Here is a 115,343-nt window from a genome sequence, read left to right on the forward strand (position 1 = left end):
AAAAATCAACTTCGTCGGCTCCGTGTCCGTGACGAGCGCAGGGACGACGTCCACTTCGGCTTCCTCGTCCTCGGCTGCTGCGTCATGCTCTTCCGAAGCCTCTATCCTCACATTTGATAGAGGCTCTTATCCCTCTGGAGGAGCAATGCGTTCGTTCTTGATTCTGGGTCTTGTCGTCCTCGGATTTCAGTTCGGCTGCGGAGCAGGCGAAGCCGACCCAGGGATGCAGTCTGATCTGACATCACGTGAAGACGCACTGCTTCGCTGCACGGCCAATTTCCATATCACCTATTACAGTGACGCCACCCACGCCACGGAGGTCGGCACCGAACTGTGCATTTGCGGCAACGCACCCATACGCGTTGGCATTCGCTCTGCCCACGCGGTCCAAGATTATTATGAAGAGTGCTCCTAGCGCTCGGTCACATCCCCTTCGATGACGCCCTTCAGGCCGCGCGGCTCGCTGCGGCCGAAGGTCAATGACAGCCGGGCGCCTCCGGCGCGGCCCCGTCGCTCGCCGAGCCCCCAGAAGGCGCCCAGCCCGACTGCTCGTTCCATCGCCTCCGGTCCGGGGTGACCCATGCCACCTCCACTTCGGGCCCTCCTGAGTCGCCCTGGCATCACTGGGCCGGGTTTTCGAGCGCGGATAGGCTTGCCCATCACCCGCGAACCAAGCCCAGGAGAGAGCCATGTCGAAGTCATGGAACGTCGTCATGTGGAGTCTGGCCGCGTTGTGGATGGCCTGTTCAGGCGGCCTCGAAGACCCGACCCAGTCGGGAGGCTCCGGTGAGATGCGATTGTCGGTCGGCGGCCTGGCAGCGCAGCAACTCGACAGTCTGGTCATCACGGTGCATCCGGCCAATGTCTCTCGAGTCCTGTCGTACTCGACGACGACGGACACCTTCGTCGGCACGCTCGTGTTGCCCATCGGAACGCAGACCCTGACAGCGCAAGGCTTTGTCGACGATGGTGCTGGCAACCCCGTGCTCGTCGCGAGTGGCACCGCCTCCGTGGACGTCGTCGGAGGCGCCACGGTGACTGTCCTCCTGCGCGTCCAGGACCTCACGCCCCCCGTGCCACAGCCGGACATCGCGCCCTTCATCCGCTCAGCGAGCATCACCGGAACGCCCCGCGTCAATGAGCTTATCGGCTTGAGCGTGTCGGCCCTCGACCTCGACGGAGACGCCCTCACCTACCAGTGGACGAGCAACTGCCCGACGAGCGTCTTCACCCACCCCACTTCCTTCTACACCCAGTGGGGGACCCGTGATGCGGGCCCCTGCCGCCTCCAGGTGGCCGTCACGGCGCGCGGCGTGACGGTGACCCAGAGCATCAACCTCAACGTCGAGGGACTGACGACGCCGCAGACCGGAGAGGTCGACCTCGAGGCGGAGTACATCGCCCGCCCCCTCGTCACCGCCATCCACATCCAGGGGACGGGCCTGAGCGCCCGCCAGTTCCTGCGTCAGGACGCGGTGACGAGGCTCCCCTTCGTGGGTCCGAACCGGACCCTCCAGGTGGAGTTCTTCGTGGACTATGGCAACCGCCACGGCACGCGCACCGCGACGCTCGACTCGACGTGCGGCACCGTGGTGCGCGGCGTCGACACGTGTGCCACCAGCCCCGCGCCCACGACGTGCTCCGTGAAATACGCCTGGACCACTCCCGCCCTGCCCAGCCCCACCTGTCTGGTGACGGCCCGGGCGACGAATGGGAGCCTGACGGACTCCTTCGCCATTGGAACCATGGTGGACTGGGTCCCCTGAGCACCCTCCGGACGCGAAGACCCTACATCATGGCGCGGCTTCTCCGGTCTCTCACCAGCCCATCGCTCACGGTGACGGAGGGTCGCCTTCCGCGCGCAGTTGCGAAAGGACCCGCTCGAGGACCTGTCGCTGCAGGTGGTTCTTGGGAACGGACGCTTGTTCCAGCTCGTTCAACGCCTGCGTCAGCAGCGCTTCCGCCTGGGCACGGTTGCCGCTCGCGCTGAGGATTCGCGCCTGTCCCGCGAGGACCGTGCCCCGCGAGGCGCCCTTGGCGAGTGACAACGCGCGCTCACTGGCGGCGAGGGCCCGCTCGTGCTGTCCCGCCATCAGATGCAGCGTGGCGAGCCGCGCGGGCGGGTTGTAGTCCTCCGGCAGCTCCCGCTCACTGCGCTCCAATCGCGAGAGGGCTGCCTCCGGGCGAGCCAGCAGCGCGACCGCCATCACCCGATGTGAGTCGAGCGCGGCCCGCTCCTCCGCGCTGCGCGCGCGTGTGGCCTGCTCCTCCAGGAAACGCCACCACGTCTCCGCCAGCTCGCGCATGCTCGCCTCGTCTCCCGACGCCTCGTGGACCTCGCAGCCCACCTCGTAGAGCGAGGAGCGCAGCGCTGGCGTCAGCGTGCCTTCGGGCGCCTCACGGGCCCGAGCCGCCTCCTGGGCGAGTTGTTCGCGCAGCGCCCGAGCCTCGTCCGTCTTCGCATCCAGCGCGCAGCCCATGCCGACGTACAGCACCCGGGTGCGGTCATCCACGCGAGGCAGGCGCCCGAGCTCCTGGGCCGCCACGCGCATGCAGGAGACCGTGTCGCCCATGGCGAGGAGCGACTTGAGCCACGAAACCACGGCGCTGGCCCGGCGCGAGTCCTCGGGCGTCCAGTGCACCACGGCCTGCTGGTAGGCCGCCGCTGCCTCCGCGTGGTGGCCGGTGAGCGCGAGCCCGTCCGCTCTGGCCAGCTCCTCTCCACCCGCGCGCCCCCGCTGGAAGGCCTGCTCTCCCTGCGCGAGCAGCCCGAGCAACTGGGGCACGGACACTCCGCCCAGCGAGCGCACGAGGACCGCGCCCTGTTCCGGCTCCAGGATGAGCACGGTGGGCCACGTATCCACCGGATAGCGCTGGAGGAAGGCCTCGTTGGCCGGGGCATCCGTGTCGATGGCGAGCCAGACGAAGCGGCCCTCCAGTTCCTCCAGGGCGGGTGAGGTCAGCACCGTCGAGCGCATCGAACGACACGACTGGCACCAGGGCGCCCAGGTCTCCACGAACAGGGGCCGCTGCTTCTCCCGCGCCTCCCGAAGCGCCCTTTCCCAATCATTCTCGATGAATGCGGGCCCTGCTTTGGGATTGGCGCGCTGCGTCGAAGGACTGCTGGAGGCGCAGCCCCAGAGCAGGAGCAGGACACCGAGGACAGGTCTCATCGTCATGGTTTCTCCAGGGATGTCGCCAGGATGGCGCCCCAGACATTCCCGAAACCGGCCAGGTTCCCTTCCGCGACGCAACTTCGTGCGGGCTCTGTGAGAAAATGATGGAAACGCCCAGCACCCCCATGGGCGGGAGCCCTTCATGAGCCCCATCGACCGCAACCGTCCCGCTGCCACGCCCGTCGCCTCGACGCAGACCTCGCGCGCGTCCCTGAAGAACCCGCTGGGCGGACTGGTGGAGGCCGCGAAGAACGGGCTGAAGGAAGTCCCGCGCTTCCTGGAGCAGGGCAAGGATGTCTTCGAGGCCACGCACCTGAGCGAGGTCAAGAAGCTGTTTGGCGGGGACTCGAAGCCGGACCGGACGCAGGACGGCAAGCTCATGGGCGCCAAGGGGCAGACCTTCGCGCCGGGCACGCCGCTCAAGGACATCCCCGGCGTCACGCCGCGGGACAACCCGAACCCTTCGAAGACCATCCTCTACGTCAACGGCATCATGACGCCGGCGGCCAACCAGCTCGGCGAGATGAAGGCCATCGCGGAGAAGGCGGATGCGCGCGTCATCGGCATCCACAACGCGACGCAGGGAATCGTCGCGGACCTGGCCCAGTGCGTGGGTGACAAGCTGGACAAGGGCAAGAACCCCGCCGTGGACACGCTGGCGGACACCCTCTACGGCGAGCTGAAGGCGGGCCGCGACGTCCACCTGATGGGCTACAGCCAGGGCGGCCTCATCACCGCGCGCGCGCTGTTCGACGTCGAGCGCCGGCTGCGCATCGAGGACGGCATGTCCCCCGCGCAGGTCGAGAAGGCGATGGGCAAGCTGAGCGTGGAGACCTTCGGCGCCGCGTCCACCAAGTACCCGGACGGGCCGAAGTACGTGCACTACGTCAACAACGCGGACGCGGTGCCCACACTCACCGGCCTGGGCGGCAGCTTCGACCCCGTCGCGTTCGCGAAGGACGCCGGCAAGGGCGCCGTGGTGCACCGCTTCACCGATGGCAACCTCAACCTCATCGGCAACCACATGCTGGACACGATGTACATGAAGCACCGCGTGCCCTTCGAAGAGGCCCGCGCCGGCAACTTCTAGTGTCCTGACGGCAGGAAGAGGGTCAGCGCCACGCCGGGCACGGCCCTGCTCCGGTGGAGTCCCGGTCGGGACCCGGCGCTAACCCTCTGTTTCAAGGTTTTGAACGACGCGCTGCAGGAGCTCACGCAGGAGTGCCTTCTCCTTCTGCGTGAAGCCCGCGGTCGCCTCGTCCTCTCCGAGCATCAGCGCCGCTTTCGCTTCGGGAAGCCGGGCGCGGGCCTGGGGAGTCAGCGAGGTGAGGCTTGCTCGCTTGTCCTCCGGATTGGGCTCGCGCAGGACCACGCCGTCGCGCTCCATGCGCGCGAGCATCTCCGCCATCGTCGGCTGCTCGACGCGCGCCCGCTCCGCGAGCGTCTTCTGCGACAGCGTCCCCCCATCCTCGAGCGCCGTCAGGACGGGGAGCTGGCTCATGCCGAGGCCCAGCGGACGCAAGCGTGACTCATGCAGCCGCATGAGCAGCCGTGATGCGCGGTTGATCCAATACGCCGACGTGGATTCCGGGTTCCAGGCGCGAGCCTTGCGTTCGTGTTGCATAGGGCCCTTTGTAATATTAGTTAGGGGCCTATGCAAACTGGAAAGCGCATTGGAATCGTAGGGGGTGGACCGGGTGGGCTGACGCTCGCGCGGATTCTGGCGACTCGGGGCATCGGCTCCACGGTGTTCGAGTTGGACGAGCACCGGCTGTCACGTCCTCAGGGTGGCTCGCTGGACTTGCACGAGGACTCGGCCCTGGTCGCTCTGCGCCACGCCGGGCTCGAGGAGGGGTTCAAGGCGCTCGCGCGCTATGACGACCAGGGCGACGCGCTCTATGACCATCTGGGGACGCTGCGCTTCCAGTTGGGGGGAGACCCAAGTGGTGGCCGGCCCGAGATTGACCGCGAGCAACTGCGCACGCTCCTGCTCGACAGCCTTCCTCCCGAGACGATTCGGTGGGGAAGCAAGGTGCGCGCGGTGGAACCCCTGTCGGATGGGCGCTATCGCGTCGCGGGTGAGCACGGCTCGCTCGGGGAGTTCGACCTCGTGGTGGGCGCGGATGGGGCGTGGTCCAAGGTGCGCCCGCTCGTGTCGAGCGAGGAGCCCCGCTACACCGGGGTGATGTTCGTCGAGCTGAGTATCGACGACGTGGACGCGCGGCATCCGGATGTCGCAGCGCTCATTCCTCGCGGCAAGGTCTCCGTGGTCGGCGACTGCCTGGGTCTCATCGCGCAGCGCAGCAGCAACGCGCAGGTCCGCGTCTACTTGATGTTCCGCGTGGCCGAGGACTGGCTCCGACACGGCGAGGTGGACCTGTCCTCTCCCGAGCATGCCCGCGCGGCGCTCAAGGCGCGGTTCACCGGATGGGCGCCTTCACTGCTCCGGTTCATCGATGTGAGCAATGACACCATCGTCCCGCGTCCCATCATCGCGCTCCCGGTGGGGCATCGGTGGACGCACCGGCCGGGCGTGACGCTGCTGGGAGACGCGGCGCATGTCATGCCGCCGTTCTCCGGGGAGGGCGTGAACATGGCCATGCTGGATGCGGCGGAGCTGGCGCTGGGGCTTTCCGAGGACTCCGATTGGAGTCGCACGGTGGCGGCGTATGAGGCGCGCATGTTCACGCGGGCCGCGGAGGCGGCGGCGGGCGCGATGGAAGGACTCGACTTCGTGTCGGAGCACGCGCTGGCGCACACGCTCGAACACTTCGAGGCGATTCAGCGGATGGCGGGTGCGCCGCATCCCTGAGCGAGAACACAACAGGGCCGTGAGCTTCAGCGTGCGAGCTGGAGGCGGACCACTGCCTTGTCCTCGACGGAGCCCGACAGGGTGAGCCGCAGCTCCCAGGCGCCCGGCATGAAGAGGTCCAACTCCGATATCTCGAAGTCGCTCGTGCCCTGAAGCGTGATTCGCGCGGGGCTGTCGAGCCCGTGCCCCATGGTGGGCATCCACGGTTGGAGGGCCAGCACCATGCTTGGGATGGGTTTGCCCGTGGCGACTTCGGTGACTCGGATGCGCAGGCGTTGAGGGCCTCGGCGCAGGGGGACTGCGTCGGCGAGTACTTCGATTCGCAGGCGCCCCGAGGTGCTCGTCACGGACGTCACGGGTGTCGCCAGGACGACGGGCTTCTCCGTGGCTGGGGACATCGACGTCGGGGTCGGTGTGGCGCTCAACAGCAGGCACAGCAACATCGCGCTCTTCATTCATCCTCCAGGGCGGGACCTGATGCGCGGGAGCTTGTAGCGACGTGTGCTTCGCCATGGCGCGCGGCAAGTTGCCACAGCGTGTTCGCGGTCCGTTTGCGCGAGGGTGTGGACATGAGTCCTTCCTCTTCGCGTCCGTCGCGAGGTGCCACCCGGCTGCGTTCGTGGGCCTGGTGGTGCCTGGGCGTCTCGAGTCTCGCCGTGTTGCTCTCGCTCTGTGTCGCCATGCTGTCGGTGGCGAGGCTGGTGCTGTCGGAGGAGTCCTGGCTCCCCGCCGACACAGAGTGGGTTCCCAACCCCGTGCCCCTCCATGGACAGCTTCCCCGGTTCGAGCTTCGGGACATGGACGGAGCGCTGTTTGGAACACGCCAGCTTCGGGGACGGGCGTATGTCCTCCAATTCCTCCCAGAGGAGAGCGCGTCCAGCCACCAGCACCTCGTGACGCGGCTGTCCCGGGTGGAGCGCGGACTGGAGGCCGAGCGCATTCCCTTCCGGTTCGTCGTGGTGGCACGCCCTTCTTTCGCTCGGGTCGAAGGACTGGCGCGCGTCGAAGGCGAAGCGAGCGGGAGCGACCGGATGTCCTGGCACGTGCTGGCGGTGGACACTTCGTGGGAGGCGGAGGTGCTGGCGATGCTGAGCGCGGGCGCGCTCGTGAAGGGTGATTCGTCGCAGAGGCGGTCCACGTTGCTGGTGGACCAGGCAGGTGGGCTTCGGGGCGTCTACGACCTGACCGAATCCCCGCGTGCCGTGGAGGCGCTGGTGGCGGACGCGCGACAGGTCTCCGAGAGCGGCCCGGTGCCGGCCCTGGCGGGGCTGCCCATGGACCATCCTCATGTGCTTGGCGTGGGCTGCGTGGGCGAGCGGGGGAGGTACTGACATGGCCGCGCCTGTCTTGGAACACCGCCGTCGTCGCTGGGTGGGGTTGCTCGTCGTGGGAGTGCTGGCGCTCGTCGCGGCGCTCGCGCTCCCGTTGCTGCGCGAGTCACGCGCTCGACTGCGGGCGCGGGGGCTGCCCGGGTTCGGGGCCCTGCCGACCTTTCGCCTGACGGACCAGACGGGACGCCCGTTCTCCGACGCGGACCTGCGCGGTGCGGTCGTCGTCGCGGACTTCATCTTCACGCGCTGCCCCACGGTGTGTCCGCTGCTCACGGCGAAGATGGCCCGCCTCCAGCGTCAGGCGCGCGAGGCGGGGCTGTCGTCGGTGCGCTTCGTCTCGTTCAGCGTGGACCCGCGCTACGACACACCGGAGCGGCTCGCCGCGTACGCGAACACACGTCATCTGGACACGAGCAACTGGTCCCTGCTGACGGGGCCCTTGGAGGACGTGGAGGCCACGGTGCTGGAGGGCTTCCGCGTGATGATGGGGCGGGACGCGGACGCGGGTGACGACGACTTCCTCAGCATCTTCCACGGCGAGCACTTCGTCCTCGTGGACGCGGACGGGCGCATTCGTGGGTACTACCGCGTGGTGGATGACTCCGACGGGCTGGAGTCGCTTCAGCGCGACCTGGAGGCGCTGGTGCACGCGGCGGATTGATGAAGACCCGCCGCGGGGAGATGGGTCACCTGTCCGGGCTCGGCCCCGCACCACGAGCCCGGAGAAGGATGTCGGGTGCTCAGCGGCCCGGGGGCTTGAGGTCCGCGGGCAGTCCCGGGCCCGTGGGAGGCCGCTCCAGGCCCGTGGGCTGCGTCAGGCCTTGCGTGGGCAGCACTCCTGAATCCGGCGTGATGGCCGAGGGCGTCTTCGAGCCGCTGTCCGAGCACGCGCAGAGCGCGCACGCGGCAGCCAATGCAAGCAGATGGCGAGTCATGGTGTGTCCTCCCGCCTCAGTACTTGACCCAGATTTCCGTGCCCGGATGAATCTCCGTCAGTTCGTCCGTGTCCGTGTCGGACTCGATGAGGCCCTTCGTCACGGGGTTGGGGCTGAACGCGCGATTGCCTGCCCAGACAATCTGCGCATCGCTGAACACCGTGAAGTCGTGCACGTGCTCCTCCACGGTGTACTTGTTCCAGCCCGGCGTGCGCTTGGGGTAGACGAAGAGCGAGGGCGCGGGCTCCGCCTGCGGCGTGGTGCCGGCGTCACCCCCGTGGTCATGCCCCCCCGACGTGCCCACCCACTCCACAATCGTCTCGGCGCCCTGGGCATCCCGGCACGTCTGCGTGGTGGGGAAGTACACGGTGGTGAAGGGCGCATCCGGCATGCGGGCACGCAGTACCAGCCGGTGCGCATGCGTGTCGGCGGGCAGCACCTCGGTCGTGGAGCCCCGCGTCCACGTGACGGACGTCACGTTGTTGTTCGCGTCCTTCTCCACCACGGCCTTGCCGAAGGTGGAGTCCAGGGGCCGCACGGAGGTGACGCCCGCGGGGATGGCGACCTTGATGCGGTAGGTGTCCGCGCCGCTGCACCCGTGCCCCACGGTGAACTGCGCCTCGTAGGACGTGCCAGCGATTGCGGGACCGGTGCCGGAGACGGCGATGTGGGCGTGGGCGGCGGTGCCGACCAGCAGGCTCGAGAATGCGAGCAACGTCTTGAGAGAGGGCTTCAAGCGGGGCCTCCAGGAGGGAATGACTGCGCCAGCACCTCGGCGTAGCAGACCGCTTCGAGCGCACCGATGCGGCCATTTGCCGCAGCACGACAGGGCAGGCCCATCACTTGCGCCAGACAATCATCCGGAAGCCGGAGGGTGGGCCGCGACAATTCGCCGCACCCCATCGTTCACCACACGGCGTGTTCCCTCAGCAAGGCCCCCAGGGGCCGCGCGCCGCTGCGGTGGGCGTCGAAGAGCTTCGCGGCGAGCTGTCGCGTCGGGTGTGCCCAGCCCATGTGCTCGCGGCCCTCGTGCAGCACCGGTGCGCAGTGGATGAGCGCCGCGCGCAGCTCCTCCTCGGAGGCGAACACCGGATGCTCCAGCGGCAGGGGGCTCTGCGTGGCGAGGAACACCTGCCGTCCTCCCAGCTCGCGCAGGCCCGCCTCCACCCAGCGCGGGTGCAAGCCATTGGCGGGCTCGTCCAGGATGGCGAAGTCCTCGTTGACGTCCAGGTAGTACAAGAGCGACAGCAGCCGCTTCTGGCCGAAGCCCAGCTCCGCCTGCGGCAGCTCGCGCCCGTCGCGTCGGACGAAGTGGAACGCGAAGCCGCCGAACCCCACACGCCCTCCGTTGTCGAAGGAGCGCTTCTCCAACACCTCCACGCGCAGCCGTCCGGACTCCAGGCCCGCCAGGCTCACGAAGCGCGAGAGGAAGGAGCGCTCCAGCGCGTCGTGGCGCAGCTCCAGGGCATCGAGGAGAGGCTCCTGCTCCACGCGCTCCTTCAACCACCCGGGCATCCAGCCGGGCAGGGCCATCAAGCCCAGCGGAAACACCTCTCCGTCGCGCGCCTCCATGGCGTAGCGGATGGTGCCCAGGCGCTCGAACATCCCGAGCGCTTCATCGAAGCGCTGCGGCGCCAGCAGGAACGTCCGCCTCAACAGCTCCTTGAGACGCTCCTTCATGCCCGCGTCGATGTACTGCGCCGTCATGAACAGCAGCGTCCACACCGAGCGGTCCAGGAGCGACCAGTGCATGGTGCGCGTCCACGCGGGCGCGCCGTCCACCTTGCAGTCGATGCCCTCCGCGTCCGCGCGCATCACCAGCCGCGCCGAGGGCGAGGACAAGTGCAGCTCCACCTCGATGAGTGGCTGGAGCCCGGAGTCGGTCGTGGGCGTGCGCAGGGGCAACAGTCCCGCGCCCTGCCTCGCGCCAGGCTCCGTGCGCTCGGGCACGCGCGTGTCGTTGCGCGCGTAGACGTGCAGCTTCATGCCGGGGAAGGCGAGCTCGTACTCCAGCGCGAAGCGCTCATGGATGAGGCTGGCGAAGTCGGAGGCGAGGACGATGGAGATCAGCTCCAGCAGCGTCGTCCGCCCGGTCCCATTCTCGCCGAGCACCAGGTTGAGTGCCGGGCCGGGCGTCAGCTCGGTGCCGGGAGCCACGCTCCGGAAGTGGTGGACGGTGAGCCGGGTCAGCTTCATGCGGAGTCCTCGCCCGGCAGCTTCGTCTTCCCGGGGTACGACGGGAATACCTCGGTCACTGGAGTGTCTGGTGGCTCGCCCGAATCGTTTGGTGAGCGGGGGGCTCGTCTATACACTCCGCCCGCCTTCGCACCCCTCAGGTTCTGTTCAGAAAGGATGATGTGAGGACGATGAAGAACGTTGCCCTCGGATGTCTGCTCTCCGCGCTCGTGGTGTTGGTCGCCGCGCCCGCCTCCGCCCAACTCGAGCTGCCCGCTCCCAGCCCCTCCGCCAAGGTGGCGCAGGACGTGGGTGTCACCTCGGTTTCCATCGACTATTCCAGCCCGGGTGTGAAGGGCCGGAAGGTCTGGGGTGACCTCGTTCCCTGGGACAAGCCCTGGCGCTCGGGTGCCAACTCGGCCACGAAAATCACCTTCAGCCACGACGTGACGTTCGGCGGCAAGGCCGTCCCCGCCGGCACCTACTCCATCGTCACCCTGCCCTCGCAGAAGGGCTGGAAGGTGATGCTGAACAAGGAGCTGGGGCTGTTCTCCTCGGCGGCGCAGTACTCGCCCGCCAACGACGTGGCCACCGTCGCCGCGACGACGGCGGCCATTCCCAGCCGTGAGCGGCTGACGTACGTCTTCAGCAACACCACCGAGGACAGCACCTCGCTGGACCTCGAGTGGGAGAAGCTGCGCGTCTCCGTCCCCATCAAGGTGGACACGGCCACGCTGGCCAAGGCCAACATCGAGAAGGCGGGGCAGACGAGCGCGAGCGAGCAGGCCCAGGCGGCGCGCTACGTGGCGGACTCCACCAAGGACTACGTCGCGGCGCTGAAGCTCGCGGACGCGTCCGTGGCCCTCGACTCCAACTGGTACAACCAGTGGATTCGCGCGGACATCCTCGCGCGCAGCGGCAAGTTCGCGGAGGCCCGCAAGGCCGCCCAGATTTCGTGGGACCTGGGCGAGAAGGACCCGAACTTCTTCTACAAGAACCAGGTCTCCAAGGCCCTGGCGGACTGGAAGAACAAGTAGTCGACCCGGCGCGAGTGGGGCCCCTTCAGCGTCGGGGGGCCCCGCTCACGAGCCGGCGGTAGAGCGCCTCATACCGGTCGATGGCCGGCTTCATCCTGAAGCGCTCGACGACGTCGGCACGCGCTCGGACGGAGAACTCCTTCCAGTGCGCCGCGTCACGCAGCAGGCCGAGCACGTGGCCCGCCATGGCGCGCACATCGCCTAGCGGAGCCAGGAGCCCCGTGTCGCCATGGCGCACGACTTCTGGAATTCCTCCAACGTCGCTCGCCACCACGGGGACGCCGCAGCTGAGCGCCTCCAGCGCGGCGAGGCCGAAGCTCTCCTGTTCGCTGGGGAGCAGGAAGACGTCCGACGCTGCGAGCACTTCCATGAAGCGGTCCTGCTTGCCCGGGAAGGCCACGCGATGGGCGAGGCCCAACTCGCGCAGCATCCGCTCCGCCGGGGCGCGCTCCGGTCCGTCACCCACCATCACCAACCGACAAGGCAACTGACGGTGGACCTCCGCGAAGACGGCCACCACGTCGGTGATGCGCTTGACGGGACGGAAGTTGGAGACGTGGATGAGGACGGGCTCATGCTCGCCCAGGTCCGGGAAGAGGGCTCGCAGGTGCGCGCGCTCCCGCGCGGGGGCATAGCGCTCCGTGTCCACGAAGTTGGCGATGACCTCGATGGGGAAGCTCTCCGGCAGCCCGAAGCCGCTCCACGTCGCGTCGCGGAGGAAGGCCGACGGCGTCGTCACCGCGTCGCTGCGCAGGATGGAGAAGCGCGTCATCGGCAGGTAGCTGGGATGCACGCCCACCAGCGTGGTGTCCGTCCCGTGCAGGGTGGTGACGATGCGCGGCGCCCGCTCTCCCAGCACCTCGCGCGCCATCCACGCCGCCGTGGCGTGCGGCACCGCGTAGTGGACGTGCAGCACGTCCAGCCGCTCCGTGTTGGCCACCTCAATCATCTTGGAGGCCAGCGCGATGGGGTACGTGCCGGAGCGCTGGAGCGCGGGGTAGTCGCTCTCCGTCACCTCGTGGAACGTCACGCCCCGGGGCAGGCTGTCCAGCCGCGCGGGCGGCTCCCGGGCGATGAAGTGGACGCGGTGACCTCGCTCGGCCATGCCCAGGCCGATGCCGGTGGCGACCATGCCGCTGCCCCCGAAGGTCGAAAAGCAGGTGATGGCGATGGAGAGGGGAGGACTCATCGGCGGTGAGGGAAGAACAGGGGCTTCTCGAAGCTATTCCGGCGGAAGTGTTCCACCGGGTCGATGAGCCCCAACGTCTCCCGGACGACATACGGCTCGCCGTGGGCGACACCCACCTGGGCGCCATAGAACCTGTCCCGCGCCTCCAGCGAGGAGAGCGACAGCGGCGAGCCCACCAGCGTGGCGGGCGCGTCAGGGCGGGGTTCCACCTGACTCGCGTAGCAGCGCACGGCCGCTGTCTTGCTCTCATAGACGGCGGACACGTCCACGACGAAGCTCGGCTCCGCCAGGTGGCGCAGGGGGTAGTAGAGCACCTGCCGAGGGGTGAACGGGGCGCCGGGCGGCTCGGTCTCGAACTTGCGCACGCCGGCGAAGAACAGCGCGCGAGTCACCAGCGCGCTGGCGGCCTCGTGGTCCGGGTGGCGCTCCTCCTCCCAGGGGACGATGACCAGCTCCGGCCGCAGGCGCCGCAGCGCTTCCACCACGCGGGCCACGGCGGACTCGCGGATGCGCTCGGACTCAGGGGCCTCGAAGCCAGCCCACGGGCTGAGCCAGCCATCGGGGAGGCCCAGGTTCTCCCGCACGGACAGGCCCAGCACGCGCGAGGCGGCCTCTGTCTCCGCGGCCCGGCTCTCCAGCGTCCCGCGAGAGCTCTTCTCGCCGCGAGACAAATCGATGATGCCGGTGCGGTGGCCCAGGCTCGAAAGCTTCGCCATCAGCCCGCCGCAGAACAGCTCCACGTCATCGGGATGTGGACCGAAGGCGAGGGCCTCCAGCCCATACGTCGCGCCGCTCGTGCTCATGGCGTCAGGTCCCGCAGGTCACCGGAGAAGGGGACACACGCGTCGAGCACCTGGCGGGTGAAGGCCCGAGAGCCGAAGCGACAGGCGTAGTAGGCCATGCCGTGGATGCGCTCCTGCGGAGCCCCGTCCGGGACGAGCATGGCGCGCAGCCGGTCCACGCGCTCGGTGGTGACCTCGTCGCGCAGCGCGAGCGCCCGACCATAGCGGGCCGCGAGGCGGGACACGGCGGCGCGCACGGTGCCCCGCGTGCGCTTGAGTGCGTCGAGCAGCTGAGGGTCCAGCTTGAGCATCGACTCGCCCAGTCGGTCCAGCTCCGAGGCGAAGGCACCGAAGAGCCGCGCCTCCAGCGTGCCCGCGGGCTCGTAGGGCTCCGCCGCGTCGCGTGTGGCGAGCCTCGTCAGCAGCGCGTCGCGGGGCTCGCCCACCTCGTCCGGCGTGAGGCCCAACTTGTGGAGAAGTCTGCGGGCGCGGTCGTCCAGCACTCGGAAGCGGGCGCGCGGCACCACGAGCGGCATGGGCAGTCCCGCGTGCTCGTAGAGCGGTGAGAGCTGCGCGAAGTAGGAGACCTCACCGGGGCCACCGACATAGGCCGCCGTGGGCAGCCACGTGTCCTGGAGGAGCGGACGTAAGAGCGCGGAGGTGGTGAAGCGCAGCGGCTCGCGCTCCAGCCAGTCCAGCAACTCCCCCGTCGTCACGGTGGCGCCACGCGGATGGCCCACCAGGCTCCAGGTGTCAGCGCCCGCGGGGTCCAGCCGGTAGCGCGCGCCCTCGATGCCGTCAGGTGAATAGAAGCCGAGCGGCGAGCCGGGCCGGATGTGGACCTGCTCGGAGAAGCCCGCCTGCGTCAGCGCCTCCATGCGACGCGAGAGCGCGGTGGAGATGGCGGCGGCGTCCTGAATCGCGAGCCGGTGGATGGGCGCGGCGAAGGGCGCGAGGCGCGCGTCCCTCGGGTCGATGAAGACCAGGCCCTCGTCCGCGAAGAGGACGGCGAGCACCTGGGTGAACGCCTCCGCGAGCGTCGCGTCGGGCTGGTAGGCGCGCGCGAGCAACTCCAGGTGCTCGGAGGCCTGGGGCTCTCCACCCAGCTCTCCGCGCAGCGCATCGAGGGCCTGGGTGACACCCGCGCCCAACTTGCGGTGGGCGACGGGCGCACGCGAGGCGGCGGCCTCGGGCACGTCCAACGCCACGCGCTTCGCGGAGCCCCGGGGGCTCGCGACGAAGCAGTGGTCCACTTCCGGCAGGTCGTGGTCCTCGGTTTGAAGCCAGAAGACGGGAACACAGGGCCGCCCGGTTTCTTCCCGAAGCGCGCGCGCGGCCGTGATTGCGGCGGCGGCCTTGTAGAGCGTGAAGAGCGGGCCGAGGAACAACCCCATCTGCTGGCCCGTCACCACGGCGATGGTGCCAGGGCGGGCAAGCTCCTCCAGATGACGCTCTCGCGCGGGGCTCGGCGCGAGGCGTGCGTTCTGGGCGACCACGACGTCGAGCAGGGCCGACGACATGGGGCGCAAGGCGGATGCGGCCGCGGCCTCCGCGCGCGCGGCGCGGTGGCGGAAGCGGTCGGGCAGGAAGGCGAGCGCGCGTGGGTCTCCCTTGAGCCACGCGGTGGGAAAGGAAGGCGTCACGGTGCGCGGTGATAACAGGTCATTCCCTTGCCGGCACGGAGAAGGACCGTGACGCGCACGCGATGTGAGGCCGTGGCTGGACGCGTCATGGTGATGAAGGTCAGGCGCGCGTGGGTGGAGACCTTGTTGTAGGGTCCGCCGCGGATGCGAACCCTGCTCTTCTTTGGCATGACGCTGGCCATGAGTCTTGGAATTGGGACTTCGGCCTTCGCCCAGGCACCTCGGCAACCCCACGCGGGGGAAATCGCCGCGGGACTCCGACGGCTCGGTGTGACGGGCAGCGTGCTCTACGTCGCGGCCCACCCGGACGACGAGAACACGCGCTTTCTCGCCTGGCTGGTCGGTGAACGCGGACTGCGCGCGGGCTACCTGTCGCTCACGCGTGGCGACGGCGGACAGAACCTCATCGGCACCGAGCAGGACGAACTGCTTGGGCTCATCCGCACGTACGAGCTGCTGGCCGCGCGCGGCGTGGACGGCGCCGAGCAGTACTTCACCCGCGCGAGGGACTTCGGCTACACGAAGTCCGCCGACGAGGCGCTGCGCATCTGGGGACACGACGCGGTGCTGGCCGACGTGGTGCTCGCCATCCGTCGCTTCCAGCCGGACCTCATCGTCACGCGCTTCAACACGAAGCCGCCCAACCACGGACACCACACCGCGTCCGCGCTGCTCGCCGCCGAGGCCTTCACCGCCGCCGCCGACCCCAAGCGCTTCCCCGAGCAGTTGGACCTGGTGAAGCCGTGGAAGGCGGACCGGCTGCTGAACAACGTCTCGACGTGGAGCCTCAAGCCCGACGCGGACATGTCCGGCTATCTCAAGGTGGACGTGGGCGGGTACGACGCGCTGCTCGGTCGCTCCTGGGGAGAAATCTCCGCGGAGAGCCGTAGCCAGCACAAGAGCCAGGGCTTCGGTGTACCGGCCGAGCGCGGTCCGCTGCTGGAGTACTTCACGCCGCTCGATGGCACGCGTCCGAAGGCGGACGTGTTCGAGGGCCTGGACCTGTCCTGGCGCCGATGGAAGGGCACGGAGGCGGTGGCCCGCGCGGTGGATGACGCGGTGAAGGGCTTCGATGCGCGTGCTCCTTCCCGCACCGTGCCCGCGCTCTTGCGCGTGCATGAGGCATTGTCCGCGCTGCCTGATGACCATCCGTGGAAGGCGCTCAAGCTGCGCGAGACGGAAGCGCTCATCGCCGCGTGCGCGGGGTTGTTCCTGGAGGCACGCGCTCCGGAGGCCGCCGGTGTGCCGGGCGCTCCGGTGACGCTGAACCTGTTCGCGCTGAACCGCTCGCCCGCCGCGCTTCGACTGGTGAGCGTGACGCTGCCGGGCGGAGAGAACGTGCCCGTGAATGCGGCGCTCGCGGAGCACACGCCCTTCAAGCTGGAGAAGAAGGTGACGCTGCCGGAGGACGCGGCCATCACCACGCCGTACTGGCTGCGCAAGCCCATCTCTGGAGGACTCTTCACGCTCGAGGACTCGGACCGCGCGCTGACGGGGTTGCCCGAGGGCGGCCCCGCGTTGGCGGCGACCTTCGTTTACGAGGTCGGCGGCAGACGCATCACCGTGACGCGGCCGGTGGTGCACGTGTGGACGGACCCGGTGCGCGGCGAGCTGTACCGCGCGTTCGAGGTGGTGCCCGCCGTCACCGCGACGCTGGAGCGCGACCGGGTGATGTTCCCCAACGGGGCGACGCAGGCTGTCTCCGTGGTGCTGGGCGCGGGGCGCGCGGAGGCCTCGGGCAAGGTGCGCCTGGAGCTGCCGCAGGGCTGGCGTTCGGAGCCGGTGGAGCACGCGTTCCAGCTCGCCGCGCGCGGTGACGAGCGCACGGTCCAGTTCCGGGTGACGCCGCCCAAGGGCGCCACCGAGAAGGCGCGCCTGCGCGTCGTCGTGGACAGCGGAGGCCGCGCGGAGTCATGGCGCGTGCGCAACGTCGCCCACGAGCACCTGCCGCCCCTGGCGGTCCGCCAGCCCTCCGAGGCGACGCTGATTCCCTTCGCGCTCGCGACGAAGGTGAAGCGCCTGGGCTACATCCCCGGGCCGGGAGACCGCGTGGCGGAGAGCCTGGCGGCGGTGGGGTACGAGGTGACGGTGCTCCCCGAGGAGCGGCTGGCTTCCGAGAAGCTGGAGCGCTTCGACGCCATCCTCGTCGGTGTGCGCGCGTTCAACGCGAACCCCCGCCTCGCCGTGCACCGTGAGCGGCTGCTCGACTACGTGAAGCAGGGCGGGCGACTGGTGGTGCAGTACAACACCAACAGTCGCGTGGGCCCGCTGGCCGCCTTCGTCGGGCCGTACCCGCTGGAGCTTGGCCGCGAGCGCGTGACGGACGAGACGGCGGTGATGACTCCCGTGTCCAAGGACGAGCCGCTGTTGCGCGCACCCAACCGGCTCACGGCCGCGGACTTTGACGGCTGGGTGCAGGAGCGCGGCCTCTACTTCGCGTCGAAGTGGGATGACCACTACCGCCCGGTGTTCGAGCTGAACGACGCGGGCGAAGCGCCCCTGCGCGGCTCGCTGCTCGTCACCCGTCATGGCAAGGGGGTGTTCGTCTACACGGGCCTGGCCTTCTTCCGTCAGCTCCCCGCCGGAGTCCCCGGCGCCTACCGCCTCCTGGCGAACGTCCTCGCGCAATGAGCACTCCCGTGAATCCGTCTCCCTCCCAGACACCGCCCGAAAAGAGGCCGGAGCTGGATGACGCGCCGCCGCTCCTGGGCTCGTGGCGCAACGTCTATCTGCTGGTGTTCGGCGCCTTCGTCCTGTTCCTCGCGCTGTCGTCGCTGCTCACCTGGGTGTACTCGTGACCTTGCTTGATTGGGTGGTGCTTGGCGGAACGATTGCGTTCATCGTCATCTGGGGGATGTGGAAGTCCCGGGGCGCGAAGAACACCGAGGACTACCTGCGCGGTGCGCGCGAGCTGAAGTGGCCCACGATTGGCCTCGCGGTGATGGCCACGCAGGCCAGCGCCATCACCTTCCTCTCCGTTCCGGGCCAAGCGTACGAAGACGGCATGCGCTTCGTGCAGTTCTACTTCGGACTGCCGTTCGCGATGATTCTCATCAGCGCGGTCTTCGTTCCCATCTACTACCGGCTGAACGTCATCACCGCGTACCAGTACCTGGAGTCCCGCTTCGACTTGAAGACGCGCCTGTTGGGTGCCTTCCTGTTCCTGGTGCAGCGGGGCCTCGCAGCGGGCATCACCATCTATGCCCCGGCCATCATCCTCTCCACCATCCTCGGCTGGCCGCTGGAGCCCACCGTCGTCGCGATGGGCGCGCTGGTCATCCTCTACACGGTGACGGGCGGCTCCAGCGCCGTCAGCCAGACGCAGAAGCAGCAGATGGTGGTGATGATGGGCGGCATGGTGGTGGCCGCCCTGGTCATCCTCTGGCGGCTGCCCAAGCACGTGTCGTTCGGCGACGCCGTGGACGTCGCGGGCGCGTTTGGTCGGATGAACGTGGTGAGCTTCGACTTCAACGTGCAGGACCGCTACAACTTCTGGTCCGGCATCACCGGTGGCTTCTTCCTGGCGCTGTCGTACTTCGGTACGGACCAGTCGCAGGTGGGCCGCTACCTGACGGGGCGCTCCATCTCCGAGAGCCGGCTGGGACTGCTGTTCAACGGCGTCCTCAAGCTGCCGATGCAGTTCCTCATCCTCTTCGTCGGCATCCTCGTCTTCGTCTTCTACCAGTTCAGCACGCCGCCCCTGCTCTTCAACGACACGCTGGGCGAGCGCATGCGCGCGACGACGCAGGCAGGGGAGTACGCGGCGCTGGAGGCGAAGTGGGAGCAGGTACAGTCCAGCAAGCGCGCGGAGGTGGAGCGCTACCTCGCGGCGGGTGACGCGGGTGATGCCGCCACACAGGCGGGGGTCCGGGAGGCCCTGCGCGCCTCCTCGGGCGAGGCCAGCGCGGTTCGCAAGGAGGCCAAGGCCCTGGTGTCGCGCGCGCTGCCCGGTGCGGAGACCAAGGACTCCGACTACATCTTCATCAGCTTCGTGAAGCGCTGGCTGCCCAGCGGGCTGTTCGGGCTGCTCATCGCCGTCATCCTGTCAGCGGCCATGAGCTCCATCGCCAGTGAGCTGAACGCGCTGGGGGCCACCACGACGGTGGACTTCTACCGGCGCGTGTTCCGCCCGGAGGCGTCGGACCGGCACGTCCTCATCGCCTCCAAGCTGTTCACCGTGTTCTGGGGACTGGTGGCCGTGGGCTTCGCGAGCTTCGCGTCGCTGCTCGACAACCTCATCCAGGCGGTGAACATCCTCGGCTCCATCTTCTACGGCACGGTGCTGGGCATCTTCCTGGTCGCCTTCTTCCTCAAGCACGTGCGGGGGCACGCGGTCTTCACCGCGGCCGTCATCTCCCAGGCCACGGTGATTGGCCTCTTCATGCTCAGCGACATCGGCTACCTCTGGTTCAATGTCATCGGCTGTGTGCTCGTCGTCGCGTTGAGCCTGGCGCTCCAGGTCGTCATGCCTCGCGAGCCGCAGGTCGCGCCGGCCGCCGAGGTGTAGGTCGCGGGCTTGGGCCCCATGAGGGGCCCGCCCTGGAGCGATGACCTCTCCGGCGTCGTCGACGAGGCCCGGAGTGGGGCCCAACGGGTGGAGGCGCCTCGCGCGGGACGTCCGAGCGAGGCCCCTGCGCGCCGACGCCCGGGCTAGCGAGGACCCACGAGGTACATGCAGGTTCCGGACGAGGGGGGCGGGGTGACCTGTGAGAACCACGGTGGGCAGCCCGAGCCCATGCTGCCCACGGTCATGGACGTGCCCAGGCTCATCCCCGCCATCCGCCAGATGACGACCTGCCCCGAGCTCGGGTTGTGCCAGGCGATGTCTGGGATTCCATCGCGCGTGTAGTCCGCGGTGGCGCCGACATAGAAGGCCAGGGACATGACGGGCAGGGGAAAGGAGCCGATGATGGCGGTATTGTTCATTCGCCAGATGTCATTCTGGCCCGAGGTGCGGTGGCGCCAGAGCAGGTCCGTCCTCCCATCTCCGTCGAAGTCCGCCGCGCCCACGATGTACCAGGGGAGCGCGCGAGGAAGCGGCGTGGAGATGCCGATGGGCGTGGGCCCGGACATGTACTGGTAGAAGAACTGCCCCGTGGAGCGGTTGTGCAGCACCAGGTCCGTCTGCCCGTCCATGTTGAAGTCTCCGGACGCGGCGACGTACCAGCTCGACGACGGGAGGACGCCCGAGATGGGCGCCATGCCGAGCACACTGAAGGAGCTGTTGAGGAAACGGATGGCCGTGCCGGCCGACGCGGGCGTGTGGAAGACGAGGTCCGGGTCCGACGTCGGTCCGCCGAAATCGGAGGCGGCCTGAACCACGAGCGACGGCGACACGGCGGGCATCACCGCCGTGGCGGCCAGGGAGGGGCCGGCCATGATCCAGGTGAGCATGTTGCCCGTGGACTGGTTCCTCCACAGCAGGTCGGAGTTCGGGTCGCCATTGAAGCTCACGACATCGCCGAGGATGGCCTGGGACTGGGTGCCCTCCGGCGCGACGCCTTCGTCGAGCGTTCCCTCCGGCGCGCCACAGCCCAGGACACCTCCAGCAAGACACAACGTCAGCACGGTCTTCTTCATGTTCAGCTCCCCCACGGGTGACTGCTCTTCGGAAACGGCGTGACTACACGGCCACGGCCTCGGTGATGCTGAGCGCCGCCGGCGTGGTCGGCGATGCGCTGCGCGGGATGCACGCTGGGTGAAGTCATGGCGCGCATCTTGTCCCATGCCCCCGACGCGAAGCCAATACATGCACATACCCGCCGTTGTGGTTTGGAGTGTCTCAATGCGTCAGTCGCCATCGCCGGGAGAACTCCTCGCGGTTGCGCTACCGCCGTGAAATGTGTCGGCACTGCGTACTCCCTTGCACACCTTGCATGGCGCCGACGTCACAGCTGGATGTCGCCGCGACGATTCCGGCCGCGAACAGGGTCAGCCTGTTGATGGGGCTGGGTGATGGCTCGCTCGCGGAGAGGCAAGACGTCGTCCTGGAGGCGATGCCCAGGGGGCTCGTCGCGGGGAAATTCAACGCCGATGACAGACTCGAGCTGATGGTGAGCCAGGACGGAAGTGCTCCCCTCAAGCTCCTGGCGACGACCTGTCTTCCCTGACGCAGGGGCCGTCCACGACTCTTGAACGCCGCCCGCGAGTGGCCCCGCTTGGGGGAACGAACGACGCGTAACGTCTTCGTTTCGAATCTGCTTGCCGCGATTTCGCGTGCGCTGATATGTAACGAGTCGTTGACATATGAGTCCTCGCTCCGCCCACGCCCACCTGCCCACGTCTTCGGGGCCGTCCTCGACGCTCGACGCGGTGTTCTTCGCGCTCGCCGACAGCACCCGGCGGGCGCTGCTGGCCCGGCTCCGAGGCTCCGAAGCGACCGCGGGGAGCCTCGCCACGGGCTTCGCGATGACCCGGCCCGCGGTGTCGCGCCACCTGCGCGTGCTGCGCCAGGCGGAGATGGTCCGCGAGGAGCGCCGGGGACGCGAGCGCGTCTACACGCTGGAGCCGCTGCGCCTGCGGCTCATCAGCGATTGGCTCGATGACTACCGCGTGTTCTGGCCCGCGCGGCTCCATGACCTGAAGCAATTCATCGAGTCGATGCCCGACGACGACGCTCCAGGCCCACCCCAGGTCCCGGTGCGTCGCGCCCCACGTTCCCCGAAGAGGAGACCCCGATGAGCCCGTCGTTCGAGCACGAGTTCACCTTCAAGCTGCCGGCTCCACCCGAGCGGGTCTACCGCGCACTGACCGACCCGGCCGAGCTGCGTCACTGGTTCGCCGAGCACGCCGAGGTCGAGCCGCGCGTCTTTGGGGCCTACCGCTTCTGGGGCAAGGCCACCCTCGGCGCGCCCCGCGAGCCTGGCCGCGACCAGGTCCTGACGGCGCTCGAGCCCGGCCGCGAACTCAGGTTCAGCTGGACGATTCAAGGCGTCCCGACCGAGGTGAACTACACGCTCCAGTCAGGAGAGGGCCCGGACGCGTGTTCACTGGTGATTCGCCACGCCGTGCGAGGGCAGCTGCCGTTTCGCCAGCCGCGTCACGTGATTGACGACCTGTGGCGCATCCACACCGGGAACCTCAAGGACCACCTTCGCGAGGGCATCCAGCTCACGCTGCCCGACTTCAGCGGCAATGCCCCCGAGGTGCGCGCATCGATTGAAATCGCCGCGCCGCCCGCGAAGGTGTACCGCGCCCTGCTCGTCCCCGAGCTGATGAACCGCTGGCTCTTTGGCGCCGCCCGCGTCGACGCGGAGCGCGGTGAGATTTCCTACGGATGGAACTACACCTGCGAGGGCAGGTCCGTGGCGGGCGGCCCCACCCGCATCCTCGAGAAGGTCGAGAACGAGCGCCTGGTCACCGATTGGACCGACTGGCGGGGTGAGCCGGACAAGCCGATGACGCGCGTGACGTGGCTGCTGGAGCCCCTCGCGGAAGGGCGCCACACGCGCGTCACCGTCATCCACGACCGCTTCGAGCTGCCGGTCGACCGCAGCGACTACCAGCAGGGCTGGGCCGGGTTCCTGCGCCACCTCGGCAAGGTGGCCACCGACGCGAGCTGAGTCCGTCGGCGAACCTCGAACGCCGCCCGCGCGCGGGTACCTCCCACGGGCGGGCGGCGGATGGATGTACGACGGCGAGCCTCAGAGCTCCGTGCAGTTGAGCGCTATCTTCCGATGCTCCAGCGCCTGTCGGATGCCGCTGTAGACCACTCCGTTCGACGCGAGTCCGACGTGCTCGACGAGGTTGTCCTTGCAGAAGTCCTGCACCGTCACGTTGCACTGCAGCGCCTCGCCCGACGGGCTCGTCCGGTCACAGTTGTCCATCTTCCCGTTCGAGTTCGCCTTGGTGAACACGTCATGCAGGGTGTTGATGTTGGTGTAGTAGACGGGGTCGTTCGGCGGGCGCGTGTTGATCTCCGCGATGAACGCCGAGCCCGCCTTCATCTGCTTGCAGGGCAGCGGGTCCGCCGCGGTGCCGGTGCAGTTGAACAACAGGCGCGCCACCAGGGCGAGCAGCGGGTCGTCGTCGGTGCCCTTGTGGGGCGTGCCCAGGCTGATGATGCTCTCCACCGACGCATTGCCGAAGTCACGCACGTACGCGCGGGCCACCGCGCCACCCTGGCTGTGGCCAATCAAATGGACCTTGCTCGCGCCCGTCTGGAGCAGCACGTCCGCCACCTTGAACTTGAGCTGTCGCGCGCTCTCATGCAGGTCAATCAAGCCGCCGCTGGGCAGCTCGAAGAAGAAGCGCTGGTAGCCATCCCTGTCCAACCGGCTCTCCAGCGTCCAGTACAGGATTTCGCTCGCCAGGGTGCCGCCGACGATGACGACCGGATTCTTGCGCGCCGTCGGAGTGGGCGAGGGAGTCGGCGTTGGCGCGGGAAGCGGTGTGGTGGCGGGGACGGTGGTGATGCCGCAGCTCAGCACGCTGGCCTGTGCGCTGCCCGGGTTGCTGATGAGCGGCGGGTCCGCGCCCCAGCAGGACCAGGCGCCGTCCGCCTGGGGACCGTGCTGCACCATGAACTGTGCATGCACGGAGCCATTGCCGGCATAGGAGAGGTCGCAGCCACCACTGATGACCTTGCCCGTGGCGGCGGCGAGGGCTCGGGGATAGGCCATGCCCGTGGTCTTCACGCCCTGGCTCACCGCGCAGCGCAGCGCGGGCTTCGGGATGAGGAGGGCCGCCTGCGCGGGGTCCACCGCGAGCTGACACGCGACGAGTGACGCGGTGACGGTGGCGTCCTGTGGATGGTTCGGCGGGTCCGCGGCCTGACAGCGCCAGCCCTTGCCATTCGCCGTGGGCTTGGAGACGACGACGTTCTCCGCGTGGATGGAGCCGTTCAGCGCGTGGGAGGAGTCACAGCCGCCGGAGACGACGACATAACCCTCGGTGGCGAGCTGCGGGGTGAGGGACACCTCCGCGAGCGGGTTGCGCGAGGGGCCCGTCTTCGAGCTGAGCGTCTTGCACTGCAAGCGCAGGCTGCTGACGTTGGGCGCGCTGGCCTTGCAGAAGGTGACGGAGGCCTTGGCCCACGCGGGGTTGATGACGAGCGCGGGGTCGGCGCCCTTGCACCGCCAGCCGAAGTCCCCGTCGGGAGCGTTCTGCACCATGACCTCGGCGTGCGCGGAGTCGTAGCCGAAGCGCGACACCTCGCACCCTCCGCCCACGCGGACGTAGCCCTGTTGCTGTCTGGCGAGCGGCACGGAGGCCACGGCCTTCGGATTGGCGCCGAGGCCGGTGGCGGGAGCGCGCTCTTGAATCGTCTGACAGTCGAAGGTCACCTGCGCCGAGGCCGTCGTGCCCACGAGCAGGAGCGCGGCGAGGAGGACTCCACGTGGGCCATGTGCGGGGCTCATCGCGTCGCCTCCGGGGTGGGAGCGCGAAGGTCCTCGGGATGATGGCGACGGCAAAGCCGCCTCACAGAGCGCGCCAGCGCGTGCGTGGCGGTGTGAAGCGGAATGAAGTGGGGCTGCGTCATGGAGTCACTCTCCCTGCGGCGGCGAGCCAGGGCCACGCCGCACGCGGGGCGGTGATCTGCAAGCGCTGGACCCGTGACAGGGATGGACTTGTCCAAGAGCAGGGCGGAGCGATGTTCCTCACGCCAACAATCGAAGACAGTCAAAACGGACGCGTCACGGACACGTCAGCGAAGCCGCGTGACACGTCAGCCCGGAATGGACAGCCATGACTCGGGACAGGCCGGCTCCTGGTCTGCCTGGACCCATCCCGGGACACTCCGGACACGCCCCGTGTTGCCGAGAGCGGGCTCCACCTGCGAGCCCGCTCCCGTGGCGAAACCTCAGCCGCCCAGCTCGACGTTCTCGAGCACTCCGAGCGCATCCGGAATCAGGAGCGCCGCGGAGAAGTACGTGCTGACGAGATAGGACGAGATGGCCTTCTCGCTGATGTCCATGCGGCGCACGGACAGGCCCGGCTCGACTTCGTCCTGGAGCCCCGTGCGGTGCAGGCCGATGACGCCCTGGTCCGACTCACCGGTGCGCATCACGATGATGGAGCTGGTGCGCTGCTCGGTGATGGGAATCTTGTCGCACGGCAGGATGGGAACGCCGCGCCACGCCATCGCCTTGGTGCCCTGCACGTCCACCACCGTCGGGTACAGCCCGCGACGGGTGCACTCCCGGCCAAACGCGGCGATGGTGCGCGGGTGCGCCAGGAAGAAACGTGACTTGCGGCGCCGGCTGAGCAGCTCGTCCATGTCGTCCGGCGTCGGAGGGCCGGAGCGCGTGTGGATGCGCTGCTTCAGGTCCGCGTTGTGGAGCAGACCGAAGTCACGGTTGTTGATGAGCTCGTGCTCCTGCCGCTCCTTCAGCGCCTCAATCGTCAGCCGGAGCTGCTGCTCCGTCTGGTTCATCGGCCCGTTGAACAGGTCCGCGACACGGGTGTGCACGCGGAGCACCGTCTGCGCCACGCTCAGCTCGTACTCGCGCGGAGCCAGCTCGTAGTCCACGTAGCCGCCGTGCAGTGACGGCTCACCGGAGTGACCCGCGGCCATCGGAATCGCCGCCTGCCCCATCTTGTCCTGGGGCTTCTTCAGGCGCTCCTTGTACCGCGCGACGTGTGCCTGCAGGGCAGGGGACTGCTTGATGAGGTCCTCGAACACCTGCTGCGGCAGCGCCAGCACCGTGCAGGCCGTGGTCGCCTTGACGCTGAAGCTCCACTGGTCGTTCGACTCCACCACCGCCTGGTCACCGAAGTGGTCGCCGTCCGCGAGCACGTCCAGCACCAGCTCGTCCCCGTACTTGCCCTTGCCCAGCTTCTTCGCCTTGCCGTGGGCCAACAGGAACACGTGCTCGGCGGGAGTCCCCGCCTCGACGATGGACTCGCCGGCCTTGTACTCCTTCTGGACGAAGCGGCTCGCCAGGGCCTGGAACACCGCGCTGTCACCCTCGAAGCCGCGCAGCAGCGGCAGCTTGTGCAGCTCCTGGGCGGGCACTTCCACCCGGGCGCCCACGTTGCCGAAGTTGAGCCGGTCGTCTCCCACCGAGTAGCTCAGACGACGGTTGACGCGGTACGTGCCGCCCGTCACCTCCACCCACGGCAGCATGCGCAACAGCCACCGGGGGGTGATGCCCTGCATCTGCGGTACGGTCTTGGTCGTCGTCGCGAGCTGCCGAGCACCCGCCGTGCTCAAGCTCGTCAACTGCGAGTCCATTCCGCCGCCTGGATTGTTTGGGTTCGTCATGGCGTCGGGCTTTCGTTACTCCGAGCGGCCAATCTCGACGCTCTCCAGGATGCCCAGCGCGTCCGGGATGAGGACGGCGGCGGAGAAGTACGCGCTGACCAGGTAGTTGATGATGGCCTTCTCGTTGATGCCCATGAAGCGGACAGAGAGGCTGGGCTCGATTTCGTCCGGGATGCCGGCCTGGTGCAGACCGACGACGCCCTGGTTCTTCTCACCCGCGCGCATCAGCAGGATGGAGCTGGTGCGGGAGTCGGAGACGGGAATCTTGTTGCACGGGAAGATGGGGATGCCGCGCCAGGCGGGCACCATGTTGCCGTTGAGCTCCACGCTCGTGGGGTAGATGCCCCGGCGGTTGCACTCCTGGCCGAAGGCGGCGATGGCGCGCGGGTGCGCCAGGAAGAAGGACGGGTCCTTCCACACGGTGGAGAGCAGCTCGTCCATGTCGTCCGGCGTCGGAGGGCCGGAGCGGGTGTGGATGCGCTGCTTCAGGTCGGCGTTGTGCAGCAGGCCGAAGTCGCGGTTGTTGATGAGCTCGTGCTCCTTGCGCTCCTTCAGGGCCTCCACCGTCAGACGCAGCTGCTGCTCCGTCTGGTTCATCGGCTCGTTGAAGAGGTCCGCGACGCGGCTGTGAATCTGGAGCACCGTCTGCGCGACGCTCAGCTCGTACTCGCGCGGCGACGTCTCGTAGTCCACGTACGTGCCCGGCAGCACCGGCTCGCCCGTGTGGCCCGCGGCCAGCTCGATGGCGGCCTGGCCCGACGTGTCCTGCTTCTTCTTCGAGCGCGCCTTGAACTGCTCGATGTGCTTCTGGAGCGAGGGCGCCTGGGCGACCACCGCCTCGAACGCGGACTGCTGGAGCATCAGCACGGTGCACGCCGTGACGGCCTTCGCCGTGAAGGTCCAGAAGTCCTGCGACTCCAGCAGCGCCTGGAAGCTGTAGTGGTCGCCGTCGGCGAGCACGCCAATCACCGTCTCGTCGCCGTACTTGCCGGCGCCAATCTGGTTCACCTTGCCGTGGGCGATGAGGCAGATGGAGTCCGCCTCCTGGCCCTTGGCGGTGATGACCTCGCCCGCCTTGAACTCCTTCTGCTCGAAGCGGTTGGCCAGGGCCTGCAGCACTTCCACGTCGTCGAACCCGCGCAGCAGGGGCAGCTCACACAGCTCCTGGGGGATGACCTGGACCTTGGCGCCGGCCGTGGTGAACGTCACGCGGCCGTCGCCCACCGCGTACGTCATGCGGCGGTTGACGCGGTACACGCCACCGGACACCTGCACCCACGGCAGCAGCTTGAGCAGCCACCGGGAGGAGATGCCCTGCATCTGCGGAACGGACTTGGTCGTCGTCGCGAGCTGCCGCGCCGCCGCCGTCCCGAGGCTCAACAGCTGGTTCTCTGCTTCGTTGCCGGGCTTCATCGAGTTCGCCATGAGGGCACCTTGTCTTTCAGAGGTGGGGAGACTGGGAAAAGGTTGGGATTACGAATGAGTCAGGACTGGCGGAGGGCGCTGAACATCGAGGCGATTCGGGCCGCGGAGGTGCCCAGCCCCGTGGGGCCGTGCACGTGAGGCATGGGCTTGCGGCTGCCATTCAGCTCGAACTCCTTGTACCGGTCCACCGTCTGGTGCCAGATGAGCACGCCGGCCATCCAGTTCTGGAGCTTCACGACGTACAGGTTGAGCTTCTCCTGCGCCCGCGCGTCCAGCTTGAAGTTGAGGATGAGCGAAGGCAGCTCGGTGGCGACGGTGTGCTGGAACTGCTCCATCCGGGCGGTCATCAAGTCATTGACGACCTCCACTGCCTGGGTGGGCGCCAGGTCCAGGAAGCGCTGGACGACGAGGACGCCGTTGTTCAGCTCGCCCTCGTACTCAATCTCCTTCTGATAGGAGAAGACGTCGTTGGTGAGGCAGGCGTAGTCGGCCGCCGAGTTCTCCAGCGAGCGGATGGGTCGGGTGTGGAAGATTTCCGCCGGAATCGCGTCGCCGTGGGCCAGCCGCGACAGGCTCATGGTCAGGTCCGAGCCGAACGTCTTGCGGCGCATCTCCACATAGTCGACCGGGTCCGGGACGCGGTTCTGTATCTGATTGGCCAGCTCCCACAGCCAGCTCTCCGTCATGTCCTGGATGGCCTTGCGGAACAGGTTGCGCGCGTTCGGCGTCAGGTTGGCCGCGGTGCGCGCCCACAGGTCGGCGAGGCCCCGCTCCACCGGGTTCGTCGCGACCGCCGTGCTGGTGGCCGGGTCGTCCGGCATGAACGCCGTCAGCCGGGCGTTGAAGAGCTTCGCCCCGGCCATGTCCTTGGTGTAGCCGTAGAAGGCCGGGAAGTAGTCGTCCGCGTAGGTGCCCCAGACGAGCCACCCCGCGGTCAGATTCAGCTCGGCGACGGAGGCGTCCGGATGGATGAGCGCGCCACACAGCGCCACGTCCGCGACGTCGAACTTGTGGTCATCCCAGATGTACACGCCGGGCAGACCGGGCAGCGCGTCCAGCATGCCCATGCGCCGCGCCCACGCCTTGGAGTCCTTGCGCGAGCCGTCGAGGTGGGGGCTGAGCCCCGTGGTGTACGGCATGTAGAACTTCGGAGGCACCAGGTGGCCCACCGGCTGATAGGGCACGTGGGCAAAGCTCTTGAAGCGCTTGAGGCCCAGCGCGCCGGGCGACAGGGGGATGCGCAGCGCGGACGTGCCCAGGCCCGGGAAGGGGAGGTTCAGCTCGGCGCCGGGGCCCGAGACGGGCTTCATGTAGCGGCTGGAGCGCAGGTGCCACTCATGGCCACCGGACTGCCAGTCCTGGAGCCCTCGGATGTAGACGAGGACGTTGGCCTGCTCCACCGGGTTGAGGCCGTGCTCCGCGAAGAGCGAGGGCAGCTCCGTCACCGCCGTGTTCTCGAACTGCTGGAGCCGCGACGTGAGCACGTCGTTGACCAGGTTGGCCGCCGCCTGCGGGTCGATGTCCAGGAAGCGCTCCATGACGAGCACGCCGTTGGACAGCTCGCCTTCCTCCAGAATCTCCCGCTCGTAGGAGAACAAGTCGTTGCGCAGGTGGACCGCGTCCGCGAACGAGTGCTTCAGCACGAGCATCGCCCGGCTGGCGGCGATGCGGTCCGGGACTTCAGCGAACACGGCGTGCTCCACCAGGTCCGCGGACCAGGGCGCCCCGCCCACCTTGCGGCGCATCTCGATGTACTCAATCGGGTTGGAGACCCGGTGCTCACTGATGTTGTCCAGCTCCCACGTGGACTCGTCCAGGAGGGCCTTGGTGCTCTCGAAGAAGCGCTTGCGCCACTCCACCGACTTGGAGGGCACCGTGCGCATCCACAGGTCCGCCAGGCCCGCTTCCACCGGGTTGGTGGGCTTGGGCATGGGCGTGGACAGGTCCACCGGCATGAACTGGGGCAGCCGGTCCAGGTACGCCTTGGAGCCCTCGCGGTCCTGCGGACGCTTGTAGATTTCGAGGAAGTGGTCGTCGAAGTAGAAGACCCAGACGTACCAGTCCGTGATGAGGTCCAGCTCCGGGCTCGGCGCCTCCGGATGGGTGTAGGCGCACAAGAGCGCGTAGTCCATCGCGTCGAACTTCTTCTCGCTCCAGATTTCCGGAGCGCTGCCGTCCTTGGGCGCGCCGATGATTCCCAATTCGCGCGCCCACGCCTTGGAGTGCACCCGGGCTGCTTCGAGGTTTGGATTCAGGCGCGCGGGCCAGGGGACATAGAACTCTGGCAATACAAAAGGATGTTTGTCTCGCGCCTTGGCCATGGGTGCCCCTCGTTGTGACGGGCGCCTTGTAGAGTGTTCAAAAAGATGAATCCACGGATTACTCAACCAAAAGATAAAATCGATGGAACACTGTTAATTCTGAGTCTCCAGGCAGGGTGGGTCCGCACCCGGTGGGGTGATAATGATTGGCTCGTTTTCTCAAGGAGGGAGAGAAATTGGACGACAGTCGTTGACAGGGGAATGAAGTGTTCGTGGAATTGTTGCTTGTTATTGCGCTCGCGTCGGCTTGGCTCGGGCGAAGAGGCCGGGCTAGCGTCACGGCCATGCTCCTCGTCACGCAGGGCCGTGAGCCGCGCAGGCAGTTGCTTCTCAAGCCCGCACCCGGGTCGAAGCAGGTCGTCTCCGCCATCCACGCCTCGTCCGTCACGGTGGAGACGGGCGGCACGACGCGGCGCGCGCCGCCAGCGCCCTCCACGCGGATGACCTTCATCATCCACGTCCAGTCGGTCTCCCCGGAGGGGGACACGCGCTATGACTTCACGCTCGACGCGGTGGACCTGCTCGTCCACCCCGGCACGTCCGAGCAGCACGTGGATGAAGTCCGCAAGAGCCTGGCGTTCCTCCCGGGCCTCACCGGTGCGGGCCTGTCCGGACGGCGGGGCAACACCCTGGACCTGAAGCTGCCCGCCCACCTGGAGCCCGAGCGCCGCAGGGAGCTACAGGACCTGGCCAAGGCGCTCCAGTTCGTGGGCAACCCCTTTCCCCAGGAAGCCATTGGCCTGGGCGCGCGGTGGGATCAGCCGCTGTATGGCAGCGGCCCCGTGGGGACGCAGGGCACCGGCAGCTTCGAACTCTTTTCATTGGAGGGAAGCCGGGCGGGGACGCGCTTCCTCATCCAGCAGACGTCGAAGAACCAGCCCGTGCCGGCCGAATACCAGACGCGCTCGGACAGCTCCGAGCGGATGATGATCCGCTCACAGACCAAGGGGGAGACCGTCTTCCGCTTGGACAGACTCTGGCCCGCGAGCAGTGAGATGGAAATGCGCGTCCAGGCAGACCTGTCCTCGGAGAAGGAAGACCCGCCCCGTCGACTCAAGGTCATCACCGACGTGAAGGTGCGCCTGGAGGAGAAGGACCGCTGAAGGGAACGTGGGACGTCTTGCTTTGGCGACCCGCCTTCCTGCCTCACACAACTCCTCGCATCGAATCTCGGATAATCTCTTTCGAGTGACGAGTGGACCCGCATTGCGGGCTGGACTCGTGTAGGTCCATGTCCGCCGTGGCGGACTTTCGCGGAGTCGGGGGCATGCGAGTCAACGAGGGCGGTTCCACTCGAGCCACGGGTACAGGGGATTCAGGCGCTTCGAGCGCGGCGGCGGAAGCCGAGCGGGCCGCTCGAGCGGCGCAGCTCGCGGCGGAAGCAGCGGCCCGTGCGGCGGCGGAAGCGGCCCGGGCCCAAGCCGCGCAGGCGGCCCAGGCGCAGGCCCGCGCGGAAGCCGCGGCCAAACAGGCGCAGGAAGCGCTGAAGCAGGCGCAGGCGGCGCTCGCGGAAGCGAAGAAGAACGCGCCCAAGGCCGAGCTGACCCGCGCGGAGCAGGCCGTGAAGCAGGCCACCACGTTCGCCCAGCAGGCCGCGACGTCGGCCCGCAATGCGGGCAACCGGGCCACCAACGCCAGCTCCTTCGTTCCGGCCAATACCACCCAGGTTCCGGCGCAACGGCAGACGCCCGCGGGCCCTCCGGGCGTCACGCCGGGCTACACCCGCGAGCAGGCGGCCAAGGACGCCACGGAGCTGTACCGCGCGACGAAGGGCGGCCTCACCGGCTGGGGCACGGACGAGGCCGCCATCTTCAAGACGTTGGACAAGCGCACGCCGGGCGACATCGCGCTCATCCGCCAGTCCTTCCGGGAGCACTACAAGGAGCACCTGGACCTGGTCCTGCGCGATGAGCTGAGCGGTGACGAGCTCACCCGCGTCAACAACATCCTGTCCGGCAACAAGGGCAACGCGGGCGCGGCGGCCATCCAGGAGCAGACGGGCTTCTTCGGGGACAAGGACGCCATCGTCAACACGCTGCGCGACGCCAGCCCCGCGGAGCGCCAGTCCATCGCCCGCTCCTTCCAGCAGATGTACGGCAAGGACCATCCGAACATCCGGGCCTCCACGCCCGAGGAGTTCATGAAGCAGGCGCTGGGGCCGCGCCTGGATGACGCCCAGCGCACGCAGCTCAACAGCCTGCTGGACACCACCCGCGCCACCACGCCGGAGCAGGTGACGCAACTGGAGGCGGGCGCGGCGCGCTCCAAGGTGCATGACGCGCTCCAGGGCTTCTTCGGCGCGGACAGCGACAAGGTCTTCGACACGCTGAAGAACCTGCCCCCGGAGCAGAAGAAGGTCCTGCTCGCGGACGCGGCGCTCCAGGCGGAGCTTCAGAAGAAGCTGTCGAAGGAGGACTACACCCGCGCCCGAGGGCTGATGGAGGACAACCCGGCCGCCGCCAGCGCCGCGCAAATCAACAGCGCGACGCAGGGCTGGTTCGGCGCGGACGAGAGCGCCATCCTCGACGTGCTGAAGAACACGAAGCCGGAGGACATGTCCGCCCTCAAGGCGGAGTTCCAGAAGCAGACGGGCCGCTCGCTGGAGTCCGAGGTCCGGGGCTGGGGCGGCGCGGACACGCAGGTGGGCCTGCGCTACCTCAACCCTCCCGCGGCCGATGACAAGCTCGGCCAGGCGCAGGCGGCGGCCGAGCAGCTCCACCGGGCCATGGACGGCGTGGGCACGGACGAGGCGGCGCTGCGCGAGGTGCTGGGCAACAAGTCCAAGGCGCAAATCAATGACATCACCGCCGCGTACCGCGACCTCTACAAGCGGGACTTGCGCTCGGACCTGACGTCGGAGCTGGGCGGGCGCGACAAGTTCGAGATTGTCGACCAGATGTATGACCTGGGGGCCATCGACCCCAAGGCGCCGGATGCGGCGAAGCAGCAAGTGGACCGCCTGCGGGCTCAGCAGCAGTTCGAGCAGAGCGGCGGCCTGGGCATCATCGACACCATCCAGAACGTCACCAAGGGCGAGTCGGACTCGGAGCGCCTGGAGCGCAACCTGACGGCGGCGGAGACGGCCATCGCCACGGGCGACACGTCCGCGGCGCAGCGGCGCACCACGTACGCCACGGACGACGTGAAGGACCTGCAGGAGACGAAGGACAGCACCGCGGACATGGCGGCCACGGCGGCCGTCGCGGTGGTGACGACGGCGGCGGTGGTGGCCACCGGTGGCGCGGCGACGCCGCTGGCCATCGCGGGCTACGCGGCGCTGGGCGCCACGACGCGCGTGGCGACGCAGGCGTACTTCAAGGGCGACTCGCTGGGCATGGACGGGGTCGCCCAGCAGGCGGTGGTGGGCGCCGTGGAGGGCGGCACCGCCGTCATCCCCCTGCCCAAGGGCCTGGGCGGCGCGGGCGCCACGGCGGCCACGGAGACCGTCGAACAGGTCGCCAAGCAGACGGTGGGACAGCGGCTGCGCAGCACGGCCATCCAGGGCGCCTGGGAGGGCGGCGTCGGCGGTGCGCTGGGCGGAGCGACGGACCAGTCCCTCCAGAGCGAGACGTGGAAGAACGGCCTGCTGCCGGGCCTCCAGCAGGTGGGCCAGCGCGCGGTGGTGGACGGCACGGTGGGCACCGTGTTCGGCGCCGGCGGTGGCGTGGCCATGGACGGCGTGATGCAGGGCGCCGCCCGCCTGACGGCTCCGCGCGAGGTGCCGGTGCTGACGAACCCGGCGCTGGACGGCGGCACCGTGCACGTGCGCTACGGCGACGGGCGGGTGCGAATCGAGGCGGGGCCGGACGCCACGCCCGCGCAAATCCAGGCGCACATGGAGACGGCCCGCACGCTCCAGAAATACGAGGGGCCGCTGGGTCAGGTCCGTCAGCTCAAGGACCGGGTGAATCAGGCGCTCACGGGGCAGCCGGGCTACGGCACCCAGGGCTTCGAGTCCCAGCTCGAGGTGAAGAAGCTCAACGCCATCATCAAGGACCTGGAGGGAGTGCAGCAGCGCATCGACACGCGGCTGCAGAAGCTCAACGGCAGCGGCGAGGTGCCCACGGCGGCGCAGCGCGAGGTGATGGAGCGCGAAATCGCGGACCTGCGCGCGCAGCTCGACACCCACGCCGCGCAGGTGGGCTCACTGGCCCCGGCGCGCGGCTATGTCGCGGCGGAGCAGCTCAGCAAGGGGAAGACGGAGGCGCTCAATCGCGGCTATCCCACGACGGAGGCCGAGGGGCTGCCGAAGGACCACTTCTGGGTGGAGAACGAGAACGGCCAGCTCTACCTGCAGCGCAACTCGGTGGAGAGCGGGCCCCGGAAGCTGTACGAGCCGTCCGGCAAGGAGGCCGAGGGCATCTTCGGGGAGTTCACCGACGCGCCCACCGGCTACATCGAGCCCAAGTTCCCCGCCAACGTCACGCGCCAGGAGGCGTTCGACGCCCTGGGCGGCAACAACCCGAAGTCGCCGTTCGGCGCCTGGGTGAAGTCGCTGGAGGCCGAGGGGCTCATCAAGGACAAGCAGGAGCTGGTCAATCTGCTGCGCGAGTCGCCCGGGGGCCTGTCGTTCGGCACCGTGCGCCACGAGCTGAAGGACAAGTACACCGACCAGCTCCTCACGCGGATGACGGACCCGGCCCGGCTGCGCGCCACGCCCGCCTACGCGGAGGCGCTCAAGGTCACCAAGAGTCCCGAGCAGGCGCTGGTGGCCGCAAGCCACACGGAGATGCTGCGCATCACCCGGGAGCTGGGGCCCGCGGACAAGGGCGCGCTCGCCCAGCGCTGGTACCAGTCCACCTTCGAGAGCACGCGCCACGGCGCCACGGAGGTCACCGTCAGCAAGCAGGCCGCGGCCGACCTCGGCGTCAGCTTCACGGCCAACCGCCGCATCGACGTGCTGGAGCCGGGCACGGTGCGCGAGCTGAAGAACGTCTCCACGAAGTTCGGTGAGCGCGAGCAGGAGCAGTTGATGGACCTGGTCAAGCTCTACGGCAAGACGCTCGACGGGACGGATACGCCCATCGAGCAGGTGGTGGAGACCTTCGTGGACCCCCGGGGCGTGGTGGCCAACTCCAAGTTCCTGCACGACATGTTCGACGGCTCCGGCGGCCAGTACCTCAAGGTGGAGGTCTTCAAGGCCGACGGGACGTCGCTGATGATTGATGCCAACAACCGGGGTATCCTCAACCAGAGTCAGGCGGAGCTCGAGAAGACCCTCGGCATCACGAGGTAGCGGGGGCCAGGAGGTCGCGGGGTGACGGAGACGGAGATGAAGCTGGGGCTGTCGGGTCCTGACCTGCCAGTCCTGGTGCGGGCCATGGTCAGCCGACTCCTTCCGAAGACGTCCCCGAGCGCGCTCTCGGTGGACTTCACGGACCAGTCACCCGGCGCGGACTGGCTGGAGACGCGCATGCTGAAGGCCCGGCGGCGCGCGAAGGCCGTCTGGGCGGGCGACTCCTGGAACTTCCTCCTCGTCGAGTCCCCCGTGGCCCTCGTCGCGGGGTCGCATGAGAGGGACGCGCGGCAGGTGCTCGCGGAGCTGGCGCCGCTGCCCTTCTTCCTGGCGTCGTTCGCCAGTCTGTTTTCGGACTGGAAGGTCGACGGCAAGGCGTACGCCGCGCCCATCCTGGATGACCTGCACTACCCGCACGGCTGGGGCTGTGCGTTCCGCGGCCAGGGCCACGCGCGGCTGGTGTCTCGCCGCTGGCTGGAGTTCGGACCGTGGCGCTTGTTGAAGGGGCCGGACGACGTCTCCCTGGTCCAGTTCCATGACCTGGAGGCGGACTCCGCCACGGCGCTCGCGGAGGCGAAGCCGGGCCATGCGCGCATGGGAGCCAACGCGGAGGGCGGCATCATCCGGTCCGGGTACAAGCGCAAGCACACGTTCGACGGCTTTTATGAGCCGAAGGACAAGCTGCTGCGCATGGTCATCCACGGCCGCGACGTGTCCGCCAGCGAGATGCTGGACGCGTGCTCGCTGCGTCTGGATGGCGCGGTGGGGCCCGGGCAGCCGCTGACACGCGTGGCGTATGTCTTCATGGAGCCGGAGCGGGCGCGCGCGCACCTGCACGAGCTGTGGCTGCGCGAGTTGGAGTGCTGGACGATTGAAATGGGCAAGGAGGTCCGGCTGGACAAGGACTACCGCCCGACACCAGTGAAGCCCGACTGGGTGAAGGTCGTGGAGGCCCGGGACGCGGGCGCGACGAAGCGCTGAGCCCGGCGTTCCGCATTCCGGGCTTGCGTGGCGGCTTCGGGCTGGGAAACATGTTTCGCATGACCCAGCAAGCGGTGTCTCCCGCCGTGTCCGGTGTGTATGTGGTTCATCGCCAGGACGGTTTCGTCATCTCCGACGACTCCGCCCGCCTCGACGTGGACGTGGTGCATGGCTACCTGACGCGCTCGTACTGGAGCCCGGGTATTTCTCGTGCGCTGGTGGAGAAGGGGATTCGTCACTCGATGGTCTTCGGCCTGTATGGCGCGGACGGCGCGCAGGTGGGTTACGCGCGCGTCGTCACGGACCGGATGTCGTTCGCCTATCTCTGTGACGTGTTCATTCTGGAGACGCAGCAGGGCAAGGGCCTGGGCAAGTGGCTGATGGAGGTCGTCTTCGCCCATCCGGACCTCCAGGGGCTGCGGCGCTTCCTGCTGGCCACGCGAGATGCCCACGGACTGTATGCCCAGTATGGCTTCACGCCCCTGAAGAGCCCGGACCGGTTCATGGAGCGCCATGACCCGGACGTGTACAGCCGGACGTAGCGGGATTCGGTTGGCCCATGGTTCGCATTCGCCCCGGAGGGCTCCGTAGACTGGAGCCCTCGCGGGAGGTGCGGCGTGGAGCGTGTCCGGTCTCAGTCAGGGCTTCGTGAAGAGGACGCGGGCGCGGCGTGTGTGGTGTGTGACGCCATGCTGGAAGGTGCTCGTTGCGCCCATTGCGGCGCGGCCGTGGCGCCGGGCGGATATCGCGTCCTGCGGCTCATCTCGCAGTCTCCGCATGGTCGCGTGTACCTGGCGGTGGATGGGCAGGGGGCGCGTGTCGCGCTCAAGGAGCTGCTGTTCGCGCTGGTGCCCGGGGTGGAGCAACTCGACGCCTTCGAGCGGGAGGCCACGGTGCTGCGCTCGCTGGAGCACCCGGACATTCCGCGCTTCGTCGCGAGCTTCAAGGAAGGCAGTGGGGTGGGGACGCGCCTCTATCTCGCGCAGGAGCTGCTCGAAGGGGAGACGCTGCTCCAGCGCCTCACGCGCCGCCGGCTGGACGAGGCGGAGGCGTGGACGCTGGCGGAGCAGGTGCTTCAGACGCTCTCGGCGCTGCATCGGCGCACGCCCGCGCTGGTGCATCGCGACGTGAAGCCGGCGAATCTCATCCTCCGGCCGGATGGACGCGTGGCGCTGGTGGACTTCGGCGCGGCCCGTCACCTGTCGCGCGATGTGACACATGGGTCCACGCTGGTGGGGACGTTCGGGTACATGCCGCCCGAGCAGCTCGGTGGCACGGTGGAGCCCTCCAGTGACCTCTACGCGCTGGGGGCGACGCTGGTCCATGCCCTCAGTGGACGCGAGCCCGCGGACCTCGTCGACGAGGGACTGGTGTTGTCGTTCGAGCAGCACCTCCAGGTCTCCGAGCCGCTCCGTGTCTTCTTGAGCAGGCTGCTCGCGCCGAAGCGCTCGGCGCGGTTCTCCTCGGCGGTGGAGGCGCTCTCCGCGCTGCGGGCGTCGGTCGAGGCACTGACGGTCGAGCCCTCCACGCCAGTCGTTTCGGCCTCCTCGGACGAGGGAGCGAAGGCGTCAGGTGAAGGGCGGGAGCGGAGCGGTGCGCATCCGCCCGTGGAGTCCACCGTCGAAGCCTCGGCGGCCGTACCCGTCACTGTCGAGAAGGCCGAGGAGCGTGCTCAGCCCCCACTCGAGGTGGTCACCGCTCATGAGGAGACAGAGGTCACTCGCGGGTCCTCGCAATGGAGCAACCCGCGTTGGGTCTTCGCCATACTGGCCTTGACGGCCTTGCTGGTGGGCCTGATTCGGCTCATGCCGCACCGAGGAGGCAGTGAGGTGATGGTCGTCGACTTTCCGGACTGGGGCAGCCCGTCCTACAGCCCACCGCAATCCCAGCCGGCAAGCCCCGCAGGCCATGAGAAGCGCCGCTGGTTCGAGCTGCCCTGGTCAAGTGGCTCGCCGTCAAGTGGCTCGCCTTCGTACTGACGCCGCGGGCCCGGCGCACCTCACCCCGACGCCCTCCCTCCTGAGTCATTTTCGTCTCGGGTGAGCGGTCAGCCAGCCGCGCGTGGGTGGTGACTCGCGGCTCCTCGCGCACGGGACGCGCGGTCCTCGGTACACAGCCCCCCTGTTTCAGTTTCACCCGGCCGCCGTGCTTACATCGCGCCGCGCTGGCCCCGTGCTTGCTCTCTCGCTGAGCTGGCTCCCGCCGCCGCACGACACCCCATGTCCTCAAACGAATCCGAACCCACCCCGCCGAGACCTCGGCTCGCTCGCCGCATCTTCGGTGAGCTTCGCTGGACGCCTCCCACCTGGGCCGCCGTGCTGGGCCACGCCCTCGCCCGCTTCGCGCGCGCCGTGTTCGGCTGGGTCCGCCGCAATCCCAAGCGCATCGCGCTGTCGGTCGTCGCCCTGGGGCTGCTCGTCGTCGCGGCGGATGCCGGCTATCGCTGGTATCAGAGCCGGCCTCAGCCGGTGCGCTACTCGCTCAGCGCCACGTCTCCCTCGTTGACGCCGCTCGACGACGGCACGCCTCGGTGGGACTCGGTGCACGTGCGGTTCACCGGCTCGGTGGCCCCGCTGGAAGCCATCGGCAAGCCGGTGACGGCGGGCATCACCCTCAAGCCCGAGCATCCTGGAACGTGGCGCTGGTCGAATGACCGGACGCTCTCCTTCGTTCCGGGTGCCGACTGGGGCGTGGGGCAGGAGTATCGCGTCACGCTGGACCGCTCGCTCTTCCCCGAGCACATCCTGCTCGAGTCCTACGAGACGCTGTTCCGCTCGGAGCCCTTCACCGCGTCCATCAACAGCATGGAGTTCTACGAGGACCCGCGCAATCCGAAGGAGAAGCGCGTGGTGGCCACGGTGGGCTTCTCGCACCCGGTGGACCCGGCCTCGCTCGTGCGCAACCTCTCGCTGCGTTTCGACGTGCCCAAGGAAGGGCTGCTGGGCTCCCGTCCCCAAGAGCACAAGTTCAACGTCACCTACGACAAACTGAAGGGACAGGCCTACCTCCAGTCGGACCTCATCCCCATCCCCGACAAGGAGGCCACCATGGTGTTGCGGATGGCGTCCGGCGTCCAGGCCGCGCGGGGAGGCAAGGGGACCGAAGGGATACAGGAACGGCAGGTCACCATCCCCGGCATGTTCAGCTACTTCCGCGTGTCGGGCACCCACGTGTCGCTCGTGCGCAATGACCGCTACGAGCCCGAGCAGGTGCTCATCGTCAATCTGACGACGGGCGTCACCGAGGAGGAGCTGCGAAAGAACCTCCAGGTCTGGGTGCTGCCCAAGGACAAGCCGGCCACCGCGGACGAGGCCGCGCGCACCAACCATTCCTGGAGCGATGCGCGGCTCATCGGCGACGAACTGCTCGCGAAGGCGGAGAAGCTGGCGCTGGACCCGGTGCCCGCGGACAAGGAGCACGCCACGCTGCACAGCTTCCGCATCCGCGCGGACGTGGGCCGTTATCTCTACATCCGACTCAAGAAGGGCACTCGCTCCGCCGGCGGCTACGTGCTGGCCGAGGAGTTCAACAGCACCGAGTCCGTGCCTCGCTTCCCCGAGGAGGTGAGCATCCTCCACGAGGGCGCGCTGCTCAGCCTCGCGGGTGAGAAGAAGGTCACCGTCCTCTCACGCGACGTCCAGGCGCTGCGCTTCCAGTTGGGCCGCGTGCTGCCGGACCAGCTCAACCACCTGGTGAGTCAGACAGAGGGCCGCTTCGCGCACCCCAGCTTCAGCAACTACCGCTTCGACGAGCAGAACATCACCGAGAGCTTCTCCGTGGTGCGCCCGCTGGAAGGCGTGGGCCGGGGCAAGGCGCAGTACGCCGCGTTCGATTTGACGGAGTACCTCACCCCCGCGAACAACCCTTCGGCCCGGCGGGGCCTGTTCTTCTTCAAGGTGCAGAGCTGGGACGCCGCGCACAATCGGACGACGGGCAAGGAGGACTCACGGCTCCTGCTGGTGACGGACCTGGGTCTGGTGGTGAAGGACAGCGCGGATGGCTCGCATGACCTCTTCGTGCAGTCGCTCGGCGCGGGGCTCCCCGCCGAAGGCGTCACGGTGAGCGTGCTGGGCAAGAACGGCCTGCCGGTGCTCAGCGCGACCACCGATGCGGACGGCCACGTGGCCTTCCCCAAGCTGACCGACTTCACGCGCGAGCAGACGCCCATCGCCTATCTGGCGCGCAAGGGTGAGGACTTCGCCTTCCTTCCCTTCAATCGCTCGGACCGGCAGCTCAACTTCAGCCGCTTCGACGTGGGCGGCATGACGAGCGGCACCACGCCGGAGCGCCTGACGGCCTTCCTCTTCTCGGACCGGGGCCTGTACCGACCCGGCGACACCTTCCACGTCGCCATGGTGGTGAAGCCCTCCGACTGGAGCCAGCCGCCCACGGGCGTGCCGCTGGAGGCCTCCGTCACGGACCCTCGCGGCCTGGAGGTGCACAAGCAGAAGCTCTCCCTCTCCGCCACCGGACTGGAGTCGCTCCAGTACACGACGGAGGAGACGTCTCCCACGGGCCACTACGCGGTGAACCTGTACGTGGTGAAGGATGGACTGCGAGGCAGCCTGCTCGGCTCGACGCAGGTGCGCGTGGAGGAGTTCCTCCCGGACCGGATGCGCATCACCACGCGCTTCGAAACCGACCGGCTCGAAGGCTGGGTGCCGCCCCAGGGGCTCAAGGGCCGGGTGACACTGAAGAACCTCTTCGGCATCGCCGCAGCGGACCGGCGAGTGTCCGCGGAGCTGTCCTTCAGCCCTGCGTATCCCGGCTTCCGTCAGTACCCGGGCTACACCTTCCATGACCCGATGATGGCGACGCGCAGCTTCAGCGAGCGCCTGGAGGACTCCACCACCAACGACGAGGGCGAGGTGGAGCTGGAGCTGGGCCTGGAGAAGTTCGAGAAGGCGACGTGGCGCGTGTCGCTGCTCGCGGAGGGCTACGAGGCCGAGGGCGGGCGAGGCGTGTCCTCCGAGGCCTCCGTGCTGGTGTCTCCCCTGCCGTACCTTGTCGGCTTCAAGCCGGATGGTGGGCTGACGTACCTGAGCCAGGGCTCGGCGCGCTCGGTGGACTTCATCGCGGTGGACCCGACGCTGAAGAAGAAGGCCGTGCAGGGGCTCAAGGCGGAGCTCGTCGAGCGGCGCTGGGTGTCCGTCCTCACGCAGCAGCCCAATGGCACGTACGCCTACCAGTCCGCGCGCCGCGACACCGTGCTGCGCACGCGGGAGCTGACCATCAGTGAGGCTGGCTTCAAGTACGCGCTGTCCACGGAGCAGCCGGGCGACTTCGTGGTGGTGGTGAAGGACGGGGAGGGCACGGAGCTCAGCCGCGTGGACTATACGGTGGCGGGCCACGCCAACCTCACGCGCACGCTGGAGAAGAACGCGGAGCTGGAGGTGAAGCTCTCCCGTCAGGACTACGCGCCGGGGGATGAAATCGAGCTGAACATCAAGGCGCCGTACACCGGCGCGGGCCTCATCACCCTGGAGCGCGAGCGCGTCCACGCATGGGTCTGGTTCAAGGCGGACGCCACCAGCACCGTGCAGAAGATTCGCCTCCCGCCGGGCCTGGAGGGCAACGGGTACGTCAACGTCACCTTCGTGCGCGCCATGGACTCGCAGGAAATCTTCATGAGTCCGCTGAGCTACGGCGTGGTGCCGTTCTCCGTGAGCAAGGACAGCCGCGTCCTGCAGGTGACGCTGACCAGCGCGGAGAAGGGGCGTCCGGGAGAGCCGTACCGCATCCGCTACAAGGGCAACCGGCCGGGCCGCGCCGTCGTGTACGCGGTGGACGAGGGCATCCTCCAGGTGGCGAGCTACTCGACGCCGGACCCGCTGGCGCACTTCTTCAAGAAGCGCGCGCTGGAGGTGCGCACGGGGCAGATTCTGGACCTGCTCCTGCCGGAGTTCTCCGTCTCCAAGGCCGTGTCCTCCATGGGTGGCGACGACGAGGGCATGGCGGCCATCGGCAAGAACCTCAACCCCTTCAAGCGCAAGAGGGACAAGCCGGTGGCGTACTGGTCCGGCGTCGTCGATATCGACGAGACGGAGCGCGAGCTCGTCTACCCCGTGCCGGACAGCTTCAACGGGGAGCTGCGGGTGATGGCGGTCGCCGTGGGACAGGAGTCCGTGGGCGCTTCCACGCGCCGCGCCGTCATCCGGGGCCCCTTCGTCATCACCCCCAGCGTGCCCACCTTCGTCGCCCCCGGGGACGAGTTCAACGTGGGCGTGGCGGTGGCCAACAGCGTGGAGGGCGCGGGCAAGGGGAGCGAGGTGACGCTGGAGCTGAAGACCTCCGAGCACCTGGAGGTCCTGGACGAGGCCCGGCGCACGCTGAAAATCGATGAGGGCCGCGAAGGGAGCACCACGTTCCGGGTGCGCGCGAAGTCCGTCCTCGGCTCGGGGACGCTGACCTTCACCTCGTCGCTGGGCAAGGAGAAGGGTCGGCAGTCCGTGGACCTGAGCGTCCGTCCGGCCGTGCCCTACCTGACGTCCGTGAAGGGCGGCTACGTGAAGGACGGCGAGGCGGACCTCGCGGTGCCCCGGAAGATGCACGGCGCCTTCCGCACGCTGGAGGTGAGCGCGTCCCCCATGCCGCTGGGCCTGGCGCGCGGCCTGTCCGCGTACCTGGAGAAGTACCCCTACGGTTGCACCGAGCAGCTCGTCAGCCGCGCCTTCCCGGCGGTGACGTTGAAGGGACGCCGCGAGCTTTTGGGCCAGGGGCCGCAGGTGGCCGATGCCAGCTTCGCCGCCGCGCTCCACACGCTGCGCACCCGGCAGAACGACGAGGGCGCCTTCGGCTTGTGGGCCGCCAACTCGTACGCGCCCGTGCTGCCGAGCATCTACGCGCTGCACTTCCTCACCGAGGCGAAGGAGCGCGGCTTCGCGGTACCCGCCGACATGATGAACCGGGGCCTCACGTGGCTGGGCACGCTGGCGGAGCGCGAGCCGCAGGACCTCACCCAGGCGCGCAACGTGGCCTATGCGCAGTACGTGCTCACCCGCAACGGCAAGGTGCAGGGCTCGGCGGTGAATGTCCTGCGCGAGTGGCTGGATGCGAACGCCGCGGAGACGTGGCCGGTGGACCTGACGGCGGCGTACGTCGGCGCCACGTACAAGCTGCTCAAGCAGGAGAAGGAAGCCACGCGCGCGATGAAGAAGGTGCTCATCGGCGCGCCCCAGGAGAACGACTACGCGGCGCTCTACGACGGGCTCGTCTACGACGCGCAGGTGCTCTACCTGATATCGCGCCACTTCCCGGAGCGGCTCCCCAGCATCACCGGGGCGATGCTGGTGTCGCTGGCGAAGCCGCTCGGAGAGGAGCGCTTCAACACGCTGTCCTCCGCGTACGCCATCCTCGGCCTGGAGGCCTACGCGAAGGCGCTGGGTGAGCAGGGCACGCCGTCGCGCGCGGGCGTGGCCCTGCTGGAGAAGGTGGCGGACACCTTGCGTCCGCTGACGGTGCCAGAGGGACTCTTCCCCAAGGTCGCCTTCTCCGAGCAGGCCACCTCCGTCCGGGTGAAGAGCGGGGCGAGCGCGCCGCTGTTCTTCCAGGTGACGCAGGCGGGCTACGACGCGCAGGTTCCCACGGCGCCCATCATCGAGAAGCTGGAGGTGCAGCGCGAGCTGAGGAGCCTGGACGGCAAGGTGGTGACGGACGTCCCGCTGGGCGGCGAGGTGGAGGTGCACCTCAAGCTTCGCGGGCTGCAGGGCAACACGTCCCACATCGCCATCACCGACCTGCTGCCAGGAGGCTTCGAGGTGGTGCTGGAGCGGCCCGCGCCTCCCGAGCCCGAACCCGAGGCCGAGCCCGAGTCGGAGGGCGACTCGGAATATGGCGAGGGTGACAGCTCCTCCGAAGGGGACGAGTCCTACGAGGGCGGCGGGTCCGAGGACGAGTCGCAGGACAACTCCTACCGGGAGCCGGAGCCCGCACCCGTGGCCGGTGGGTGGCTGCCGCCGGTGGGCAGCGACCGCTCCAGCTTCAGCCCCGAGTACGTCGACGTGCGCGAGGACCGAGTGGTGCTCTATGGCACGGCGGGTACCACCGTCACGGAATTCATCTACCGCATCAAGGCGACCAACGCGGGCCGCTTCGTGATGCCTCCGGCCTTCGCCGAGGGCATGTATGACCGGAGTGTCAAGGCTCGCTCGGTGGCGTCGCAGGTGACGGTGACGGCGCCGTGATTCGACGGGGGTGGCGCAAGCTGCTGGGGGTGGTGCTGGGGCTCGCGGCGCTGTACGTCGCGGTGCCCCGGCCGCCGCTGCGCGAGGGGCTGGGCTTCTCGCAGGCGGTGTTCGACCACGAAGGCCGGCTCTTGCGCCTCACCCTGTCGCCCGACGAGAAGTACCGGCTGTGGGTGCCGCTGGAGCGCATCCCCGCGACGCTCGTGGAGGCCACGCTGCTCCACGAGGACCAGCACTTCCGCTCGCACCCGGGCATCAACCCCGTGGCCCTGGGGCGCGCGGTGTGGAGCACGTACCTGACGGGCGGGCGGCGCATGGGCGGCTCCACGCTCACCATGCAGCTGGCGCGCATCCGCTATGGCATCGAGTCGCGCACGCCCGGCGGCAAGGTCCTGCAGATGCTGCGGGCGCTGCAGTTGGAATGCACCTGGTCCAAGGATGAACTGCTGGAGGCGTACCTCAACCTGGCGCCCTACGGCCGCAACGTGGAGGGCGTGGGCGCGGCCAGCCTCGTGTACTTCGGCCGGGACGTGGCCCGGCTGACGCTGGGCGAGTCGCTCACCCTGGCTGTCATTCCGCAGAGCCCCGCGCGCAGGGACCCGGGTCGGGACTCGGGAGCGCTGACGGCCGCGCGGCTGCGCCTCTTCGAGCGCTGGCGGGTGGAGCACCCCGAGGACACGGAGCGCCGGCCGCTGCTGGCCCAGCCGCTCCCGGTGCACCAGCCGGAGGACCTGCCCTTCCTCGCGCCGCACTTCGTGGGCAGCGTGCTGCGGCGGGCCCCTGTGGGCGCGAGCCTGACGAGCACGTTGGATTTGCCCCTGCAACGACTGCTGGAGCGCCACGTCCGGCAGTACGTGGAGCGCCGGCGCGACATGGGCATCCGCAACGCGGTGGCGATGCTGGTGGACTGGCGGTCGATGGAGGTGCGCGCGGCGGTGGGCTCGGTGGACTTCTTCGACGCGCGCATCGAGGGCCAGGTGGATGGCACGCACGCGAAGCGCTCGCCGGGCTCCGCGCTCAAGCCGTTCATCTACGGGCTGGCCTTTGACGAGGGACTGCTGCACCCGCGCACCATGTTGAAGGACTCGCCGCTGGGCTTCCGGGGGTATGACCCGGAGAACTTCGATGGGGAGTTCGCGGGACCGCTCCCGGCGGTGGAGGCGCTGGTGCGCAGCCGCAACGTTCCGGCGGTGGCGCTGACGAAGCAGCTGCGCGCCCCGGGCCTGCATGGCTTCTTGCGCAAGGCGGGCGTGACGGGCCTGCGCGACGAGCAGCACTACGGCCTCTCCCTGGCGCTGGGCTCCGCCGAAGTCACCATGGCGGAGCTGGTGGAGCTGTACGCGATGCTGGGCCACGGCGGCCACCTGCGCCCGCTGCGCTGGACGGTGGACGCTCCCGTGGAAGAGGGCGTGAAGCTGCTGAGCCCGGAGGCCAGCTTCCTGGTGCTGGAGTCCCTGGCCACGGCGAATCGGCCCTCACAGTCCTTTCGCTCGGAGTGGACGCGCGACACGGTGCCCGTGGCGTGGAAGACGGGGACGTCCACCGGGTTCCGGGACGCGTGGAGCGTGGGCGTGGTGGGGCCCTACGTCGTGGCGGTGTGGGTGGGGAACTTCGACGGGCAGCCCAACCCGGCCTTCGTGGGACAGACGGCCGCCGCGCCGCTGATGTTCGAGCTGGTGGACTCGGTGCGCTCGCGCGACGCGGAGGTGCGCCGCGTGCTCCAGACGCCTCCGGAGGGCGTGAGTCGCGTGCGCGTGTGCGCGCTGTCCGGGGGGCTGCCGGGGCCGCACTGCTCGCGCAAGGTGGACACGTGGTTCATCCCGGGCACCTCGCCCATCCACACCTGTGACGTACACCGCGAGGTGTGGGTGGACACTCGCTCGGGGCTGAGGGCGTGTGGACCGGGGCCCTCCACCCGCGCGGAGGTGTTCGAGTTCTGGCCGTCGGACCTGCTGCGGCTGTTCCAGAAGGCGGGCCTTCCCCGGCGCGTGCCGCCTCCGGAGGGCGAGGACTGTGGCCTGGAGCGCAGCGCCAGCACGGGCACCGCGCCGCGCATCACCACGCCCGAGGAAGGCGTGGACTACAACCTGCGGGCGTCGTCGGAGTCCTCGCGCGCGGTGCCGCTGTCGGCCGTGACGGACGCGGACGTGCGGCGGGTGTTCTGGTTCGTGGACGAGCAGCTGGTGGGCACGGCCTCGCGGGGTGAGCCACTTCAGTGGGACGCGAAACCAGGGACGTACGTGGTACGGGCGGTGGATGACCGGGGCCGCTCGGACGCGAGGACGTTGCGGGTTCGCGTCGTGCGCTGACCCAACGGGCGCGGGCCGGGCTATCCTCGGCGGGACGAGGAGTGGCCATGGCGAACGGACAGAGGCGGGGCGGTGGGCCCGGCCGGAGCGAGGAGACGCGCATCGCGCCCGAGGAGGATGAGGACGCGACGCGGGACATCCCGTCGTCCTACCGCCCGGAGGAGACGCGTCTGGCGCCCCCGGAGCCGCCCCATCCCGAGACGCGCATCGGCCCCCTCGACGCGCAGGAGGAAATCATCACCGACGTGCGCAAGGGCCAGGCCGCGGAGGCTCGCGGTGGCCGTGCCACGGGAGCGCGCCCCCCCGAGCCGCGCGCGGGTGGTCGAGGCCAGGAAGTCATCCAGACGGAAGCGCGAGGGGCGGGCCGAGGCCAGGAAGCCATCCTCACGGAGGCACGTGGGGCGGGGCGGGGCCAGGAAGTCATTCAGACGGAAGCGCGAGGAGCAGGCCGGGGCCAGGAAGCCGAGGCGCGAGGGGCGGGGCGGGGCCAGGAGGTCATTCAGACGGAAGCGCGCGGGGCGGGCCGGGGCCAGGAAGCCATCCTCACGGAGGCACGCGCGGGAAGTCGGGCGCAGGCGGGCGGTGCGTCGGAGTCGCGGGGTGGCCGAGGCCAGGAGGCCATCCTCACCGAAGCGCGAGGAACCGGCAGGGGCGCGGCAAGTGGAGCGTCGGACGCACGGGGCGGTGGCCGAGGCCAGGAGGCCATCCTCACCGAAGCGCGAGGCGCCGGGCGGAGCGCCACGGGCGCGCGCGGACGGGGACCCGAGGTCTCCGCTGCGGACGAAGACGAGGACACCTCTGCCACGGGCGTGCACGGTGGCAACGACGAGGAATACCAGCTCTTCACCACGGGCGAGGGCCGGGGCGACGATGCGCTGCCGCCCTTCGCCACCGAGATTCGAGGCAGTGGAGCCCCGGCGGCTCCCGCCACGGAGCTGCGCCCACCCGCGCCTCCGATGCTCAGGGCCTCGCCGTCAAAGCCACCCCCGGCCGCGAAGGCAACGGGCTGGCTGTCGAAGGGGGGAGAAAAGCCGCCCTCACAGGGCCTCACGGCGGGCGTGGTGCGCCTCAGTCCGCTGGAGCCGGCCGCTGGCAAGGTGGTCGCCGCCGCGGAGGAGGGCCCCGCGCTGCGGACGATGTTCGCCAACCACTCCGCCCTGCTCGCGGAGCAGCTGCGCGACGCCCTGGCGAAGAAGATGTATGGGCGCGGGCCGCACCGCGTGCTGCGCATCGACGACCCCGAGGGCCCGAGCACCGCGGGCGGCAAGCTGGCCCGCCAGTCCATCTCCCTGGTTCCACGCAAGGGCTCCGGCCCGTCCGTCGTGTGCGGCTGGGTGGACGTGTCGAAGCGCGAGGCCCAGCTGCGCAGCTTCGAGGGCGTGGCGAAGCGCTACGAGTCCCACCACGGCGAGCCCCTGGAGCTTGCGCCCGAGGAGTACGAGCGCTTCCTCCATGACGTGGAGGACGTGCTCGTCAAGGCGGTCATGAAGGTCCGCCTCATCGTCCCCGAGGAGCAGGTCGGCGCGGGACAGGCGGCGATGGCCGTGAAGGCCCAGTCGCGAGGCGGCGTCCCCATGATTCTGGTGCTGCTCCTCATGGGGGCGGCCTTCGCGCTGGGCCTCTTCGTGGGACGCACGCCCGGCTGACGCTACGCCGGGGGCGGCGCCTCGCGCACCCAGTGCCGGTGCGCGGCGATGGCCTTGGCGAACATCTGCCCGAAGCCTCGCGTCTCGTTCCTGGCGCTGCGCACGACGCCCATCGAGTCATCCAGCCCCTTGGCCATGGGCTGCGACAAACCCGCCGCGTCCAGCAGCGTGGTGGCCGCGCCGGACAGCGCCAGCGCCTTGCAGTGGACGTAGGCCTCGCGCACGAAGTCCACCGCGAGCGGCAGCTTCTTCAGCGCCGTCACGCTCTTGTCTCCGCCGGGGACATAGACGGCGTCGAAGAGCACGGACGACGTGTTCTGGAACGTCTTCACCGGCGTCTCCTTGCTCCCGTCCGCGCTGGAGACCGGGGCGAGCGTGGGGCCCACGATTTCGACCAGGGCGCCCAGCCCCTCCAGCGTCTTGCGCACCTGGGACAGCTCCTTGCCCGCGAAGCCATCCGCGACGAGCACCGCCACCTTGCGCGTCTTGATGGAGTCGTGCGGCGTGTTCTCCATGCTGAGCGCCGGGGACGCCTTCAGCCTGGGCGCGGGCTTGCCCGCCGACGCGTCCGAGGCCTTGGGTGGCTTCGGTGGGGCGACACCCACCGCGCGAGCCACCCGCTCGGCCATCTGCCGGTCGATGTTCACCAGAATCTGGTTCACCACGCGCTCGCGAACCTCCGCGCGCTCCACCTTGCTCACCTCGAACTCGAGCGCGGAGACAAGGTGCTCGCGCTCCGGCTTCGACAGGCTGTTGAAGAAGAGCGTGGCCTGGCTGAAGTGGTCCCCGAAGCTGCCGCTGCGCGCGCGAATCTTGTGCCCCTCCACGCGCTCCTGCCGGTGGACGAACGCCGACTTGGGGTCGGCCAGCATCGGGCAGCCGCCGCCCAGGGAGTTGGGGTGGTAGTTGGCCCGGCTGGTGTTGATGGTCTGCCGGCCGAAGCCATCCTGCTGGTGGTTGTTCACCGGGCAGACGGGCTTGTTGATGGGCAGCTCCGCGAAGTTGGGACCGCCCAGGCGCGTCAACTGCGTGTCCAGGTAGGAGAAGATTCGCGCCTGGAGCAGCGGGTCATTGGTGAAGTCGATGCCCGGGACGATGTTGGCCACGCAGAAGGCCACCTGCTCCGTCTCCGCGAAGAAGTTGTCCGGGTTTCGGTCCAGCACCAGCTTGCCGACCTTCTGCACGGGCACCAGCTCCTCGGGCAGGAGCTTCGTCGCGTCCAGCAGGTCAAAGCCATACTTCAGCTCGTCGCCTTCCGGAACCAGCTGGATGCCCAGCTCGTACTCGGGGAAGTTCCCCTGCTCAATCGCATCCCACAAGTCTCGGCGGTGGAAATCCGGGTCCTTGCCGGACACCTTCTGCGCCTCGTCCCAGACGAGCGAGTGCGTGCCCAGCACGGGCTTCCAATGGAACTTCACCAGCGTGGCCTTGCCCTTGGCGTTGACCAGCCGGTAGGTGTGGACGCCAAAGCCTTCCATGTGCCGGAAGCTGCGCGGAATGGCCCGGTCCGACATGAGCCACATCACCATGTGCGCCGTCTCCGGCACCAACGAGACGAAGTCCCACAGCGAGTCGTGCGCCGAGGACGCCTGCGGAATCTCGTTGTGCGGCTCCGGCTTTACCGAATGGACGAAGTCGGGGAACTTGATGCCGTCCTGGATGAAGAAGACGGGCATGTTGTTGCCCACCAGGTCGTAGTTGCCCTCGGGCGTGTAGAACTTGGTGGCGAAGCCGCGCACGTCGCGCACGGTGTCCGCCGAGCCGCGTGAGCCTCCCACGGTGGAGAAGCGCACGAAGACGGGCGTGCGCAGGCTGGGGTCGGTGAGGAAGCGCGCCTGGGTATAGCGCTCCAGGGACTCGTAGACCTGGAAGTATCCATGGGCGCCCGCGCCGCGCGCGTGGACGGCGCGCTCGGGGATTCGCTCGTGGTCGAAGCGGGTCATCTTCTCGCGGAAGTGGAAGTCCTCCAGGAGCGTGGGGCCGCGCAGGCCCGCCTTCAGCGAGTTGTCCGTGTCCGAGATGCGGATGCCCTGGTCCGTCGTCAGCACCGTGTCTTCCTGGCGTGCGCGGTATGCCTCCAGTTGCTCGTTCTTGCTGGGGGGCGGAGGGTTCGGCTTCGACGGAGTCTTGCGCGGCGGCATGAGGGCTCCCAGGGGAAGGAAACGCGCCGGGAACTGGCGCGCTCGCGGTCTACGCCCGCCGTCGTGTGCCAGGGAAAGAGAGGCTCCATCGAAGGGAGCGAGCGTTCACCACCCGCCAGGTCGGGTCCTCGGAGGTGTCAGCGGTCGACACTGCATGCGGCCCACGCGAGGACGCCCCCGCGCGTGGACCCGGGGGGACCACGACACAGGGGCGTCGGGAAGACGGCCGTCGTGCTGGGAGGCGACTACGGCGTGGGCTGCGCGACGACGGGCTGCGTGCCCGCGGCGGCGGCGGCCTCGGCGGCGGCGGCGAGCTCGGCGGCGGCCTTCTCCGCCTCCGCCTTCGCGGCGGCCACGCGCGCGGCCTCGGCCTCGGCGCGCTTCTTCGTCTCCGCCTCCACCACCGTCTTGAGATTCGCGAAGCCCGACTCGAAGTCCTTGCCCACCATCGCGTCCATGTCCATGACCATGCACATCGCCTTGGCGATGAAGCCGTTGGTGCCCGTCATGCTCCAGACGACCTCGGTGCCGCCCTCCACGGGCTTGAAGGCGAAGGTGGTGATGCTGGTGGCGGCGAAGGGCTTGATGAACTCCAGCTTGATGCGGGCCAGTTCGTTGGGCTTGCTCTCCTCGATGGTCATCCGACCCTCGCCCACGTCGTCATTGCCCGTCCACCCATAGATGGCGCCAACGCCCGACGCCGCGCCGGAGTGCGTCCGCGTCATGTTCGGGTCCAACCGCTCCCACGGAGACCACGCGGCCCACAGGTGGAAGTCATTCACCTGCGCGAAGACGATGTCCGGGCTCGCCGGCAGCGTCGCCGTGCGCTGCACGGTGAACTCCGAGGGGCGCGTGGCGATGATGCCCGCCAGGATGAGCAGCAGGGCGGCGAGGCCAATGAGAATCTTCTTGAGCATGGGGTGTGGAGTCCTTGTTCGGGGGCGGCCAGCAGGGCGCCTGACCGGTGGCGCGTCATAGAGGCTGCGGGCCATCCGACACAAGGCACCCCATGTCAAAGGCAGGACCTCCCAGGTTTCATCGGAGGTGAAATGAAACGGGGCCCGACGCGCATGCACTGCGTCGGGCCCCGCACGATGACGCGCCTGGTGGGGGCGCGAGTGACTCAGTTGTAGGTGGCGGTGTAGGTGCCGGCCAGGGCGCCGTCGACGAAGGCGAAGTCCACGCCCTTGATGGTGCGCGTCACCGTCGTCACGGCGGAGCCCGCGCGGGTGACGGACAGCAGCGTGCGGCCCGTCGTGGTGCGGGTGGGGACCATGAGGGACAGGTTGCGCGCGGGGCTCGTCACGTTGAAGGTGAGCACCGTGCCGGTGAAGGCCAGGGAGGACACCTGGGTGGCCTCGCGTGCATCGAGCCACTCCAGCAGTTGCTTCGCGGTGATGACCGGAACGCCGTCACGCTTCGCGGACGCGATGATGGCGGCCGAGCCGGAGGAGCCGGCCGACGGCTGCGAGTCGACGTGCATGTTGGCGTTGAAGGCGCCGTAGTAGCCCTTGGTGCCCAGCGCGTTGGCCAGCAGCGTGTCGATGTGCAGCGGATAGGACTGACCGGACTCGTCAGTCATCTGCGTGGCGAGCTGGTAGACGTCCAGCGGGGTGCCGTCCAGGTCCGCGAAGCGCATGGCCAGGCCGGAGCCGGTGAACATGCCCGGGCGGTCCTGCACCCAGTATTCCGGCCAGTAGTAGTAGTTGGTGTCCATGCGGATGCCGTGCAGGCGCGACACCTTGGGCTGGGTGGACCAGTCGCTGAACGCGATGCAGTGCGTGCGATTGGTGACGGGCGCGGGGACGGCGGGGAAGGCGGACGCGAAGCTCGCCAGCTGCGGGGTGAAGAAGTTCGGGTTCAGGGTGTTGGCCGTGTAGTCCGCGCAGCCGGTGTTGATGTGCAGCGCGTACTCGAAGCCCTGCGCCACGTAGCCGTTGGCCTGGGTGGTGCTCAGTCCGCCCACGTAGTCGTAGATGGTGCCGCGGATGCACTCCCAGTCGTCCACGCTGCACCCGGACGTGCTGTCGGCGAGGTACTGGTTCCAGCGCTGGGTGGAGGCGCCGCCCGGGTGTCCGTCGCCCGTCATCACCACGACGGCCTTCTTGGAGCGGGGGAAGTACCAGAGGCGCGGCAGCGGCGTGGTGCTCGTCTGGTGCAGCACGTTGGCGAGCAGGCGCTGCTGCTCGTCCGCCTGGGGAATCTGGACCTTGCCCAGGTTCACCCAGTCCAACTGCGGGTCGAAGGACGCGTTGCCGTAGAACATGTCGCTGGCGCGCGCGCCCGGACCAATGGAGGAGCCGTCCCGGTTCTGTCCCTGCCAGGCGGGGTTGCCCTGGCGGGTGTAGATGACGGACTTCGCCAGGTCATACATGAAGGCGGTGGCGGTGCCGGTGCCCACGGTGCGCTGGCTGACGGCGGTGTACGCCGTCGCGTTGGTGGCATCCGCGTACAGCGTGGCGACGGTGCGCGTGCCAGCCACCACGGTCCGCAGGTCGGCGAGGCCGTGGTACTGCATCGTCTCCGCGGTGATGCCCGTGCCCGGCGCCTGGGTGGCGTTGACCAGGATGTAGCCATTGGCCTGCGTGCCTTGAGAGGCATTGAGGCCGAGCAGGGACTGGAGGTTCGCCGCGGGCCGCAGGGCGACGAGGCTGCCACCGGCGGTGACCCAGTTGGTGACGAGCGTCACCTGGGCCGCGCTCAGCGTCTGCTCTCCGAGCACCAGCACCTTGTAGTCATTGAGGGAGACGGAGACGCCGATGTTGCCGGCGTCGGTGGTGGCGAAGGCGGCGATGCCCTCGGCCTCCAGGATTTCGCGCAGGTAGTCGGTGAAGGGGTTGCCGGGGGAGGTGGCCACGAGCACCGGGCCCGCGCCGTGGACGCCCGGACGGGGCGGCGGCCCGTTGGACTCGAAGACGACGTCCACCCAGTAGTTGGAGTTCTGGTAGCTGCCGTTGGGGAACGTGGACGTGGAGCCATAAACGAAGACGCCGTTGCCGCCGGCCGTCGTGGCGCCGGGCAGGGCGTGCAGCGGAGGGGCGTCCACGCCGGCGGTGAGGCCGTTGTTGTCGAACGAGTAGCCACCGAGCGGCGCGAAGTACGACGCCACGTAGGTGGTGCCGGCGGTGATGGCGACGGGGGTGGAGAACGTCACCTCCTGCCAGCCCGCGGCCGTCTCGTTGGTGAAGGTGGCGGAGGCCAGGGGCGCGCCGGCGGCGCTCCACAGGTTGCCCACGTGGGTGCCGTTGTTGCCGCTGCCCTTGTAGAAGCGCACGCCCTTCACCTGTCCGTCCACGTCCGCGCGGAACTTCACGCCCACTTCGATGGCGGCGGTGTCATTGGCGGTGGCGGTGCCGGGGGTGGCCGTGGCGGCGAAGAGGCGGAAGGTGTTGCCCGGGGGCTGCGTCGGGGGCTGCGCGCCGGTGGCCTGGAAGACGACGTCCACCCAGTAGTTGGAGTTGCCGAAGCTGTTGACGGGGAAGGAGCCCGCGGCGCCGTAGGTGTAGACGCCGTTGCCGCCGCTGGTGCTGCCGGGCAGCGCGAAGAGGGGCGGGGTGTCCTGGCCGCTGGCGAGGCCGCCGTTGTCGAACGCGTACGAGCCGACAGGGGCGTGGTACGAGGCGATGTAGGTGGTGTTGGCGGCGATGGCGACGGGGGTGGAGAACGTCACCTGCTGCCAGCCGGTGGCCGTCTCGGCGGTGAAGGTGGCGAAGGCCAGGCGCTGCCCGTTGGCGCTCCAGAGGCTGCCCACGTGGGTGCCGGTGTTGGCGGCGCCCTTGTAGAAGCGCACGCCCAGCACGTTGCCGCTCACGTTCGTCTTGAACTTCATGCCCAGCTCCACCGGGAGGGCGTCATTGGTGACGGAGGCGACGGCGGGCGTGGCGGTGGAGGGCCACAGGGTGACGGGGGCGGCGGGGCGGAAGACGACGTCCACCCAGTAGTTGGAGCTGCCGAAGCTGCTCGTCGGGAAGGAGCCCGCGGCGCCGTAGGTGAAGACGCCGTTGCCGCCGCTGGTGCCGCTCGCGAGCGCGTGCAGGGGAGGGGAGTCCACGGCCGACGCCAGGCCTCCGCTGGTGAAGCCGTAGGCTCCGCCGGGCGCGTGGTACGAGGCGATGTAGGTGGTGCCGGCGCTGATGCGCACGGGCGTGGAGAACGTCACCTGCTGCCAGCCGGAGGCCGTCTCACCGGTGAAGGTGGCGAAGGCGAGGCGCACGCCGGCGGCGCTCCAGAGACTTCCCACGTGGGTGCCGGTGTTGGCGGTGCCCTTGTAGAAGCGGATGCCGAGGATGTCTCCCTCGATGTCTGACTGGAACTTCACGCCGAGCTCCACGGCGGCGAAGTCATTGGTGACGGAGGGGACGGCGGGCGCGGAGGCGGGGGCGAACAGGGTGTACGTCGTCTGGGCGCGCGCGGCGGTGGGGAGTACGAGCAGGACGGTCGCGAGCAGCGCCAGCGCGTGGATGCGTGACGTGCTCGTGACCTGGTGGGGTCGCGACTTCGACGGTGTCATTCGGACTTCTCCTTGGGGGGCACGACGAGACAGAGGGGGGCGGAAAACCGCGGCATCTTGCTGTCTGTCTCTGACACCGACAATGCCGTGAGTGGAGGTCTCACTCGCTGTTGCCGTCTTACTCGATTTTTCTTCGTGCACCACGCGCGGAGGTCTCTCCCCGGGGATTTCTCCGCGCTGTCTTCAGCTGTCCATCGTCTCCAGCGCGTGAATCAGGACCCGCGACTCGCGCCGCACACGCCTCGTTGCCAGGAACCAGCGCAGGCTCACGCCGGCACCCAGCAGGGCCATGAGTCCCCAGAAATGGGGTGCCCCGGACGTGAATCGATGGACCGCGAGCGTCGCCCCCGCCAGCCCCAGGAGGGTGACGATGATTCGGGGGTGCCACGCCAGTCGGGTCATCACCTGGATGTCACGCTCGGACACGCGCTCCAGCTCGGACTCGACGTGGTACACCGGGCGCCACACCGCGGCCGAGGGCTCCCACACCGGGATTTGTCTCTGAATCAAGAGGCGAGGACCGTGCCACTGGCCCGAATACCACTGAGGGCCCCTGTGCCCGCCTGGAGACGGTGGCAGCCTGAAGGAGCCAACCCAGGCGGTCAGGCGCTCGTCGATTTTCTCGGGGCTGGCCTTGAGCTGGACTGACTGCGCGACGCGCATGGAGAGCGGTCCTTTCATTCGCCCGAGAGTCTACAGCGTCTCCCCTGGGGCCGCCCTCTGGAGGGTGCGTTCCCACGAGACGCTGCTTCGTTCCGCGAGGACGCGGGTTCGCGCGAGCCTCATGCGCTGTCGCCCCGGAGGCTCGACTTCCCTCTTATTCAGTGTCCTGGCGTCCGACTTGCAGTCGTCTGACACATGAGTGGCTACCATTGTCGCAACTGTGGTCGGAACACCAGCAGGCACAATCCCGTCCTCCAGTGTTCCGGGTGCAAGGAGGCGATGTCGGCGTACTGCGCGAACTGTGAGAGCAGTTATACGTCGAGCAATATCGGCACGAAGTGCGGGTGCGGAGAGCCGCTCGTCGAGGATCCTGATTACAGGACGCGCATCGAGCGCGAGGCGAAACGGATAGATGCGGAGGACGATGGGGGGCCACCACCGCCCCCCGTCGGGCCCAGGCGTGCCGGTCCGCCTCCCCTCGTGCTGCCCATTCCCTTCGCCTCGCCGAAACCTCCGGGGCCTTCAGGTCCTTCGGGTCCTCCACCCTCCGCGCTGGCGAGGCCCGGGCTCAGCCTCATTCCCAATATCATCCACGGGACCTGGGCCGGCGGAGGCTCTATCGCGGCGACGAAGACCCTCAAGGGAATCACGAGCTGGCTGGAGAAGACCCAGGCCACGCCAGACCATCAGGTGTGGATCTGGTGGGACGACGCGCACGTCTTCAACATGCACGTGCGCAAGATTCTCAAGAAATACCCCAAGGCGCGCGCGCAATACGATCTCAGTGCCGCGCACGACCCCCTGCACGTGCGTGGGACGGTCCGCCCTGGGCGTGACCTGCACAACCTGCGAGTCCTCTCGAAAGGGATGGCTCCGGACGAGAAGCTCGCCCTGGCCAGGGACCTCATCGACGAAGCGGCCGATGACCTGGAGCCCCTGCGTGCGCTGGAGCGCGCGCACCCCGGGCGATTCAGACTCTGCAACCTCCGCTCACACGAGTTCCTGACGGGCATGCACTTCCTCAACATGGATGCCTATGACCAGGAGCTGACCCTGCGCGGAATGTTCGCGGCCGCGGCGTCCGACATCCTCCGCTACGAGGTGCTCTACAACTACGGCGGGGTCTACATGGATGTCGACATCGACCTGCTCTCCGCGTTCGGAAGACTCGAGGTCGATCCCGCGTGCGCCCTGGTGGGAATCACCCCGGACCGCGAGGGCGCGGCGTCCGCCGCCAGGTGGCCCGGCCGCGAGCGGATCGCCACGACCCCGGCCTACGCCGGCAAGAGCCTCTATCTCAGCAACTGCATCGTGGCGGCGGCTCCCCGCAGTCTGCTCATCGATGCCATGCGACAGACCATTCGTCTGGCCTATCGAATCATTGGGGGGAGGGCCCCACGGGAGGCGTTCGCGCTCGATCCCGACCATCGGCTCGCGGGCTATTGGATGGACCACACCACGGGCTCCACGCTCGACCTGACCGGGCCCAACATGGTGCGAGACCTCCTCTGGCTGTGTGCCAATCACACTCCCTGGGAGCAGTTGCCGGACGAGTGCATCACCCGTCTCTGCGCCTCCCTGGAGCCATCCAAGGCACCGGGACCGAAAGCGTCGGCTTCGTCGTCGGGCGCTTCCGCCAGCGCATCCTCCCCTTTTGATCGTGTGGCCGAGGTCTGGCGGGACGACGTGCGCGAACACGTCCCGTTCTGGCAATGGGTCGCGGCGAATGCGACCTTCCCCATGGCCCATGTCGAATGCGTGACGGCCGCCGCGCGCGTGAGTGATTGCGATGTGGCGAATCTCCAGGTGGTGTCCGCGAGGGTACTCAAGGCCCCGGAGCGTGAGCCCTTCCACTTCCTGCACTTCCCGGGCATCCCCAGGGGGGGCGCGCTCAGGGGCATGCTGAATGACCTTCATACGAATCACAAGATAGACACCCCGTTGCCCTTGACCCTCAAGGTAGACGAAGAGATCGTCTGGGGCTCTGTCCGCTGGAGGGTCGCCGAGGTGGGCAAGCAGAAGGGCTTTGTCGAGGGCAGGAAGCCCGTCGTTTTGATACGCCTCTGACCCTTCGGGCAGCTCCAAGGGACCCATGTGGCTCGTCATGGGTCCCGGCCTCCTCAATCCCCCGCGGCTAGTGGCCGGACTGCGCGCCGACGGTGCGGCCATTCAGCGGCTGCACGGGGCGGTTGTTCGGGTTGATGTGCGGCAGGCGCTCGAACGCGCCAATCTGCGCGTCGGACATCTGGATGGGGTGCTTCATCACGAACCACTGGAGTCCCTCGCTGCAGGGGGGCGTGGTGAGCGAACCCGCGTACTGGAAGAACGCCCGGTTGGAGGGCAGGAGCGCGGTGGCGTTGACGAGCGCACCGGCCGGCGCGCTCTCCTCCCCCCTCGTGTCGGGGCAGGTGTCGGAAGGCGGTGAACAGGGCCGCGTTCACGAAGCCCTCCTCGATGAGCACGCCCACGACCACCTTCGGAGTTCCCTGGGCGTCGGTGTGCACCAGGTGGACTTCCAGCGGGTAGCTCACGCCATCCTTGGTGTGCTCGCTGGGGGTGTTCATGACGTGAGGCTCACAGGGCGTCGTGCCGTGATTGGCCCCTTTGGGAAATGTCTCGCATTTCTCAGGGGTCGCAATGAAACGAAAAAGGGTCGCGGACACACAGGGGTGTGTCCGCGACCCAGGCACTTTCAGTTACGGTGGTGTGTGTGTGATTAGTGCTGGAAGAACGCCGGGGCGAACGCGTCGGTGGGCGCGTTGTCCACGAAGTTCTTGTCGTCGAGCTTCACGGGCGTCGTGGTGTCCGAGGTCTCGTTGAGGACCAGGTCCCTCACGAAGGCGGTGAACTCCACGCCCGCGTCCGTCCCCGCATCCGTGCCCGCGTCAGTCCCCGCATCCGCGCCTGCGTCGGGGTGAGGCGGAAACGGGGAGCGGTCATCGTCGTCGTCGCTGCATCCCGTGTAGGCCAGCGCGGCCCCCAGGAGCAGCACACAGCTCATTGCTCGGAGCGTGCTCATGGGCTCACGTCCCGTCGCCGTTGGCACCCGCCTGCGGCGTGGTGAGATAGGGGAAGACGGCGTCGAACTGCGAGGCATCCTGGAGCACGGCGTCATGGAACGGGACGTTGCGCGCGGGGGCCTGGGTGTCGTTCGCGAGCAGGTAGCCCATGGACACGCGCAGCGCCACGTCCACCACGTCATCGCCGGGCCGGCGGCCGTTGGGGAAGCCCGCCGGGTCACACCCTGGATTGGCCAGGGTGAGCTGGCCATTGACGAAGCAGGCGGCGGCGCCCAGGTTGTTCTGGTTCGCCTTCACCGTGGCGGGCAGCGCGGTGTTGAGTCGCTGCATCTCCGCGGTGGAGCCGTTCGCGTTGACGCTGGTCACACCCGTGAGGAAGGCGGCCACCAGGTCCGCGCGAGGGAAGACGGTGGGAGCCCTCACGCCCGCGCCGCCGAAGAGCAGCTCCAGGATGGCGGGCAGGGTGGGGTGGGTGACGTAGTCGGCGAACTGGGCGTCGTCCTTCGGCTCGCTGGCGTTGAAGCGGTCCTTGTCCTTGATGCCGATGACCACCTCGTTGACCAGCGGCATGCCCAGGCGGCTCACCTGCGTCCACGCGCCACCCTCACGGGAGGGCACGGTGTACGACGCGGTGGGGTTGATGGCGCGGGCCTGACGGACGCTGGCCGCCGTCCATCCGCCGATGACGTCCTGGGTGCCCGCCTTGAGGCAGGAGATGGGGACCTCGAGCGCCAGCGTGGTGATGTTCTTCTTCGCCAGCGGGTTTGGGACGGCGTTGCGGGCGTTCGGGTCGGTGATGACCGCGGGAGGCGCGTTCACCAGGTCGAACACGGGGCCCAGGTTCACGGCGAAGGGCTCGCGACGCTGGCCGACGAACAGCTTCGCGGTGCCCGTGCAACCCGGGATGTTGACGTTGTGGATGTGCTGGCGGGCGTAGGTCTCGTACGTGGCGGCGTTGCCCAGCGACTTGGTGCCCACGTAGTCCGCCGGCTTCGGGAAGAGGGCGGTGTGGCCGGCGGTGTTCGTCACGTCCTGTCCGGCCGCCGCGCGGCGAGGGCCTCGGACGACCTTGACGGTGTAGTTCTCCTGGACGTTCTGCGCGCTCCGGTCCGCGCTGGTGATGGCGCCCACGTTGGTGAAGGGCACGGACACGCTCTTCGTGCTGCCGTTGTTGCCCACGTTCAGCGTGATGCCATTGGGGCCGTTCAGGTTGTTGGTGAACCGGAACTGGAAGGTGATGTCCTCGATGGCGTCCCCGGTGTTGTCGACGAGGATTTCGTAGAGGGCATCGGGGTCCAACGAGAAGTAGTTGGGGCCGCCGTACGCGTCCTGGAGGGGCAGGTAGTTGGCGATGAGCGTGACGTAGTCCCCACGGCCCGGCTCATAGCTGCGGAACATGTAGAAATCGGTGGCGTCGACCTTGGGCATCCGGGTGATGAAGGGGGCTTCACGATGACTGGAGGCGTGGGCGGTCGGTACGAGCAGCGCCGCCGCGAGCGCCAGTGCGCTCGCGAGTTGTCGTCTTTGCATGCGTGTCTCCACAACGTTGGGGGCAAATCCCACCGACGGGCCAGGGGCTGCGCCGGACATCCGGTGGTGAATGCAATACGGGGATGCGACGTGATTGGATGGGTCAGAGCGGAAGGACGCTCAGGTCCAGCGCTCGCTCCGCGAGCCACACGCAGGCGATGAGGCCGATGGCCGCCGAGCCCCCGACGAGTATCGCGCGGCGATACATGGACGCGCCGCGCAGCAGGAAGGCGACGGGGAGGAAGACGGCGACGCAGGCGAGCTGCCCCAGCTCCACGCCCACGTTGAAGCCCAGGAGCGTCGTGGCGAGTCCCCCGGCGGGCAGGCCCAGGTCGGCGAGCACCGACGCGAAGCCAAAGCCATGCAGCAGGCCCAGCGCGAAGGCCACGGCCCAGCGGGTGCCTCGAACCCGAGGAAAGACATTGTTGGCCGCCGCGAGGATGACGCTCACCGCGATGGCGGACTCGACGAGTCGGGAGGGCAGGGACACGAGCCCGAGCGCGGCGACGCTCAACGTGAGTGAGTGGGCCACGGTGAACGCCGACACCACCTTCACGACGTCGCGCAGCGCGGGGCCGAACCTGTCCACGGGCTCCCATCCGCCCGTCGGTGAGCGCCTCAGGACGGAGGGCAGCAGCAGCGCCAGCAGGAACAGCAGGTGGTCCAGGCCCGCCCAGATGTGCTCGACACCGGAGTGGACCATGCCGCCGAAGTGGCTCCAGGCGGACAGCCTCGCGAGGGGAATCTCCACCGCGTGGCGTGACGCGGACAGGATGAGCGTGCCCTGTCCCTGCTCACCTGTGACCTGGACGACGCCTCGGTGCTGCGGGTCGCGGTCGAACAGGAGGGTGTAGTCGAGCGCCAGCATCGAGGGTTCGACGGGGCAGGCCGCGCGGAAGTCGAGCACCGCGTAGGCCCCGTCGGAGTGACGCGCGACACGAAGGTCGCCCTCGGCGGTGGTGGGGCAGGGCGTGCCTGCCGTGCCCAGCGACAGCCGTGACAGGACATGACGGACGATGTCCTCCTGGCGGGTGCGCACCTCGCCCCAGGCGAGCGCGCCGTCTCCGTTGGAGTCGAGGCCCAGCACCGTGTCCAGGTCCCTGAGCGCCACGTCCCACCGGCCGTTGAAGCCGTGCGCGGCGCGTTCGAGGTGCAGGTAGCTGTCGCTGGGCTTGTGAGCCAGGGCGATGGCGGGCAGCAGGACGAGCAGGGCGAGGATGCGGTTCATGGCGCGGTCTTCTTGGGCCGTGCGGCCAGGGCGAGGAGGCTCGGCGCTTCGCGGGAGGTGTTCATGGCGCGGCTTTCTTCAGCCGCTCGGCCAGCGCGAGCAGTCCCGGGTCCTCGCAGGAGGAGGCCTCGAGGAAGGTGAGGGCGGGGCGCGCCGCCTCGGGTGCTCCGGCGGCCAGCGCGGACTCGAGGAGGACGCGCACGTCCCAAGGCTCTCGCTGCGCCTCCCAGTTGGCCTGGGCGAGCGACAGCGCCTTGCGCGCGTCCTTCTCCACGTGCAGCGCGAAGCGGGCTTCCTCGCGTGCGTGCAGCGTGTCACCGCGCAGCCGGCTGGCCGCGTACCGCTCAGCCAGTTCCTGGGCGAGCGCGGGAGCTTCCGCGGAACCCAGGGCCGTCTCCGCCAGCACGCGGCGCAGGAGGTGGCCGTCGTCCGTCGCGTGGTCCTTCATCAGCCGCGACGCATCACCCGGCCGGTTCAGGTCCAGCAGCAGGTCCGCGAGCGCCGCGCGGGTGTAGGCGTCATCCGGGTCGGCCGCGAGCGCCTGTGTGTAGAGAAGCTCCGCCCGTGCCGAATCCCCCGCGCGGGCAGCGGCTTCGCCCAGGGTGGACAGCGCCCAGGCCTGCTCCTCGGGACTGCCCATCCCCCCGCGCCGAGACATCGCCTCCGAGAGCCGCGCATAGGCTCGCCGCGAATGTCCGGCGACGCTGTCCACCTGCGCGCGACACACGGCGGCGGTGAGTGCACCCGCGAGCGTGTCCAGCGGCGCGCAGCTCTTCTCCGCCTCCGCATGGTGACCCCGGACACCCAGCACCACGGCGCGCGTCAGCCACGCCTGGGCGTCCCGAGGGTCCTCCCGGACGGCGGCTTCCAAATCTCGCAGGGCCGCGTCGAACTCGTGGCGGCTCTGTCGCAGGGTGGCGCGCAGCAGGCGGACCTCATGGGGAGGCTCGGCCTCGTCCCACCAGGGCGCGAGCGCGGCCTGGGCCCACCCAAGGTGTCGTGGGTCGCCCCGGGCTCGCCCCTCCTTCAACTCCAACCGGGCCAGGCGGACGGCGAGCTCCAACTGTCGGGGTTGGCGGTCCAGCTCCTGTCGCAACGCGGCACGCTCGCGGGCGCGGGCGTCGGTCGCTCGGGCGGGAACCTGCTCCAGGACCTCCGTGTCGTTGTCGGGCGTGAAGGGCGCGGACGCAGCGCCCGTGCCACGACTGCAACCACAGGCCAGTGCGAGCACGACGCCGAAGACGCCGCGAAGGGAGCGTGTGACGGGAGGCATTGCCCATCCGTACGGCCCCGTGAGGCGCGTGGATTTCGCGTCGAATATCGGGGCGGTGTCGGGGCGGCCCGGAGGATGAGGGGTGAGCCCCCCATCGCCATGACAGGGGCCCGCGCCTCCGCTCGCGGAGTGATGACCCGACCCCTCGCTCCTGTGTCATAAGGGCGGGGTCTTCTGCCTGCCGGAGTCGTGTCCTTGAAACTCTCATCCCTCCTCGCGAAAGACGGCCTCCAGCGACTGCCCGCCCGGGTGCGGCGGCGGCTGGCGTTGGAGGCGCGGCGACTTGTGTCGGTGGGCGTCGCGCACGTGCCGCCGCTGCGCAGTGGACTGGAGCTGCTGAGCTTCGAGCTGTCGCTGCTCCTGGCGCAGGGGAGCAAGGACATGTACGGGGCCAGCTATTACGGCGCCGGACGCAACCCCTTGGACCGCGAGGGCAACAGCGGCTACGAGCACTACCGCCGCGACTCCAGCCACGCCAACAAGGCGGCCTATCTTTTGTGGAATCACTTCGACGTGCGCACCTCGCTGGACGTGGGCTGCGCGCTGGGTTTCACGGTGCAGGCGCTGCGCGAGCTGGGGTGGGACACCCAGGGCAGTGACTTCAGCGACTTCGCCATCCACCACGCTCCGTGGGACGTGAAGCCGCACCTGTCACTCGGAGACCTGTCCCAGCGCCTGCCTTTCGACGACGGACAGTTCGAGCTCGTGTCCGCCTTCGAGACGCTGGAGCACCTGCCTCCCTCCATGGTGCCGCACGCGATTTCGGAGCTGCACCGCGTGACGCGGGGCTTCCTGGTGGTGACGGCGCCGTCCTTCGGCCCCTGTGGCACGGGACCGGATGGCTGGTTCGACGGGAAGGTGCGGCCGGAGCGGCTGGAGCACTACCGGTCGCTGGGGCCCGACTACCTGGGCCCGGTGCCGGAAGAGGACCTGGCGCGCGACGAGTGGGGCCGACCGCTGGAAGGGCACGTCACGATTGCGTCGTTCGCATGGTGGCGTCGCCAGTTCGAGTCCGCGGGCTTCGTGCTCGCCCCGGCGCTGGAGCAGCGGATGTACGCGGACATCCAGGCCTTGGGCCTCCAGGGCCTCTGGAACCTGTATGTCCTGCACCGGCCCGGAGTGGCGTTGCCCGCAACGGACCTGCGCACACCGGAGGAGCAGGCGCGGCTCGCCCGGCGGTGGGACGTGCCGCTGGGCGCAGGCTGAGGGCCCGCGCTGCTCGAACAGGGACAGCTCGGCGAGGGTGGCCCTCGTCGAAGGGGCTGTCCCACTGAGTCATCGCCTCGAAGCCCCTCCACGGGGGACCGAGGCGCCGTCCGGTTGTATTCGTAGGCGAATACCTCCCCTGCTCGAGGGAGAGGGTGGAGCTGGAAGGCAGACGTCTCAGGGCAGGGACAGGCCCAGGTCATCGAAACTGCCGACCCATGGGGACGCATGGATGGGGCGGGTGAGAGACTGACGGAAGTCGATACCGAGGAGCCCTTCGTGCTGCAACGCCCCGCCCATGTCCCGGCTTCAATCGCCGCGGCGCCGCTCGCCTTCCCGTGGGACAACGCGCTGTCGCTCGCGCTCGACAACCCGGACAACATCCCCGACCCATGGGCCCATGCGGTGTCCCTGGTGAACTACAAGGGCAAGGCCGCTCTGGGGCTGGCCTGCATCGAATGGGTGGCGTGGCGGCTCTCGGGCCTGACCGACGTCAACGACCTGCTGTCCAGGCTGGAGGCGGCCTGGGCCTCGACGGCCGCCGTACCGTACTCGCGCGGCCTCGACTACGACGGCGTGACGAGCGCGGCCAACACCCCAGGCAATCCAGAGGGCCCGCGCCAACTGGCCCTGATTCGCATCCAGGACCTGCACTTCGCGTTCAAGAAGGGGCGCCAGCAGATGGTGAACGAGGCCGGCAAGTGCGCGCTCCTGGCGAGCCACGTCTTGCCGCCCGACTGTGGGTTCGAGCCCTGGCTGCGGCGGGCGCTGGCCGCCCTGGCCGCCAATGCCCCGGTCGGCGCGCGCCCCGACCGCAAGGTCAAGGTGTTCGACCACGGCGCCGAGCGTCCCGTGCCGCGCGCCTGGTTCGAGTCCCTCGCGGTCCCGGCCGATGCCGATGTGGACCGTGCGGCGTGGGACGACTTCCTGCGCGCGCTGGAACCGGCCGCCAATCCCTACCTCGTGCCCGCCGACACGCTGCGCGCCGAGGGGGTTGTGGGCAACCCCTATCGCATGGACTGAATCAGTCCCTGGGCCGCCGCGCCTGGCTCAGCACTCCGGCAGGCCGACGCTGAGGTTCGCGACCTCGAGCACGTTGACGGCGAGCCCGCCGCGCGCGGTCTCCTTGTACTTGTCCTTCATGTCGCGGCCGGTGTCGCGCATCGTCCGAATGACCTTGTCCAGGCTGACGAAGTGGCGTCCGTCGCCGGAGAGCGCCATGCGCGAGGCGTTGATGGCCTTCACGGACGCCATGGCGTTGCGCTCGATGCAGGGCACCTGCACCAGGCCACCAATGGGGTCGCAGGTGAGGCCCAGGTTGTGCTCCATCGCGATTTCGGCGGCGTTCTCCACCTGGAGCGGCGTGCCTCCGAGCACCTCGGTGAGCGCGCCGGCGGCCATGGAGCACGCGCTGCCCACCTCGCCCTGGCAGCCGACCTCGGCGCCGCTGATGGAGGCGTTCTCCTTGTAGAGCACTCCGATGGCGCCGGCCGTGAGGAGGAAGCGCACCACGCCGTCCTCGTTCGCGCCGGGCCAGAAGCGCCAGTAGTAGTGCAGCACGGCGGGGATGATGCCGGCCGCGCCGTTGGTGGGCGCGGTGACGACGCGGCCTCCGGCGGCGTTCTCCTCGTTGACGGCGAGCGCGTAGAGGTTCACCCAGTCGAGCACGGTGAGCGGGTTGGTGAGGCCGGCCTCGGGGCGACTGAGCAGGCGCTGGTACATGGCCGCCGCGCGGCGCTCCACCTTGAGGCCGCCCGGGAGGATGCCGCTGGACGCGCAGCCCCGGCGCACGCACGCCTGCATGACGTCCCAGATGCGCAAGAGCCCGCTGCGGATGTCCTGCTCGGAGCGCAGCGTCTTCTCGTTCGCCATCATCAGGGCGCTGATGGGCATGCGCTCCCGCTCGCACAACTCCAGCAGCGTCGCCGCGGACTGGAAGGGGAAGGGTAGGGGCGTGGTGTCCTTGCGCAGTGGGTCCTGGCCGGTGGCCGCGGACTCATCGACGACGAAGCCGCCGCCCACGGAGTAGTAGACGCACGCGTCCAGCTCCACGCCGTCCGCGCCGGATGCGGAGAAGCGCATCCCGTTGGGGTGGAAGGGGAGGCTGCGGCGGCGGTGCATCACCAGGTGCTCGCCGTCCTTGAAGACGATGTCCCGCTGGCCGAGCACGCTGATGCGGCCCTCGGTGCGCCAGCGCGTGACGATGGCGGGAATGGCCTCCACGTCCACGGCCTCCGGCGTGTCCCCGCGCAGGCCGAGCACCACCGCCTTGTCGCTGCCGTGGCCCTTGCCCGTGGCGCCGAGCGAGCCGAACAGCTCCACCTTCAGGCGCGTGAGCTTCTCCAGGTGGCCATGCTCCGCCAGTCGCAGCACGAACGTGCGCGCGGCTCGCATGGGCCCCACCGTGTGGGAGCTCGAGGGACCGATACCAATCTTGAAGAGGTCGAAAACGCTGACGGCCATCGCGGGCGCAACATGCCACGTTTCCATTTTTGTCCCAGCGCCTCGGGGCGTGACGTTCCTGCTCCATGTGAAGGGCAGGACTTCTTTGCGTGCCAAGGAGCTGAAGCTCGGTGAGGTGCCAAGCGAGCACGTCGGGTGGAATGCGCGAGCCGTGCCGCGGGACGCCAACGAGAACGCACTGCGTCGTGAGTGCCAGGGTGTTCTTCTCTTCGGAGACTGGAATGCGTGGGGCGAAGGCGCGCGAGTCGGGTTGAAGGTGGGAGCGCCTGGTGCGGGGTGAAGAGGTGGCGGCTCAGGCGACGGCGCGCTCGGGGCGGAGCGAGGTGGGGCTGTCGTGGCGCTCCCCTTCGGCGAGGGCGAGCGACTTGCGGTACTCGGCGGCCTCGGCGATGCGGGTCAGCTCGAACTCGCCGTGGTGTTCGCGCACGGCCTTGGCCACCTCGTCGAGCGTGACGCGGAAGAACTCCTTGCGCTCGTTGATGCGGTTGACGCGGCGGTGGGAGAAGGTGCGGTGCAGCGCGGCTTCGAGCGACGGTGCGTCGGGTGTGCGGATGATGGCGTGGACGTCGAACTCGAAGGGGACGGAGGCATCGCCCAGCTCGTCGATGCGGTCCTGGGGCACGAGTCGTCTCGTCATGCCGACCTTGTAGATGTCCTCTCCGAAGGAGCCGATGTTGGAGATGACGTAGACGTGGCCGGTGCGAGTGAGCTGGGCCTGGGAGATGGCGCGCTGGCGCTCCTGGTCCTCGGCGACGCGGCGCTCCAGTTCGGCGATGCGTTCGAGGAGCTTGGATTGTTCGGCGCCCTTGCTGCGTTCCAGCTCCCCGCGGGCCTTGCGCAGGGCTTCTTCGTCACGCTGGGCCTCGCGCTCGGCCTCCAGCTTGGCGCGTTCGAGTTCTCGCTGCGCGGTCTCTTCTTCGCGCATCTGCTCGCGGATGCGGCGTTGTTCTTCCTTCTCCTCCTGGCGCTTCTCTTCGTATTCGTGGGCGAGGCGCAGCTCCTCCAGCTTCAGCTCGACGTAGTCGGTGGAGATGAAGCACTGCTGAATCTCGGTGAGGCCGCTGATGGCCTCGGCGGACTTCTGGATGCGGGCCTCCATGGCCTTGATGTTCTTGTAGGTGACTTTGGCCACGCAGGCGTCAGCCTCGCCGTTGAAGGCGCGGAGCATCAGCTTGAGGGTGCGCTCCGTTTGCTTCTTGCCCTCGGCCTTGCTGCCGTTGACCGTCCATTCAATCTTGCAGGAGGCGGCTTGCTTGTTCTTGAGCATGGCCTTCTGGCGTTCGCGGAGGGTGTCGAGGCGGTGTTCGTACTTCTCCGAGGAGGAGAGGTTGTAGATGGGTTTGTAGAACCCGTAGGAGCGGAGAACGGTCTCTTCTTCGAGGGGGCGGAGTTCGGCGCGCAGCTTGATGATGAGGGGCTCGAGGCGGGCCTGTTCCTCGCGGGATTGATTGCGTCGGGCCTCGACTTCCCGGACGGCCGCGTCGGCCTGTTCCCTGGCGCGAGCGAGTTCCGTGCGGCCTTGTTCGCGAGCACGGGTGAGTTCGGTCTGGGCTTGTTCGCGGGCCTGGGTGAGTTCCGAGGCGACGCGGGTTCGTTCGAGGCGGATGGCATGGTCCGTCGACGCCCTGACCTGCTCCAGGTCTGCCTTCGCGCCCCGGATGGCGGCGTCCGCGAGGTCGCGTTCCCGGGCCAGCTCGGAGGCGACGCGGTTGCGCTCGGTGGCGAGCATGTGTTCGGACTCGGCCTTGGTGCGTTCCAGGGAGGAGAGGACGCGCTGTCGCTCGGCCTCCACGTCGAGCACGGGCTTGAAGCGGGCCCGGACGGCTCGGAGCTGGAGGGCGGTGCGGACCAGGAGTCCCGTCAACAGCAGGCTCGAAATCGCCAGGGCCAGGACGGCAGGCTGCATGGAAGTCTCCCCCGTGAAGTGTCCCCGCCGTCGGACGGCGGCGCGGAGGAGGACCACTGTGCGCCTGGGGAGGTTTACCGGGGTATCACCCCCAGGGGGTATTGTACCGTCCCCGTGTCACCTGTTGCTCAGACGTGCTTCCGTGGGGGCTGGGTGCCAAGGGGAGGGGAGATGCCGGTGATGGATGGTCGGTTGAGGCCAGCGACCTGGGATGAACTTGAAGATATGATCGAGACGCTGCCCCGACAGACACGACCACCTGTTTGCCCCCTCTGTGGGCGGGATGTCTTCTTGGACTACAGTCGAACGTCTGGGCGAGGTGCCATCAGGATTCGTTGCACCCCCTGTGGCAAGGAGACGATTATTGACGGGGTCATGATTCACTGAGGCGGCTGGAAGGTGCCTTTCGTTTGCCCTGGACTCCGCGGGCGGGGATAGGGATGGGTACGGTAGAGGCTGTTCGTGTGCTGCTGGAAAGTCGGCTGATGCGAGCGCGCGAAGACGTCGTGCGTTTCGAAGGGGCGTTGGAGTGTTTGGCGTCCGCAGCCGATGCTGAAGTTCATCTGGTTGAGATGCATCTGGCCTTCGATGATGCCGCGAGACATCCGGAGGTCATGTATGGGCTCGTCCATCTTCTGGAGTCATTCGATGTGACCGTGCAGGTGCGCGCATTTGTGGAGGCGCTGGAGAGACTGTACGTGCAAGCCCCTGAGTGGATGGAAACGCTGCTGCTCCGCCTGATTGGCGATGAAGTGGCGAGCGCCGAGTTGTGCAGAGTCCTTCGCGCCGGCAGTTCGAGTTCTCTTGCTGCCGCAAAGGGGGTGCTTGCTCGCGTGATAGCGGCCAATGATGCCGCTGTCGCTGCGGATGCACAGCAGGTTCTCGATGCCTTGGAGTGAACTGCGTATGCCGACTCTGGAGGGCATGGAACCTTTGGGGCCGGTGTGCGAGGTATTGCGCAAGGCGTTTCCGGAAGGGGTGCCTGATTCTTTCTATCTCCCGCTGCTCAAGGTCCTCGCCGAGGAGATGTCCTTCATGTCGGTCGCTCGAGCGTTGGAGATGGCATGGGGGTACGACTACGTGCGCGTCCTCCACGACGCATATGGCGCGGAGTTGCAGGTCGAGACGCGGGTTGAAGAGGTGGCTGCGGTTCGGCGCCTGCTAGGGTTGGCAGGTTACGACGAGCAATGAGGGACGACCTCAGTCAGACAGTTGCGGAGGTCACGACATGAATGACGAGGTGGTTTTGGCGGCACTTCGAACCGAGGGAGAGGGGCTCTCGGCGGTGGAGTTGGCTGCCTTGTTGGAACGACTCACGGGAAGTCTCTCGCAGACAGTAATTGTCTTCTATCTCAAGAGAGCATTTCCCCACATCCCCCTGCGTATCCTGATTGAGTCGGGTGCCTGGTCGCGTGTGGGCACCGGGAAGCTCTCCGATGATCAGTTCAACGAGTTGCTGCGCCCTTGGCTGGGGCAGTGAGCTCTCCACATGTCGCTGGGTCGAGTATGAAGACCATCATTCAGCCAGAAGATTGGGAGACGGCTCTCAGCCAATGGCGAGGCGGGGAGGTCGTGGTCTGGATGTACCACGCCGGCCATCGGCTAATGGCGATCCGATTATCGCATTCCGAGATGTCGGAAGATCTCTACGTCGTTGGTGTCGGATGCCAGCAGATTCAGGGGCCATTTGCCTGGGGGCCATCCGCCCTGATGGTTTTGGCTGGGGACTCGGCACGCGAAGCGGGGAGCAGCGAAGATGGCTTGATACTTGATGCGGCGGCTGGTTTCCGCTTGTGTTGTAGAGATGTGGTGCTCGTGCGTGGACCAAGGGGAGGCTACGACGTGAGCTTCGAGGGCTTTCTTGGCGAGCAAGAGGATGCATGAAGGCCAGCGCGCAAAGAGCCGCTCGCTTTTGGAAGGAACTCCTCGAAGAGGTGGTCCGTCCTTCCGTAATCGTGGGTTTCGAAGACTACTATCGGCGCCTGTCCTCATGGGTCATCGGACATACCCAGGACTTCGGGGCCGAGTTGCTGGAGGAGAGCGGGCTTGCGGTGTTGGCTCGTCTGGACCCGAGTCGGTACCTGTCAAAGAGTCCAGAGATACGCTTGGACTTGGAACTGGCTCGGCTGTCTTCGGTCGCGCCGAAGTCCATGGAGTCCGTTGCGATGGCTCTCAGCGAGACGCTGCTGGACATGGTGACGGTGTGGTCTGCCAGGGACTGTCCAAACTGCGGAGGGCCGATGCGTATCATGGTTGCTTTATCGGATGATGCGCGCCGCCTCTTCCTGCGTTGTCGTGACTGTTCCCATGAGGAATGGGAGGATTTCAGCCGAGTGGAGACTCGGGTGAGGCGCGTCCTTCCCGCGACGAGGGGCGATGTTACTGGACTGCATCGAGCGCATGCGGCCTCGGAGGATAGGATGGCGATGGAAGCGCGGGTGCGTGGCGAAGCGATTTCAGATTCATTCTGGGACATCATCCGTCGTGCGGAGATGAGGTCCGACAGGCTGAAGCGGATTCTGTGGGAGATGCCAGAAGACGAAGTCGCCCGTTTTCATGAGGAGTTTGTTCGCGCCAGCTCCGTGCTCAGAGGCTCGCCGTTCGACGCAATTCTCGATGAGGCTGTCTCCGAGGATACGCTGATGGACATCGCATACTGGGTGGTCGCTCAGGGACGGGAGTTCTATGAAGGAGTTCTGGAACATCCAAACAGGATTCCCCGGCATGTGAAGGGAGGGGACCCAGCAGTCATGCACCATGTGGCCGTAGAAGTCTTTGATGAGAGATTCGGAAAGGAACTCGACTTCTTCTGACGGCAGTTCGGCCTGGGCGTGCACGCTCGGATTGGCGGGGTGTCCCGAATGCCAGGGGCGTACTGAAGGGCGACAGGAACTGCTGGTGGAGAGCTGGTGGGTGACACAAAGCGATGAGCAATGAACTGAGTGAGCAGGACCGGCTGATATGGGCGCAGCTCGTGGACGCACACCGTCGCTTTGGTGACGCGAGCCGAGTCTTCTTGGCAAAGGGCGTCGACAGGGTTGGATTGATTCGCCTTGCACTGAGCAGACGCGTTGATAACACCGCCGTCCACATGTTGGAGTCGCTCTCCCTGACTGAGCTCCAAGAGTTGTTTCCAGCCCTCCTGCACTTTGCGAGTTTCGGCCACGGAGCGGTGGGCTGGTTCAGAAAGGCGATTCTTTCGCTACCAAGAGCGTGGGTGATTGAGCGCCTGAAGCAGGATGTCCCATCCCTCCTCAAGGCTGGTGACTATGGTGAGTGGCGGCGCATCCTGGAGTTGTATGAAGGACTTGATCGTGCCCTGACGCTGCAGGTTGCGAAAGAGGCAGCCGCCCATGATGACCCTGACATTCGAGAGGCGGGTGAAGACTTCCTTCAGCGGCTGGGTGGGAGCCGAGAATCTTGAGACCCGGCTTCGTTCGTCGCGGACAGGGCTGCTGCCGTCAGCAGGCAAGCTCTCCGATTTCGGCAAGGCAATGGTGAACGAAACCAATATGGCAGACGTTGAAATGCGGAAAGAGGAAGGTGCTCAGCCGGGCGCGGGGATGGTGTTGCCGTGCATGCTCTGTGGTCACTAACGTCAGGGGCTGTGGCTCCATCAAGAAGTTTCCTTTGGTTGGAAATCCGGAGTGAGTCATGCCGATGGTCGACTGCGAGTCTCACGGGTTGGTGGAGGCTGCGTTCTATTGTGCTCATATTGAAAGCTGCCTGAGGAGTGGTGTTGCGTGCGAAGTGGATATGGATCTTGTTTTCGATGACTTTGGGGATGCCTGCCTGTTGTGTGTGACGTGTTTGGCGGTGGCGCGAGAGTACGTCAGGGCGCATCAAACCGAATTCATCGATGCTTATCCAATAGAACTCGAAGGCGGGTGCATTGACCATCTTAAGGAATGGAGCGAGAAGGTGAACAATGTGGACTTGGATGCCCTTCTCAAGGCTGCGGTGAAGAGAACGAGAAGGCGACCGGAGCGCTGACGTTCTCTGCCCTCCTCCGTTTTCTGCTTCGGTTCCTGCTTGTTCGTCACATCCGGGGCTTCTTACGGTGGTTGAGTGAGACTGCTGCGTTTCAGACCGCTGAGTGGTCGGGCGTGGTCGCGGTAGGCCTGCTTCTCATTGTTCGGTTGGGTGTAATGGCAGATTGAGTAGATGTTCGACGTGGCAGTCGAAATCCTGAGTCTTGTCGTACGGGCCATGTGGTGGAGATGTGTCTGTGGATTGGTTGTTCTTGGGGCGCCGTGGACGAAGGTGAAGGGCAGTAAACGATGGGTGACGAAATGACTGAACGTGACATGCAGATCTGGGAGAGGCTTGTTGCTGCCCATCTGAGTCTGAGTGCGGCAAGTCGAGAATTCATGGTGCCGGGAGTTGATAGGGTGGGACTGATTCGCCTCGCCCTGCGTAGTGGATTCGATCAGTCTGCTGGTTGGATGATTGAATCTCTTCCTAAGACGGAGCTCAGGGAGTTGTTCCCTGTGCTGTTGAGGCTCGCGAGCGACGGCCACGGCGCTGTGTATCTATTCAGGGACGCGATACGCTCGCTTCCGAGGGATTGGGTCCTCCCCCGATTACGTGAAGACTTGCCTGCGATTCTCGATGCTGGCGACTACGACGTGTGGCGGTGTGTTTTGGAGCTGTGCTCGCAACTCGACCGAGACATGACGTCGGACCTGGCAACAAAAGCGGCTGCGCACAACGATCCGGATATCCGAGAGGCTGGCGACGAGTACCTTGAGTACCTGAGGAACAAGAAGCCGTGCAGTTGCTCTCTGTAGTGGATGTGCGCCTGTTACTCCGTATCGCCGGAGTCCTGCGGGTCGCTTTCAGTCACTGCCATCGTGAACGGAGGAGGCTGGATAGGGTCCAGCCTCCTTTGGCTCACTGGGGCGCGGACTGAATACCCATCGAAGGCAAGGGCGTTGAGCCCATCACCTTGGGCCTGACAGCGAGCAACCGCAGGCCGTTGGCGACGACGAGCAGCGTGCTTCCCTCGTGCAACACCACCGCGTGGCTGATCTGCGTCAGTCCAAAGAGAGTCGCGATGATGAGCACCGCGCTGATTCCCAACGCGATGACCAGGTTCTGCTTCATCACTGCCGTGGCTTGACGCGCCAGTCCCAATGCGAAGGGCAGACGGGACAGGTCGTCGCTCATCAGCACCACATCCGCCGTCTCCAACGCAGCGTCGGAGCCCGCTCCGCCCATCGCCACGCCCACTGCCGCAGCGGCGAGTGCGGGCGCGTCGTTGACTCCGTCGCCCACCATGGCCACCGAGCCCTGACGCCCCATCTCACGCACGGCTGTCACCTTGTCGGCGGGCATCATCGGCGCTCGTGCTTCGTCGAGCCCCACCTGCGCGGCGATGGACTTCGCCACCCGCGCATTGTCTCCAGACAGCATCACCGTCCGGGTGATGCCCTGCTGCTTGAGCGTCTCGATGACATGCCGCGCTCCCGCGCGCACAGTATCCGCAACCCCAAGCACTCCGAGGTAGCGCCCCGCCTTGCGCACCACCATCGTCGTCTGCCCCGCCTCCTCCAGCCGGTCCACCTGCGCCTTGATGTCGGCGGGAACAGTATCTCCTTCGAACAACGCCAGGCTGCCCACGTCCACCAGCGCGTCACCTACCTTCGCGCGCAGACCCTTGCCGTGGATGGCTTCCATGTCGCTTCCGGCCGGGGCCTGGATGCCCCTCGCTGACGCGGCCTCCACCACGGCGTGCGCCAACGGATGCGCCGAGAGCGCTTCCACCGCCGCCGCCGTCCCGAGCAGCTCCTCGTCCGTTACGCCCTCAACCGGCGCCGTGCTGAGCAGCTTCGGCTTGCCCACCGTGAGCGTGCCCGTCTTGTCGAAGGCCATGGCATTCACCTTCCCGAGCAGCTCCAGGTAGATGCCGCCCTTGATGAGCACTCCACCTCGCGCCGCCGCCGCCACCGCGGACAACACGGCCGACGGCGTGGAGATGGCCAGCGCACACGGAGACGCGGCGACGAGCAGTGACACCGCGCGCAGAATCGCCTCCTTCAGTGGCATCCCCATCAACACGAGGACCACGGGGAACACCACCGCGCCAATCATCACCAACGGGGCGAACGTACGCTCCAGCCGCTGCGCGAAGCGCTGGTTCGGACCCTTCTGGGCCTCGGCCTCGGCCACCATGTCCACCACTCGCGCGAGCACCGACTCCGAGGAGAGTCGCGTGACTTCCACCTCCAGCAGCGCCTCGCAGTTGACCGTTCCGGAGAACACCTCGTCCCCAGGCTTCTTCGGGACGGGCATGGACTCGCCGGTGATGGCGGCCTGCTCCAGTGAACTCTTTCCTTCGCGGATGATGCCGTCGAGCGGAACGCGGTCTCCCGGACGGACGACGACGCGGTCGCCACGGAGCACCTGCGCGACGGGCACTTCCACCAGCTCGCCACCCCGGCGCACCCGGGCCACCTCGGGCCGCAGCGCACCGAGCGACTCGATGGAGCGCCTCGCACGGTCCATCGCCCTGTGCTCCAGCGCGTGACCCGCGCTGAACAGGAAGAGGAGGAAGGCGCCCTCGAACCAGGAACCCAGCACCGCCGCTCCCAGCGCGGCCACCACCATCATCGTCTCGATGTCGATGCGCAGTTGGAGCAGCGACTTCACCGAACCCCGGATGGCGAAGAACCCGCCACTCAGGATGGACAGTGCCCACACAACGGTAGGTACCAATGCGGGCACGGGCGCGAAGCGCTCCAGCAGCCACCCCGCGACGAGCAGCACTCCCGAGGCCACCACCAGCGGCATCTCCAGGAGCGGCGCCAGGCCGCCTCCGTGCGCATGGTGCGAACACGCATGGCCGTGGCTCGGCACCTCCAGCGTGTAGCCGAGCTTCTTCGCTCCGGTCTCGATGCCCTTCAGCGAGATGTCCTCGCTGTCGTACTCCACGACGAGTCGCTCACTTGCATACGCCACGTTCGCGGACAGCACGCCCGGGAGCTTGCCGAGCCCGTGCTCGATGGCCGTCGCCGAGTCGGCTGAACTCATCCCTCGCACGAACCACGTGTGGCTCTTGTACCGCTTCGCCACCTGCTCACCCGTGCGCTTCACCGTCGCGAGCAGCGCCGCCGCGTTCACCAGCCCGGGGTTGTAGTGGAGGCACACCTCCGCATAGCCCTGGTCCCGGCGCAGGTGCACGTCGATGACGCCGTGGTGCGCCTCGAGCGCGGCTTCCAATTTCTGGAAGCGGCCCGCGTCATCCGTCTCGCCCGGTAGCGCGTCCTCCAGGTCGAGCTGGAGCGCGACTCCTCCGCCCTCCGCCGAGCGGTAGCCCGGTGGACGGACGCGCTTCGGCTTCGGGTGGTGGTGGTGATGCCCGTGGTCGCCGTGGTCGTGGTCGCACCCGGCTCCGTGCTCATGCGCGGCGGCCTGACCGTGGTCGTGTGAGCACCCTGGACCGTGCTGATGCGCATCGGCACCGTGGGCATGGTCATGACCGTGCTGATGCGCGTCTCCACCGTGCGCGGCATGGTCATGCGTGCACCCCGGCCCGTGGACGTGCTTCTCCTCGCGCTTGGGGCCGATGATCTTCAATCCCTTCAGCACGGGCTTCGCGGCGGCGGGCTTCACCGCCGCGAGGGACGGCCCGTGGCCATGTCCGTGGTCATGCTTGCAGTCCGGTCCGTGGACGTGGTCGGCCTGGGCATCGGTCTTCTTCTGCTCGGACATGGCGTCTTCTTCCTGAAGCTGAAACCTAGTGGCGGTGTCCGCCGTGCTTGCGGGCAGGGGCGGGGGCGGGAGTCGGAGCACGCACGGGCTCGGCCTCCTCCTCGTGGTGGTCCTCGTCCTCGTGCTCCTCGGGAATCGGCTGCGTGAAGCGCTGCCCGGCGACTTCCAGGGTGAACGCCTTGCACTCCGGAGGAACGTCGAACTCCAGCACCGCGGGGAGTCGACCCTCATACGACTTCAGCGTCTTGCCCTGCTCGTCGTAGACAGTGCCGCCGGCGGCCACCGTCATCGTCTCGTCCACCAGCACCGCCACCAGCTCCGCCATCTCCTCCATGCGGTCGGCGATGCGGTGGCACCACAGGTGGCCCACGCCCGGATACGTCTCGTGGGAGATCTCCTCCATCTGCTCCTCGTCCACCTGGTCGCCCACGCCGACGAAGACGAAGCTCATCCGAGGCAGCCGGCCCGCCGCGATTTCCTTCGCCACCTGCGTGGCGTAGGCCCGCACGTCGTTGCCGTCCGACAACTGCGAGTCGGTGATGATGACCGCCAGCCCGCGCCGCGCGCCCGTCTGCACCTGCTGCTTCATGTGCGCCACGAAGTCTCGCAGCACCGGCAGCATCACCGTGGCCTTGCCGTAGGCCCTCGGTCCCGGGAAGCGGAAGTCCTTGGCCTGCACCGCCGACAGCAGCCCCACTTCCTCCAACTGGCTGCCATCCCCGGTGGCCCAGTACGCCACGCGCACCTGCCCGTCGCGGTCCTTGCTGGCCAGGTACTCCAGCATCCACCGCATCTGCGGCTCGACCAGATTCTTCACCGGCGCCAGCTTGGCCAGCACACCGCGAGGACCGTACTCGTCCTCCATGCTCGCCGAGCCGTCCATGTAGAGGGCCACGTCCAGCCCCTCCACCGTGGGGTCATGCAGCAGCGTGGCCACCACCTTGTTCCCCATCCGATGCACGTCCGAGAACGGACGCACGATGACTTCGTGGCCAGCCATCAGTGATGGTCCTCGTCTTCCTCGTGGTGGTCCTCGTCCGGCAGCGGCTGGGTGTAGCGCTGGCCGTTCACCTCCAGGGTGAAGCTCTCCGCGCCCTCGGGCACGTCGAACTCCAGCACCGCGGGCAGGCGGCCCTCGTACGTCTTCAGCACCTTGCCCTTGTCGTCGTAGATGGTGCCGCCAGCGGCCACCGTCATGTTCTCGTCCACCAGCACCGCCACCAGCTCGGCGACCTGGTTGATTTCCTTCGCGATGCGGTGGCACCACAGGTGCCCCACGCCCGGGTACTCCATGTGGGCAATCTTCTCGAGCTGCTCCTCGTCGATGGCGTCACCCACGCCGACGAGCACGAAGTTCAGCCGGGGCAGCCGTCCCGCCGCGATGTCCTTCGCCACCTTCGCGGAGAACGCCTCCACCTCGTCGGCGTCATGCAACTGTCCGTCGGTGACGATGACCGCGCAGCCGCGGCGAGCGCCCAGCGGCACCTGCTCCTTGAGGTAGCGCACGTAGTCCTTCAGCGCCGGCGCCAGGAAGGTGTTTTTGCCCAGCCTCTTCGCGCCGGGGAACTTGTACTGCTTGACGTCCACGCCCTTGAGCTCGCCCACCACCTCGACGTCCTTGCCGGAAGAGCCGCTGGCCCAGTAGGCGACGCGGAGCATTCCGTTGCGGTCCTTGGTGGCCAGGTACTCCAGCATCCACTGCACCTGCGGCTCCACCTGGTTGGCGGGGTCCTTCAGGGGCGCGCCGCGCAACCACTCCAGGAAGGAGCGGTTGGGACGTTCGTACTTGTACTCCTCCTGCATGCTGCCGGACGCGTCCATGTAGATGGCGACGTCCAGGCCCTCGACGGTGGGGTCGTGCAGCAACACCGCACGTACCTTCCCCTCCTCGACGTGAAGATCCGAAAACGGCTCGACCGGCTTCTCGTGACCCATCGTTCCCCCTGCCAGGTTGGGGGCCGAGGCTATCACCTTCCGGCGGGGTTCCACGCCCTCGCGCGAGGCGCCCTCAGTCCTCGAAGTCGGACATCCAGTCGGGCTTCTTCGAGGGCACGGACGCCGAGGGGGCGGACGGCTCACGCCGAGTGCCAGGAGAGGGAGCCGCCGGGCGTGGCTTCGCTCCAAAGTCCTCCATCCAGGAGGGCGTGCCCGGCTTCGCGGCAGGCGGAGGCGCCGCTGGCTTCGCCCGCGTGAGTCGAGGCTTCGCCGCCTCCGGATGCGCCGCCGCGTGCGCGTTCAGGAAGTCCTGCATCCAGTCGCTCGGACGCGGAGGCTTGGGAGGAGCGCGCGGGGGCAGGGGACGCTGGGGCGCGGGGCTCGTCACTCGCTGCGCCGACACCGGGGGCGTGCCACCTCCCGCGCGGACCCGTGAGCGAAGCGCGCGCTCCGCTTCCGTGGGCCAGCCCGGCAGCGCCGCCAGGGCCTGACGGGCCAGCTCCAGGAACGCGGGTGTCGCGGCCTCCAGCGGGATCTTCACCTTCTCCGCGCGCAGCCACTCCGCCATGCGCGTGAGCAGGCCCGGGTGCTGACGGCGCAGGATGGCCACGTCACCCTTCACCTCGTAGCCGCGCAGCTCCAGCTCGGCGATGGCCATGGCGCGGCTGGGCACGGGCAACTCCATGCGGGCCAGCGCCTCCGGTCCACGATTCGCTCCGGCGTCCTCCTGGAGCTGGGTGAGCACATCGTGAAGCATCCGCGCCACCATGGGGCCGTTGGAGGCATTGCCCATCTGGAGCTCCGGAGGCACCGAGGGCCACGCGAGCACCAGCCCCTGTCCCTGGGCGATGACGTCCGGCCGGTCTCCCGGCAGGAGCGCCACGTAGCCGCGCGGCGCGGTGGCGCTCTCCATCGTCTGCACGTAGTGGAACGCGTCGGCCGCGCCCTGCGTCAGCCCCGCGAGCACGTCTCCTCGAGTCACCGTGAGCTGTCCCGGCACGCGCTGGGGTGACGTGCCCGGCCACGGGCCAGACAGGTGCCCGTAGAGGTACACGGGGTCGTTGAAGCCCTCGGCGTCGGCGGGGTGCTCGACGAGCTCCACGGAGAAGAAGAACAGCTCCGACGCGGCGATGCGCCGAGGCGTGCGTCCGGAGGCGACTTCGTGGTGCGTGAGCTGCGCGAGCGCGGAAGCGGGCAGGCGGCCTCGCTCGCTCGCGGGAACGACGTGCACCCCGCCCAGCGCGTCCAGGCCCACCAGCCACTCCGGCTCCAGGGCGTGGTTCGAGTCCAGTCGGAAGGCGTCCACCACGTGCGCGATTTCAGAGGCGTCCGAGTGGACGGGCTCCGGCGGCGTGGCGGCGTGGGGGATGAAGTAGCGGGGCAGGTTCACGGCGGCGGCGTCAGGCTCCCGCAACCGCGCGGACCACGCAAGCTCGGCACGGGCCCCGAGTCAGTCCCAGGCGCCCGCGTGGACGTCGCGCGCTTCCTTCAGGGGGATGGGGCCCTCCACCTCGGTGGGGCTGCTGCCCCGCTCGAAGACCTCCCGGCACGACATGGCGAGCCCGCCTCGGGATGTGCCCACCAGCTTCGCGAACTCCGCGGACGACAGGGAGAACACCACCCGGCGCACGCCACCCCAGAAGATGGCGCCCGCGCACATGGCACACGGCTCCGTGCTCGCGTACATCGTGCAACCCGCGAGGACCTCTGGCGTGAAGCGCCTGGTGGCGTCCCGCATCAGGTTGGACTCCGCGTGGCCCGTGCAGTCCCGCTGCGTCGCCACCGTGTTCTCGCCCTCCAGCAGCACCTGGCCCTGGGCGTCCACCAGCACCGCGCCGAAGGGCTGGTCCCCGCGCGCCCTCGCACGGCGTGCCGCTTCGATGGACTGCTGAAGGAATCGGGTTTCCTCGGGACGCATGGGCCAGCCTCCGGTTCGGGGCCGGCAACCTAACGACGCACCCGGGACCTCGCCACGGTTCCACGGGGAGGACGGACGTCGGCTCCTCGACCCGCGCCGTGTGTCCCCGGGGAGCTGGAGGCGAATCCAGCCCCCGGGGCACGTTCAGCGGTTACTGGTCGTCGCAGGGGGTGCCCAGGCGAATGCCCTCGTACACACCCAGGTCGTTGTAGATGAGCGGCAGGTTTTCCTCGACGGGCACCTGGCGCAGCTCGAGCGACTTCTTCGTGTTCTCAATCCAGACGGACGTCTTCGCCTTGTCCAGCACCAGCCGGAGGTCGCCCTTCTTGGTGGAGAAGATTTCGCCCTCCGAGTCGGAGATGACGTTGGTCATCTTCTGCGGCTTGAGCGCGCCACGCGGGCCGATGAAGACGCGGTAGTTCTTCTGGTCCGTGGTGCGCGCGCCCTTGTCCACGAAGTAATAGTTGCCCTTCGTGTCGCGCAGGAGCGCGTACGGCGCGAACTGCTGCGGGTTGGGGGCGTAGGCGGCCTTGCGCAGGATTTCCGCGCCCGGGCCCGCCTCCATGAGGTTGAGGGGAATGTTCTTCTCGCCGCACCGCACGGCGCACGTCTTCGCCTTGCGGTCCAGCTCCACCTCGGAGACCACGCGCCAGTCCTGGCCACGGAAGCTGGGGTTGGCCGACTTGTTGAAGAAGCGGGGCTCCAGGAAGCTCGTCCCGGAGGTGAACGGCAGGGACGGCACCAGGAAGAAGGTCTTCCCGTCACCGTAGTAGAGCTGGTCTCCGCCGCGCTCCTCCTCGGGAGCCACGACGACGTAGTGCCCCTTGCCATCGGTGCAGATGGAAGTGGACTCCATGATCATCTTCTGGCCCAGGTTCTCCTCCTTGCCCCAGGGGGGCTGGAGGGTCTCGGATGCCAGGGACGCGCTACAGGCGAAGGACACCGCCACGGCGGCGATACGCTGGAAGTTCATCGCAGGGTCTCTTGGACTAAAGGTTCGTCTTGTAGAACTTCTTGGCGAACGTCTCCTGATTGGAGGCGTCCTTCGAGGTGGTCCAGATGAGGCGCTGGGCGTCGAACTTCGGCTCCAGGCTCGCCCCCAGGCGGCAGCTCACCTGCTTCACCTTCTCCTTCACGGTCTGCTTCGCGACGTTGGAGACGTCACACAGCTCCTTCAGGACGCTGAGCGAGGGCTCACAGTAGCCGCTGATGCTCAGCTCCTTGAGCTGGTCGTCGGTGATGGTGCTCCAGTCGATGTTCGCCGCCACGGAGGTGCCACAGGCCTTGTTCATGTCCTGGAGTACGGCGCCGTAGTCCTTGTCGTGGCGCGCCATCTCGCCCTTGCGGTCGAACGCCATCAGCTTCTCCAGCGTGCCGTCCTCCTGCTGCTTCTGGTGCTGCTTGTAGACCTCCTCGGACTTGAGGGCCTTGGTGCGCTTCTCGTCGAAGGAGACGCGAATCTCCTTGCCGCGTCCCGGCACGTACAGCTCGTAGTTCGAGTTGCGCATGTACAGCACCGTGTAGCCCCGGCCGCGCCACTGGGTGGTGTAGTTGTGCTGCTCGCTGCTGTTGGTGCTCCAGTCCTTGAGCTCGAAGGGCAGCACCTTGCCGTCGATATCGGAGCCCGTGCCCTGCACGCGCAGGATGAACTTCTTGGACGAGCGCGGGGTGAGGGGGACGACGGCCACTTCCTCTCCCTCGGCGCCGGAATAGACCTTGCCGGCCTCGACGGGGGCCGCCGCGAGGCTTGCGGAAGCCCCCAGCAACAGCGTGGTGACGAATACCGCGACCAGGTTTCTCAAGCGATTCACCTCATGAGGCAGGGGCCCGTCCCATCCGGACGGCGCCATGTGTCAGAACTCGATGTCGTGCTGCTTGCAAAACTTCCGGACCCGGGGCTGCTCCGGCCGGGAGACCTTGGGCCATTGGGCCTTGGCGTTGCTCAAATCTCCCTGACGGCAGAAGGCCCGGGTGAGCAGCGAGTAGGACGCCAGTGGGATGACCTTGGGTTCCCTCCGCTGGCTGCTTCGTGCCAGACGAATGGCCTCCGCGGTGTCTCCCCCGTTTAAAGCACGCTCCCCATCCGCCAAAAGCTGCCGCAGCTCGTCAGACAGCTTTTCGGAAGGCTCGGGTCGGGTGGAAGGACGCGTGGAGGGGGGCGGATTCTTCGTCGCCACACCGGCCGGGTCGTCCGGAGGAGGGTTTTGCGGCGTCGGCGTGCCCGTCTGCGTCCCATTGGGCGGAGGGGCCACCGGGGTGCCCGTGGCGACCTGCGTTCCAGTGGTGCCCTGGGTGCCCGTGGCGACGACGGGCGGGGTGGCGGCCTGGGTCCCCGTGGCGGCCTGGGTGCCCGTGGCGACGGGCTGCACTGGCGGAGGCGTGGTGCCTCCGGTCGGCGTGGGCACCTGGGGCCGGGTCAACCACCAGCCGCCTCCGGCCACGGCGACGAGCGCGGCGACGATGAGCGCGGCCACCGGCGCACGGCTCTTCGGCGCCGGCGAGGACTGCGCGGCCACGGGGTGGACCACGGCGGCGCTCGCGGGCTGCACGGCGCCGGGCTGCACGGTGGGGGAAGGGGTGATGTAGCTCTGGGGCGCGACGGGCGGCGGCACGGACGGCGCCTGCTGGGAGATGAGCGTGGGGTCCAACCCAGGAGGGTCCATCAAGGGCGAGGCCTGAGGCGCCGAGGCATGGACGATGCCCATCTGCCCGGTGCCTCCGGAGGCGAAGGCCCCCGCCGGCGCCGAGGCATGGACGACGCCCATCTGCCCGGTGCCTCCCGAGGCGAAGGCGCCCGCGGGCGTGGCGGGCTGGACGACGCCCCTGCTCCCGGAGCTGCCCGGCGCCATCGTGTCCTCGAAGCCCATGCGGCCCGTGTCGGGGCCCTTGCGGACGCTGCCAGGCGCCAGCGTGTTGGACAGCGAGGGCGGGCCCTCGGAGGGCAGGGCGATGCCGGACGGCGAGCCGGTGGGGCGGGGCTGCGAGGCGTGGGAGCCCGCGGCCGGGCTGAGCGTGTGCAGGGGACTGCCGGTGAGGTCCTCCACGAAGGAGGCGATGTCCGGGTAGCGGTCCTCGATGCGCTTGGACAGGGCCTTGTCCACGGCGGCGATGGCGTGGGCCGGCGCCTCCGGACACAGTGGGGCGAGCGGCGCCGCCGGTTCGTAGACGACGCGGAAGATCATCTGGGCGATGCCCCCCGCGCCGAACGCGGGCGTGCCCGTCATCATCTCGTAGACGATGCAGCCCATCGCGAAGATGTCCGTGCGGGCGTCAATCTCGCGGTTCCTCCCCTGGGCCTGCTCGGGCGACATGTACTGCGGCGTGCCGATGAGCATCGCCTCCTGCGTCTGCACCGTGCCGGAGTCGAGGACCTTGGAGATGCCGAAGTCGAGCAGCTTGAGCCGCTCGCCCACCACGCCCCCGGAGTCGGTGGGTACGAGGAAGACGTTGGCGGGCTTCAAGTCACGGTGGACGATGCCCGCCCCGTGCGCGGCCTGGAGCGCGGAGCCCATCTGCCGCGTGAAGGAGTAGACGTCGTGCAGCGGCAGCCGCCCGCGCTCAAGCCGCGACTGGAGGCTCTCTCCGCGCAGGAACTCCAGCACCAGGAACGGCGTGCCGTCCTCCAGCGTGTCGTAGTCGAGCACCTCGACGATGTTGGGGTGGCCCAGCCGGGAGGCGATCTCCGCCTCGCGACGGAAGCGCGCGAAGATTTCGGCGGTGAGGTGGTCTCCACCGCGCAGCACCTTCACCGCGACCTGTTTGCCCGGAAGGCGCAGGTGCTGGGCCAGGTACACCGAGCCCATTCCTCCGCGCCCCAGGATGGACAGGACCTTGTAGGTGTTGCGCAGGACCGTATCGATGGAAAGGTCACCGTCGGACGGTCGATTCATGGGGCTGTGGCTCGCACGGGATTCTCAGGGGTGTTCCACCCCATTCCATCCTCCCACCCCACCATGAGGCAACCTTTCCGAGGCGGGATTCCGGACGGAGGCTGTCTTGAGCGGTGAGAACCCCTGGTGGCTTTCCGCCAGCCTGCTAAGGAAGCAGCCTGTATGACGAAAGTCGCGCCCCCCAAGGACTTGCTCGAGGTCCGCGTCCGCCGCATCCATCGCCGGGACCTCAACCGGACCTGGGAGTTCCTCAAGCTCGTCTTCCGCGACGTCAACCGCGAGACGGTGGAATACCAGCGCCCCCGCTCCAAGCGCCGCTTCATGGAGGTCTACACCTCCGAGTGGATAGAGCAGCTGCTCTATGAGGTCGACGGCGAAATCGTCGGCTATTCCGAGTGCGCCTTCGAGGCCACGGGCGACGACAACTGGGTGAACCCCCGCTGGTTCGAGAAGCGCGGCATGCGGCCCCTCTTCGTGGAGGAGCTCGCGGTGCACCCGGAATACCAGGGGCGCGGAGTGGGCAGCTTCATGTTGGATCAGCTCCAGCATCTGGCCCGCACGCGCGGCTGTACCCACCTGGTGCTGGAGGTGGCGGAGAACAACGAGGCCGCGCTGGCGTGGTACCGGGCGAGGACGTTCTACAAGCTCGACGCCGCCATCTTCCTCGCGCAGAAGGTGCCGGGAGAGCCGGAGCTGTTGCCGCCGCGTCGCATCAAGCGCCGGACGAAGGCGACCGAGGGCGAGGCCACCTCTCCGAACACCGGCCCCATGCCGGAGACCCCCGCGGCCCGAGGTGGCGCGCGCAAGGGCCGCGCTCCCGCGGCGAAGAAGGGAAGCTGAGTCACGGCGACTTCGCGGGGGGCGTCAGCGTGCGACTGAAGAAGCGCACGGCGTCCTGACTGAGCTCGCGGTGCAGCTTCACGCGGTCCACCCCCGGAGGGTCCACGCAAATCTCCGGGGTGTGCTTCGCCATCTCCGCCCGGCACGGCGCGAGGAACACGAAGTGCCCGGCCTTGGGCACCTGCGTGTACTCGGGCTGCTGGGGCAGCGCGTCGCGAACGCGGAGGGCCTGGGCGACACCGTCGAGCACCTCGTCCTGCTCCGCCGCGTACAACCGGACGGGCACCTTCACGTCCTTGAGTCCGGCCTCGTCGAAGAAGACGCCCACGGGCGCCATGACGAAGAGGGAGCGGATGCGAGGCTCCCGCGTGCCGCCGCGCAGCTCGGGGCGGACCGCGCGCACCGCCTTCATCTCGGTGCACAGGACACTCCTGGCGTGCGCGGCGTCTTCGCAATAGGGCCCAAGCTTGCCGAAGTCCGGTGACGCGCCCCCGAGCAGGAGCACGGTGTAGCCGCCCAGCGAGAAGCCCATGGCGCCCACGCGCGATGGGTCCACGAGCGGGCCCATCACCGCGTCCGTGAGCACCGAGTCCAGGAGCGTGCGCACCTGCCACGCGCGTCCCAGGAACACCTCGTCCGTGCCCGAGCGGGCGCCGTCGTTGTGCGTGTTGCCCGCGTGGTCCAGTGACGCGACGACGAAGCCCTTGCGCGCGAGCGCCGAGGCCAGGTCGCTGTGTCCCCAGCGCGTGCCCATGTGGCCGTGCGAGATGAGCACCAGCGGATGACGTCCGGGGATGGGCGGCAGGTCCTTGCCCGCGTCGAGCTGGAGCAGGTCCACCGGGAAGGGCTTGGAGGCTTGCGTGGAGGGATAGAGCACCACGCCCCGCAGGGGCCCGCCGTTCACCGGGTCCTTCATGGCGAGTTCGCGGTAGCCCACGCCTCGGATGATGGACGCGGAGGCGGAGGCCGCCACGAGCAGGGCGGCGAGCGCGAAGGCCCTGGAAAGCGCGGTGCCAGGTCGTCCAGAAGTCTTCATGGCCCTCTTATCGTCCGAGCCGGCATTCGATTGCACGGCCCCAGGGTGAAGGGGGCTGGACGACACGGGGTTGCGACTGGAGTCGCATGGGACGGACGGGGTGTGGACCTCATGCTCGCGCCCCTTGCCCCCCTTCGGGGGTGGACCGGGACAAGGGCTGATGAGGACGCCGTGGCGCGGATGGCTGCTGCTCGTGGCCTGGCTCGTCGCGGGGAGCGCGTGGGCCCAGGATGCGCACTACTGGACGCGTCAGTTCGGCAACCGGGCGTGGCTGCTTGGCGGCGCGCTGCTCGGAGACCCCGCGGACATCAGCGCCGTCTATTACAACCCCGGCGCCCTCGTGCTGGTGGGCACGCTGGAGCTGGAGCTGACGGGCAGCGTCTTCGAGTTCTCACGCCTGTCGCTCGTCAACGGCCTGGGGCCGGGCAAGGACCTGACGACTTCGCGCTTCGACGCGCTGCCCGCCTTCATCGCGGGCCCGCTGCGCTTCCACGGGCTGGGCCGCGCGCGCATGGGTTATGCGCTCCTCACCCGGCAGGGCTTCGAGACGCTGCTGACGCGGCGGGAGGACTTCACCGGCACCGACCTCGTCGGAGTTCAAGGCCTCTCGCAGTTGTCCTCCGACGTGCGGCTGGAGCACGGCGTGAAGGAGCTGTGGGCCGGCGTGAGCTGGGCGTATCCGCTGAGCAAGTCCCTGGGCGTGGGCATCACCCCGTTCCTCGCGGGCCGGCAGCAGCACGCGGACTTCCTGGCCATCTCCCAGGGGTCGGGCGCTGACGGGCGCGAGCTGCTCGCGACGGTGAGCCGCACCTATCGACTCCAGCACCTGCGCCTGCTGGCGAAAATCGGCGTGAGCTACCAGGAGGAGCGGTGGGCGATGGGCCTGACGGTGACGACGCCCAGCCTCGGCATCTACGGCACCGGTGAGGTCGGGCTCGAGCGCGCGCTGAGTCAGCAGGGCCTGCCCCTGGAGGGGCCCGCGCGGGTCTCCAACTTCCAACCAGGCACGCCCGCGCGCTTTCGCAGTCCGCTGTCCGTGGGGCTCGGCGGCAGTCGGGTGCTTGGCGGCACCACCTTGCACGCGGCGGTGGAAGTCTTCGCGCGCGTGCCGGTGTTCCGCATCCTCGACAGCGACCCCATCCCCGTGGAGGGCCCCGAGCGCGTGCTGAGCAGCGACGTCTTCTACGGCCTGGAGCCGGTGGTCAACGCGGCGCTGGGCGCGGAGCACCGCGTGGGCGACAAGCTGCGCGTCTACCTGAGCGTCCACACGGACTTCAGCGCCGCCATCGACCTGCCCAACACCAGCACGCTGCTGGGGACGAGCGACCTGTACCACGTGGCCACCGGCGTCTACTTCCCCGTGCGGCACTCGCGCGTCACCGTGGGCACGGACCTGGCGTGGGGCCGTCAGACGACGCGGCGCTTCTCCGACCTGCTCGCGCTGACGGGCCTGCCGCCCCCGAGCGAATCGCAGGCGATTCACGTCTTCCACGCCACGCTCGTCGTCGGTCTCACCCTGGGCCTCGGCGGTGGTGAGCGGGAAGAGGACGAGGCGCGACCCAGGTCGGACCTGGAGGTGCCCCTTGTGGATGAGGGTGGGGCCCGGTAGCGCCGTCAGAAGCTCAGCGTGCCGAGCAGCTCGAAGGTGTTGCGGTAGACGTGCACGGGCTCGGTGACCGCGCCCGCCAGCGAGTCTGGCGCGGTGAGGTCCCGGATGCCCAGCTCGTGGCGGGACAACACGTAGCCGGCGCGCAGGCCGCCATCGAGGCCGCGCAGCCCGGGGAAGAAGCCCCTCACGAGGATGACGTCCAGGCCCGCGCCCAGATGCAGTGTGTTGGGCCACAGGTTGCGGAAGAAGCCGGGCAGCCGAATCCAGTACGAGTTGGGATTGGCCATCCCCACGCCGTTGATGTTGCCTTCCTCCAGCCGATACCACGTCAGCCCGTAGCCGACCTTGACGTACGGCTGGAAGCCGCCGGGCAGGATGTTGTAGCGGATGCTGCCCGCGTACTCCCACAGGTTCAGCTTCGCGCGGAGCCGGAAGAGATTCTCCTCGCCCGCGAGCGGCACGTCGATGCCCACGTCGCTGCGCGAGTGCAGCAGCGTGTTCTCCGACGTGAAGCGGTCCCCCAGATAGAAGCTCACCTTCAGCGTGGGGGAGATGGCCGTGTCCACCACCGGCTGGATGAACCGGGACGGCTGCTCACTGATGGTCGGGTCCAGCGCGAGCAACTGCGGCCCCCACTCGGCGAGCTGCCGGTCATTGAGCAGCAGCGCGGCGAAGTCCTCGTCGAGCAGCCCGATGCTGATGCCCGCCTCCACGCTCGCGCGTCGCCGGGGCAGTTGTTTCTGCGGCGTATAGACGGGCTCGTGTTTCTCCACCAGCGCGCGGATGGGCAGGCCCACCACCCGGTAGAGGAAGTCGAACGGCGGCAGGCTGATGAGGATGGCCACCGGGCCGTTGAGGAAGCCCAGGTTGTTGGAGAAGTTGTCCTGCACGTCCAGGGGGAAGAACCAGGGCAGCTCTCCGGGCGCGTAGCGGATGAAGCCCGCGTTGGGAGCGGGTCGGTTCCAGCCCTCGCTGAAGGCGGGGCCGGTGATGGACAGGTTGCCCATGTCCGAATGCGCGACGATGCCCGCCAGCGGCGAGGCGGCGGAGGGGTAGCCCCAGCGCAGTGGCAGGATGAGCCAGGACCACTCGCGGCGCACCGACGGGTCGTCGATGGCCATGTCGTAGACGCGCTCCCAGTCCGGCACCAGGTCGATGCGCTCCGCCATGTCGTAGCGCACCACGTCCTCGGGCAGGGGCCGCTTCGGGTCCGACAGGTACTCCTGGTGGTCGAAGTGCTTGGGCACCGCTTCCGTGGAACCCGCGGGGCCCACGTCCTTGAAGACGCCGGGCAGCGGATACGTGGCGTGTGACTCGCGAGCGTGCGGGCCGGGGGAGGCGAGCAGCTGCTCCAGGCCCTTCGAGTCCGCGCCGATGTACCCGATGGGGTGCGTGTTGATGCGGGTCTCCTTCTCGTCCGCCCAGACGTAGCTGCGCACCCGCGCCAGCAGCTTCTTCTCGCCGGGTCGGTCCTCGCCCCGCAGGTCCACCAGCTCCTCCCATTGCTTGCGCGGCAGGTACGCGTTGGGGCTCGCGAAGTCGAAGACCATGGAGTTGCGGTGGAAGAAGTACTCGGTGCGCTTGAGGACCAGGGGGTCCGGGCCGTCGGCGGCCCAGCCGCCCGCGAGGATGCGCCGCATCTCGTCCTCGGTGAGCGGGCGCTCCACGGCGGACAGGGGCGAGATGACGGCGCTCACGTGCTCCCAGTCGCCCTCGTGATTGTTGCCCCCGGCGTTGAAGGGATAGAAGAACCAGAACTGGATGAGCAGCTCGTATCCGCGCAGGCCGTGCTTCGCGTCGCGCACCTCCGAGAGGAACGGATGCGCGTAGACCTTCTCCGTGCCCTGGTAGCGGCGCGCAATCTCATCCGGCGTGGGGCTCGCGTATGCCTCATGCCACGTCGAGGGGTCGAAGCCCGGGAAGTCGAAGTACATCACGGTGAAGGGCGCCTGCTCGGCGGCCACCGCGTCCTGTCGCAGGCGGGGAATGGTGGGGTGGTCCGGGTGGAACTCCCGCAGCAGCGCGATGAGGCGGCAGTCGTCGCGCGCATCCCGTCCGGACTGCTCCGTCTGGAGTGAGACTTCGGGTGCGCCGTCCTCGGGACAGGGATGGCCGAGTGAGGAGAAGTTGATGGAGTCGCTGCGCATCAACACCGAGCCCGGCTTCGCCAAATCCCACGTGTCCAGGTTCAACAACAGGCCGCCGGGCAAATCTCGGAAGGCCTTGTGGTCCATGGGGAAGGTGTACGTGTTCTTCACCAGGATGGGCGCGAAGCGCACCGCCAGCGCCTGCAACACCCGGAACCGGTTGTCGTCCATGCCGTCGCGCGGCGTCTCATCGCGGTAGGACGGGTCCGCCGTGTCGCCGTAGAGCGAGAGCGCCTCGCTGGCCGTCGTCTGCCGGACGATGCGCGGATAGGCCAGGGGCACGTAGCGGAAGTACTCCTCGCGCGTCGGCGGCCCGGAGGCCCGAGCGTCGCTCGGGTGCGTCAGCAGACCCACGAGCAGCAGGGCCTGTGCGGCATGGACCGCGATACCGTGGCGCATGGTGTCCCCCCGGGACTCGCGGCGCAGTGCCTCACGTGGGCGCTCGCGATGAGGGGAGCCTAGGAGGCGCGCCCGCGCGCAATCCCACGGGATGTGCCGGGAGCGTCGGACACCGTACGGAGACCCGGGTGCGAAGGGGAGGCACTCACCCCCACGCACCCGGTGGTCAACAGTCGCGGCGCGCGGGCTCGCGCGCTTGCTCCACTCAAGCGGGGAGCGGCTCCGTGGAGCCCTGCGTCGTCGCGGTCGCCGGAGGCGCGGACGGCGCTTCGCTCGGGGCGGTGCGCGGCGCGGGGGCGATGGTCGACTCGCCCATCGTCTCGCCGTGCTGGCTCAAATCCAGGCCCTGCTCCTCCGCCTCGCGGGTGACGCGCAGGGGCACGATGCGGTCCACCAGCTTGTAGAGCAGATAGGAGCCGATGAAGGAGAAGGCGGACACCAGCGCGAGCGCCAGCATGTGCATGAAGAACGTCTTCGTCTCGCCGTAGAGCAGCCCCACGTCCTTGGCCAGCACGCCGGTGAGCACCATGCCCACCACGCCGCCCAGGCCGTGACAGGGGAAGACGTCCAGCGTGTCGTCGATGGACGTGCGGCTCTTGAGGTGCACCGCCGCGTTGCTCACGAAGCTTGCGACCAGGCCCACCATGATGCTCTGCCCCACGGTGATGAAGCCCGCGGCAGGCGTCACCGCGACCAGGCCCACCACCGCGCCCACGCACGCGCCCATGGCGCTCGGCTTGCGGCCGCGCAGCCAGTCGAAGGCAATCCAGCCCAGCATCGCCGCCGCGGATGCCGTGTTCGTGGTGGCGAAGGCCAGCGTCGCCAGCGACGAGGCCGACAGCGCCGAGCCCGCGTTGAAGCCGAACCAGCCGAACCACAACATGCCCGTGCCCAACATCACGAAGGGCAGGTTGGCCGGCGTGTGCGACGCGTTCTCCAGATGGACCTGCCGGCGGCCCAGCACCAGCGCGCCCGCCAGCGCCGCGAAGCCCGCGGACATGTGCACCACCGTGCCGCCCGCGAAGTCCAGCACCCCCCACTCGCGCAGGAAGCCCTTCGGGTGCCACGTCCAGTGCGCCAGCGGCGCGTAGATGACCAGCGTGAAGAGCACCATGAAGAGCACGTACGCCTTGAAGCGCACCCGCTCCGCGAAGGCGCCGGTGATGAGCGCCGGGGTGATGATGGCGAACTTGAGCTGGAACAGCGCGAACAGCATCAGGGGAATCGTGGGCGCCAGGTCCGGGTGCGTCTCTCCACCGACGCCGCTGAACATGAAGAAGGTGCGCGGGTCGCCGATGATGCCGTGGATGCTGTCGCCGAAGCAGAGGCTGAAGCCCACCACCACCCAGAGCAGGCTGATGACCGCCATGGCGATGTAGCTCTGCAGCAGCGTGGACACGACGTTCTTCAGCCGCACCATGCCGCCGTAGAAGAAGGACAGGCCCGGCGTCATCAACAGCACCAGCGCCGTCGCGGTGAGAATCCACGCCGTGTCCGCTGGGTTGATGGGCCCCCCTTGCTTCACCTGCGCCGCCGGCGTCACCAACATGCCCGCCACGCCCACTCCCACCAGCAGGGCCAGTGCCAACCACTTCTTCATCGCGTCACCCCAAGGAAGACTGACGCAATGCAGTATGAGGCCGGCGTGGGCCAGATTCAACGGACCGGAGTCTTAAATCCCGTCGGATACAGCTAAAAATCGATAGAATTGGGCTTAAAATTCATGAATCTGGGCGGGATGTAGGGTCATCTACTTCACGATGATGCGGCCACCCTTGATGTCCAGGTCCTCGCCGCCCTTGAGGACGACGTTGCCCCCGTCTGTCTGGATGGTGCAGGGCCTCGAGCCCTGGATGGTGACGGAGGCCGTCTGGCTCTTGCCGAACGAGACGGAGGTCTTCACGCCGCTGCACACCGCCGTCCAGGTGTAGTCGCGCGAGTCGCGGTTGTAATAGCGCACGGTGACGGCGGCCCATGCGGCCGACGACGCCAGCAGGCCGGCCACGAGGGTGGCTATCGAGAGCCTGGCTTTCATTGTCTCCCCCTTTGAAGGAAGTGGCGCAGTCATACCCGTTGGCCCTGACGCGCGCTCGTCACGCGAGGTGAGACATACCCGCCGAGGCGGCTGGCTTCGTCCCCGCGTGGAGTCCTACGCAGACATACGAACCGGGCGCGCGCGCCTGGCTCACGTGTGCGTCGGTGGCGCCGCGGTGGCCTGGTCGAACTCGTCGGGGTGGAGGTGGAACCAGCGGGCGATGAGCATCACCTCCTGGGCTTCGTGGGCGCGCAGGCCGAGCGTCTCGGGCTCGGGGCGCTCGAAGATTTCCCGGACGCGGGCCTCCAGGGCTTCGCGCTCCTCGGGGGTTCGCGGCGCGGGCCGCTCGTCGCGCACGCTGCCCCGGCGCAGGACGTAGACGCGGTCGTCTCCGGCGTGGCCCGGCACCGTGTACACGAAGGACAGCCGCTTCATCGTCCGGCCCAGGGAGACCATCCACTCGCGGAGGTTCTTCAGGCGCTCCGCGCGGTCTCTCAGCTCCGCGGCGTACTCGAACTGCAGACGTCGGGCGGCCAGGGCCATGCGCTCGTGCAGCAGGGTGAGCGGGACGTCGGAGGTGCCTTCCAGGAAGGCCCGGGCCTGGGCGATGCGGGCGTCGTACTCGGCATGGGTGCAGCCGCCGGCACAGGGCGCGAGGCAGCGGGAGAGCTGGCCGCGCATGCACAGGGGCTCCTGCTTCAGCGGGAAGAGCTGGCCCTGGTTGGCCAGTCGCATCGGTGTGTCCGCCGCGCAGTCTCTCAGCTCGAGCAGGTCGTTCACCGCGCGCACCACGTCGGAGACCGCGCCCTGGCCCTGGAAGGGGCCGTAGTAGTCGCCGCTCGCGCCGGTGACGCGCCCCACGACGTGCAGGCGGGGCACGGCCTCCTTGGTGAGGTGGAGGAAGCAGTGTCCCCGGTCTCGCTTGTGCTCCACGTTGTAGAGGGGGCGGTGGAACTTGATGAGGCGCAGCTCGCGCAGCAGCGCTGCGAACTCGCTGGGCGTGTGCTCCCACTCTACCTGATGCGCGTGGGCGATGATGTCCGCCGCCTTGTCGCCGGGCTCCGCGCGAAAGTAGGAGAGCAGCCGCGAGCGCACCCGCACGGACTTGCCGACGTAGAGCACTTCGCCCGAGGGCCCCAACATCCGGTAGATGCCGGGCCGGTTCTCCGCGTTCGCGCGGACGTGTTCGAGGAGTGAGGCGACGCGGGAAGACATGTGCGGCGAAGGCCCGGCCCTGTGCGTGCCGGACGACATGTCACCGTACACCTCGGTGCGGGCCTCGCGCGGCCCTCGCCTCTTCCCTCCAGCGTGCTTGTCCGTGGGGCGGACGGCCTGGTCGCATGCGAAGGCGAGCAGGTGAGGAGGGGGTTGGTCGCGCCCGCGACGCGCCACATGCGAGGCCGCCGCTCGCCATGAGGGCACCCGTCCACGTCCAGACTTCGATGGAGGTTTATGAAGTTATGTGAACCACCTTGTCTCGTTGAGTTAACGGCGTTAAGTGATGGTCCTGTGTAAACCCGGCCTCGCGATGAGGCGGGGTGTCTGCCTGCCTCGATGAAGGCGGGAGGGAGTCGCCGTCATGGTGCGTGCCCCGTCGTTGACCCTGTCCGCCGCGTGGATGAGCGGCTTCGCCATCCTCGTCGTGGGGCTGTTGTCCCTGGTGGGGTGCTCGCGCCCGGCAACCGCCGCTCCGGGGCCTGCTTCCTCCGCTGAAGCGCCCGCCCAGGTGCGCTCCGTGCCCGTCGTGGCGGAGGAGGTCACCCGTCCGGTGCGCGCCAGCGGGGTGCTCGCCGCGAAGCAGGAGCTGCGGTTGTCCTTCAAGCTGGGTGGCATCGTCAGGCAGGTCGCCGTGGACGAGGGTCGGTCGGTGACGCGAGGGCAGGTGTTGGCCGCGTTGGACCCGTCGGAGATTGGCCCTCAGGTGGCCCAGGCTCGCGAGGGGAGGGACAAGGCGGCCCGGGATTTGGAGCGCGCGAAGCAACTTCACGAGGCCCAGGTGGCCACGCGCGCGCAGCTGCAAGACGCCACCACGGCCTTCGAGGTCGCCGACGCCGCCTGGAGCGCCGCGGCCTTCAACCAGCGACAGGCCACCCTCGTAGCGCCCTCGAACGGACGCATCCTCCGGAGGCTGGTGGAGCCCGGTGAGGTGGTGTCCCCCGGCCAGGCCCTCTTCCAGTTCGCGAGCGCGGACGGCGGCTGGGTCGTCCGCGTGGGCCTGACGGACCGCGACGTCGTGCGCGTGCGGGAAGGGGACGCGGCGGAAGTATCGCTCGACGCCTACCCCGGCCGGACGTTCCAGGCGCGCGTCAGCGAGATTGCCAGCGCCGCCACGCCGGGCCTGGGCACGGCGGAGGTGGAGCTCGAGCTGCGACTCCCCAAGGAGGTTCCCGCACGCGTGGCCGGCGCCGACGAGCGAGGTGGCGCGGAGCCCTCCCCTCGACTGCTGTCGGGCCTCTCCGCCAAGGCACGGGTCCTTCCGTCCGAGCGGCAGACGGTGCGCTTCATTCCGGTGGAGGCCCTGCTGGAAGGGGACGGTGACGTGGCCAGCGTCTTCATCGTGAACCCGGATGGTCGGAGCGCGCGGCGCCAGCGCGTGAGGGTGGCCTTCCTCTCCAACGAGGACGGCCGCGCGGCCCTGTCCGAGGGGCCCGACGTGGGCGCCCACGTCGTCACGGATGGCGTGGCCTTCCTCCGCGACGGCCAGGCGGTGGCGGTGGTGGAGGCGCGATGAAGCTCTCCACCGCGGCCGTGAAGAACCCGCAGCTCACCCTGGTGGTGTTCGCCATGCTGGTCGCGCTGGGCGTCTCCAGCGCGCTGTCCATTCCCCGCGCGGAGGACCCTGTCTTCCCGATGCCGGGCTTCACGCTCATCGCCGTGTACCCCGGAGCGAGCCCGTCGGACCTCGAGCAGCTCGTGGTGGACCCGCTCGAGGAGGCCTTCGAGGAACTCGATGACGTGAAGGAGGTGCGCAGCCAGATGGAGGACGGGCTGGCGCAGCTGGAAATCGAGTTCGAGTCCTCCACGGACCCGGATGACAAACACGCGGAGGTGTTGCGGCAGGTCACCGCCACGCGGCCTCAGCTTCCCTCGGGACTGGTGCGCCTGGAGGTCCTCCGTCACAGCGCGGCGAACGTGAGCGTGGTGCAGTTCGCCCTGGTGGGGCCTCATGTCTCCGCGCGGGAGCTGGAGCGGCACGCGGACGCCCTGGCGGACCGGTTGACGCATGTGTCCGGCGTGAAGAAGGCGGAGGTCTTCGCGGCGACGAAGCAGGAGGTGCGCGTGTCGGTGGACCCGGAGCGGCTGGCGCGCGTGGGCGTGTCGCTGGAGCGGGTGCTGCAAGCGCTCGGCGGCGCCAACCTCAATGTCCCCGCGGGCAGCGTGGACCTGGGCGCGCGGCGCTTCAACGTGAAGACGAGCAGCGAGTACACGTCGCTCGAACAGGTGCGCGCCACCGTGGTGTCCGGTGGCGAGGCGGGCGTGGTGCGCTTGCAGGACGTGGCGGAGGTTTCGTTTCGGGACCAGGACGCGGTGCACCTGGGACGCTTCAACGGCGAGCGCGCTGTCTTCGTCGGCGTCACGCAGAAGGAAGGCGGCAACGTCTTCGCGGTGAGGGACGCGTCGCTGGAGGTCGCCCGCGAGTGGGCCCGGGAGCTGCCGAAGGGTGTCCGCCTGGAGACGGGGTTCGACCAGTCGCTCCAGGTGGAGCGGCGGCTGGGCGGCTTCGCGATGGACTTCGCGCTGGCGCTGGCCCTGGTGCTGGTGACGCTCCTGCCCCTGGGCTTCCGGGCCAGCCTCATCGTCATGGTGTCCATTCCCCTGTCCCTGGCCCTGGGGCTCGCGGCGCTGCACCATGCGGGCTTCACGCTCAACCAGCTCTCCATCGTCGGCTTCGTCATCGCCCTGGGGCTCCTGGTGGATGACAGCATCGTGGTGGTGGAGAACATCGCCCGCTTCCTGCGCATGGGGCGCAGCCGGGTGCGGGCGGCCATCGAGGGCACGTCGCAGATTGGCCTCGCCGTGCTGGGCTGCACCGCCACGCTGGTGTTGTCCTTCGTTCCGCTGCTGTTCCTGCCCGGCACGTCCGGTCAGTTCATCCGCAGCCTGCCCATGGCGGTGGTGTTCACCATCCTCGCCTCGCTGCTGGTGTCGCTCACGGTGATTCCGCTCCTGGCCAGCCTCTTCCTCTCGGAGGGCGAGCACCCGGAGGGCAACCGCGTGCTGCGCTTCTTCCACCACTTCATCGAGCGCAGCTACCGCCCGCTGCTGCACCGCGCGCTGGCGCGGCCGGTGGTGACGGTGGTGGTGGCCGCGGCGCTCTTCGTGGGCAGCCTGGCGCTGGTGCCGGTGGTGGGCTTCAGCCTCTTTCCGAAGGCCGGCACGCCCATGTTCTACGTGAAGGTGGAGACGCCCGAGGGCGCCAGCCTCCCGGAGACCGACCGGGCCGTGCGCTTCGTGGAGGACGCCCTGCGCCGCCGGCCGGAGGTCGTCTCCGTCTCCGCCAACGCGGGGCGGGGCCACCCGTCCGTCTACTACAACGTCCAGCCGAGCGCGGAGCGACCCAACGTGGGCGAGCTCTTCGTCCAGCTCCAGGACTACGACTCGGAGACGACGCCCGCGCTGCTCGACGGCCTGCGCGCGGAGCTGTCCGCGTACCCCGGCGCGCGCATCGAGGTGCGCGAGTTCGAGCAGGGGCCTCCCATCGAAGCGCCCGTGGCGGTGCGACTGGTGGGGCCGGAGTTGGAGACGCTGCGCACGCTGGCCGCGCGGACCCAGCAGGTGCTGGAGACGACGCCGGGCACCCTCTACGTGAAGAATCCGGTGCAGACGCGTCGCACGGACCTCCAGGTGGAGGTGGACCGGGAGAAGGCGGGGCAACTGGGTGTGCCCGCGGCGGAGGTGGCGCGCGCGGTGCGCTTCGGGCTCGCGGGGCTGCCGGCGGGCACCTTCCGCGACGAGGCGGGCGAGGACCATCCCATCCTCGTCCGGATGCCGCTGGAGTCCGGCGCCTGGCCGGCATTGGGCGCGCTGGAGCGCCTGCATGTGGCCAGTGTCACCGGCGCGCAGGTGCCGCTCATGCAGGTGTCCCAGGTGCGCCTGGAGGCCAGCCCCAACCGCGTCACCCACCACGACGGCGAGCGCTCCGTCACCGTCTCCGCCAGCGTGGCCACCGGCTACATCAACGACAACGTCATCCAGGACGTGCTGCGCCGGCTGGACGCGGAGGTGAAGCCGCCGCCGGGCTACCGTCTGGAAGCGGCCGGAGAGCTGGAGAGCCGCCAGGAGAGCTTCGACGGCGTGTCCGCGGCCGGCATCATCGCGGCCTTCGGCGTGCTGGCGGTGCTGGTGCTGGAGTTCCGCACGTTCCGCAGCACGCTCATCGTCGCGTCGGTGATTCCGCTGGGACTGGTGGGCGGCATCCTCGCGCTGTTCCTCACCGGCAACACGCTGTCGTTCACCGCCTCCATCGGCTTCATCGCCCTGGTGGGCATCGAGGTGAAGAACAGCATCCTCCTGGTGGACTTCACCAACCAGTTGCGCGCGCGGGGCCTGTCCGTGGACGAGGCCATCGAGCAGGCGGGCGAGACGCGCTTCCTGCCCATCCTGCTCACCACGCTGACGGCCCTGGGGGGCCTGCTGCCCCTGGCGCTGGAGCACAGCAGCCTCTACTCACCCCTGGCGTGGGTCATCATCGGTGGGCTGATTTCCTCCACCGTCCTCACCCGGGTGGTGACGCCGGTGGTGTACAAGTTGCTGGCCCCGGAGGTGGAGCGGGAGGGCGAGGCACCGGCCAGCGAGGGGCCTGCGTCCCCGCTGCCCGGCTCCGTCGCATCGGCCGGTGGCGCGGCATAGCGGCACTCGAGAGGCACCATGGGCATCAAGGAGCGACGAGAGCGGGAGAAGCAGGCGACGCGGCAGCGCATCCTGGATGCGGCCCGCGAGCTCTATGTCCAGGAGGGCTACGAGGCGATGACGATGCGGCGCGTCGCCGAGAAAATCGAGTACAGCGCCACCGCCATCTACGTGCACTTCAAGGACAAGGCCGCGCTCATCCAGGAGCTGTGCGCCCATGACTTCCTGCGCTTCGCGGAGGTGCTCAACAAGGTCGCCAAGGTGAAGGACCCGGTGGAGCGCCTGCGGAAGATGGGGCGGGCGTACATCGACTTCGCCCAGGAGTACCCCACCACCTACCGCCTGCTCTTCATGGAGCGCCGCCCGGCCGAAGTGGGGACCACGGGCCCGGACGGCCCGGAGCAGGGCAACCCCGAGCAGGATGCCTATGCCTTCCTGCGCCAGTCCGTGCAGGAGGCGAAGGACGCGGACTGCTTCAGGCCCGAGCACCAGGACGTGGAGCTGGTGAGCCAGGCGCTCTGGGGCGGCCTGCATGGCCTCGTCGCGCTGCACCTGGTGATGGGGCCCGAGGACAAGTGGATCGACATGCGTCCACTGATGCGCACCGCGACCCTGATGATGGACCTGCTCCTGGAGGGCCTCTGCAAACCCTCCAGGTCAGGCGGCGCTACGCGGGCTCGATGAAGTTGAGCCGGTAGCCGTCCGGGTCGGTGACGATGACCTCCCGGGTGTGCCACGGCTGGATGGCGGGGCCCTCCACCGCGGCCCCCTGCGCCTGCGCCCGCAGGAGCAGCTCGTCCAGGCCGCTGGTGCCCTCGACGCGGAAGCCCACGAGCACACCCAGTCCCCGCCGGCCTTCCAACTGCAACTGCGTTGGAGGCGCGACGAGGTAGACGTCCACCGCGCCCGCCCACTGAAGGCGGACGAAGGGCGGCTCTGCTTGGGTGCGCTCGAAGCCGAGCGCCTCGTAGAACGCGAGGGAGCGCGTCAGGTCCGAGACGAGCAGCTTGACGAAGGCCGGAATCACTTCTTGAGGCCTTCGGCGGCCAGCGCCGCCTGCACGTGGGGACGCTCGGCGATGCGCGCGTGGTAGGCCTTCACCGCGGGGAACGCCTCCAGGTCCACCTGCACGGGCTTCGCCCAGTTCAGCACGGTGAAGAGGTACGCATCCGCGACGGTGAACTGCTCACCCATGAGGAACGTGTTCTTCGACAGGACCTCGTCCAGCGTCTTGAAGCGCACCGCGAGCCGGTCCTTGTAGATCTTCTTCCCCTCGTCGGGAAACGCCGGGTTGAAGAGGGGGCTGAAGCCCTTGTGAATCTCGGTGGAGATGAAGTTGAGCAGCTCCTGGAGCTTGTAGCGCTCGAGCGAGCCGTTGGCGGGGGCCAGCTTCGCCTCGGGCGCCTGGTCCGCGATGTACTGGACGATGGCGGGCCCCTCCGTCAGCACCGTGCCGTTGTCGAGCTGGAGCGCGGGGACATAGCCCTTGGTGTTGACGGCGAAGTAGTCCGCGCCGGTCTCCGTCTTCTTGCCGCGCAAGTCGACCCTCTCGATGTCGAACTTCAGGCCCGCCTCACGCAGGGCGATGTGCGGGGACAGGGAGCAGGCACCGGACGAGTAGTAGAGCTTCATGGGAGCGCATTCCTCACGTGGGGGGTTCGAGGCGCGCAGTTCTGCACCTTCCCGGGAGGGGATGCCACCGTTTCGATGCGGGGCACCGGGTGGTGCCGGGCAGGCGGGCGGGTGGACGGCACGTGGCGCCGGCCGCGCTCCTGGGTCCGCCGGGCCCCGCTGCCGGGGGCGCGCTCGGAGTGGTAGTTGTTTCGCTCGGAGGTTGGCGCCGGCCCGGGGAGCCCGCCACGCCTCCTTACCCCCAGAGCGAGCCCGGCCCCGCGGGGCGCTCCGTCAGACATGGCCGGGCCTCGCGCCCGAACCTGGAAGGACCCTATGCGTTTCAAAGTCACTCTGTTGCTGCCCATCGCGTTGCTGGCGTGGGGCGTGATGCCGGCGTGCTCCGGTGATGACGATGACAAGCCCGGCGATGGTGGCTCCAATCCCACCGACTCGGGCACCGACGCCGGCAGCCCCCCGGGCGACGGCGGCACGGGCAACGCGTCCTGCCCCACCGGCGCCATCCTCTGCGAGACGTTCGAGAACGGCTCCGCGGGTTGGGATGTCGGCCGCGAGCACTCCACCATCGAGGCGGACGGCACGAAGCCTCACACCGGCGCGCGCTCGCTGCACATCGTGACGGAGGACGGCATCGACGAGAAGCAGAACGAGGGCCAGGCGATTGCGCGGTGGATGAAGAGCATCCCCCCGTTCGACACGCAGCTCTTCGTGCGCGCGCACGTGTTCATGAACGCCTTCCCCGGCGACCAGGGGCAGATGGGCACCTACTTCGTCCTCTTCTCCGACACGAACTCGGACTTCGGCGGCATCGAGCTGCAGGTCATCCGGGACACGGGGTTCGCGCTCGATGACTGGTCCGCGAGGACGGGGCAGGGCTGGAATCGTCAGGGCCCGCCCGTCAACCTGGGCATGTCCACCGGCCGCTGGGTCTGCCTGGAGTGGGAGGTGCGCCGCCCCACCGCGTCGAGCACCCACGGCAACGCGCGAGTCTACGTGGACGGCGCGCTGGCCCACGATTTCACCGACATCGGCATGCGCTCCTTCAACAACTTCTGGGTGGGCTACGGCTTCGTGCATCCCCAGGGGCCGTCGGCCTCCGAGACGTGGGTCGACAACCTGGTGGTCAGCCGCACCCAGCGCGTCGGCTGCGAGTAGCACCCCGCCTCACCGCCGGCCCTGGCGCACCCCGGGGCCGGCGGCTCGTTCCCCCCGTCGCGCGACACCTGTCAGGACGGGTTGATAGAGTTCGTGTGTAATTAACACGAAGTCTCGCCGCCTTTTCGCGGCGGAGGTCTGTCAGGAGCGGGTCATGTCGTTGAAGGAGCTTGCGCGGCAAACGGTGCGAATCGCGGAGCTGGGGACGTATGAGGCGCCCTCGGGGCGGAGCGTCTCGCTGGGGAACCTGGTGGCGCGCGCCGTGAGCGGGACGTTGCTGTACCGGCCCGACGACTTCGGGCGGCTCCCTCCCTTCGAGCCGGGACTGGAGCGTCCGGACCTCCACATCGAAGTCACGGGCGAGAAGACGGGGCAGGCCGCTCGGCGGTTGGTGGAGGAGGAAGGAGAGACGCGGGTCGCCGCGCTCAACTTCGCCTCCGCGAAGAACCCGGGCGGCGGCTTCCTGGGCGGCGCGAAGGCGCAGGAGGAGGACCTGGCGCGCTGCTCGGCGCTCTATCCGTGCCTGCTCTCGCAGCGGGGCTACTACGACGCGAATCGCGCCGAGCGCTCGATGCTGTACACCGACCACCTCATCTACTCGCCGGACGTGCCGTTCTTCCGGGGCGACTCGCTGGAGCTGCTGGAGCGGCCCTTCTGCCTCTCCGTGCTCACCGCGCCCGCGCCCAATGCCGGCGAGGCGCTCCGGGTGGACGTGGGCCTGCGGCCTCAAATCCACGAGGTGCTGCGCGCGCGGGCGCTGAAGGTGCTCCAGGTGGCGGCGCACCAGGGCCATGAGGTCCTCGTCCTGGGAGCATGGGGCTGCGGCGTCTTCCGCAACGAGCCGGTGGAGGTCGCCAACGCCTTCTCGCTCGCCCTGGCGGCCCTGCCCGGCGCCTTCAGGCGCGTGGTGTTCGCGGTGTACGAGCGGAGCGGTGACGGGCCCAACCCGCGCGCCTTCCGCGAGCACTTCGCGTGACGTGGCGTCGGGGGCGGGGCGGCGGATTTAACTCGGTTTAATTCCACCTCCGCCCCGGTTTGGACGACAACTCCCCAAGCATTCACTTCAGGGGGAAGTCGATGACAGGGGATTGGGGCGGTCCGGGGGAATCGCCGATGGCTGGGGGGCGGACGGCGGAGCTCGCCGTGCTCGCGAGCGGGACTTCATGGCTCCTGCCGGCGCGGGATGCTCGCACCGTCCGCGTCCTCGTCGGCCCCACGGGGATGTTGTCGGTGCTCCAGGACTTCGCGCGCGGCGTGGGGGGCGCCGCCGCGGGTCCGGGCATCGCGGGGGACGACCTCTGCTTCACGGGGTGGCAGGTGGACTTCGACGTCACCCTGGACGAGGGGCTGGCGGCGTACCACCAGCTGCTCTCCGCTGGAGCGCTCTCCGACGAGGTGTGCGAGGCGCGCGGCGTCTCCACGGCGACGGTGCGAGTCGCGGTGGGGGAGGCCCGCTTCGTGGGCTCGGAGTCGTGGCTCGGTCGCGAGGCCAGTGTCTTCACCACCGACGAGCGCACCGGGCGCGAGGACTTCCAGTACACGGCGCTCCTGGGGAATCTCATCCTGCGCAGCCGGGGCGAGGTGGGCGATGCGCACAGCCACGTCCACGAGGTCACGCTGACGGGGGTGGCCCACCAGCTCGTGCAGGCGCTGCGCCGGGTCCACCCGAGGACCGCGACGCATGACGACACGGCGGTGCTCGTCTTCACGGCGGACGAGGCCGAGCGGCTGCGTCAGGGCGCGCGGGACTGGATGCTGGCCGCCGAGGAGGGACACCCCGCCGGCGAGGATGGCACCCCGGAGTGGGTGCGCGGGCTGGCCAGCGCGGAGTCCGCGGAAGAGGCCATCACCCGGCTCTGCACCTCCGCGAGCGATGCGGCCCGCGTGGCGGAGCGTGTGCTGGAGCTGGGCGCGTTCCTGCTGGAGTCAGAGGCGGCGGCCCAGGTGTGAGGCGTGGCGCCAAAGAGGGCGCCCATGCATCAGGGATAGCGAGCGAAGACGGGCACCGCCATGGACACCGGCTCCGAAGAAGAGAGCTCCGGCTCCGTGGTGGTCAGCGGCTGGTAGGCATCCACGGGCGCCGCGCAACCGACGACGAACTCAGCGGCCTCGCGGAGTTTCTCCAGGGCGCGCTCCGTGCAGTGCAGGGTGACGAGGGGAAGGAAGCCCGGCTCACTCATCCACTTCACCGCTCCCAGCAGGTGATGCGCGCTCAGGAACCCCATCACCTGGTCTCGCAAGGCGCGGCTCTCCTCTCCCGCCGCGAGCAGGACTGCACGCCTGTCTCGCGGGGGCGGCGGGGGCTGTCGAGGCCCACGCTCTTCCCGGGGCATGATGATGGTTTCAATCCACATCGGAGCGCCCTCCGGACGGAAATCCCAATGGCGCGCTGACCAGGTGAGGCTGCTTGCTCCCTGGCCATTGGGACGCTGGGGAATGATGCGCGATTTCACTTCGAGTTGTTTCGCTTCGCGCGCCAATTCCTTCTCGGAGGGCGACAAATTGTGAAAAATCGGAGTGACCCTGAAACACACGATGTCTGGGGTTGGCCCACAGGGTGGGCGGATTCCGCGTAGTGGCGAACCCTCGGTCGTTGACGGCTGGACATAGGGATACGGCCGGAGGGTGTGTCAGGCTGGGGCACATGAGACCTGGCCGCGCGGTGACGCCCGAGACGCTGTCCCTGTCGCTTCTCACCCCGAGTGAGGGCGAGCGAGCGCCGCGTGGCGAGGGCGGTTCCTGAGTCGGTCCGAGGTCGATCATGCCCACCGGAACGCCCTCTCCACGCAGTCGACGCAGGCGCACTGAAGGCACCGTCTCGCGCGCTGCCCGTGCGTCGCGAGAGGAGGCTTCGCGGGCCGGAACGCCGAGAGGGTTGGGGCCGCCCGCCGTCTTCGTGGGGCGCAAGCAGGAGCTCCAGCGGCTGGGCACGTTGCTGAAGCGCGTGCGCACGGGCGTTGTCTATGGGCTGCCAGGGGTGGGCAAGTCCGCGCTGGTGGCCGCCGTCGCGTCGCGCCACCGGGGGCCGGTGGTCCACCGCCGCATCGCTCCTGGAGACACGTTGGACGCCGTGGTCGACGACGCGCGCCGCCTCTTGCGCGAGGCGCCCGTGGCCCAGGCCTTGTCGGATGACTCGCGACTGGAGGATCTGGCGCGGGAGCTGGAAGCGCGCGGGGCCTTGTTCGTCCTGGACGACCTGCACGTGCTGCGGCCCGAGGAGCGGCTCGCGTTGGTGGAGGGGCTCGGCGGGCGGCTGCGCCAGGGCGCGTTGCTGGCCACCTCGCGCGAGGAGGTGCCGCGCCAGGCCACCAGTCCGGACCGCTTCGAGCTGCGGCTGGATGGGCTGCCGGAGGCCGCGGCGAAGCTGCTGTGGCGGCAACTGGACACGCTCTATGGCGCGCGGGAGGGCTTCGCCGCGGCGTGGGCCCGCTCGCGGGGCGTGCCCTTCCTCCTCAGGCGCGCGCATGCGAATGACGCGGACGTGGAGGAGCCGGTGCGCGCCGCCCTCGCCGCGCTGCCTCCGGACGAGCGGCATGTGGCCGCCGTGCTGGCCCTGTCGGAGCTGCCACTGCCCGCCTCGGCCCTTCGCGACGTGCTGCCAAAAGAGGCGGCGGGCGAGGCGCTGCGGCGGCTCTCCGCCCGGCTCCTCGTCGAGACGGACGCGCGGGGCCGCCACGGCGTCCACGACCTGGTGCGCGAGGCCTTCCAGACGTTGCTCGACGCCGACGAGGCACGCGCCGCGCACGAAGCGCTCCTGGGGTTGCTCGCGCGCGAGCCCCTGCCGGAGGTGGTGCGGGTGCGCGCGATGTGCCGCCATCTCCAGGCACTGGGGCGCCATGAGCAGCGCCGTTCCTTCGTCGTCGAGCAGGCTGAGGCCCTCGTGCGGCAGGGCGCCGCGGGGGAGCTGCTGGCGCTGCTGGGCTCGCTGCCGCCCGCGCTGTGCACGCCGGACGTGGGGCTTGCGCGCGCCCGTGCCCAGGTGCGGCTGCTGGACTTGCGCCGCGCGTACGCGGAGCTCGTGGCGCTGCTGGCTTCACTGGGGGACGCGGAGGATGCGCGGAGCGCGGGGCTGCGCGAGCAGGTGGGCACGGTGCTGGTCCGGGTGGCCCTCTTCTCGCTGGAGCTGCCCGCGTGTGAGCGGACGCTCGGGTCCATGCCCATGCCGCGCGACGCGGAGGTCTTCCTCCAGCAACTGCTCGCCTGGGCCGCGCTGCGCTTCTTCCAGGGCCGGTTGGATGAGTCCCTGGAGATGCTAGACGCCGCGTGCGCCGCATCCGACGACAAGCGCGTGCTCGGCTGGTGCGCCTATGCCCGCGCGCTGATGTGCTGGATTGAAGGCCGGGACGAGGGGCTCGAGGAGCCCCTGAGCCAGTGTCTGTCCTTGCTGGAGGGCGCGCCGCTCGACTCGCGCGGGCCGCTGGTGGCCGCGATGTCCGCGGGCATCCTCAGTCGGCTGGGGCGCTTCACGCAGGCGCAGGCCGCGCTGGATGGCGTGCGGGAGCGGCTGGGACAACTGGGCGCGCCGAGGCTCGCGCTGGAGCTGGACTGCATCGCCGCGCTGGTGCTCGGAGAGCGGGGCGAGCGGCGCGCCGCGCTGGCCGGTCTGCGAGAGGTGGCCGTGCGCGCGGAGCAGGGCGGTTATCTCTTCGTCCACCACCTCTCCCGCGTTGGCGCGGGCCGCATGCTGTTGGAGCTGGGGCGGCGCGCGGAGGGGCTGGCGCTGCTGGACGACGCGGCGGCGGATGCACGCGCGCGCGGCGCCGAGGGCCTGGTTCGCGCCGCCGAGACGGCCCGCGCCTCGGACGTGCTGCGACAGGTGGAGCGCCCTGGCGCCGTGGAGCCTCGCGAGGTGCGTCCGGGCGTGGCGGCGCGACAGCGGGCGCTGGCGGCGCTGGCCGCGGCGACGGCGGGCGACAGCGTGCGCGCGGAGGGACTGCTGGCGTCGCTGGAGCCCCTCGCGCGAGGCGAGGACTTCGCGATGGAGCGCGCGTTGGCCCACCTGTCCCGGGCCATGCTGCACCGGCTCTCCGAGCGCGCGACGGAGGTCCGGGGTTCGATGGAGGCGGCGGCGCGCTCCGCGTCGGAAGGCGCGGCGGACCCGGAGCTGATTCCGGAGCTGGCGCGCACGCTCGCCTCGCTTCGGGTGGTGACGTCCGACGGCTCCCGGCTCGCCGTCGAGGCGCCCGTCGCCGCGTCGGACGCGGTGGTGCTGGACGCCAGGGACCATGCCCTGCGCGCGGGAGGCCACACCGTCTCGCTGGCCACGCGCGTGCTTCCCCGCCGCCTGCTGTACGCCCTGGCTCGCCAACCCGGGCGCACGCTGTCGAAGGAGGCGTGTGTGCGGGCCATGTGGGAGGCGGACTATGACCCCCGCCTGCACGACAACGCGCTGCGCGTCCACGTGCGCCACCTGCGGGAGGTGCTGGAAGGCACCGGCGCGCGCCTTCTGTTCGAGGACCCGGGCTATCGCCTGGAGGTGCCTCGGGGCTTCGCCTTCGTCCGCGACGAGCCCGGCGCGTCCTAGAGCGGCAGGTCCACCACGAACGTCGCGCCACCGCCGGGCGAGTCCTCCACGCGGATGTGGCCGCCGTGGGCCTCGACAATCTGCTGGACGATGTAGAGCCCCAGCCCCATGCCTCCGCGCCGCTGCGCGTTGTCGCCCTGGGTGAAGCGCTCGAAGATGCGCTCGCGGTCCTTCTCCGGGACGCCCTGCCCGTTGTCCCGCACCATCAAGCGGAGGGTGCCGCCGTAGCGCGCGAGCGAGAGGAACACGGGGTTGCCCGAGCCGTAGCGCAGGGCATTGGACAGCAGGTTGCTCACCACCTGCTCCATCCGCAGCCGGTCGAAGCGGCCCATCATCGGCCCCTCCACCGACGCATTGAGCTGCACCCCTGTCTGACGGGCCTCGTCTCCGAAGCGCGCGACGAGGTCGGAGACGACGGCCGCGAGGTCGCCCTCGGTGAAGTGGAAGTCCAGCTTGCCCGTCCGGATGCGGCTGACATCCAGCAGGTTGTCCACCAGCGCGCTCAGCCTGCGCAGTTGTCGCTCGGTGGCCTCCAGCTTCGCCTGCACCTTGACCGAGCCGAGCGTCTCCGTGGGCGCGCTTTCGCTCATGCGCCGCAGCAACTGGGCCTGGAGCCGCAGGGACGTCAGCGGCGTGCGCAGCTCGTGGCTGGCCAGCGAGAGGAAGTCGTCGCGCGTGCGCACCGCTTCCTGCAGCGCGAACTCCGTCTCCTTCAGCGCGGTGATGTCCAGGATGGCGCCCCGGATGACCACCACCTTGCCCGTCGCGTCGCGCAGCACCCGGGCCCGGCTGGTGAGCCAGTGCCACGAGCCGTCCGGCCAGTACGTCCGGAAGGTGGAGATGTACGAATCCGTCTTGCCCGCGAAGATGTCATCCAGTTGCGACTGGACGCCCAGCCGGTCGTCCGGATGCAGCGATTCGATGAACCGCTCGTGGGTCCACTCCGACAGCGGATGCGGATAGCCGTAGAGGCGGTCATGTCCCTCCGAGCGGAACACCTGGCCGGTGGCGAGGTTCGTCTCCCAGACGGCCATCTGCGCCGAGTCCAGCGCCACCTGGAAGCGCTCGCCGAGCTGACGGAAGCGCTCCTCGGTCCGCGCCACCTCGTTCTCCGCGCGCTGCCGGCGGGTGATGTCGGCCGCGAGCACCCACGTCTCCTCGCCGACGACCTGGACATTCACGTCCAGCCAGGTGCGCGAGGGCAGCTCCGCCAGGAAGCGTCCGCCTTCGCGGGTGGCGAGCGCGGCCATCAACCGCTCGTGCAGGGACGTGCCCGCGAGCGCGGGCTCCGCCACCCACGGCTCCTGTCCCCGGAGCTGGTCGGCGGGGAGGCCGAGGAGCGCGGCGGCGCGGCCGTTCACCTCTCGAATCCGCCCATGGGCGTCCAGGCAGAGGAACGCCTCGCTCATCATCTCCCGCAGCACACTCAGGCGCGCGTCGGCGGAGAGTCCCGCCTCGTCAGCGGCGGCGGCGGGCAACACTCGCGGGTCGTGGGAGGTGTCTTTCGAGGAGCCGGACACGGGGGACGGCGCGGGGTTCATGTAGAACTGAACCGTCCCCTGGCGCTCCAAATGCGTCAAGTCGCCTCCTTTGTTCGGAGAATCGTGACGCGGGCCTGCGTCCGCACGCCGGGCCATCCACCGGAGCTTGCTTCGACCCCTCTTCCGGCTGACTCCGCGAGGCGGACGCGGCATGCGGCTCAGGACCCGCCTGAAAGCGCGGTCGGGTCCTCGATGGGTGTCGGCATGACCCACAGCCCCGTGGGCTGGAGGTACGCCTGGTCGAAGGCGTAGAGGATGCCCGTCCACCGGTCCATGAAGACGGCCCAGTTGTACTCGGTGGGCGGAGACGTCAGGGGATTCCCATCGCGGTCCGGCTGGCTGTACGCATAGTCGGCGTAGTTCCAGACCACCGTGCCGAACTCCGTGCGCAACAGCGGGGTGAGAATCTGGAGCAGCGCGACGCGCGACACCTCGTCCGGTCGCGGCACCGGGGGCGAGAAGACGGGCTGCGCCATGTCATGTTGCTCGCGCCAGGCGATGTAGTTGTTGCCCATGGCCACCAGCGCGTCGCGCTCGGCGGGTGTCGGCGCCACGCGGGCCTTCTCGTAGAGCGCGAAGGCGGCCACCAGCAGGCTCTTGTAGTGCATCCCCGGGAAGACCTGCTCGAACAGGTAGGGACGCGGGACGTCGTATGCGTGCGCCAGCGCGTAGGCATACGCCTGCGAGGCCTGCGCGGGCACCGAGTCCACCAGCGTGAACTCCGTCAGCACGCGCTCCGGCGTCACCGCGCCCGCGCCCCGGCGCCAGTCCAGGTACAGCTGCCCCGAGCCGCCGATGTCCGTGAAGATGGCGAGGTTGCCCTCGTGGAGCGTGCGCTCCAGCGTCATGACGATGCTCTCTGCCTTGTCGAGCGGCCAGAAGCCCGGAGCGCTCCAGTAGAGCGCGGCGAAGCGCGCGGCCGTGGCGGCCAGCGTGCGCACGTCCAGCAGCGCCGCGCCGTTGAGCGACGTGATGAGCGCGGCGAGCGAGGAGGCCGCGTCGATGGGAAGTCCGCGCAGCACCAGCTCCAGCCCCAACTGCTCGGGCGAGACGCGCAGCTGGGCGTTGAGTCCCACGCGCTGGAGCGCATGGAGCACCGACAGCGAGGGCTGCCCACGCGCCGCGGCGATGATGCGCTTCGCGATGGCCGTGCCCAACATGCCCTCACCTCCGGTCTGCGAGGCGTGGGGCGCGAAGGTGAACCAGTTGGGCCGCACGGCGCTGGCGCCGCCGGGTTCGAGCGTCGGGTCCAACACCGCGCCCAGCTCATAGGCGATGGCGATGTAGCCCAGGGTGATGCGGCGATTGTCCTCCAGCGGCGTCGCCGCCGGCTGGGCCAGGGCGGACGTGGAGGTCAGCGCGGTGGCCAGCGCCAGGACGGAGAAGAGGTGGAGCGGGGCAGGGGAGCGGAGCTGTCGCATGGGGAGACCGTCTCGGAGTGGCGGGGCCCTGGGGAGGTAGTCACGGGCCAGGACCTTCCCAAGCCGTACCGGCCTCGCCGCATTGCAGCAGTGTCCGGAGGTCGACGAATCCAGGCCGTGGGATTCCCATGCGTCCCATGAGCAGGGCTGCACGAGGAAGGAGGGAGTGCGTCACGCCCTCACAGGTGTCGAGCGGCGTGCTCCACCCACAGCGAGCCCGGCGCGGTGAACACATCCGTCGCGCGGCCCTCCATCACCCACCAGCCTCCTCGGGCGAGCTCATCCTCGAGCTGTCCGGGGGCCCAGGCGGCCAGGCCCTCGAAGGTGAGCGAGGAGCCGACGGGCAGGTGAGGCTCCCGGCTCCCCTCGTACCAGGAGAGGCCGCCTGGCAGGGGATGCGCTCCCTCGGGTGGCGGGCTTCGCAGCGTGAGGGTGATGTGGTGCTCCGCGCGGACCGGCCCGCCCCAGCGGTCCACGCCCACGGGCAGCGGTTGGTCCTCCCGGGTGCGCACGCGATTGAGCACCAGCCCCCAGGTGCTCCGCGCCTCGCCCGCGTCCAGCAGCAACACCACCGTCTCGTCGAAGGCGCCAGACACGCGGCCGGGTCTGGCGACGAGGAGCGAGCCCGGCTTGAGCTCCACGGGCTCGTGCTCCAGCGCCTTGAGCGCGTCGATGAGGCGGGGAAAGAACAGGAGCATCGACAGCGCGAGGAGGAACAGCATCCATCCCAGGGGGCGCCGGGCCAGGTGCCTCACGTCGCCACACCTGGGCGACAGGGGCCACACGTCCGCGCTGTCGAGGCGCTCACGCTCACGGCTTGCGAGGCGGCGGGGTGGGCTGCTGGAGCTCCGCAAGGTGCTCCGCCTTGAAGCGGGCCAGGGCCTCGTCCGGGTCGATCTCCTCGAGCCGCTCGGCCTTCGCGCGCGAGGACGCCGTGAGCTGCTCGAAGTCGGGGAGGTCGGACAGGTCGCGCTGCTTCTTGCCGCCGTGCAGCCAGCGCAGCGTCAGCACGAAGATGACGTAGATGCCGAGGGCGATGAGGCCGTACTTGAGGAACCACTCGGCCAGCCCGATGACGATGCCGATGGAGGCAATGGCGAGCAGGATGCCGATGGAGAACAGGAAGATGAACTCTCCCGACAACCACTTGAAGGCGAGTACGCCCAGGCCGACCTTGATGAGTGTCTGCTGGTCCTTCTTCTCCATGAAGTATTCCCCCCTGGGCGGTGGCCGCGGGCGTGAGCCATGAGGTGCCCTCCGCGTGCCACCCTGCGGACAGCATAAGTTGAACAGCGGGCGACTGTAAGGGCGGACGGACGCGAGGTCGCGACCTTGCTGCCGTCCGGGGCCCCTGCCTCTGTCAGCGCCTCGCGTGCCAAGACCGCTCGTCCTCCTGTTGTGGCTGCTCCTGGCTGGCGCCTCCGAGGGCGCGCCGGAGGAGGCGGGAGTCTCGCGTGTCTTCCCCGTGAAAGTCGTCACGGAGGTGCTGCGAGACCGGGTGGGGCTCCTGTGGGTGGGAACGCGCGAGGGGCTTTATCTTCACGACGGCCATCGCTTCCGGAAGTTCCAGCAGGAGCTGGGCCAGGAGGGCTCGCTGGTTACTTCAGCCGGGCCAGGTCCAAGGGAGTGTCCACGTCCTCGGAGCCGCCCGGGAGAGGGACGGTGGCGACACGCGAGGGCTCACGGGCAATCACCTTGCGCGCACCTTGCTCCGGGGAGAGCGACTCCAGCTCCGCGAACACCGAGCGGGCGAACAGGGCGGGCACGCCGCGAGTCCCGTCGTACTCGGAGGCCACGACGGGGGCACCGGTGCTTCGCCAGGCGGCCACGAGCGCCGCCAGATGCGCGGCATCGACGCGAAGCTGATCGCACAGCATGACGAGCACGGCCTCCACGGCAGGCGCGTCGGTTGTCGCGAGCATCGCCGCGAGTCCCGCCGTCAGCGAGCCACCCGGGCCGAGTGCCCAGTCGGAATGCGCCACGGTTCGAACGGGCAGCCCGGTGAGCTCCGATGCAATGGCTTCTTTGTGAGCGCCCAGGACGACGACGACGGGCCCGCCCAGGCAGAGGGCCGCTTCGGCGGCGCGACGAACCAGCGTCTGGCCTTGATGGACGACGAGCTGCTTGGGATGTCCGAGGCGAGAAGAACCTCCCGCCGCCAGCAACACCACGCCCACCGTTGTGCGCTCGGCGGTCACGCGAGCTTCCGCACGGGAGGCGTCGCCGCCGTGTGGATGGGCGCCTGTCGCTCGCGCAGCTTCCCGCCCTCTCGGTCCGCGACGACGGCCTGAAGCTCGGCGACGATGGACAGGGCAATCTCCTCCGCGCCCTCAGCGCCCAGGTCCAGCCCCACGGGCGCGTGCAGCTTCTCCAGCATCGCCGCGCTGGGCGCCGGAGAGAGCGCCGCGAGCAGCCTGTCCGTGCGAGAGCGAGGCCCCAGCACGCCCAGGTAGCGCAGGGCCCGAGGCAGCAGGCCCGCCAGCAGCTCCTGGTCCTGGGGCAGGCTGTGCGTCATCAACACCGCCAGCGTGCGTGAAGACAGGGGCACCGTCGCGGCGGCCTCGCGCGCCTTCGCGGACACCACCGCGTGCGCGAGGGGAAAGCGGCGCCGCAAGGTCTCCGTGGGGCGATCCGCGACCACGGTCACCTGCCATCCCAGCCCCGCCGCCTGCACCACGACGGGCGCCACATCGAAGCCGCTGCCAAAGAGCACCAGCGCATGCGGAGGCTCCACCACCTCCACCAGCACGTCCGCACCGCCACACGGGCCGCTCCAGGTGCGCCCCACCTCCAGCGCCTCGCGAGCCGCCTCGCGAACGGCGTCCCCCAGGGGGCCCGCGATGTGACCGGCCTCCAGTCCGTCATCGCGCAACATCAGCCGCGCCCCGACGGCGTGCGTGGGCCCCTGGTACACGGTGGCGACGACGGCTCGCCGTCCCAGGTTTCGTGCCTCGGCCGCGAAGGCGAGCGCATCCACGGGGCCCGGCTCGCAGCGCTCCAGCAGGACATCCACGACGCCATTGCAGCCGAGCGCGAAGGACAGGCCCCCTTCGTCCTCGGCGCCTTCTCCCGTGGAGTCGTAGCGCAGCACGCGCGGGCCGGTGCTCGTCCAGAAGAACGCCTTGCGGACGATGTCGGCCTCCAGGCAGCCGCCGCTCACTCCACCCGCGAGCCAGCCATCCTCGCCCATCAACATCCGGGCGCCGGGCTTGCGGTATGACGAGCCGGACACGGCGACCACCGTGGCCAGTACCCAGGGGCCCCGCGAGTGCGCGCGGGCGCGGAGGATGGCGTCCAGGTCCTTCATGTTCCGCCGCGCAGCCTAGCAGAGGCGCGGGCGTCAACCGACTCCGGAGCCTTCGTGTGTCTTCACTGGCACGGTGTGTGTCGTGAACCGGGCGATGACCCGCGCGGCGAGTCGTGAGCCTTCCACACAGAGGAACACGAGGAGCACCGGCTCGATGAAGTACTTGAACCGCATGTTCTCGCCCTTCTCGAACAGGATGCTCACCGTGGCGACGTACAACACGGGCAGCAGGAGTCCAGCCACGCGGAGCCAGGCCGCTCGGCCCTCGAGTCGCCTCGCGGCCATTCCCCCCGTGAGGAGCAGCAGCAGCCAGAGCACGGGTGAAGAGAAGAAGAAGTCGAGCGGCTCGCGCCACGGCAGCCGGTCCACCAGGACATTGGGCTGGTAGCGACTGGAGGGCTCGCCATACAGCGAGGCGTTCTCCGCGAAGGAGGCCAGTGTCGTGGAGAGGGGTTGTTCGAGCAGCGCCCGGCGGCACACGTACTTCAGCCCCACCGAGTAGCGCAGGGCATCCAGGTGGTTGTAGTTGTAGTAACCCCCCAGCTTCTCGTCCTGGCGCAGCACGGCGGCGCTCGAAGGGGAGGGCAGCCCCGTGGGCAGCACGTTCGAGGGCAGGCGCATCGCGCCGAGGTCCGGCTCGCCCAGGCCAATGGCTCGACAGAAGTTGAGTCCGTCGAAGGTGGACGTCATGGACGTGCCGAAGAGCGCGAGCTGCTTGGCGACGTAGGGCCCCGCGAACAGCGCCACCAGCGCGACGTACCGTCCCACGCGCCGGAGGGGAACGTTCCTCAGCGCGAGGCACAGGGCCACGAGCAGGAAGAAGGGCCACTGGAAGATGGAGCGCAGGAAGAAGAGGACCAGTGACGCGGTGGCGAGCCGGGCGATGGAGCCTCCCTCTCGCTGAAGTCGCCACAGCTCGAAGCAGAACCACAGGAAGGCGAGGGCGCTCGCGGCGGTGCTGTCCAGCAAGGTGGCGAAGGCGAGGGCGCCCGGATGCAGCGCCGTCACCACCGCGCCGACGATGGCGGCGGCCCTCCCCGCCACTCGATACACCCAGGCGAAGACGAGCGTCACGGTCGCCGCGAACACCAGTGCCCAGGCGACGTAGGTCCACCGGTCCACGGCGTCCACCAGGGCAGCGCTGTCGAGCGAGCCGTGAAGCCCTCCGAGCACCGCGCGCAACACGTCCAGCAGGGGAGGCTGGATGTGCAGATACCAGAGGGAGCGCACCGGCTCGTCGCGCAGTTCCCGGAGCGACAGCGTCTGCATCATCCGCTCGGAGTTCCACGCCTGGAAGCGCAGCCCGTCCGTCGTGAATCGGCGGAACAGCGCCTCCAGGACGAGCAGGAACAGGAAGGACACGGAGAAGACGACGCCCTGCTCGCGTCGGCTGGCGACACGGCGGACGGGCTTCACGGGAGGGGCCGAGGGGACGGCAGAGGAGTCAACCACCGCCGAGGAGTCTCGCAGCCTCTCCGGCATCTCGTACAGGGGGCCTCACTCGCCTGGCTCCAAGGCCCCCGGAGTCGCGCGAATGGGCGTGCTCGAGTTCGGCGCCGGAGTCGCGCAGCCCCCGGGCACACAGGCGTGCCGTGCCCGTGAAGAGCGCGGCACGTGGCCTCATGTGGAGGTCGGGGCCTACTCCCGCACCCACTTCCGGCGAAGCGCGAGGGCCGCCAGGGCCAGCAGTCCGAGAGGACCCGCGAAGCCACTGCCCGTTGCTCCGCAGCCCCCGTCATCGTCGGACTTCTCCGGTGAATCCGTCCCCGAGTCAGGCGCCCCAGCATCGGGAGTCCCCGGCCCCGAGTCAGGTGTCCCGGAGTCTGGAGTGCCTGGGCCCGCATCCGGCGTCCCGGTCACCGGTCCCGAAGAATCCCCGTAGGCACCGATGTGCCCCGGACTCGTCACGGTGCGTGCCTCCGCCGCGACATGCTTCACGTACTGCCAGTCCACTGTGAGGGACGCGGCCTCGGAGGGAGGCGCCACCGCGGCCCCGCGCAGCGGCGAGCCCGAGGCGAGGTGGAAATCCTGGCCATCCAGGTTGCCGAAGCCGGGCGTGGTGCCAGTGAGGTTACCGCCAGTGTCCACGACGGAGCCCGTGAGCGTGCCGAAGGTGGAGACGTAACCCGGCTTGTACCAGTTACCGCCATGCCGCAGCGTGCCAGCCTCGTCCGTGAGCGACAGCGTGTTGCCTCCCACCGCGGCCACCAGGACGACATTGCTCGTGACGTGCGCCGTCTGGGCATTCGTCGACAGCCGCAGCAGCGTGGTGCGGTCCGTGCGCGAGGAGACGATGGTGTTGTGGAAGAGGTAGAGCTGGGAGCGGTAGTCCGCCGTCGTCCCGTTGTCTCCGCCGAAGTGGATGATTTGCCGGTTACCGGCGCCCGCGGGCTCCAGCAGCACGTTGCCGTAGACGAACGTCCGCGCATAGGACGACGACGCGCGAACGGCCACGCTGTCGGACTCCACCAGGTCGAGTTGCCGGTTACCGCCCTCAATCCAGTTGTACCGGATGACGGTGCCGGCGGACCGGTCCTTCAGGTTGTTTCCCAGACACCCCGAGCACAGGGGCCCGAAGCGGTTGAACTGGTAGGTGATGCCGAGCGCCTCGGTATATGCATTGTGCTCGTAGATGCTGTCGACGTTGCCATTGCCGAGGATGTGATTGCGCTCGACGAGCAGGTCCGACGTCTCGTTGGCGACGAACAGGCCATTGCCGCTGTCCTCCAGGACGCAGCCGCGAATCGTGAGGTGCTCGCCCTTCTCGATGAAGATGGCGGCCGCGTTGTCGCTGTAGGTGGAGGCCCCGCTGCGACCGGTGAACGCACCTCGTGCGCGGCGCAGGTGCAGGTCCTCCACCACGAGATAGGCGGGCATCGTGTCAGCGGGCGTGTTGGATCCACCAATCTTCAAGATGCCGCGCTGCTCGCTCCAGAAGTTGAGCTGCGAGCGCGTCGTCGCGTTCTCCCCGACGATGACCGGCAGGTTGCCCGCCGCGTCGCGCACCCCGCGCACGGTGATGGGCGCGGAGGCCGTGCCTCGCACTCCCAGCACCCACTTCTCC

Annotated in this window: 91 protein-coding genes (1 of these 91 running past the window's edge); 41 read left to right on the top strand and 50 right to left on the bottom strand. The window is 68.8% G+C overall.

Translation table 11 applies throughout. The annotated features are described in order from the left end of the window. A partial coding sequence (locus tag HUA75_RS00005) for a hypothetical protein (RefSeq protein ID WP_217445883.1) occupies positions 1–415 on the top strand: 415 nt, incomplete at its 5' end. On the opposite strand, the gene HUA75_RS00010 is transcribed toward HUA75_RS00005, so the two are convergent. After that, positions 412–558 carry a hypothetical protein gene (locus HUA75_RS00010; RefSeq protein WP_174485211.1) on the bottom strand — a complete coding sequence of 49 codons (147 nt, stop codon included), beginning with the start codon at positions 556–558 and terminating at the stop codon, positions 412–414. The genes HUA75_RS00005 and HUA75_RS00010 overlap by 4 nt on opposite strands. 131 nt (positions 559–689) lie before the next feature. Between HUA75_RS00010 and HUA75_RS00015 the strand changes: the two genes are divergently transcribed. Beyond that, positions 690–1,766 (top strand): hypothetical protein, encoded by a 1,077-nt coding sequence (locus HUA75_RS00015; RefSeq protein ID WP_174485212.1) that lies wholly within the window; start codon positions 690–692, stop codon positions 1,764–1,766. Positions 1,767–1,832: 66 nt separating this feature from the next. Here HUA75_RS00015 and HUA75_RS00020 read toward each other — a convergent pair whose 3' ends face one another. After that, a complete protein-coding gene (locus tag HUA75_RS00020; protein WP_174485213.1) occupies positions 1,833–3,179 on the bottom strand; it encodes a co-chaperone YbbN in 1,347 nt (448 codons plus the stop codon). A gap of 139 nt (positions 3,180–3,318) precedes the next feature. Between HUA75_RS00020 and HUA75_RS00025 the strand changes: the two genes are divergently transcribed. Beyond that, positions 3,319–4,266, top strand: coding sequence for a hypothetical protein (locus HUA75_RS00025; RefSeq protein WP_141641425.1), 948 nt, complete (start codon positions 3,319–3,321; stop codon positions 4,264–4,266). A gap of 78 nt (positions 4,267–4,344) precedes the next feature. On the opposite strand, the gene HUA75_RS00030 is transcribed toward HUA75_RS00025, so the two are convergent. Further along, entirely contained in the window at positions 4,345–4,800 is a 456-nt protein-coding gene (locus tag HUA75_RS00030; RefSeq protein ID WP_141641424.1) for a MarR family winged helix-turn-helix transcriptional regulator, read from the bottom strand. A 30-nt stretch (positions 4,801–4,830) separates the two neighbouring features. On the opposite strand from HUA75_RS00030, the gene HUA75_RS00035 reads away from it, so the two are divergent. Then, complete coding sequence (locus tag HUA75_RS00035; RefSeq protein ID WP_174485214.1) at positions 4,831–5,988, top strand: NAD(P)/FAD-dependent oxidoreductase; 1,158 nt, start codon at positions 4,831–4,833, stop codon at positions 5,986–5,988. Between the two features lie 26 nt (positions 5,989–6,014). Here HUA75_RS00035 and HUA75_RS00040 read toward each other — a convergent pair whose 3' ends face one another. Continuing rightward, entirely contained in the window at positions 6,015–6,443 is a 429-nt protein-coding gene (locus tag HUA75_RS00040; RefSeq protein ID WP_174485215.1) for a hypothetical protein, read from the bottom strand. Between the two features lie 114 nt (positions 6,444–6,557). Between HUA75_RS00040 and HUA75_RS00045 the strand changes: the two genes are divergently transcribed. Together HUA75_RS00045 and HUA75_RS00050 are read left to right on the top strand one after the other, a co-directional pair. Further along, entirely contained in the window at positions 6,558–7,319 is a 762-nt protein-coding gene (locus HUA75_RS00045; RefSeq protein ID WP_174485216.1) for a hypothetical protein, read from the top strand. 1 nt (position 7,320) lies between these two features. Further along, positions 7,321–7,980 (top strand): SCO family protein, encoded by a 660-nt coding sequence (locus tag HUA75_RS00050; protein WP_141641420.1) that lies wholly within the window; start codon positions 7,321–7,323, stop codon positions 7,978–7,980. A gap of 79 nt (positions 7,981–8,059) precedes the next feature. On the opposite strand, the gene HUA75_RS00055 is transcribed toward HUA75_RS00050, so the two are convergent. From HUA75_RS00055 to HUA75_RS00065, 3 genes are all read right to left on the bottom strand, one after another. Continuing rightward, complete coding sequence (locus HUA75_RS00055) at positions 8,060–8,254, bottom strand: hypothetical protein (RefSeq protein ID WP_141641419.1); 195 nt, start codon at positions 8,252–8,254, stop codon at positions 8,060–8,062. A gap of 16 nt (positions 8,255–8,270) precedes the next feature. Then, on the bottom strand, positions 8,271–8,990 hold the full coding sequence (locus HUA75_RS00060; protein ID WP_174485217.1) for a DUF1775 domain-containing protein: 720 nt from the start codon (positions 8,988–8,990) through the stop codon (positions 8,271–8,273). A gap of 170 nt (positions 8,991–9,160) precedes the next feature. Continuing rightward, positions 9,161–10,450 (bottom strand): AAA family ATPase, encoded by a 1,290-nt coding sequence (locus HUA75_RS00065; protein ID WP_174485218.1) that lies wholly within the window; start codon positions 10,448–10,450, stop codon positions 9,161–9,163. Between the two features lie 170 nt (positions 10,451–10,620). On the opposite strand from HUA75_RS00065, the gene HUA75_RS00070 reads away from it, so the two are divergent. Further along, positions 10,621–11,466 (top strand): DUF2911 domain-containing protein, encoded by an 846-nt coding sequence (locus tag HUA75_RS00070; RefSeq protein ID WP_174457719.1) that lies wholly within the window; start codon positions 10,621–10,623, stop codon positions 11,464–11,466. A gap of 25 nt (positions 11,467–11,491) precedes the next feature. On the opposite strand, the gene bshA is transcribed toward HUA75_RS00070, so the two are convergent. From bshA to bshC, 3 genes are read right to left on the bottom strand one after another with little or no spacing between them, the layout of a single operon-like run. Then, the gene (bshA, locus tag HUA75_RS00075) at positions 11,492–12,655 is read right to left on the bottom strand and encodes an N-acetyl-alpha-D-glucosaminyl L-malate synthase BshA (RefSeq protein ID WP_174485219.1); all 1,164 of its coding nucleotides are present in this window, start codon (positions 12,653–12,655) and stop codon (positions 11,492–11,494) included. Beyond that, positions 12,652–13,458: a bacillithiol biosynthesis deacetylase BshB1 gene (bshB1, locus tag HUA75_RS00080; RefSeq protein WP_141641414.1), complete on the bottom strand. Its 807-nt coding sequence runs from the start codon at positions 13,456–13,458 to the stop codon at positions 12,652–12,654. Before bshB1 ends, bshA begins: the two co-directional genes overlap by 4 nt. Beyond that, positions 13,455–15,080 (bottom strand): bacillithiol biosynthesis cysteine-adding enzyme BshC, encoded by a 1,626-nt coding sequence (gene bshC / locus HUA75_RS00085; RefSeq protein ID WP_174485220.1) that lies wholly within the window; start codon positions 15,078–15,080, stop codon positions 13,455–13,457. Before bshC ends, bshB1 begins: the two co-directional genes overlap by 4 nt. 144 nt (positions 15,081–15,224) lie before the next feature. On the opposite strand from bshC, the gene HUA75_RS00090 reads away from it, so the two are divergent. The 3 genes from HUA75_RS00090 to HUA75_RS00100 are packed head-to-tail and all read left to right on the top strand — an operon-like array spanning position 15,225 to position 19,587. Next, entirely contained in the window at positions 15,225–17,711 is a 2,487-nt protein-coding gene (locus HUA75_RS00090; RefSeq protein ID WP_174485221.1) for a PIG-L family deacetylase, read from the top strand. Between the two features lie 8 nt (positions 17,712–17,719). Continuing rightward, positions 17,720–17,878 carry a hypothetical protein gene (locus HUA75_RS00095; RefSeq protein ID WP_174457688.1) on the top strand — a complete coding sequence of 53 codons (159 nt, stop codon included), beginning with the start codon at positions 17,720–17,722 and terminating at the stop codon, positions 17,876–17,878. Beyond that, on the top strand, positions 17,875–19,587 hold the full coding sequence (locus HUA75_RS00100; protein ID WP_141641411.1) for a sodium:solute symporter: 1,713 nt from the start codon (positions 17,875–17,877) through the stop codon (positions 19,585–19,587). Before HUA75_RS00095 ends, HUA75_RS00100 begins: the two co-directional genes overlap by 4 nt. Positions 19,588–19,730: 143 nt before the next feature. On the opposite strand, the gene HUA75_RS00105 is transcribed toward HUA75_RS00100, so the two are convergent. Then, positions 19,731–20,660 (bottom strand): VCBS repeat-containing protein, encoded by a 930-nt coding sequence (locus tag HUA75_RS00105; RefSeq protein WP_174477528.1) that lies wholly within the window; start codon positions 20,658–20,660, stop codon positions 19,731–19,733. A gap of 296 nt (positions 20,661–20,956) precedes the next feature. Here HUA75_RS00105 and HUA75_RS46140 point away from each other — a divergent pair, with 296 nt between their 5' ends. The 3 genes from HUA75_RS46140 to HUA75_RS00120 all read left to right on the top strand — a co-directional run bounded on the left by HUA75_RS46140 (position 20,957) and on the right by HUA75_RS00120 (position 22,642). Then, entirely contained in the window at positions 20,957–21,190 is a 234-nt protein-coding gene (locus HUA75_RS46140) for a hypothetical protein (RefSeq protein ID WP_217445884.1), read from the top strand. A gap of 136 nt (positions 21,191–21,326) precedes the next feature. Further along, positions 21,327–21,761, top strand: coding sequence for a helix-turn-helix transcriptional regulator (locus HUA75_RS00115; protein ID WP_174485222.1), 435 nt, complete (start codon positions 21,327–21,329; stop codon positions 21,759–21,761). Beyond that, on the top strand, positions 21,758–22,642 hold the full coding sequence (locus HUA75_RS00120; protein ID WP_174485223.1) for an SRPBCC domain-containing protein: 885 nt from the start codon (positions 21,758–21,760) through the stop codon (positions 22,640–22,642). The genes HUA75_RS00115 and HUA75_RS00120 overlap by 4 nt, the downstream gene beginning before the upstream one ends. Positions 22,643–22,723: 81 nt before the next feature. On the opposite strand, the gene HUA75_RS00125 is transcribed toward HUA75_RS00120, so the two are convergent. From HUA75_RS00125 to HUA75_RS00140, 4 genes are all read right to left on the bottom strand, one after another. Continuing rightward, a complete protein-coding gene (locus HUA75_RS00125; RefSeq protein WP_174485224.1) occupies positions 22,724–24,439 on the bottom strand; it encodes an alpha/beta fold hydrolase in 1,716 nt (571 codons plus the stop codon). Between the two features lie 443 nt (positions 24,440–24,882). Continuing rightward, entirely contained in the window at positions 24,883–26,286 is a 1,404-nt protein-coding gene (locus HUA75_RS00130) for a family 2B encapsulin nanocompartment shell protein (RefSeq protein WP_141641406.1), read from the bottom strand. Between the two features lie 15 nt (positions 26,287–26,301). After that, on the bottom strand, positions 26,302–27,711 hold the full coding sequence (locus HUA75_RS00135; RefSeq protein ID WP_141641405.1) for a family 2B encapsulin nanocompartment shell protein: 1,410 nt from the start codon (positions 27,709–27,711) through the stop codon (positions 26,302–26,304). A 59-nt stretch (positions 27,712–27,770) separates the two neighbouring features. After that, positions 27,771–30,032: a family 2 encapsulin nanocompartment cargo protein terpene cyclase gene (locus tag HUA75_RS00140; protein ID WP_174485225.1), complete on the bottom strand. Its 2,262-nt coding sequence runs from the start codon at positions 30,030–30,032 to the stop codon at positions 27,771–27,773. Between the two features lie 284 nt (positions 30,033–30,316). On the opposite strand from HUA75_RS00140, the gene HUA75_RS00145 reads away from it, so the two are divergent. The 8 genes from HUA75_RS00145 (at position 30,317) to HUA75_RS46375 (ending at position 48,387) form a co-directional block, all read left to right on the top strand. Then, positions 30,317–31,135 (top strand): hypothetical protein, encoded by an 819-nt coding sequence (locus HUA75_RS00145; protein WP_174485226.1) that lies wholly within the window; start codon positions 30,317–30,319, stop codon positions 31,133–31,135. Between the two features lie 164 nt (positions 31,136–31,299). Further along, entirely contained in the window at positions 31,300–35,268 is a 3,969-nt protein-coding gene (locus HUA75_RS00150) for an annexin (RefSeq protein ID WP_174485227.1), read from the top strand. A gap of 21 nt (positions 35,269–35,289) precedes the next feature. Then, positions 35,290–36,249, top strand: a complete 960-nt coding sequence (locus HUA75_RS00155) for a hypothetical protein (protein WP_174485228.1) — start codon at positions 35,290–35,292, stop codon at positions 36,247–36,249. 59 nt (positions 36,250–36,308) lie between these two features. Beyond that, positions 36,309–36,791: a GNAT family N-acetyltransferase gene (locus HUA75_RS00160; RefSeq protein WP_141641400.1), complete on the top strand. Its 483-nt coding sequence runs from the start codon at positions 36,309–36,311 to the stop codon at positions 36,789–36,791. Between the two features lie 75 nt (positions 36,792–36,866). Next, positions 36,867–38,228 carry a serine/threonine-protein kinase gene (locus HUA75_RS00165; protein WP_141641399.1) on the top strand — a complete coding sequence of 454 codons (1,362 nt, stop codon included), beginning with the start codon at positions 36,867–36,869 and terminating at the stop codon, positions 38,226–38,228. 240 nt (positions 38,229–38,468) lie between these two features. Next, positions 38,469–44,432, top strand: a complete 5,964-nt coding sequence (locus HUA75_RS00170) for an alpha-2-macroglobulin (protein WP_174485229.1) — start codon at positions 38,469–38,471, stop codon at positions 44,430–44,432. Continuing rightward, entirely contained in the window at positions 44,429–46,741 is a 2,313-nt protein-coding gene (gene pbpC, locus HUA75_RS00175; protein ID WP_217445885.1) for a penicillin-binding protein 1C, read from the top strand. The genes HUA75_RS00170 and pbpC overlap by 4 nt, the downstream gene beginning before the upstream one ends. Positions 46,742–46,788: 47 nt before the next feature. Further along, on the top strand, positions 46,789–48,387 hold the full coding sequence (locus HUA75_RS46375) for a hypothetical protein (protein ID WP_254627333.1): 1,599 nt from the start codon (positions 46,789–46,791) through the stop codon (positions 48,385–48,387). A gap of 2 nt (positions 48,388–48,389) precedes the next feature. Here HUA75_RS46375 and HUA75_RS00185 read toward each other — a convergent pair whose 3' ends face one another. The 4 genes from HUA75_RS00185 to HUA75_RS00200 form a co-directional block, all read right to left on the bottom strand. Continuing rightward, positions 48,390–50,528 carry a catalase gene (locus HUA75_RS00185; RefSeq protein WP_174485230.1) on the bottom strand — a complete coding sequence of 713 codons (2,139 nt, stop codon included), beginning with the start codon at positions 50,526–50,528 and terminating at the stop codon, positions 48,390–48,392. A 245-nt stretch (positions 50,529–50,773) separates the two neighbouring features. Beyond that, entirely contained in the window at positions 50,774–51,445 is a 672-nt protein-coding gene (locus HUA75_RS00190; RefSeq protein WP_141641395.1) for an SRPBCC family protein, read from the bottom strand. Positions 51,446–51,651: 206 nt separating this feature from the next. Beyond that, positions 51,652–55,038 (bottom strand): DUF4082 domain-containing protein, encoded by a 3,387-nt coding sequence (locus tag HUA75_RS00195; RefSeq protein WP_174485231.1) that lies wholly within the window; start codon positions 55,036–55,038, stop codon positions 51,652–51,654. A gap of 183 nt (positions 55,039–55,221) precedes the next feature. Further along, the gene (locus HUA75_RS00200; protein WP_174485232.1) at positions 55,222–55,548 is read right to left on the bottom strand and encodes a hypothetical protein; all 327 of its coding nucleotides are present in this window, start codon (positions 55,546–55,548) and stop codon (positions 55,222–55,224) included. Positions 55,549–56,181: 633 nt separating this feature from the next. On the opposite strand from HUA75_RS00200, the gene HUA75_RS00205 reads away from it, so the two are divergent. Next, on the top strand, positions 56,182–57,768 hold the full coding sequence (locus HUA75_RS00205; RefSeq protein ID WP_174485233.1) for a TcdA/TcdB catalytic glycosyltransferase domain-containing protein: 1,587 nt from the start codon (positions 56,182–56,184) through the stop codon (positions 57,766–57,768). 67 nt (positions 57,769–57,835) lie between these two features. On the opposite strand, the gene HUA75_RS46380 is transcribed toward HUA75_RS00205, so the two are convergent. The 5 genes from HUA75_RS46380 to HUA75_RS00230 all read right to left on the bottom strand — a co-directional run bounded on the left by HUA75_RS46380 (position 57,836) and on the right by HUA75_RS00230 (position 62,752). Then, the gene (locus HUA75_RS46380; protein WP_254627379.1) at positions 57,836–58,045 is read right to left on the bottom strand and encodes a carbonic anhydrase family protein; all 210 of its coding nucleotides are present in this window, start codon (positions 58,043–58,045) and stop codon (positions 57,836–57,838) included. 372 nt (positions 58,046–58,417) lie between these two features. Continuing rightward, positions 58,418–58,720, bottom strand: coding sequence for a hypothetical protein (locus tag HUA75_RS00215; RefSeq protein WP_141641391.1), 303 nt, complete (start codon positions 58,718–58,720; stop codon positions 58,418–58,420). Between the two features lie 4 nt (positions 58,721–58,724). Then, entirely contained in the window at positions 58,725–60,251 is a 1,527-nt protein-coding gene (locus HUA75_RS00220; RefSeq protein ID WP_174464031.1) for a DUF4331 domain-containing protein, read from the bottom strand. A 103-nt stretch (positions 60,252–60,354) separates the two neighbouring features. Beyond that, the gene (locus HUA75_RS00225; RefSeq protein WP_174485234.1) at positions 60,355–61,479 is read right to left on the bottom strand and encodes a HupE/UreJ family protein; all 1,125 of its coding nucleotides are present in this window, start codon (positions 61,477–61,479) and stop codon (positions 60,355–60,357) included. A 61-nt stretch (positions 61,480–61,540) separates the two neighbouring features. Continuing rightward, positions 61,541–62,752: a tetratricopeptide repeat protein gene (locus tag HUA75_RS00230; RefSeq protein ID WP_174485235.1), complete on the bottom strand. Its 1,212-nt coding sequence runs from the start codon at positions 62,750–62,752 to the stop codon at positions 61,541–61,543. Positions 62,753–62,947: 195 nt separating this feature from the next. Between HUA75_RS00230 and HUA75_RS00235 the strand changes: the two genes are divergently transcribed. Beyond that, the gene (locus HUA75_RS00235) at positions 62,948–63,958 is read left to right on the top strand and encodes a class I SAM-dependent methyltransferase (RefSeq protein WP_174485236.1); all 1,011 of its coding nucleotides are present in this window, start codon (positions 62,948–62,950) and stop codon (positions 63,956–63,958) included. Between the two features lie 279 nt (positions 63,959–64,237). After that, complete coding sequence (locus HUA75_RS00240; RefSeq protein WP_141641386.1) at positions 64,238–64,981, top strand: hypothetical protein; 744 nt, start codon at positions 64,238–64,240, stop codon at positions 64,979–64,981. A gap of 27 nt (positions 64,982–65,008) precedes the next feature. Here HUA75_RS00240 and HUA75_RS00245 read toward each other — a convergent pair whose 3' ends face one another. Together HUA75_RS00245 and HUA75_RS00250 are read right to left on the bottom strand one after the other, a co-directional pair. After that, positions 65,009–66,421, bottom strand: coding sequence for an L-serine ammonia-lyase (locus HUA75_RS00245; RefSeq protein WP_141641385.1), 1,413 nt, complete (start codon positions 66,419–66,421; stop codon positions 65,009–65,011). Positions 66,422–66,713: 292 nt separating this feature from the next. After that, on the bottom strand, positions 66,714–68,327 hold the full coding sequence (locus HUA75_RS00250; RefSeq protein ID WP_174485237.1) for a DUF4041 domain-containing protein: 1,614 nt from the start codon (positions 68,325–68,327) through the stop codon (positions 66,714–66,716). A gap of 464 nt (positions 68,328–68,791) precedes the next feature. Between HUA75_RS00250 and HUA75_RS00255 the strand changes: the two genes are divergently transcribed. The 8 genes from HUA75_RS00255 (at position 68,792) to HUA75_RS00290 (ending at position 73,117) form a co-directional block, all read left to right on the top strand. Next, the gene (locus HUA75_RS00255; protein ID WP_217445886.1) at positions 68,792–69,226 is read left to right on the top strand and encodes an Imm30 family immunity protein; all 435 of its coding nucleotides are present in this window, start codon (positions 68,792–68,794) and stop codon (positions 69,224–69,226) included. Positions 69,227–69,233: 7 nt separating this feature from the next. After that, positions 69,234–69,518: a hypothetical protein gene (locus HUA75_RS00260; RefSeq protein ID WP_174485239.1), complete on the top strand. Its 285-nt coding sequence runs from the start codon at positions 69,234–69,236 to the stop codon at positions 69,516–69,518. A 37-nt stretch (positions 69,519–69,555) separates the two neighbouring features. Next, the gene (locus HUA75_RS00265) at positions 69,556–69,807 is read left to right on the top strand and encodes a hypothetical protein (RefSeq protein ID WP_174457676.1); all 252 of its coding nucleotides are present in this window, start codon (positions 69,556–69,558) and stop codon (positions 69,805–69,807) included. Positions 69,808–69,833: 26 nt separating this feature from the next. Next, positions 69,834–70,211 (top strand): hypothetical protein, encoded by a 378-nt coding sequence (locus HUA75_RS00270; protein WP_174457675.1) that lies wholly within the window; start codon positions 69,834–69,836, stop codon positions 70,209–70,211. Continuing rightward, positions 70,208–71,140 (top strand): DUF4240 domain-containing protein, encoded by a 933-nt coding sequence (locus tag HUA75_RS00275; RefSeq protein WP_174485240.1) that lies wholly within the window; start codon positions 70,208–70,210, stop codon positions 71,138–71,140. Before HUA75_RS00270 ends, HUA75_RS00275 begins: the two co-directional genes overlap by 4 nt. Before the next feature lie 113 nt (positions 71,141–71,253). After that, a complete protein-coding gene (locus HUA75_RS00280; RefSeq protein ID WP_174485241.1) occupies positions 71,254–71,751 on the top strand; it encodes a hypothetical protein in 498 nt (165 codons plus the stop codon). Between the two features lie 230 nt (positions 71,752–71,981). After that, positions 71,982–72,320: a hypothetical protein gene (locus HUA75_RS00285; RefSeq protein WP_174485242.1), complete on the top strand. Its 339-nt coding sequence runs from the start codon at positions 71,982–71,984 to the stop codon at positions 72,318–72,320. 314 nt (positions 72,321–72,634) lie between these two features. Then, positions 72,635–73,117 carry a hypothetical protein gene (locus HUA75_RS00290; RefSeq protein WP_174485243.1) on the top strand — a complete coding sequence of 161 codons (483 nt, stop codon included), beginning with the start codon at positions 72,635–72,637 and terminating at the stop codon, positions 73,115–73,117. Positions 73,118–73,220: 103 nt separating this feature from the next. On the opposite strand, the gene HUA75_RS00295 is transcribed toward HUA75_RS00290, so the two are convergent. The 8 genes from HUA75_RS00295 to HUA75_RS00330 form a co-directional block, all read right to left on the bottom strand. Next, positions 73,221–76,040, bottom strand: a complete 2,820-nt coding sequence (locus HUA75_RS00295; RefSeq protein WP_174485244.1) for a heavy metal translocating P-type ATPase — start codon at positions 76,038–76,040, stop codon at positions 73,221–73,223. A 25-nt stretch (positions 76,041–76,065) separates the two neighbouring features. After that, a complete protein-coding gene (locus HUA75_RS00300) occupies positions 76,066–77,040 on the bottom strand; it encodes a vWA domain-containing protein (protein ID WP_174457672.1) in 975 nt (324 codons plus the stop codon). Continuing rightward, positions 77,040–77,975, bottom strand: a complete 936-nt coding sequence (locus tag HUA75_RS00305) for a vWA domain-containing protein (RefSeq protein ID WP_174485245.1) — start codon at positions 77,973–77,975, stop codon at positions 77,040–77,042. Before HUA75_RS00305 ends, HUA75_RS00300 begins: the two co-directional genes overlap by 1 nt. A gap of 73 nt (positions 77,976–78,048) precedes the next feature. Next, complete coding sequence (locus HUA75_RS00310) at positions 78,049–79,365, bottom strand: hypothetical protein (protein WP_174485246.1); 1,317 nt, start codon at positions 79,363–79,365, stop codon at positions 78,049–78,051. Positions 79,366–79,425: 60 nt separating this feature from the next. After that, positions 79,426–79,893 carry a nucleoside deaminase gene (locus tag HUA75_RS00315; RefSeq protein ID WP_174477550.1) on the bottom strand — a complete coding sequence of 156 codons (468 nt, stop codon included), beginning with the start codon at positions 79,891–79,893 and terminating at the stop codon, positions 79,426–79,428. A 151-nt stretch (positions 79,894–80,044) separates the two neighbouring features. Beyond that, positions 80,045–80,866 carry a hypothetical protein gene (locus HUA75_RS00320; protein ID WP_174485247.1) on the bottom strand — a complete coding sequence of 274 codons (822 nt, stop codon included), beginning with the start codon at positions 80,864–80,866 and terminating at the stop codon, positions 80,045–80,047. Between the two features lie 16 nt (positions 80,867–80,882). Next, positions 80,883–81,704, bottom strand: coding sequence for a hypothetical protein (locus HUA75_RS00325; RefSeq protein ID WP_371745675.1), 822 nt, complete (start codon positions 81,702–81,704; stop codon positions 80,883–80,885). A gap of 42 nt (positions 81,705–81,746) precedes the next feature. Further along, complete coding sequence (locus HUA75_RS00330) at positions 81,747–83,783, bottom strand: serine/threonine-protein kinase (protein WP_174485248.1); 2,037 nt, start codon at positions 83,781–83,783, stop codon at positions 81,747–81,749. A 162-nt stretch (positions 83,784–83,945) separates the two neighbouring features. On the opposite strand from HUA75_RS00330, the gene HUA75_RS00335 reads away from it, so the two are divergent. Continuing rightward, complete coding sequence (locus tag HUA75_RS00335) at positions 83,946–84,623, top strand: GNAT family N-acetyltransferase (protein ID WP_174463144.1); 678 nt, start codon at positions 83,946–83,948, stop codon at positions 84,621–84,623. 1 nt (position 84,624) lies between these two features. Here the strand turns inward: HUA75_RS00335 and HUA75_RS00340 are convergent, their stop codons facing one another. After that, positions 84,625–85,659, bottom strand: a complete 1,035-nt coding sequence (locus tag HUA75_RS00340; RefSeq protein WP_174485249.1) for a hypothetical protein — start codon at positions 85,657–85,659, stop codon at positions 84,625–84,627. Between the two features lie 160 nt (positions 85,660–85,819). Here HUA75_RS00340 and HUA75_RS00345 point away from each other — a divergent pair, with 160 nt between their 5' ends. Beyond that, complete coding sequence (locus tag HUA75_RS00345; RefSeq protein WP_174457663.1) at positions 85,820–87,268, top strand: hypothetical protein; 1,449 nt, start codon at positions 85,820–85,822, stop codon at positions 87,266–87,268. A 5-nt stretch (positions 87,269–87,273) separates the two neighbouring features. On the opposite strand, the gene HUA75_RS00350 is transcribed toward HUA75_RS00345, so the two are convergent. From HUA75_RS00350 to HUA75_RS00365, 4 genes are all read right to left on the bottom strand, one after another. After that, the gene (locus tag HUA75_RS00350) at positions 87,274–89,814 is read right to left on the bottom strand and encodes a hypothetical protein (RefSeq protein ID WP_174485250.1); all 2,541 of its coding nucleotides are present in this window, start codon (positions 89,812–89,814) and stop codon (positions 87,274–87,276) included. A gap of 205 nt (positions 89,815–90,019) precedes the next feature. Further along, on the bottom strand, positions 90,020–91,414 hold the full coding sequence (locus HUA75_RS00355) for an ammonium transporter (protein ID WP_141646743.1): 1,395 nt from the start codon (positions 91,412–91,414) through the stop codon (positions 90,020–90,022). A 150-nt stretch (positions 91,415–91,564) separates the two neighbouring features. Beyond that, positions 91,565–91,849, bottom strand: coding sequence for a hypothetical protein (locus tag HUA75_RS00360; RefSeq protein ID WP_174457661.1), 285 nt, complete (start codon positions 91,847–91,849; stop codon positions 91,565–91,567). Between the two features lie 150 nt (positions 91,850–91,999). Further along, positions 92,000–93,064, bottom strand: coding sequence for a UvrB/UvrC motif-containing protein (locus HUA75_RS00365; RefSeq protein WP_174485251.1), 1,065 nt, complete (start codon positions 93,062–93,064; stop codon positions 92,000–92,002). Positions 93,065–93,428: 364 nt separating this feature from the next. Here HUA75_RS00365 and HUA75_RS00370 point away from each other — a divergent pair, with 364 nt between their 5' ends. From HUA75_RS00370 to HUA75_RS00380, 3 genes are read left to right on the top strand one after another with little or no spacing between them, the layout of a single operon-like run. Then, positions 93,429–94,580, top strand: a complete 1,152-nt coding sequence (locus tag HUA75_RS00370) for an efflux RND transporter periplasmic adaptor subunit (protein ID WP_174485252.1) — start codon at positions 93,429–93,431, stop codon at positions 94,578–94,580. Next, positions 94,577–97,699, top strand: a complete 3,123-nt coding sequence (locus tag HUA75_RS00375) for an efflux RND transporter permease subunit (RefSeq protein WP_141646747.1) — start codon at positions 94,577–94,579, stop codon at positions 97,697–97,699. The genes HUA75_RS00370 and HUA75_RS00375 overlap by 4 nt, the downstream gene beginning before the upstream one ends. An 18-nt stretch (positions 97,700–97,717) precedes the next feature. Continuing rightward, positions 97,718–98,383 (top strand): TetR/AcrR family transcriptional regulator, encoded by a 666-nt coding sequence (locus HUA75_RS00380; protein WP_141646748.1) that lies wholly within the window; start codon positions 97,718–97,720, stop codon positions 98,381–98,383. Here HUA75_RS00380 and HUA75_RS00385 read toward each other — a convergent pair. Together HUA75_RS00385 and gstA are read right to left on the bottom strand one after the other, a co-directional pair. Then, positions 98,367–98,726: a VOC family protein gene (locus HUA75_RS00385; RefSeq protein WP_174485253.1), complete on the bottom strand. Its 360-nt coding sequence runs from the start codon at positions 98,724–98,726 to the stop codon at positions 98,367–98,369. The two genes, HUA75_RS00380 and HUA75_RS00385, sit on opposite strands and share 17 nt — an antisense overlap. Continuing rightward, positions 98,723–99,331: a glutathione transferase GstA gene (gstA, locus tag HUA75_RS00390; protein ID WP_174485254.1), complete on the bottom strand. Its 609-nt coding sequence runs from the start codon at positions 99,329–99,331 to the stop codon at positions 98,723–98,725. Before gstA ends, HUA75_RS00385 begins: the two co-directional genes overlap by 4 nt. A gap of 315 nt (positions 99,332–99,646) precedes the next feature. Between gstA and HUA75_RS00395 the strand changes: the two genes are divergently transcribed. From HUA75_RS00395 to HUA75_RS00405, 3 genes are all read left to right on the top strand, one after another. After that, the gene (locus HUA75_RS00395; RefSeq protein ID WP_174485255.1) at positions 99,647–100,486 is read left to right on the top strand and encodes a hypothetical protein; all 840 of its coding nucleotides are present in this window, start codon (positions 99,647–99,649) and stop codon (positions 100,484–100,486) included. Positions 100,487–100,640: 154 nt separating this feature from the next. Continuing rightward, positions 100,641–101,462 (top strand): TIGR02452 family protein, encoded by an 822-nt coding sequence (locus HUA75_RS00400; RefSeq protein WP_141646752.1) that lies wholly within the window; start codon positions 100,641–100,643, stop codon positions 101,460–101,462. A gap of 137 nt (positions 101,463–101,599) precedes the next feature. Continuing rightward, positions 101,600–102,436 (top strand): hypothetical protein, encoded by an 837-nt coding sequence (locus HUA75_RS00405; RefSeq protein ID WP_174477557.1) that lies wholly within the window; start codon positions 101,600–101,602, stop codon positions 102,434–102,436. Positions 102,437–102,465: 29 nt separating this feature from the next. Here HUA75_RS00405 and HUA75_RS00410 read toward each other — a convergent pair whose 3' ends face one another. After that, on the bottom strand, positions 102,466–102,726 hold the full coding sequence (locus tag HUA75_RS00410) for a hypothetical protein (RefSeq protein WP_254614659.1): 261 nt from the start codon (positions 102,724–102,726) through the stop codon (positions 102,466–102,468). A gap of 635 nt (positions 102,727–103,361) precedes the next feature. Here HUA75_RS00410 and HUA75_RS00415 point away from each other — a divergent pair. Then, the gene (locus HUA75_RS00415) at positions 103,362–106,010 is read left to right on the top strand and encodes a winged helix-turn-helix domain-containing protein (protein ID WP_174485256.1); all 2,649 of its coding nucleotides are present in this window, start codon (positions 103,362–103,364) and stop codon (positions 106,008–106,010) included. Here HUA75_RS00415 and HUA75_RS00420 read toward each other — a convergent pair. The 8 genes from HUA75_RS00420 to HUA75_RS00455 form a co-directional block, all read right to left on the bottom strand. Beyond that, a complete protein-coding gene (locus tag HUA75_RS00420) occupies positions 106,007–107,704 on the bottom strand; it encodes an ATP-binding protein (RefSeq protein ID WP_371746023.1) in 1,698 nt (565 codons plus the stop codon). The genes HUA75_RS00415 and HUA75_RS00420 overlap by 4 nt on opposite strands. A gap of 5 nt (positions 107,705–107,709) precedes the next feature. Next, positions 107,710–108,972: a hypothetical protein gene (locus tag HUA75_RS00425; RefSeq protein WP_174485257.1), complete on the bottom strand. Its 1,263-nt coding sequence runs from the start codon at positions 108,970–108,972 to the stop codon at positions 107,710–107,712. A 179-nt stretch (positions 108,973–109,151) separates the two neighbouring features. Next, entirely contained in the window at positions 109,152–109,727 is a 576-nt protein-coding gene (locus HUA75_RS00430) for a YqgE/AlgH family protein (RefSeq protein ID WP_174485258.1), read from the bottom strand. A 55-nt stretch (positions 109,728–109,782) separates the two neighbouring features. Then, positions 109,783–110,178 carry a hypothetical protein gene (locus tag HUA75_RS00435; protein ID WP_141645987.1) on the bottom strand — a complete coding sequence of 132 codons (396 nt, stop codon included), beginning with the start codon at positions 110,176–110,178 and terminating at the stop codon, positions 109,783–109,785. A gap of 392 nt (positions 110,179–110,570) precedes the next feature. Next, complete coding sequence (locus tag HUA75_RS00440; RefSeq protein WP_371746024.1) at positions 110,571–111,170, bottom strand: NTP transferase domain-containing protein; 600 nt, start codon at positions 111,168–111,170, stop codon at positions 110,571–110,573. After that, positions 111,167–112,279, bottom strand: a complete 1,113-nt coding sequence (locus HUA75_RS00445) for an XdhC/CoxI family protein (RefSeq protein WP_174457647.1) — start codon at positions 112,277–112,279, stop codon at positions 111,167–111,169. The genes HUA75_RS00440 and HUA75_RS00445 overlap by 4 nt, the downstream gene beginning before the upstream one ends. Before the next feature lie 33 nt (positions 112,280–112,312). Next, positions 112,313–113,731 (bottom strand): hypothetical protein, encoded by a 1,419-nt coding sequence (locus tag HUA75_RS00450; protein ID WP_174485259.1) that lies wholly within the window; start codon positions 113,729–113,731, stop codon positions 112,313–112,315. A 186-nt stretch (positions 113,732–113,917) separates the two neighbouring features. After that, positions 113,918–115,343 carry the 3' portion of a right-handed parallel beta-helix repeat-containing protein gene (locus HUA75_RS00455; protein ID WP_174485260.1) on the bottom strand. The gene runs 170 nt beyond the window's last position, so only the last 1,426 of its 1,596 coding nucleotides appear in the window; the start codon falls outside the window, past its right edge — the gene reads right to left on this strand; the stop codon is at positions 113,918–113,920.

Origin of the sequence: Myxococcus sp. CA040A (genome assembly GCF_013336725.1) — a bacterium.
GTDB classification, from domain to species: Bacteria; Myxococcota; Myxococcia; order Myxococcales; family Myxococcaceae; genus Myxococcus; species Myxococcus llanfairpwllgwyngyllgogerychwyrndrobwllllantysiliogogogochensis.

What these genes read in the sequence shown, in the direction of transcription:
- HUA75_RS00225 (WP_174485234.1), bottom strand. Translation starts at nt 61,479, where the DNA reads ATGAACCGCATCCTCGCCCTGCTCGTCCTGCTGCCCGCCATCGCCCTG.
- HUA75_RS00330 (WP_174485248.1), bottom strand. Translation starts at nt 83,783, where the DNA reads ATGAATCGACCGTCCGACGGTGACCTTTCCATCGATACGGTCCTGCGC.
- HUA75_RS00115 (WP_174485222.1), top strand. Translation starts at nt 21,327, where the DNA reads ATGAGTCCTCGCTCCGCCCACGCCCACCTGCCCACGTCTTCGGGGCCG.
- HUA75_RS00380 (WP_141646748.1), top strand. Translation starts at nt 97,718, where the DNA reads ATGGGCATCAAGGAGCGACGAGAGCGGGAGAAGCAGGCGACGCGGCAG.
- HUA75_RS00370 (WP_174485252.1), top strand. Translation starts at nt 93,429, where the DNA reads ATGGTGCGTGCCCCGTCGTTGACCCTGTCCGCCGCGTGGATGAGCGGC.
- HUA75_RS00220 (WP_174464031.1), bottom strand. Translation starts at nt 60,251, where the DNA reads ATGCAAAGACGACAACTCGCGAGCGCACTGGCGCTCGCGGCGGCGCTG.
- HUA75_RS00350 (WP_174485250.1), bottom strand. Translation starts at nt 89,814, where the DNA reads ATGCGCCACGGTATCGCGGTCCATGCCGCACAGGCCCTGCTGCTCGTG.
- HUA75_RS00150 (WP_174485227.1), top strand. Translation starts at nt 31,300, where the DNA reads ATGCGAGTCAACGAGGGCGGTTCCACTCGAGCCACGGGTACAGGGGAT.
- HUA75_RS00135 (WP_141641405.1), bottom strand. Translation starts at nt 27,711, where the DNA reads ATGGCGAACTCGATGAAGCCCGGCAACGAAGCAGAGAACCAGCTGTTG.
- HUA75_RS00015 (WP_174485212.1), top strand. Translation starts at nt 690, where the DNA reads ATGTCGAAGTCATGGAACGTCGTCATGTGGAGTCTGGCCGCGTTGTGG.
- HUA75_RS00340 (WP_174485249.1), bottom strand. Translation starts at nt 85,659, where the DNA reads ATGAAGACTTCTGGACGACCTGGCACCGCGCTTTCCAGGGCCTTCGCG.
- HUA75_RS00050 (WP_141641420.1), top strand. Translation starts at nt 7,321, where the DNA reads ATGGCCGCGCCTGTCTTGGAACACCGCCGTCGTCGCTGGGTGGGGTTG.
- HUA75_RS00375 (WP_141646747.1), top strand. Translation starts at nt 94,577, where the DNA reads ATGAAGCTCTCCACCGCGGCCGTGAAGAACCCGCAGCTCACCCTGGTG.
- HUA75_RS00425 (WP_174485257.1), bottom strand. Translation starts at nt 108,972, where the DNA reads ATGCGACAGCTCCGCTCCCCTGCCCCGCTCCACCTCTTCTCCGTCCTG.
- HUA75_RS46375 (WP_254627333.1), top strand. Translation starts at nt 46,789, where the DNA reads ATGGCGAACGGACAGAGGCGGGGCGGTGGGCCCGGCCGGAGCGAGGAG.
- gstA (WP_174485254.1), bottom strand. Translation starts at nt 99,331, where the DNA reads ATGAAGCTCTACTACTCGTCCGGTGCCTGCTCCCTGTCCCCGCACATC.
- HUA75_RS00250 (WP_174485237.1), bottom strand. Translation starts at nt 68,327, where the DNA reads ATGCAGCCTGCCGTCCTGGCCCTGGCGATTTCGAGCCTGCTGTTGACG.
- HUA75_RS00300 (WP_174457672.1), bottom strand. Translation starts at nt 77,040, where the DNA reads ATGGCTGGCCACGAAGTCATCGTGCGTCCGTTCTCGGACGTGCATCGG.
- HUA75_RS00280 (WP_174485241.1), top strand. Translation starts at nt 71,254, where the DNA reads ATGAGCAATGAACTGAGTGAGCAGGACCGGCTGATATGGGCGCAGCTC.
- HUA75_RS00285 (WP_174485242.1), top strand. Translation starts at nt 71,982, where the DNA reads ATGCCGATGGTCGACTGCGAGTCTCACGGGTTGGTGGAGGCTGCGTTC.
- HUA75_RS00185 (WP_174485230.1), bottom strand. Translation starts at nt 50,528, where the DNA reads ATGCCGCCGCGCAAGACTCCGTCGAAGCCGAACCCTCCGCCCCCCAGC.
- HUA75_RS00435 (WP_141645987.1), bottom strand. Translation starts at nt 110,178, where the DNA reads ATGGAGAAGAAGGACCAGCAGACACTCATCAAGGTCGGCCTGGGCGTA.
- HUA75_RS00035 (WP_174485214.1), top strand. Translation starts at nt 4,831, where the DNA reads ATGCAAACTGGAAAGCGCATTGGAATCGTAGGGGGTGGACCGGGTGGG.
- HUA75_RS00305 (WP_174485245.1), bottom strand. Translation starts at nt 77,975, where the DNA reads ATGGGTCACGAGAAGCCGGTCGAGCCGTTTTCGGATCTTCACGTCGAG.
- HUA75_RS00040 (WP_174485215.1), bottom strand. Translation starts at nt 6,443, where the DNA reads ATGAAGAGCGCGATGTTGCTGTGCCTGCTGTTGAGCGCCACACCGACC.
- HUA75_RS00120 (WP_174485223.1), top strand. Translation starts at nt 21,758, where the DNA reads ATGAGCCCGTCGTTCGAGCACGAGTTCACCTTCAAGCTGCCGGCTCCA.
- HUA75_RS00355 (WP_141646743.1), bottom strand. Translation starts at nt 91,414, where the DNA reads ATGAAGAAGTGGTTGGCACTGGCCCTGCTGGTGGGAGTGGGCGTGGCG.
- HUA75_RS00445 (WP_174457647.1), bottom strand. Translation starts at nt 112,279, where the DNA reads ATGAAGGACCTGGACGCCATCCTCCGCGCCCGCGCGCACTCGCGGGGC.
- HUA75_RS46140 (WP_217445884.1), top strand. Translation starts at nt 20,957, where the DNA reads ATGGCGCCGACGTCACAGCTGGATGTCGCCGCGACGATTCCGGCCGCG.
- HUA75_RS00125 (WP_174485224.1), bottom strand. Translation starts at nt 24,439, where the DNA reads ATGAGCCCCGCACATGGCCCACGTGGAGTCCTCCTCGCCGCGCTCCTG.
- HUA75_RS00315 (WP_174477550.1), bottom strand. Translation starts at nt 79,893, where the DNA reads ATGCGTCCCGAGGAAACCCGATTCCTTCAGCAGTCCATCGAAGCGGCA.
- HUA75_RS00405 (WP_174477557.1), top strand. Translation starts at nt 101,600, where the DNA reads ATGGCTGGGGGGCGGACGGCGGAGCTCGCCGTGCTCGCGAGCGGGACT.
- HUA75_RS00400 (WP_141646752.1), top strand. Translation starts at nt 100,641, where the DNA reads ATGTCGTTGAAGGAGCTTGCGCGGCAAACGGTGCGAATCGCGGAGCTG.
- HUA75_RS00140 (WP_174485225.1), bottom strand. Translation starts at nt 30,032, where the DNA reads ATGGCCAAGGCGCGAGACAAACATCCTTTTGTATTGCCAGAGTTCTAT.
- HUA75_RS00230 (WP_174485235.1), bottom strand. Translation starts at nt 62,752, where the DNA reads ATGCCTCCCGTCACACGCTCCCTTCGCGGCGTCTTCGGCGTCGTGCTC.
- HUA75_RS00160 (WP_141641400.1), top strand. Translation starts at nt 36,309, where the DNA reads ATGACCCAGCAAGCGGTGTCTCCCGCCGTGTCCGGTGTGTATGTGGTT.
- HUA75_RS00045 (WP_174485216.1), top strand. Translation starts at nt 6,558, where the DNA reads ATGAGTCCTTCCTCTTCGCGTCCGTCGCGAGGTGCCACCCGGCTGCGT.
- HUA75_RS00070 (WP_174457719.1), top strand. Translation starts at nt 10,621, where the DNA reads ATGAAGAACGTTGCCCTCGGATGTCTGCTCTCCGCGCTCGTGGTGTTG.
- HUA75_RS00365 (WP_174485251.1), bottom strand. Translation starts at nt 93,064, where the DNA reads ATGTCTTCCCGCGTCGCCTCACTCCTCGAACACGTCCGCGCGAACGCG.
- HUA75_RS00030 (WP_141641424.1), bottom strand. Translation starts at nt 4,800, where the DNA reads ATGCAACACGAACGCAAGGCTCGCGCCTGGAACCCGGAATCCACGTCG.
- HUA75_RS00270 (WP_174457675.1), top strand. Translation starts at nt 69,834, where the DNA reads ATGAAGACCATCATTCAGCCAGAAGATTGGGAGACGGCTCTCAGCCAA.
- HUA75_RS00420 (WP_371746023.1), bottom strand. Translation starts at nt 107,704, where the DNA reads ATGCCGCGTCCGCCTCGCGGAGTCAGCCGGAAGAGGGGTCGAAGCAAG.
- HUA75_RS00065 (WP_174485218.1), bottom strand. Translation starts at nt 10,450, where the DNA reads ATGAAGCTGACCCGGCTCACCGTCCACCACTTCCGGAGCGTGGCTCCC.
- HUA75_RS00260 (WP_174485239.1), top strand. Translation starts at nt 69,234, where the DNA reads ATGCCGACTCTGGAGGGCATGGAACCTTTGGGGCCGGTGTGCGAGGTA.
- HUA75_RS00105 (WP_174477528.1), bottom strand. Translation starts at nt 20,660, where the DNA reads ATGAAGAAGACCGTGCTGACGTTGTGTCTTGCTGGAGGTGTCCTGGGC.
- HUA75_RS00020 (WP_174485213.1), bottom strand. Translation starts at nt 3,179, where the DNA reads ATGACGATGAGACCTGTCCTCGGTGTCCTGCTCCTGCTCTGGGGCTGC.
- HUA75_RS00195 (WP_174485231.1), bottom strand. Translation starts at nt 55,038, where the DNA reads ATGACACCGTCGAAGTCGCGACCCCACCAGGTCACGAGCACGTCACGC.
- HUA75_RS00275 (WP_174485240.1), top strand. Translation starts at nt 70,208, where the DNA reads ATGAAGGCCAGCGCGCAAAGAGCCGCTCGCTTTTGGAAGGAACTCCTC.
- HUA75_RS00360 (WP_174457661.1), bottom strand. Translation starts at nt 91,849, where the DNA reads ATGAAAGCCAGGCTCTCGATAGCCACCCTCGTGGCCGGCCTGCTGGCG.
- HUA75_RS00215 (WP_141641391.1), bottom strand. Translation starts at nt 58,720, where the DNA reads ATGAGCACGCTCCGAGCAATGAGCTGTGTGCTGCTCCTGGGGGCCGCG.
- HUA75_RS00245 (WP_141641385.1), bottom strand. Translation starts at nt 66,421, where the DNA reads ATGGCCGTCAGCGTTTTCGACCTCTTCAAGATTGGTATCGGTCCCTCG.
- HUA75_RS00290 (WP_174485243.1), top strand. Translation starts at nt 72,635, where the DNA reads ATGCAGATCTGGGAGAGGCTTGTTGCTGCCCATCTGAGTCTGAGTGCG.
- HUA75_RS00145 (WP_174485226.1), top strand. Translation starts at nt 30,317, where the DNA reads ATGCTCCTCGTCACGCAGGGCCGTGAGCCGCGCAGGCAGTTGCTTCTC.
- HUA75_RS00025 (WP_141641425.1), top strand. Translation starts at nt 3,319, where the DNA reads ATGAGCCCCATCGACCGCAACCGTCCCGCTGCCACGCCCGTCGCCTCG.
- HUA75_RS00055 (WP_141641419.1), bottom strand. Translation starts at nt 8,254, where the DNA reads ATGACTCGCCATCTGCTTGCATTGGCTGCCGCGTGCGCGCTCTGCGCG.
- HUA75_RS00395 (WP_174485255.1), top strand. Translation starts at nt 99,647, where the DNA reads ATGCGTTTCAAAGTCACTCTGTTGCTGCCCATCGCGTTGCTGGCGTGG.
- HUA75_RS00265 (WP_174457676.1), top strand. Translation starts at nt 69,556, where the DNA reads ATGAATGACGAGGTGGTTTTGGCGGCACTTCGAACCGAGGGAGAGGGG.
- HUA75_RS00190 (WP_141641395.1), bottom strand. Translation starts at nt 51,445, where the DNA reads ATGCTCAAGAAGATTCTCATTGGCCTCGCCGCCCTGCTGCTCATCCTG.
- HUA75_RS00090 (WP_174485221.1), top strand. Translation starts at nt 15,225, where the DNA reads ATGCGAACCCTGCTCTTCTTTGGCATGACGCTGGCCATGAGTCTTGGA.
- bshB1 (WP_141641414.1), bottom strand. Translation starts at nt 13,458, where the DNA reads ATGAGCACGAGCGGCGCGACGTATGGGCTGGAGGCCCTCGCCTTCGGT.
- HUA75_RS00345 (WP_174457663.1), top strand. Translation starts at nt 85,820, where the DNA reads ATGAGGACGCCGTGGCGCGGATGGCTGCTGCTCGTGGCCTGGCTCGTC.
- bshA (WP_174485219.1), bottom strand. Translation starts at nt 12,655, where the DNA reads ATGAGTCCTCCCCTCTCCATCGCCATCACCTGCTTTTCGACCTTCGGG.
- HUA75_RS00130 (WP_141641406.1), bottom strand. Translation starts at nt 26,286, where the DNA reads ATGACGAACCCAAACAATCCAGGCGGCGGAATGGACTCGCAGTTGACG.
- HUA75_RS00010 (WP_174485211.1), bottom strand. Translation starts at nt 558, where the DNA reads ATGGAACGAGCAGTCGGGCTGGGCGCCTTCTGGGGGCTCGGCGAGCGA.
- HUA75_RS00295 (WP_174485244.1), bottom strand. Translation starts at nt 76,040, where the DNA reads ATGTCCGAGCAGAAGAAGACCGATGCCCAGGCCGACCACGTCCACGGA.
- HUA75_RS00335 (WP_174463144.1), top strand. Translation starts at nt 83,946, where the DNA reads ATGACGAAAGTCGCGCCCCCCAAGGACTTGCTCGAGGTCCGCGTCCGC.
- HUA75_RS00170 (WP_174485229.1), top strand. Translation starts at nt 38,469, where the DNA reads ATGTCCTCAAACGAATCCGAACCCACCCCGCCGAGACCTCGGCTCGCT.
- HUA75_RS00320 (WP_174485247.1), bottom strand. Translation starts at nt 80,866, where the DNA reads ATGAACTTCCAGCGTATCGCCGCCGTGGCGGTGTCCTTCGCCTGTAGC.